Source organism: Lentzea roselyniae (assembly GCF_039537795.1).
Classification (GTDB): domain Bacteria; phylum Actinomycetota; class Actinomycetes; order Mycobacteriales; family Pseudonocardiaceae; genus Lentzea; species Lentzea atacamensis.
The window spans coordinates 57672-173014 of the sequence record NZ_BAABBE010000016.1 but is presented as its reverse complement, the minus strand read 5'-3'; the positions used below and the strand labels follow the sequence as shown (position 1 = coordinate 173014).

The 115343-nt window shown below is 69.6% G+C and carries 91 protein-coding genes and 3 pseudogenes (2 of these 94 cut by a window edge); 44 read left to right on the top strand and 50 right to left on the bottom strand.

The window, feature by feature from the left end; all coding sequences use genetic code 11:
- Positions 1-792, top strand: partial view of a sensor histidine kinase gene (locus ABFX45_RS27755; RefSeq protein WP_346132960.1) — the 3' portion only. 342 nt of this gene lie to the left of the window's left edge; 792 of the gene's 1134 nt are visible here — the last part of the coding sequence; its start codon lies off the left edge, out of view; the stop codon is at positions 790-792.
- Positions 789-1460, top strand: coding sequence for a response regulator (locus ABFX45_RS27750; RefSeq protein ID WP_109638251.1), 672 nt, complete (start codon positions 789-791; stop codon positions 1458-1460). Before ABFX45_RS27755 ends, ABFX45_RS27750 begins: the two co-directional genes overlap by 4 nt.
- Here ABFX45_RS27750 and ABFX45_RS27745 read toward each other — a convergent pair.
- The 6 genes and pseudogenes from ABFX45_RS27745 to ABFX45_RS27720 form a co-directional block, all read right to left on the bottom strand.
- Positions 1461-2520, bottom strand: a pseudogene (locus ABFX45_RS27745) (FAD-dependent oxidoreductase). It lies immediately after the preceding gene.
- A gap of 99 nt (positions 2521-2619) precedes the next feature.
- Entirely contained in the window at positions 2620-3468 is an 849-nt protein-coding gene (locus ABFX45_RS27740) for an NYN domain-containing protein (RefSeq protein ID WP_346132958.1), read from the bottom strand.
- A gap of 70 nt (positions 3469-3538) precedes the next feature.
- The gene (locus ABFX45_RS27735) at positions 3539-6670 is read right to left on the bottom strand and encodes a LamG-like jellyroll fold domain-containing protein (RefSeq protein ID WP_346132956.1); all 3132 of its coding nucleotides are present in this window, start codon (positions 6668-6670) and stop codon (positions 3539-3541) included.
- A gap of 214 nt (positions 6671-6884) precedes the next feature.
- Positions 6885-7151 carry a DUF6510 family protein gene (locus ABFX45_RS27730; protein ID WP_109638248.1) on the bottom strand — a complete coding sequence of 89 codons (267 nt, stop codon included), beginning with the start codon at positions 7149-7151 and terminating at the stop codon, positions 6885-6887.
- A 13-nt stretch (positions 7152-7164) separates the two neighbouring features.
- On the bottom strand, positions 7165-7905 hold the full coding sequence (locus ABFX45_RS27725; protein WP_346132954.1) for a ferredoxin reductase: 741 nt from the start codon (positions 7903-7905) through the stop codon (positions 7165-7167).
- A complete protein-coding gene (locus tag ABFX45_RS27720; protein ID WP_346132952.1) occupies positions 7875-8474 on the bottom strand; it encodes a sulfite oxidase-like oxidoreductase in 600 nt (199 codons plus the stop codon). Before ABFX45_RS27720 ends, ABFX45_RS27725 begins: the two co-directional genes overlap by 31 nt.
- A 57-nt stretch (positions 8475-8531) precedes the next feature.
- Between ABFX45_RS27720 and ABFX45_RS27715 the strand changes: the two genes are divergently transcribed.
- The 3 genes and pseudogenes from ABFX45_RS27715 (at position 8532) to ABFX45_RS27705 (ending at position 11426) form a co-directional block, all read left to right on the top strand.
- Positions 8532-9077 (top strand): SMI1/KNR4 family protein, encoded by a 546-nt coding sequence (locus ABFX45_RS27715; RefSeq protein WP_109638245.1) that lies wholly within the window; start codon positions 8532-8534, stop codon positions 9075-9077.
- Between the two features lie 126 nt (positions 9078-9203).
- A pseudogene (locus ABFX45_RS27710) lies at positions 9204-11012 on the top strand (glycoside hydrolase family 3 protein); the annotation flags it as partial.
- 24 nt (positions 11013-11036) lie between these two features.
- Entirely contained in the window at positions 11037-11426 is a 390-nt protein-coding gene (locus ABFX45_RS27705; protein ID WP_346133008.1) for a carbohydrate-binding protein, read from the top strand.
- A gap of 49 nt (positions 11427-11475) precedes the next feature.
- Here ABFX45_RS27705 and ABFX45_RS27700 read toward each other — a convergent pair whose 3' ends face one another.
- Positions 11476-13554: a cellulase family glycosylhydrolase gene (locus ABFX45_RS27700; RefSeq protein ID WP_233439738.1), complete on the bottom strand. Its 2079-nt coding sequence runs from the start codon at positions 13552-13554 to the stop codon at positions 11476-11478.
- A 739-nt stretch (positions 13555-14293) separates the two neighbouring features.
- Here ABFX45_RS27700 and ABFX45_RS27695 point away from each other — a divergent pair.
- From ABFX45_RS27695 to ABFX45_RS27665, 7 genes are all read left to right on the top strand, one after another.
- Entirely contained in the window at positions 14294-16948 is a 2655-nt protein-coding gene (locus ABFX45_RS27695; RefSeq protein WP_346132949.1) for a glycoside hydrolase family 9 protein, read from the top strand.
- Positions 16949-17130: 182 nt separating this feature from the next.
- Positions 17131-18153, top strand: a complete 1023-nt coding sequence (locus ABFX45_RS27690) for a LacI family DNA-binding transcriptional regulator (RefSeq protein ID WP_346132947.1) — start codon at positions 17131-17133, stop codon at positions 18151-18153.
- A gap of 433 nt (positions 18154-18586) precedes the next feature.
- Complete coding sequence (locus ABFX45_RS27685; protein WP_109638241.1) at positions 18587-19867, top strand: ABC transporter substrate-binding protein; 1281 nt, start codon at positions 18587-18589, stop codon at positions 19865-19867.
- Complete coding sequence (locus tag ABFX45_RS27680) at positions 19864-20823, top strand: carbohydrate ABC transporter permease (RefSeq protein WP_109638240.1); 960 nt, start codon at positions 19864-19866, stop codon at positions 20821-20823. Before ABFX45_RS27685 ends, ABFX45_RS27680 begins: the two co-directional genes overlap by 4 nt.
- Complete coding sequence (locus ABFX45_RS27675) at positions 20820-21638, top strand: carbohydrate ABC transporter permease (RefSeq protein WP_112227364.1); 819 nt, start codon at positions 20820-20822, stop codon at positions 21636-21638. The genes ABFX45_RS27680 and ABFX45_RS27675 overlap by 4 nt, the downstream gene beginning before the upstream one ends.
- A gap of 2 nt (positions 21639-21640) precedes the next feature.
- A complete protein-coding gene (locus tag ABFX45_RS27670) occupies positions 21641-23020 on the top strand; it encodes a GH1 family beta-glucosidase (protein ID WP_346132944.1) in 1380 nt (459 codons plus the stop codon).
- On the top strand, positions 23017-24036 hold the full coding sequence (locus ABFX45_RS27665) for a LacI family DNA-binding transcriptional regulator (RefSeq protein ID WP_109638237.1): 1020 nt from the start codon (positions 23017-23019) through the stop codon (positions 24034-24036). The genes ABFX45_RS27670 and ABFX45_RS27665 overlap by 4 nt, the downstream gene beginning before the upstream one ends.
- Here ABFX45_RS27665 and ABFX45_RS27660 read toward each other — a convergent pair.
- Positions 24010-26121 carry a beta-galactosidase gene (locus tag ABFX45_RS27660; protein ID WP_346132941.1) on the bottom strand — a complete coding sequence of 704 codons (2112 nt, stop codon included), beginning with the start codon at positions 26119-26121 and terminating at the stop codon, positions 24010-24012. The two genes, ABFX45_RS27665 and ABFX45_RS27660, sit on opposite strands and share 27 nt — an antisense overlap.
- Before the next feature lie 418 nt (positions 26122-26539).
- Positions 26540-26866: a hypothetical protein gene (locus tag ABFX45_RS27655; protein WP_346132939.1), complete on the bottom strand. Its 327-nt coding sequence runs from the start codon at positions 26864-26866 to the stop codon at positions 26540-26542.
- Between ABFX45_RS27655 and ABFX45_RS46565 the strand changes: the two are divergent.
- A pseudogene (locus tag ABFX45_RS46565) lies at positions 26849-27139 on the top strand (cellulose binding domain-containing protein); the annotation flags it as partial. The gene ABFX45_RS27655 and the pseudogene ABFX45_RS46565 sit on opposite strands and share 18 nt — an antisense overlap.
- A 119-nt stretch (positions 27140-27258) precedes the next feature.
- On the opposite strand, the gene ABFX45_RS27645 reads toward ABFX45_RS46565, so the two are convergent.
- Complete coding sequence (locus ABFX45_RS27645; protein WP_109638234.1) at positions 27259-27816, bottom strand: NAD(P)H-dependent oxidoreductase; 558 nt, start codon at positions 27814-27816, stop codon at positions 27259-27261.
- Between the two features lie 86 nt (positions 27817-27902).
- Between ABFX45_RS27645 and ABFX45_RS27640 the strand changes: the two genes are divergently transcribed.
- Positions 27903-28508 (top strand): TetR/AcrR family transcriptional regulator, encoded by a 606-nt coding sequence (locus tag ABFX45_RS27640; RefSeq protein ID WP_211337439.1) that lies wholly within the window; start codon positions 27903-27905, stop codon positions 28506-28508.
- On the opposite strand, the gene larE is transcribed toward ABFX45_RS27640, so the two are convergent.
- The 3 genes from larE to ABFX45_RS27625 are packed head-to-tail and all read right to left on the bottom strand — an operon-like array spanning position 28495 to position 30664.
- A complete protein-coding gene (larE, locus tag ABFX45_RS27635; protein WP_109638233.1) occupies positions 28495-29295 on the bottom strand; it encodes an ATP-dependent sacrificial sulfur transferase LarE in 801 nt (266 codons plus the stop codon). The genes ABFX45_RS27640 and larE overlap by 14 nt on opposite strands.
- The gene (gene larC / locus ABFX45_RS27630) at positions 29295-30443 is read right to left on the bottom strand and encodes a nickel pincer cofactor biosynthesis protein LarC (protein WP_346132936.1); all 1149 of its coding nucleotides are present in this window, start codon (positions 30441-30443) and stop codon (positions 29295-29297) included. The genes larE and larC overlap by 1 nt, the downstream gene beginning before the upstream one ends.
- On the bottom strand, positions 30440-30664 hold the full coding sequence (locus tag ABFX45_RS27625) for an AIR carboxylase family protein (protein WP_346133005.1): 225 nt from the start codon (positions 30662-30664) through the stop codon (positions 30440-30442). Before ABFX45_RS27625 ends, larC begins: the two co-directional genes overlap by 4 nt.
- A gap of 60 nt (positions 30665-30724) precedes the next feature.
- On the opposite strand from ABFX45_RS27625, the gene ABFX45_RS27620 reads away from it, so the two are divergent.
- Positions 30725-30901 (top strand): hypothetical protein, encoded by a 177-nt coding sequence (locus ABFX45_RS27620; protein WP_346132934.1) that lies wholly within the window; start codon positions 30725-30727, stop codon positions 30899-30901.
- Positions 30902-31280: 379 nt separating this feature from the next.
- Here the strand turns inward: ABFX45_RS27620 and ABFX45_RS27615 are convergent, their stop codons facing one another.
- From ABFX45_RS27615 to ABFX45_RS27585, 7 genes are all read right to left on the bottom strand, one after another.
- Entirely contained in the window at positions 31281-32408 is a 1128-nt protein-coding gene (locus ABFX45_RS27615; protein ID WP_346132932.1) for a glycerate kinase, read from the bottom strand.
- Positions 32405-33688: a nickel-dependent lactate racemase gene (gene larA / locus ABFX45_RS27610; RefSeq protein WP_109638230.1), complete on the bottom strand. Its 1284-nt coding sequence runs from the start codon at positions 33686-33688 to the stop codon at positions 32405-32407. The genes ABFX45_RS27615 and larA overlap by 4 nt, the downstream gene beginning before the upstream one ends.
- Complete coding sequence (locus ABFX45_RS27605) at positions 33688-34527, bottom strand: amidohydrolase family protein (protein WP_346133003.1); 840 nt, start codon at positions 34525-34527, stop codon at positions 33688-33690. The genes larA and ABFX45_RS27605 overlap by 1 nt, the downstream gene beginning before the upstream one ends.
- 5 nt (positions 34528-34532) lie before the next feature.
- The gene (locus ABFX45_RS27600; RefSeq protein WP_346132929.1) at positions 34533-35378 is read right to left on the bottom strand and encodes a fumarylacetoacetate hydrolase family protein; all 846 of its coding nucleotides are present in this window, start codon (positions 35376-35378) and stop codon (positions 34533-34535) included.
- 32 nt (positions 35379-35410) lie between these two features.
- On the bottom strand, positions 35411-36373 hold the full coding sequence (locus tag ABFX45_RS27595; RefSeq protein ID WP_346132927.1) for an aldo/keto reductase: 963 nt from the start codon (positions 36371-36373) through the stop codon (positions 35411-35413).
- On the bottom strand, positions 36366-37118 hold the full coding sequence (locus ABFX45_RS27590; RefSeq protein ID WP_109638227.1) for an SDR family NAD(P)-dependent oxidoreductase: 753 nt from the start codon (positions 37116-37118) through the stop codon (positions 36366-36368). The genes ABFX45_RS27595 and ABFX45_RS27590 overlap by 8 nt, the downstream gene beginning before the upstream one ends.
- Before the next feature lie 90 nt (positions 37119-37208).
- Positions 37209-37982 (bottom strand): FadR/GntR family transcriptional regulator, encoded by a 774-nt coding sequence (locus ABFX45_RS27585; protein WP_109638226.1) that lies wholly within the window; start codon positions 37980-37982, stop codon positions 37209-37211.
- Between the two features lie 154 nt (positions 37983-38136).
- Between ABFX45_RS27585 and ABFX45_RS27580 the strand changes: the two genes are divergently transcribed.
- From ABFX45_RS27580 to ABFX45_RS27555, 6 genes are all read left to right on the top strand, one after another.
- Entirely contained in the window at positions 38137-39411 is a 1275-nt protein-coding gene (locus ABFX45_RS27580) for an ABC transporter substrate-binding protein (protein WP_346132924.1), read from the top strand.
- A 5-nt stretch (positions 39412-39416) separates the two neighbouring features.
- A complete protein-coding gene (locus ABFX45_RS27575) occupies positions 39417-40385 on the top strand; it encodes a carbohydrate ABC transporter permease (RefSeq protein WP_346132922.1) in 969 nt (322 codons plus the stop codon).
- A complete protein-coding gene (locus tag ABFX45_RS27570) occupies positions 40385-41212 on the top strand; it encodes a carbohydrate ABC transporter permease (protein ID WP_346132920.1) in 828 nt (275 codons plus the stop codon). The genes ABFX45_RS27575 and ABFX45_RS27570 overlap by 1 nt, the downstream gene beginning before the upstream one ends.
- A 1-nt stretch (position 41213) precedes the next feature.
- Complete coding sequence (locus ABFX45_RS27565; protein ID WP_109638222.1) at positions 41214-42395, top strand: mandelate racemase/muconate lactonizing enzyme family protein; 1182 nt, start codon at positions 41214-41216, stop codon at positions 42393-42395.
- A gap of 19 nt (positions 42396-42414) precedes the next feature.
- Positions 42415-42756, top strand: coding sequence for an L-rhamnose mutarotase (locus ABFX45_RS27560; protein ID WP_109638221.1), 342 nt, complete (start codon positions 42415-42417; stop codon positions 42754-42756).
- Between the two features lie 169 nt (positions 42757-42925).
- The gene (locus tag ABFX45_RS27555) at positions 42926-43831 is read left to right on the top strand and encodes an AAA family ATPase (protein WP_346132917.1); all 906 of its coding nucleotides are present in this window, start codon (positions 42926-42928) and stop codon (positions 43829-43831) included.
- Positions 43832-44075: 244 nt separating this feature from the next.
- Here ABFX45_RS27555 and ABFX45_RS27550 read toward each other — a convergent pair whose 3' ends face one another.
- Positions 44076-44984 carry an aminoglycoside phosphotransferase family protein gene (locus ABFX45_RS27550; protein WP_346132914.1) on the bottom strand — a complete coding sequence of 303 codons (909 nt, stop codon included), beginning with the start codon at positions 44982-44984 and terminating at the stop codon, positions 44076-44078.
- 48 nt (positions 44985-45032) lie between these two features.
- Positions 45033-45803, bottom strand: a complete 771-nt coding sequence (locus tag ABFX45_RS27545) for an MOSC domain-containing protein (protein WP_346133001.1) — start codon at positions 45801-45803, stop codon at positions 45033-45035.
- A 29-nt stretch (positions 45804-45832) separates the two neighbouring features.
- Here ABFX45_RS27545 and ABFX45_RS27540 point away from each other — a divergent pair, with 29 nt between their 5' ends.
- From ABFX45_RS27540 to ABFX45_RS27515, 6 genes are all read left to right on the top strand, one after another.
- Positions 45833-46360: an RICIN domain-containing protein gene (locus ABFX45_RS27540; protein WP_346132912.1), complete on the top strand. Its 528-nt coding sequence runs from the start codon at positions 45833-45835 to the stop codon at positions 46358-46360.
- A gap of 133 nt (positions 46361-46493) precedes the next feature.
- A complete protein-coding gene (locus ABFX45_RS27535; RefSeq protein ID WP_346132910.1) occupies positions 46494-48293 on the top strand; it encodes an RICIN domain-containing protein in 1800 nt (599 codons plus the stop codon).
- 109 nt (positions 48294-48402) lie between these two features.
- A complete protein-coding gene (locus ABFX45_RS27530; RefSeq protein WP_346132908.1) occupies positions 48403-49317 on the top strand; it encodes a S1 family peptidase in 915 nt (304 codons plus the stop codon).
- A 261-nt stretch (positions 49318-49578) separates the two neighbouring features.
- Entirely contained in the window at positions 49579-51078 is a 1500-nt protein-coding gene (locus ABFX45_RS27525) for an arabinofuranosidase catalytic domain-containing protein (RefSeq protein WP_346132905.1), read from the top strand.
- A 156-nt stretch (positions 51079-51234) separates the two neighbouring features.
- Positions 51235-53811, top strand: coding sequence for a glycoside hydrolase family 9 protein (locus tag ABFX45_RS27520; protein ID WP_346132903.1), 2577 nt, complete (start codon positions 51235-51237; stop codon positions 53809-53811).
- A gap of 96 nt (positions 53812-53907) precedes the next feature.
- Positions 53908-54132: a sigma factor-like helix-turn-helix DNA-binding protein gene (locus ABFX45_RS27515; protein WP_346132901.1), complete on the top strand. Its 225-nt coding sequence runs from the start codon at positions 53908-53910 to the stop codon at positions 54130-54132.
- On the opposite strand, the gene ABFX45_RS27510 is transcribed toward ABFX45_RS27515, so the two are convergent.
- Together ABFX45_RS27510 and ABFX45_RS27505 are read right to left on the bottom strand one after the other, a co-directional pair.
- Positions 54119-54583 carry a helix-turn-helix domain-containing protein gene (locus tag ABFX45_RS27510; protein ID WP_346132898.1) on the bottom strand — a complete coding sequence of 155 codons (465 nt, stop codon included), beginning with the start codon at positions 54581-54583 and terminating at the stop codon, positions 54119-54121. The genes ABFX45_RS27515 and ABFX45_RS27510 overlap by 14 nt on opposite strands.
- A complete protein-coding gene (locus tag ABFX45_RS27505; protein ID WP_346132896.1) occupies positions 54583-54879 on the bottom strand; it encodes a hypothetical protein in 297 nt (98 codons plus the stop codon). The genes ABFX45_RS27510 and ABFX45_RS27505 overlap by 1 nt, the downstream gene beginning before the upstream one ends.
- 70 nt (positions 54880-54949) lie before the next feature.
- Here ABFX45_RS27505 and ABFX45_RS27500 point away from each other — a divergent pair, with 70 nt between their 5' ends.
- The 3 genes from ABFX45_RS27500 to ABFX45_RS27490 are packed head-to-tail and all read left to right on the top strand — an operon-like array spanning position 54950 to position 56213.
- Positions 54950-55771: a phytanoyl-CoA dioxygenase family protein gene (locus tag ABFX45_RS27500; protein WP_346132894.1), complete on the top strand. Its 822-nt coding sequence runs from the start codon at positions 54950-54952 to the stop codon at positions 55769-55771.
- Positions 55768-56055, top strand: a complete 288-nt coding sequence (locus ABFX45_RS27495; RefSeq protein ID WP_346132892.1) for a hypothetical protein — start codon at positions 55768-55770, stop codon at positions 56053-56055. The genes ABFX45_RS27500 and ABFX45_RS27495 overlap by 4 nt, the downstream gene beginning before the upstream one ends.
- Positions 56055-56213 carry a hypothetical protein gene (locus ABFX45_RS27490; RefSeq protein ID WP_346132890.1) on the top strand — a complete coding sequence of 53 codons (159 nt, stop codon included), beginning with the start codon at positions 56055-56057 and terminating at the stop codon, positions 56211-56213. The genes ABFX45_RS27495 and ABFX45_RS27490 overlap by 1 nt, the downstream gene beginning before the upstream one ends.
- A 45-nt stretch (positions 56214-56258) precedes the next feature.
- On the opposite strand, the gene ABFX45_RS27485 is transcribed toward ABFX45_RS27490, so the two are convergent.
- The 6 genes from ABFX45_RS27485 to ABFX45_RS27460 form a co-directional block, all read right to left on the bottom strand.
- The gene (locus ABFX45_RS27485; RefSeq protein WP_346132887.1) at positions 56259-58217 is read right to left on the bottom strand and encodes a family 43 glycosylhydrolase; all 1959 of its coding nucleotides are present in this window, start codon (positions 58215-58217) and stop codon (positions 56259-56261) included.
- A complete protein-coding gene (locus ABFX45_RS27480) occupies positions 58214-59848 on the bottom strand; it encodes a glycoside hydrolase family 27 protein (RefSeq protein ID WP_109638203.1) in 1635 nt (544 codons plus the stop codon). The genes ABFX45_RS27485 and ABFX45_RS27480 overlap by 4 nt, the downstream gene beginning before the upstream one ends.
- Positions 59849-60074: 226 nt before the next feature.
- Positions 60075-61535 (bottom strand): glycoside hydrolase family 62 protein, encoded by a 1461-nt coding sequence (locus ABFX45_RS27475; protein ID WP_346132884.1) that lies wholly within the window; start codon positions 61533-61535, stop codon positions 60075-60077.
- A 30-nt stretch (positions 61536-61565) separates the two neighbouring features.
- Positions 61566-62585, bottom strand: a complete 1020-nt coding sequence (locus tag ABFX45_RS27470) for a cellulose binding domain-containing protein (protein ID WP_346132882.1) — start codon at positions 62583-62585, stop codon at positions 61566-61568.
- A 260-nt stretch (positions 62586-62845) separates the two neighbouring features.
- Positions 62846-63883 carry a LacI family DNA-binding transcriptional regulator gene (locus ABFX45_RS27465; RefSeq protein WP_112227328.1) on the bottom strand — a complete coding sequence of 346 codons (1038 nt, stop codon included), beginning with the start codon at positions 63881-63883 and terminating at the stop codon, positions 62846-62848.
- Positions 63884-64022: 139 nt separating this feature from the next.
- Positions 64023-64796: a FadR/GntR family transcriptional regulator gene (locus ABFX45_RS27460; protein ID WP_109638200.1), complete on the bottom strand. Its 774-nt coding sequence runs from the start codon at positions 64794-64796 to the stop codon at positions 64023-64025.
- 406 nt (positions 64797-65202) lie between these two features.
- Here ABFX45_RS27460 and ABFX45_RS27455 point away from each other — a divergent pair, with 406 nt between their 5' ends.
- Positions 65203-67575, top strand: a complete 2373-nt coding sequence (locus tag ABFX45_RS27455; protein ID WP_346132878.1) for an RICIN domain-containing protein — start codon at positions 65203-65205, stop codon at positions 67573-67575.
- 168 nt (positions 67576-67743) lie between these two features.
- Positions 67744-68145 (top strand): hypothetical protein, encoded by a 402-nt coding sequence (locus ABFX45_RS27450; RefSeq protein ID WP_109638199.1) that lies wholly within the window; start codon positions 67744-67746, stop codon positions 68143-68145.
- Between the two features lie 88 nt (positions 68146-68233).
- Here the strand turns inward: ABFX45_RS27450 and ABFX45_RS27445 are convergent, their stop codons facing one another.
- Positions 68234-69604, bottom strand: a complete 1371-nt coding sequence (locus ABFX45_RS27445) for a glycoside hydrolase family 6 protein (RefSeq protein WP_346132875.1) — start codon at positions 69602-69604, stop codon at positions 68234-68236.
- 624 nt (positions 69605-70228) lie between these two features.
- Here ABFX45_RS27445 and ABFX45_RS27440 point away from each other — a divergent pair.
- From ABFX45_RS27440 to ABFX45_RS27415, 6 genes are all read left to right on the top strand, one after another.
- Positions 70229-71605, top strand: a complete 1377-nt coding sequence (locus ABFX45_RS27440) for an endo-1,4-beta-xylanase (protein WP_346132872.1) — start codon at positions 70229-70231, stop codon at positions 71603-71605.
- An 87-nt stretch (positions 71606-71692) separates the two neighbouring features.
- Positions 71693-72460, top strand: a complete 768-nt coding sequence (locus ABFX45_RS27435) for a family 43 glycosylhydrolase (RefSeq protein ID WP_346132870.1) — start codon at positions 71693-71695, stop codon at positions 72458-72460.
- The gene (locus ABFX45_RS27430) at positions 72460-73086 is read left to right on the top strand and encodes a carbohydrate-binding protein (RefSeq protein WP_428834197.1); all 627 of its coding nucleotides are present in this window, start codon (positions 72460-72462) and stop codon (positions 73084-73086) included. Before ABFX45_RS27435 ends, ABFX45_RS27430 begins: the two co-directional genes overlap by 1 nt.
- Positions 73083-75644, top strand: a complete 2562-nt coding sequence (locus ABFX45_RS27425; RefSeq protein ID WP_346132868.1) for an extracellular catalytic domain type 1 short-chain-length polyhydroxyalkanoate depolymerase — start codon at positions 73083-73085, stop codon at positions 75642-75644. Before ABFX45_RS27430 ends, ABFX45_RS27425 begins: the two co-directional genes overlap by 4 nt.
- Positions 75645-75690: 46 nt before the next feature.
- Entirely contained in the window at positions 75691-76983 is a 1293-nt protein-coding gene (locus ABFX45_RS27420) for a CE1 family esterase (protein ID WP_346132866.1), read from the top strand.
- An 18-nt stretch (positions 76984-77001) separates the two neighbouring features.
- Positions 77002-78297 (top strand): ricin-type beta-trefoil lectin domain protein, encoded by a 1296-nt coding sequence (locus ABFX45_RS27415; protein ID WP_346132863.1) that lies wholly within the window; start codon positions 77002-77004, stop codon positions 78295-78297.
- Positions 78298-78337: 40 nt separating this feature from the next.
- On the opposite strand, the gene ABFX45_RS27410 is transcribed toward ABFX45_RS27415, so the two are convergent.
- The 6 genes from ABFX45_RS27410 to ABFX45_RS27385 all read right to left on the bottom strand — a co-directional run bounded on the left by ABFX45_RS27410 (position 78338) and on the right by ABFX45_RS27385 (position 87291).
- The gene (locus ABFX45_RS27410; protein WP_346132861.1) at positions 78338-79369 is read right to left on the bottom strand and encodes a LacI family DNA-binding transcriptional regulator; all 1032 of its coding nucleotides are present in this window, start codon (positions 79367-79369) and stop codon (positions 78338-78340) included.
- 11 nt (positions 79370-79380) lie between these two features.
- The gene (locus ABFX45_RS27405) at positions 79381-80790 is read right to left on the bottom strand and encodes a beta-L-arabinofuranosidase domain-containing protein (RefSeq protein WP_346132858.1); all 1410 of its coding nucleotides are present in this window, start codon (positions 80788-80790) and stop codon (positions 79381-79383) included.
- Positions 80791-80940: 150 nt separating this feature from the next.
- Positions 80941-82674 carry a glycoside hydrolase family 6 protein gene (locus tag ABFX45_RS27400; RefSeq protein ID WP_346132856.1) on the bottom strand — a complete coding sequence of 578 codons (1734 nt, stop codon included), beginning with the start codon at positions 82672-82674 and terminating at the stop codon, positions 80941-80943.
- Positions 82675-82694: 20 nt separating this feature from the next.
- Positions 82695-83147, bottom strand: a complete 453-nt coding sequence (locus tag ABFX45_RS27395) for a hypothetical protein (protein WP_146231625.1) — start codon at positions 83145-83147, stop codon at positions 82695-82697.
- Positions 83147-84406: a lytic polysaccharide monooxygenase gene (locus ABFX45_RS27390; RefSeq protein ID WP_211337435.1), complete on the bottom strand. Its 1260-nt coding sequence runs from the start codon at positions 84404-84406 to the stop codon at positions 83147-83149. The genes ABFX45_RS27395 and ABFX45_RS27390 overlap by 1 nt, the downstream gene beginning before the upstream one ends.
- A gap of 11 nt (positions 84407-84417) precedes the next feature.
- Entirely contained in the window at positions 84418-87291 is a 2874-nt protein-coding gene (locus tag ABFX45_RS27385; RefSeq protein WP_211337434.1) for a glycoside hydrolase family 48 protein, read from the bottom strand.
- A gap of 358 nt (positions 87292-87649) precedes the next feature.
- Between ABFX45_RS27385 and ABFX45_RS27380 the strand changes: the two genes are divergently transcribed.
- Positions 87650-88492: an expansin EXLX1 family cellulose-binding protein gene (locus tag ABFX45_RS27380; protein ID WP_346132851.1), complete on the top strand. Its 843-nt coding sequence runs from the start codon at positions 87650-87652 to the stop codon at positions 88490-88492.
- Between the two features lie 6 nt (positions 88493-88498).
- Here the strand turns inward: ABFX45_RS27380 and ABFX45_RS27375 are convergent, their stop codons facing one another.
- On the bottom strand, positions 88499-89914 hold the full coding sequence (locus ABFX45_RS27375) for a cellulose binding domain-containing protein (RefSeq protein WP_346132849.1): 1416 nt from the start codon (positions 89912-89914) through the stop codon (positions 88499-88501).
- 367 nt (positions 89915-90281) lie between these two features.
- Here ABFX45_RS27375 and ABFX45_RS27370 point away from each other — a divergent pair, with 367 nt between their 5' ends.
- Together ABFX45_RS27370 and ABFX45_RS27365 are read left to right on the top strand one after the other, a co-directional pair.
- Positions 90282-90923, top strand: a complete 642-nt coding sequence (locus ABFX45_RS27370; protein WP_346132846.1) for a response regulator — start codon at positions 90282-90284, stop codon at positions 90921-90923.
- Positions 90920-92029 carry a sensor histidine kinase gene (locus ABFX45_RS27365; protein ID WP_346132844.1) on the top strand — a complete coding sequence of 370 codons (1110 nt, stop codon included), beginning with the start codon at positions 90920-90922 and terminating at the stop codon, positions 92027-92029. Before ABFX45_RS27370 ends, ABFX45_RS27365 begins: the two co-directional genes overlap by 4 nt.
- 89 nt (positions 92030-92118) lie before the next feature.
- Here ABFX45_RS27365 and ABFX45_RS27360 read toward each other — a convergent pair whose 3' ends face one another.
- Together ABFX45_RS27360 and ABFX45_RS27355 are read right to left on the bottom strand one after the other, a co-directional pair.
- Positions 92119-93720: a PHP domain-containing protein gene (locus ABFX45_RS27360; RefSeq protein WP_346132842.1), complete on the bottom strand. Its 1602-nt coding sequence runs from the start codon at positions 93718-93720 to the stop codon at positions 92119-92121.
- The gene (locus ABFX45_RS27355; protein WP_346132839.1) at positions 93720-95036 is read right to left on the bottom strand and encodes a jacalin-like lectin; all 1317 of its coding nucleotides are present in this window, start codon (positions 95034-95036) and stop codon (positions 93720-93722) included. The genes ABFX45_RS27360 and ABFX45_RS27355 overlap by 1 nt, the downstream gene beginning before the upstream one ends.
- A gap of 286 nt (positions 95037-95322) precedes the next feature.
- Between ABFX45_RS27355 and ABFX45_RS27350 the strand changes: the two genes are divergently transcribed.
- Complete coding sequence (locus ABFX45_RS27350; protein ID WP_346132837.1) at positions 95323-95448, top strand: hypothetical protein; 126 nt, start codon at positions 95323-95325, stop codon at positions 95446-95448.
- Between the two features lie 133 nt (positions 95449-95581).
- On the opposite strand, the gene ABFX45_RS27345 is transcribed toward ABFX45_RS27350, so the two are convergent.
- The 9 genes from ABFX45_RS27345 to ABFX45_RS27305 form a co-directional block, all read right to left on the bottom strand.
- Complete coding sequence (locus tag ABFX45_RS27345) at positions 95582-97561, bottom strand: cellulase family glycosylhydrolase (protein ID WP_233439702.1); 1980 nt, start codon at positions 97559-97561, stop codon at positions 95582-95584.
- Between the two features lie 145 nt (positions 97562-97706).
- Positions 97707-99182 carry a glycoside hydrolase family 43 protein gene (locus ABFX45_RS27340; RefSeq protein WP_346132834.1) on the bottom strand — a complete coding sequence of 492 codons (1476 nt, stop codon included), beginning with the start codon at positions 99180-99182 and terminating at the stop codon, positions 97707-97709.
- Positions 99179-101245, bottom strand: coding sequence for an alpha-galactosidase (locus tag ABFX45_RS27335; RefSeq protein WP_346132831.1), 2067 nt, complete (start codon positions 101243-101245; stop codon positions 99179-99181). The genes ABFX45_RS27340 and ABFX45_RS27335 overlap by 4 nt, the downstream gene beginning before the upstream one ends.
- The gene (locus ABFX45_RS27330; protein ID WP_109638177.1) at positions 101242-103224 is read right to left on the bottom strand and encodes a beta-galactosidase; all 1983 of its coding nucleotides are present in this window, start codon (positions 103222-103224) and stop codon (positions 101242-101244) included. Before ABFX45_RS27330 ends, ABFX45_RS27335 begins: the two co-directional genes overlap by 4 nt.
- Positions 103221-105257, bottom strand: coding sequence for a glycoside hydrolase family 31 protein (locus ABFX45_RS27325; protein ID WP_346132828.1), 2037 nt, complete (start codon positions 105255-105257; stop codon positions 103221-103223). Before ABFX45_RS27325 ends, ABFX45_RS27330 begins: the two co-directional genes overlap by 4 nt.
- 111 nt (positions 105258-105368) lie before the next feature.
- Entirely contained in the window at positions 105369-106406 is a 1038-nt protein-coding gene (locus ABFX45_RS27320) for a LacI family DNA-binding transcriptional regulator (protein ID WP_109638175.1), read from the bottom strand.
- Positions 106407-106411: 5 nt separating this feature from the next.
- Positions 106412-107392: a carbohydrate ABC transporter permease gene (locus ABFX45_RS27315; RefSeq protein WP_109638174.1), complete on the bottom strand. Its 981-nt coding sequence runs from the start codon at positions 107390-107392 to the stop codon at positions 106412-106414.
- On the bottom strand, positions 107389-108300 hold the full coding sequence (locus ABFX45_RS27310; protein WP_233439693.1) for an ABC transporter permease: 912 nt from the start codon (positions 108298-108300) through the stop codon (positions 107389-107391). Before ABFX45_RS27310 ends, ABFX45_RS27315 begins: the two co-directional genes overlap by 4 nt.
- Before the next feature lie 32 nt (positions 108301-108332).
- Positions 108333-110015 (bottom strand): ABC transporter substrate-binding protein, encoded by a 1683-nt coding sequence (locus ABFX45_RS27305; RefSeq protein WP_346132824.1) that lies wholly within the window; start codon positions 110013-110015, stop codon positions 108333-108335.
- A 160-nt stretch (positions 110016-110175) separates the two neighbouring features.
- Between ABFX45_RS27305 and ABFX45_RS27300 the strand changes: the two genes are divergently transcribed.
- The gene (locus tag ABFX45_RS27300) at positions 110176-113013 is read left to right on the top strand and encodes a glycoside hydrolase family 3 C-terminal domain-containing protein (RefSeq protein WP_346132822.1); all 2838 of its coding nucleotides are present in this window, start codon (positions 110176-110178) and stop codon (positions 113011-113013) included.
- A gap of 437 nt (positions 113014-113450) precedes the next feature.
- Entirely contained in the window at positions 113451-114428 is a 978-nt protein-coding gene (locus ABFX45_RS27295) for an acetylxylan esterase (protein ID WP_346132820.1), read from the top strand.
- A gap of 27 nt (positions 114429-114455) precedes the next feature.
- On the opposite strand, the gene ABFX45_RS27290 is transcribed toward ABFX45_RS27295, so the two are convergent.
- Positions 114456-115343: the 3' portion of a zinc-binding dehydrogenase gene (locus ABFX45_RS27290; protein WP_346132818.1), read on the bottom strand. 78 nt of this gene lie beyond the right edge of the window; 888 of the gene's 966 nt are visible here — the last part of the coding sequence; the start codon falls outside the window, past its right edge; its stop codon occupies positions 114456-114458.

The window sequence follows — 115343 nt, the reverse complement described above, 5'->3', positions numbered from 1 at the left end:
ATCGTCTGCGTGCTCGCGATGGGCGGCGGCCCGACGCTGGGATCGCTCGTGGTGGCGAAGATCGCGGTGCTGCCGTGGCTCGTCGGCCGGTACACCACCGCCCGCCGCGCCTACCTCGCCGAACTGGAGAAGCGCTCGGCGATGGAGCAGGCCGACGCGAAGGCGGCGGTAGCCAAGGCGATCACCGAGGAACGCAGCGCGATCGCCCGCGACCTGCACGACGTGATCGTGCACCACGTGAGCGCGATCGGCATGCACGCGGGAGCCGCCAGGCTCGGCCTGCCCGACGGCAACACCAGCCTCGCGACGTCGCTGCGATCGGTCGAGACCTCCAGCCGCGCGGCGATGGTGGACCTGCGGCACCTGCTCGACCTGCTGCACGGCGACCGGTCTCCCGGCGCGCGGCAACCGGGACTGGACGACCTCGACGAGCTCCTCGACCGCGTGCGCGCGGCGGGCACACCAGCGCGTCTCGAGGTGCGTGGACCACAACGCGACGTGCCGGAGTCGTTGGACATCACGGTCTACCGGATCATCCAGGAGATGCTGACGAACGCCCTGCGGCACGGCGACTCGTCCGGCGTGACCGTGACGCTGGACTACGCGCCGGACTCGCTCACGATCAGCTCCTCGAACGCGACGGGATCGGGCAACGGCCACCACGGGGTCCGCCGCGGCCTGGTCGGGATCCGCAACCGCGCGGGCATGTTCGACGGCACGACCCGGTCCGGCCTCGAACCGGACGGCCGGACCTGGCGCACCGTCGTCACGTTCCCGCTGGAGGCCTCATGACCCTCACGGTGCTGCTCGCCGACGACCACGCGATGCTGCGTTCCGGCCTGCGCGCGATCTTCGACACGCAGCCCGACCTCCGGTGCGTGGCCGAGGTCGCCGACGGCAGGGCGGCCGTGACCGAGGTGGCGAGGCTGCGCCCCGACGTCGCGGTGCTCGACATCCGCATGCCCAAGCTGGACGGCCTGGGCGCCACCGAGATGATCCTCGCCAACCCCGCCAACCGCACGAAGGTCCTGCTGCTGACGACCTACGACACCGACGAGTACGTCTACCGCGCGCTGAACGCCGGTGCCAGCGGCTTCCTGCTGAAGTCCCTGCCACCGGAGGAACTGATCTCCGCCGTCCGCGTGGCCGCCCGCGGCGACGCGCTGATCGACCCGTCCGTGACGCAGCGCCTCATCGCGCGGTTCGCCGTCAGCCTCGCCCCTCCGCCGACGCCACCGGAGCTCGAGCTCCTCACCGCACGCGAGCGTGAGGTCCTGCACCTCATCGCGGCGGCCTACAGCAACGCCGAGATCGCCGCCGAGCTGCACGTCGGCGACGAGACCGTGAAGACTCACGTGTCCCGCGTGCTGTCGAAGCTGGGGCTGCGCGATCGGGTGCACGCCGTCGCCTACGCGCACATGAACGGACTCGTGCAGACGAGGCCACCGGGGCTGAGGTGATCAGCGCTCCTGCTCGGTGAACATCTCGACCAGGGCGTGCGGCGTGTCGTCACCGAACAGGGTCTCGAGCACCACGGCGTCGTCCGCCGGCGTCTCCACGCGGGTGAACATGGCCTGTTCGTACTCGGCGAGTGTGGCCTCGACGTCACCGGAGTGCGCGGCGAGGGCCTGCCCCAGTTCCGCGAGAGGTGGGCGGCGTCGCCGAGCAACGTCACCCCTGCGACCCGGTCCCACCGGTGCCCCGCCGGCAGCGTGTAGTGGGGACGCCAGACCAGGCCGGTGTCGCTGTCGGTGATCAGCGCGAGGAGTTCCGGTGCCCAGCCGTCGAACTCCCCGGCGATCTTCGCGGCGTCGATGGCGGCGAACCAGTCCAGCGGCTCGGTGAGCTCCACGTAGACGTGCAGGGTGTCGCCGCTCTCCCGATGCGCGATGATCCCCCTGCCTTTCGCGGGGGCGATCATCAGGCCGCCGCCGACGACCTTGGCCGCGGCCGGATGCCGGGTCTCCGACTCGAACAGATAGGTCTCGACGAACGAATGCCCGCGTACTCGGGTGTGGCGTCCGTCAGCAGCGGCCGGATTCGTGACCACGCACCATCCGCGCCGACCAGCAGGTTCGTTGCGACGGTGGTGCCGTTCGTGAAGGTCACCTCGTGCACACCTTCGGCAACCGTGCGCGCGCCGCTGACCTTGTGGCCCCACCGGACCGTGCCGTCCGGAAGCGAGTCGAGCAGCATCTGCCGCAGGTCACCGCGCTGGATCTCCGGGCGACCGCCGGTGCCGTCGTCGGCCTTGTCGAACAGGATCGTGCCGTCGCTGCCGACGATGCGCATCGCCTGGCGGCCCTCCAGCACGAGGCCGCGGAACTCGTCCGTCAGGCCCGCCGCGATCACCGCGAGCTGGCCGTTGTAGTCGCGGATGTCGAGCATCCCGCCCTGCGCCCGCGCCGAGGGGGACGGTTCCGCCTCGTACACCACGGCCGGGATGCCGTGGACGTGCAGCACTCGCGCGAGGGTGAGGCCGCCGAGACCGGCGCCGATGATCGTGACAGGGCTGTGCATGCGTTGCTCCTGAACTGTGTCCGGGGATTCGTCCCGAACACTGGCGGGAGCCGCTGGCACCGGCCGCACGCGACGCTGGCAATGGGCTGGCAGCCGCTGTCAGCGGTCGTCGAGGCGAACCGCCTGCGCCCTCGGGTACTTCCGGCCAGGCATCGGCACGGGCGACCCCGTGAACGACACCGGCGTGCCCGCCAACAGCAACGTCAGCCCCGTCGGCAGGTCGTCGCGGGAGACGAACCACGAGCCGCCGCGGGTGTCGGTGATGAACCCGTGCGTCTGCCCGGACTTCCAGGTCGTCACGGTCCCCCGCCGACGCCCGCGCGGCGTACCCACCGGCGAAGCCACCGCCTCGGACGACCGCACGAAGGCACTGCGCAGCGGGTACCCGGGCAGGTCGGTGGGGGCGAACAGGGCGTCGAAACCGGGGGTGAAGGGTGTCGCGGCCCGCAGCGGTGCGGCGGTGCGCGGCGTCCAGGCGGGAACACCGTCGTCCGACCGGATGTCGACGACCGGGACGACCACGTGCACGCCGCGCTCGTTCAGCCTGGTCACGAGCGGGGCGAAGTCGGCGTCGCCGGTGAGCAGGACGACCCACTGCAGCGGCACCGCGGTGGCGCGGTCCCAGGCCTCCAGGGCCAGCTGGACGTCGACGCCCTTCTCCTTGCCGTTGTGCAGGGGCAGGTCGTGGCGGGTGACGCCGGCTGCCGTCAGGACAGCGTCGAAGGACGTGGCCGGGGTTTCGATGCGGCCGCGGACGTAGTGCGCCTCGGCGACCACGCAGTCGTCGATCGGGACGCCCGTCTCGGTGTGGACGAACCAGCGCAGGGCGTCGTGCAGACCATCCAGCGAGATGCGCGCCGCCCGCGTGTGCGCGGTCGCGTAGAAGTCGCTGAGGTACGCGAACCACGTGCCGTCGTAGAACACACCTATGCGGACGATCTTCCCCATCCGGCAGACATTACCTCCGCGCGGCCGGAGCAGCCGGGGAGGCAGGTCCTCCCCGGCCGCTCCGCGTGCCTCAGGAGCGCACGGCCACCTCCGCGTCCGTCAGTGCCCGTCCGACCACACTCACGTCGTCGATCGCGCCGCGCCAGTGGTCGACGTTCTGGCCGCCGAACTTGGCCCGTCCCACCGCGAACGCACCGGTGCCGGGGATCGCCGGACCGGCCGGTGCCGTCGCGACCCGCACGCCGTCGACGTAGAGCCGGATCTCGTTGCCCGCCCGCACGCCCGTGAGCTCGTACCAGCGGCCGAGCTCCGGCGTGAGCTCGTGCCGGGCCCGGTTGCCGCCGGGCGTGCTGAACGCGAACGCGCCCTGCCCGTACTGCAGGTAGAAGGGGTTCTCCCGCTCCCTGCCGTCCTGGCTGACCGCGGTGGCGTAGTTGCCGGGCAGCTCGTCGAGCCGGACTCGCGCGGACACCGTGTAGTCGCCGGTCGTGTCGACGACCGGGCCGTAGGTGTCCGCGGAGCCGTTGGTGAGCTCCAGCGCACCGTCCTTCCAGGTGGCACCGGTCGGGCTGAGCAGCAACGGGTTGCCGCCGCCGCTCGAGTCCGCCGCCACCGCTCCCCTGCGTTCGTCGAGCTTCCACTCGCCTCGCGCCGCGTACGGGTACGGCTTGCCCGCGTTCGCCCCGGCTTCGATCACCCGCCGGTTGATCTCGCGGACCGGACCGGGATCGACCTTGATCCGCTTGCGGTCGTAGGTCCAGAACCCGTTGAGCTCGTTCTCCAGATCGGTGACCTGGGTGTAGACCGACGCGGACAGCTCGTTGCGCGCCTGGCCGAGGTAGAACGTGCGGGTGTTGTCGACGTACTTCGCGGTCAGCGCCGCCTTGTCCGCCACGCCGCTGTAGATGTTCGCCGGCGCGCCCGGCCACTGGTGCCCGGGAGTCCGCAGCGTGAAGCCGCCGTGCTCGCCGTCCATCACGACGCGCCTGCCGTCCGGGCGAGGCGGATCGGTGTTGTTGTAGTCGTGGTGGTCGATGACGTCGCCCTTGCCGGAGTCGCCCCTGGAGGCGCAGCAGTTCACGCCGCTGTGCGCGCTGACGATCCGGCTGGGGTCAGCGGCCTTGACGTCGTCCGTGATCTGGCCGGTGACGGTGCGGTCCCACTCGCCCCAACCCTCGTTGAACACGATCCACGCGAAGATCGACGGCGAGTTGTGCAGCTGCTTCATCATCTCGCGGTTCTCGTTCAGGAACGCCTGCTGCGCCGTCGTGCTGCTGCCGTCCTCCACCGAGACGAAGTCCTGCCACACCAGCAGTCCCAGCCGGTCCGCGTGGTAGTACCAGCGAGCCGGCTCGCCCTTGATGTGCTTGCGGACCGAGTTGAAGCCGAGGTCCTTCTGCGCCTTCAGGTCGAACACGAGCGCGTCGTCGCTCGGCGGCGTGTTCAGGCCGTCCGGGTAGAAGCCCTGGTCGAGCATCATCAGCGAGAAGATCGGCTGCCCGTTGAGCGTCAGCTTCGGCTGCCCGCCGACGTTCGCCATGCCGATGGACCGCATGCCGAAGTAGCTCTTCACCCGGTCGCCGCCCAGCCTGATCTCCAGCTGGTACAGGTACGGGTCGTCCGGCGTCCACAGGTGCGGGCTGGGCACCGGCAGCGACAGCTTCGTGTTGGCGGGCCCGGTGATCGTGCCGACCTGCTTGCCGCGCGCGTCCTTCGCGATCGCCGTGACCGTGGTGTTCGCGGCGGATTTGATCTCCAGCGCCAGCGAGCTCGTGGCGAGGTCCGGAGTCATCTTGACCTCGTCGATCGCCTTGTCCGGCACGGGTTCCATCCACACCGTCTGCCAGATGCCCGACGACGGCGTGTAGAAGATGCCGCTGGGGTTGCGCGACTGCTTGCCCTTCGGCTGGTGCGGGCCGGTCGTGTCGGTGACCGCGACGACGATCTCCTGCTCGCCGCGCTTCAAGGCGTCGGTGATGTCCGCGCTGAACGCCGTGTAGCCGCCGGAGTGCTCGGCGACCAGCTTGCCGTTCACCCACACCTTCGCCTCGTGGTCGACCGCGCCGAAGTGCAGCTTGAGCCGTTGCCCGGAACCGATCCTCCAGTCGCGCGGAACGGTCACCGTGCGGCGGTAGAACATGTGGTCCTCGTGCCGCTCCAGCCCGGAGAGCTGCGACTCGATCGGGAACGGCACGATCACCCGCTCGGGCAGCCGTTGCCCGAACACCGGCTGCTGCCCGGCCTTCGCGCCCGCGAACTCCCACGGACCGTTGAGGTTGAGCCACTTCTCGCGTTCCAGCTGCGGCCTCGGGTACTCCGGCAACGGGTTGCGCGGGTCGACCTTCTCGCCCCACGGCGTCTTCAGGCGCTGTTTCGACGAGTTCGCGACGGTGCGGGCGGTCTTCCCGACCTTCCTTCCGCCCGCGGTCAGCGCGCCGGCGCCGTCGTAGAACAGCCGGACCCGCTGGCTCTTCAGCACCTTCTCGCTCAGCCGGACGGTCAGGCGGTTGCGGCTCGCGGTGATCAGGTCGACCGGCATCGCCGTCGCGTCCACGTCGATCCGCAGGTGCGCCTTCAGGTCGGCGACGTTCGTGACGCGGCCGTCGAACTCCGCAGTGAGCACCCGCCCGTCCTCCGACACCGACGCGGTGCGCGGCACGACCTGGAAGTCCGGCGGCGGCGTGAACGCCGACTCCGGCACGATCTGCTTGGGCGTCCCTGCACTCGACCAGCGCAGGAACATGTTGGCGCCACCGGTGTCCTGGAACATCTCCAGCCGGAAGTCGTACTGCCGCCCCGCGGTCAGCGACACCGGCGCGCTGGTCTGCTCGCGGTCCCAGTCGCCCACCCAGTGGTCGATCACCGGTGCGCCGTCGACGAACAGCCGGAAACCGTTGTCCCCGATGGCGTGGAACGTGTAGTCGCCGGTCCGCGGCACGGCGATGCGGCCGGTCCAGCGCGCGGTCGTGTGTTCGGTGCGGCCGGCCAGGAAGCCGAACACCGAGGTCAGGTCCGGGTGGTTCACCTCGGCGTCGAGCACGGTGCCCGCGAGGGTCGCGAAGTCCCGCGCGCCCGGCGCCGACATGCTGAAGTACTCGCCCTTCAGGCCGTGCACGGGCTCGGCGGCACTCGCGGGTGGCGTGCCGGGCGCGACACCCAGCGCCAGCAGCAGCGCGACGAGTACGGGGGCGGCTTTTCTCATCGGCGAGGTCCCCTTCGTTTTTACAACGTTGTAAGAGCGCTCCCATCTATCCAGGCACGTGTTCGGAGGCCCGGCTACCTCCAATCGGAGGTACCGGCCATGTCAAACAGGACAAAAATCGGCGCCGCGTGAGAGCGCGGCCACGCATCGGCGCGAGCAGTTGGGTGCGGTTAGCGGCGCTTTCATCAGGAGTCGGTGGTACGTGCAGACGCCATCAGGAGTCCAGGGGGATCTCCAGGCTCACCGTGCCGCGCAGGTCCAGCCACGCCCGGCCGGGTGCGCGCACCAGCCGCAGCACGACCTCCTCGCAGTGCGGGCAGCGGGCGACGAGCCCGGGCGCGTTCTGGTAAACGCGCAACGTCGCCACCGAGCCCCGGTAGCCGCAGCCCGCGCACTGGCCGGTCGCCACGGTGAGGTCCACCGCGAAGATCTCGCGCAGGTCACCCGCGAGCGCGTTGCCGTCCACGTGGTCGTCGCTCATCGGTGCTCTCCTGTCAGCCGAAACGTTCGGTGCGGACGCGGCGCGGGTCGTGGCCCAGCGCCACGAGGATGTCGGACACCGTCTCGACGAAGCCGGTCGGCCCGCACACGAAGCAGTTCGGGGTGAACTCGGCGGGCCATCCGTGCGTGTTGAGGGTGGCCACACCCAGCCGGCCCGGCGGCTCCGGAGACCCTTCCGGAGTCCGCCGGGTGTACACCAGCCGCACGTCCAGGCCGCCGTCCTCGCGGGCCCGTTGACGCAACTCGTCGGCGAACATCACGTCCTCGGGCGTACGCACCGAGTACACCAGCCGGAACGGCACGCGGCTGCCCTCCGAGGCCCGCGCGCGGATCATCGACATCAACGGCGCGATGCCGGACCCGCCCGCCACCAGCGTCACCGGCGCCTGGTCGGTCGCCCGCCACACGAACCAGCCGCCCACCGGCCCGCGCAGCTCGATCTTGTCGCCCACGGCGAGCACGTCACACAGGTAGGGCGACACCTCGCCATCAGCCACCCGTTGCACGGCCAGCTCGATCCGCTCACCGTCGGACGCCGACGAGATCGAGTAGCTGCGCTGCACCGAATAGCCGTCCTCGGCGGTGAGCCGGACGTCGACGTGCTGCCCAGGCAGGTGTCCTGGCCAGCCGGGCACGTCGAACACCAGGCTGCGCGCGCTCTTCGTGAAGTCCTCGGCATCGGCCAGTTCGGCCACCCGCCAGGTCAGTCGCCCTGATACCGCTGCTCGCGCCATGGGTCTCCGTGGTCGTGATAGCCGGCGGTTTCCCAGAAGCCGGGTTCGTCCTCGAGCAGCAGCTGGATCCCGCGGACCCACTTCGCCGACTTCCAGAAGTACAGGTGCGGCACCAGCAACCTCGCCGGCCCGCCGTGCTCCGGCGTGAGGTCATCGTCGTCGAAGCGGTAGGCGATCCACGCCTGACCGTCGAGCAGGTCCTCCAGCGGCAGGTTCGTCGTGTAGCCGCCGTAGGAGTGGACGAGCGCGAAGTCCGCCGCCGTCTCCACGTCCTCCAGCAGCACGTCCAGCGAGACACCCTTCCACCGGGTGCGCAGCTTCGACCACTTGGTCACGCAGTGGATGTCCGTCGTGATCTTCTCCGCCGGCAGCTCCATCAGCTGCTGCCACGACCACGTGTGCTTCTCCCCGGCCTCCGTGCCGATGGTGAGCTCCCACCGGTCCGTCGGCACGCGGGGCGTCGGGCCCGCCGTGAGCACCGGGAAGTCCTCCGTGAGGTACTGCCCCGGCGGCAGCTGCACGTCCGGCGACTGGCGCCGCCCGGTGAATCCGGGGGAAACGATCGGCATGGGTGCAGTACACCGCAACAGCCGCGAACTCGCCACGCCGGTCTGTACCGTGCGCGCGTGGAGATCACTGACGACCGCACCTTCCCCGCCGCGCTGGCCGCGTTGAGCGGTGTCGAGTTCCCCTGGGACTACGACGAGAAGACCGAGACCCCGTCGCCGGGCAACATCGACTACGAGCCCTACGACGAGTTCGACTCCGCCGAGGAGACCACCGACTGGATCAGGGCCTGGACCGGCAACAAGGAGCTCGACGGCGACGCGTTCCGGGTGTTCGGGCAGGACGGCACCGGCGGCCTCGCCGCGCTCTGGCTGGTCCGCGCGGGACAACCGCTGACCGAGCAGCCGGTGGCGTTCTTCGGTTCCGAGGGCGAGGCCGGGATCGTGGCGACGAGCCTGGGCGAGTACCTGTGGCTGCTGGCCGGCGGCGTCGGCCCGCAGGAGGCCGTCGAGTTCGGGTCCGACAGCGGTGTACCGCACGACGATCTGCGCGCCGTGGCCGAGAAGCACTCCGGTGTCGCGCCGAGGACGCCCGCCGAGGTGCTGACGGCGGCGCGGGCCGAGTTCCCGGACTTCGCGCGGACCGTCGAGTCCTGGTGCCGCTAGGACCTCGTGGGGAACCGGTCCTCTTTCCGGTTCCCCAATGGTCTACACCACTTTGGACCCACCGGATACGCTCGGTGAAACCTGTTGCGCCGCAAGGTGCACAGGACTCGCCCCGGAGGTCTGCCCATGAGAAAACGTCTCGCGGCCGTGCTCCTCCTGATGGCCGCTGCGGTTCCGCCCGGAACCGCAGCCGCGGCTGATCCCATCTACAAAGACCCCGCACAGCCGATTCCCGCGCGCGTGGCCGACCTGCTCAGCCGGATGTCGCTCGACGAGAAGGTCGGGCAGATGACGCAGGCCGAGCGCGGCGCGGTGACCAACGCCGACATCACCAGCTTCCGGATCGGCTCGCTGCTGTCCGGCGGCGGTTCAGCTCCGTCGCCCAACAACGCCACGTCGTGGGCGAACATGTACGACAGCTTCCAGAACGCGGCCAGGGCCACGCCGCTGGGCATCCCCATGATCTACGGCGTGGACGCCGTGCACGGGCACAACAACGTCGTCGGCGCCACGATCTTCCCGCACAACATCGGTCTCGGCGCGACCCGCGATCCCGCGCTGGTGCAGCGGATCGGCCGCGCCACCGCGGAAGAGGTGTCGGGCACCGGCATCGACTGGGACTTCGCACCGTGCCTGTGCGTCGCGCGCAACGACCGCTGGGGCCGCACCTACGAGTCGTTCGGCGAAACGCCGGAGAACGCGACGTCGATGACGACGATGATCACCGGCCTGCAGGGCGCCAAGCTGTCCGATCCCGGTTCCGTGCTCGCCACCGCCAAGCACTACATCGGCGACGGCGGCACGACCGACGGCGACGACCAGGGCAACACGCAGCTCGGTGAGGCCGACCTGCGGGCGATCCACCTGCCGCCGTTCCGCGAGGCGGTCGCCAGGGGCGTCGGCTCGGTGATGATCACCTACAGCAGCTGGAACGGCACCAAGCTGCACGGCCACAGGTACCTCATCACCGACGTGCTGAAGAACGAGCTGGGCTTCAGCGGCCTCGTCGTCTCGGACTGGAACGCCATCGACCAGATCGACGGCCAGCCGGGCTTCACCGCGGCGGAGGTCCGCACGTCGATCAACGCCGGCCTCGACATGATCATGGTGCCGACCGAGTGGCGCCAGTTCATCACGCTGCTCAAGGCGGAGGTGCAGGCGGGCCGCGTCCCGATGTCGCGCATCGACGACGCCAACCGCCGCATCCTCACCAAGAAGTTCGAGCTCGGCCTCTTCGAAAGGCCGCTGACCGACCGCTCCTACACGCCGACCGTCGGCAACGCGGCGCACCGGGCGCTCGCCCGCGAGGCCGTGCGCAAGTCGCAGGTGCTGCTGAAGAACCAGAACGGCGTGCTGCCGCTGCCCAAGACGGCGAGCAAGCTGTTCGTGGCGGGCAAGAACGCCGACAACATCGGCCACCAGAGCGGCGGCTGGACGATCTCCTGGCAGGGCGGCAGCGGCCCGGTCACGCCGGGAACCACCGTGCTGCAAGGCATCCGCTCCGCCGTGTCGACGTCCACCGCGGTGGCCTACCACCGCAACGGCACCGGCATCGATGGCAGCTACCAGGCCGCGATCGCGGTGATCGGTGAGACGCCGTACGCCGAGGGCATGGGCGACCGGCCGGGTTCGATGGGCCTCGACAGCGAGGACCTGGCGACGCTCAACACGTTGCGCGCGTCAGGAGTCCCGGTCGTCGTGGTGCTCGTTTCGGGACGCCCGCTGGACATCGCTGCCCAGCTCTCCGGCTGGCACGCGCTGGTCGCGGCCTGGCTGCCGGGCACAGAGGGCAACGGCGTCGCCGATGTCCTGTTCGGCGACCACAAGCCGACCGGCACGCTGCCGTTCACGTGGATGCAGAACGCCGGCCAGCAGCCGATCAACGCCGGCGACGGCAAGACCCCGTTGTTCCCCCACGGTTTCGGCGCCCGGTTCCCGGCCACGCAGAACGCCTACGCGGTGATCGGCGCCTCGTACTACGACGAGCAGCGCGGCACTCAGGTCGAGCGCTGCACCGACTCGGGTTGCGGGCAGAACGTAGGCTACCTGACGCCGGGTGACTACGTGGCCTACGCGGACGTCGACTTCGGTGCCACTCCCCCGACGTCGGTGACCACGCGGATCGCGTCCGGCTCGACGGCCGGCGGCACGCTGCAGTACCGGCTGGACAGCCCGACCGGCCCGGTGATCGCCACGGTCTCGGCGGCGAGCACCGGTGGGTGGCAGACGTGGACGAGTCGTACTGCGGCGGCGGGTGGCGCCACCGGAGTGCATCGGCTCTACCTGGTGGCGACCGGCGGCACCGGTGGCGACCTGGCGAACGTCAACTGGTTCCAGTTCGCCCGCTGAGGTGACGTGAACGGGGGTAACCGCCCGGAAACCCCCGCTCACGCCGTGGTCACGCCGTCGTGCCCGTGACCGCGCTGCCCGACCTGGTGACGACGTAGGTGACCTTGGTGCCGCTCCAGTAGTGGAACGTCAGGGTCACCGGCCTGTTGTCGTTGACCTCGGCGAAGAAATCGGACGTCAGCGTGGTGACGCCGGTCGTGTAGTTCGGCGCGAAGGTCCGGTCGAACTCCTTGTAGGAAGTCCAGTTGTGCGGGCCCGCGTTCGAGCCGTCCGCGTACTTCGCCTCCATCGTGGCGAGCAGATCACCGCGAAACGCCGTCGGGATCGCGAACGACGACGTCGTGCCGGTCGCGTTCTGCAGCACGGGCGGGTCGTAGGTCACGATGTTGATCCGCCACGGGACGCCCTGGGAGAAGTGCGCCGTGAGCACCGCGTTCGTGCCGTAGTTCCGCGAGCCGCTCAACCGCGTGAGCGCTGCCGCGGTCAGGGTGAGCCGGTCGCCCTGGACCGTGTAGTCGGTGCCGCGCACCAGCTCCGTCGTGCCCTGGCGCAGGGAGTTGAATGTGGTTCCATTGAGGTTCAAGGTGATCGTCTTGGCGCTGATCGCACTGGCCTTGGCGCTGAACACCTGGTCCGTGGACGCGGTGCCGGAGCGGGTGGTCCAGCTCGACTTGATCTGCGCGATCAGCTCGGGGTCGCTCCACTGGAACGACGTGCGCCCGAAGTGCTGCCCGTTGTCCCACAACATCGTGGTGATCTTCTTGGCGCGCGCGTAGTGGCCGAACTGCTCGAAGAACTTCAGCTTCTCGCCCTGCTGGATGGTGCCGGTGTGGCGGTCGAAGCCGAGCAGGCCGTACTCCCCCAGGATCACGGGGACGCCGCGCGCGATGAACGTGTTGTACACGCGGTCGAACGAGTCCGTGAGGTCTTTCTGCGCGGTGGCGTCGAAGTGCGTGCCGCCCGCCACGTTCACGCTGAACGGCCAGTAGCCGTAGTAGTGCACGGTCGCGGCGATGTTGGGGTCCTTGAAGGTGTTCAGCGACGACGCCAGCTCGTCGAGGCGTGCCTGCTCCGACGAGGTGTGCAGGGTCGGCAGCACGAGCAGGCGGTTCGTGTTGTTGCCGCCCGACCGGCGCACGATGTCGCGGAACGACGCGTTCAGCTCGTGCAGCAGCTGTGCGTTCTGCGCGTCACCCGAGCTGCCGGTGAACTGCGGCTCGTTCACGCTCTCGAACACGAGCTTCGCCGGGGAGTCCCGGAACGCCGCCGCCAGCTGCGTCCAGATCGCGTTGTAGCGGGCCAGCACACCCGCCCGGTCGGACGGCATCGTGTTGATCCACTGCCACGAGTCGTGGTGGATGTTGATCATCACGTGGAAGCCGTCCGCCAGCGCCCAGCCGACGACCTCCTTGACGCGGTTCAGGTACGCCGTTTCGATGGCGTAGCCCGGTGCCGGGCCCTGGTGCTGGCCCCACGTGACGGGGATGCGGATGCTCTTGAAGCCCTGCGCCTTCACGTTGTCCAGCAAGGCTTCCGTGATGCGCGGGTTCCCCCACGAGGTCTCGTCGCCGCCCGTGGAGTCGAGTGTGTTGCCGAGGTTCCAGCCCGGCTGCATCTCCGCGACCTGTGCCATCGCGTCACCGGGCGCCGGCCCGCCGGACGTCGTGGTGGTCGTCGTGGGTGGCGTGCCGGGACCGCCCGTGCACGTCACTCCGTTGAGCGCGAACGACTGCGGCGCGGTGTTGGCACCCGTCCAGCTGCCGTTGAAACCGAACGCGACCGTGCTGTTCGGTTCGATCACCGCGTTGTAGCCGGCGTCCACCGCCGTGACTTGGCTGCCCGACGACGTGACCGTCGCGTTCCACGCCTGCGTCACCTGCTGGCCCGCGGGCCACGTCCAGGTCAGCCGCCAGCCGCTGACCCGGTCACCGGTGTTGGTCACCGCCACGTTCGCGGTGAAGCCGCCGGACCACTGGCTCGGCACCGTGTAGTCGACCCGGCAGCCCGGCGCCGCCGCGGCAGGGGTCACCGCCGCCAGGCCGACGGTCGCGGCCACGGACACGAAGGCCGTTGCCAACGCGACACCCCGGCGGCGGATCACCTGCATCTTGTCGCGAAGTCCGGTCATCAAGGCACCTTTCCTGGCAGGGCAGGGGTTTCCAGGAGCGCTCCCTCCGGACACTCACGTCCGGAGGGAGCGCTCGGCGGGGCCGGGACGGCGAGCAGCAGGGGCACCGTTCGACGCCGGGGAACAGAACAGTGAGACGCTGCCGAGCTGCCGTCGCGGGACACGTTGACCTTCACGACGCCGCACCGTGTCGGTCGGCGTCCCTACCAGCCCCGAATCCAGGACCTGGGAGCGCTCCCAGGTGAGACCGGACTGTAACCCCCGAAATACGACTCGGAAAGCGTTGTCGAACTGTGGTCGATATTCGAGCGAACTTCATGTTGCACCCCGCGTGACCGTCGACAGGGCCAATCACGCGACATTCCGGCAGGCGGCGAAACTGGGATGGCCCTACCGATATGCGCACGGTGTGCACGCTTTTGCCCCACTGGCCCATTCCAGTGACGGGCCACGGAAGGCACTATCGGAATGATCGACAAGAAGTTACGGCGAACGGCCATGACCCGCTGTGCCGATCGGGGCAAAACCGCAGCGGCCCGCTACTTTCTGCCACCTGAACGATTGTGAAGCCGTTCGGCACAACACCAGGAGGACATCCGGACGACCCTCCAGGGCCGGCCGTCGGCATTTGCGGGAGCATTCAGCGGGCACCCCTTCCGCAATGTTTTCGTGACCGTTACAGTCGCCCAAAACTGGGAGCGCTCCCATAAGCATCCGAACCCTGTCATCGGAGGCTCACGTGCTCAGTCGCAGGTCACGAGCCCTCACCACCGCGCTCGTCGTGTTGCTCGCCGGACTGGTCGGTGCCACCGCACCGCGAGCGGAGGCCGCGCCCGCGTTCAACTACGCGGAGGCGCTGCAGAAGTCGATCTGGTTCTACGACGCCCAGCGGTCCGGGAAGCTGCCTGCGGACAACCGCGTGAGCTGGCGCGCGGACTCCGCGGTGCGCGACGGCTCCGATGTCGGCCTCGACCTGTCCGGCGGCTTCTACGACGCCGGTGACCACGTGAAGTTCGGGCTGCCGTTCGCGTTCAGCATGTCGATGCTCGCGTGGGGCGCGGTGGAGAACCGGGCGGCCTACGCGGACTCCGGCCAGCTCAAGCACCTGATGGCGAACCTGAGGTGGGGCACGGACTGGATCATCAAGGCGCACCCGTCACCGAACGTCGTCTACGGCCAGGTCGGCGCCGGCAACCCCGACCACGCCTGGTGGGGCTCGGCCGAGGTGATGCCGATGGCCCGTCCTTCGTACAAGGTGGACGCTTCGTGCCCCGGCTCCGACCTCGCCGGCGAGTACGCCGCGGCGATGGCGTCGGCCTCGATGGTCTTCCAGGACACCGATCCCGCCTACGCGGCCACTCTGCTCACTCACGCCAAGCAGCTCTACACGTTCGCGGACACCTATCGCGGCAAGTACAGCTCGTGCATCACCGACGCAGCGAACTTCTACAACTCCTGGAGCGGCTACCAGGACGAGCTGGTGTGGGGTGCGATCTGGCTGCACCGCGCGACCGGTGACACGAGCTACCTCACCAAGGCGAAGGCGGAGTACCAGAAGCTCGGCACCGAACCGCAGAGCTCCGAGCGTTCCTACCGGTGGACGATCGCGTGGGACGACAAGTCCTACGGCGCCTACGTGCTGATGGCCAAGCTGACCGGCGAGCAGACCTACGTCACCGATGCCAACCGCTGGCTGGACTTCTGGACCACCGGCCACAACGGCAACCGGGTGCGCTACTCCCCCGGCGGCCAGGCGGTGCTCGACAGCTGGGGTTCCCTGCGTTACGCCGCCAACACGGCGTTCGCCGCGCTGGTGTACTCGGACTGGCTGTCCACTCGCGACAGCACGCGCGCCAGGACCTACCACGACTTCGGTGTGCGGCAGGTCAACTACGCCCTCGGCGACAACCCGCGCAGCTCCAGCTACGTCGTCGGTTTCGGCGCCAACCCGCCGCGCAACCCGCACCACCGCGGCGCGCACGGCTCATGGGCCGACAGCATCCAGGAACCCGTCATCAGCAGGCACGTTCTCTACGGCGCGTTGGTCGGCGGGCCCAGCACCAACAACGACGCCTACACCGACAGCCGCAGCGACTACGTGATGAACGAGGTCGCGCTCGACTACAACGCGGGCTTCACCGGTGCACTCGCGCGCCTGTACCGCGAGTTCGGCGGCACCCCGCTGGCGAGCTTCCCCGTGGCCGAGACCCCGGACGGCCCCGAGCTGACCGTCCAGGCGTCGGTGAACCAGAGCGCCGCCCAGTTCACCGAGATCAAGGCGTTCGTGCTCAACAAGAGCGCGTGGCCGGCGCGGACGTTCAACGGCACGCTGCGGTACTACTTCACGCTCGACGGCGCCACCACGCCCGGTCAGATCACCGTGACCACCAACTACAACCAGTGCGGCAGGGCGAGCGCACCGGCGCAGTACCGCGGCTCGGTGTACTACGTGGAGATCCCGTGCTCCGGCATCGCTCCGGCCGGGCAGTCCGCGTACCGCAAGGAAGTCCAGTTCCGCATCACCAGCAGCGGCACGTGGGACCCGGCGAACGACTGGTCGTACACCGGACTCGGCAGCGGCAACACGGTCGTCCAGACCGATCGGATCGTGTTGCGGCAGGACGGGAAGACGGTGTGGGGCCAGGAACCCGGCGGCGGTGTCGACGACACCCAGCCGCCGACCGTCCCGAGCAGACTGACCGCGTCGAACGCCGGCAGCTCCAGCGTCACGCTGAGCTGGACCGCCTCGACCGACAACGTCGGTGTCACCGGGTACGACGTCCTCGACGGGACCGCGGTCGTGGGCTCGGCGACCACGACCAGCCTGCTGGTCACCGGACTCGCCCCCGACACGCAGTACACGTTCTCGGTGCGCGCGAGAGACGCGGCGGGCAACGTCTCCGCCGCGAGCACCCCGGTCACCACCCGCACCCTGCCCGGCGTCCGGAGCACGCTCACGGTGCAGCACAAGGGAACGAGCGCCGCCAGGACGAACCAGATCGGCGCGACGCTCCAGGTGACCAACCGCGGTACCACGCCGGTCGGCCTCGCCACCACGACCGTCCGGTACTGGTTCACCGGCGACGCGCTGTCGGCCGGCTACCAGGTCTGGTGCGACTGGGCCCAGATGGGCTGCGCCGGGGTGCGGGCGCAGGTGGTCAAGCTCGCCACGCCGCGTCCGGGAGCCGACGCGTACCTGGAGGTGTCCTTCACCTCCGGCAGCCTGGCCGCGAGCGGCACCACGGGCGAGATCCAGCTGCGGGTGGCGAAGTCCGACTGGTCCGCCTTCGACCAGGCGGACGACCACAGCTACCGCGTCAGCGCCGCGCTGACCGACTTCGACCGGGTCACCGCCTACTCCGCAGGCACGCTCGCCTGGGGCGCGGAGCCCTGACAAAGCCTCGGCGCGGAACGTTCTGCACGCGCAGGCGTCCCGCGCCGATCCCAGTTTCCGGTCGGCGACCGGACCCTGCCGCGTCCCCGGCACAGCGTTGTGCCGGGGATGCTCCCTTCCGTCGACACGCGGCAGATTCGCCCACGTTCGAACTGGCGGCTGCCGACTCCTACGATGAGCGCATGACGGAGATCGACCGGCAACGACGGCCCGGCCCGCGCATCGAGGAGGTGGCGCGACTGGCCGGGGTGTCCAAGTCGACGGTCTCCCGTGTGATCAACGACGAGCAGTACGTGAGCGCCAAGGCCCGCGAGGCGGTGCACGAGGCGATCAGTCAGCTCAGGTACAGCCCGAACCAGGCGGCCAGGACGCTCGCGGGCAGCAAGGCGAGCGCCATCGCGCTGATCGTCTCCGAACAGGGCAGCCGCGTGCTCGGCGACCCGTTCTTCGCCGGGGTGCTGCGCGGGGTGCACTCCGAGCTCGCGGGCCGGCACGTGCAGCTGCTGCTGATGATGAGCCAGCCGGAGGGGCACGACGACCTGGTCGCGTACCTGTCCGGCGGGCACGTCGACGGCGCGCTGCTGGTGAGCCTGCACGGCGACGACCCGCTCCCAGGCCGGCTGCGCGAGATCGGTCTCCCGGTCGTCTCCGGTGGCCGTCCGCTCGGCTCCGTCTCCGTCCCGTTCGTCGACTCGGACAACTTCACCGGTGGTCTCGACGCGGTGCGGCACCTGGTGTCGCTCGGCCGCGAGCGGATCGCGACGGTGACCGGGCCGCGCGACATGGCCGCCGGCCTGGACCGGCTCAGCGGGTGGCGCCGGGGTCTCGGCGAGGCGGGACTGCCCGCCGATCTCGTGGCGGGAGCCGACTTCACGCCGGAGAGCGGTGCCCGCGCGATGACCGAGCTCCTCGACCGGGCGCCGGATCTCGACGCCGTGTTCGTCGCGGCCGACATCATCGCCGTGGGCGCGCTGCAGGTGCTGCACGCGCGCGGCAGGCGCATCCCGCAGGACGTCGCGGTCGTCGGGTTCGACGACTCGCTGCTGGCGGCCACCGCCACCCCACCGCTCACCACGGTCCGGCAGGACGTCGAGCAGCTCGGCCGCACGATGACCTGGCGTCTGATGGGAGAGCTCGCCGGCGAGGAAGGCCTGCCACCGTCCGTGCTGCTGCCCACCACGCTGGTGCGGCGCGCCAGCGCCTAGCACTCGCAGGGGCCGCTGACGCGGGTCAACACACTTAGTGGCGTGGCCCGGAACGTTACCGGGCGAATTCGCGGTCAGACGGGTGCATCGTGGTGCCGCCCCCGCGTCCTCGTACTGGGTGTACGGGGGCGCGGGGGCGGTGCCACGAGGTGCCCTGCTGAGCGTGAATCACCCAGCCGACGTTCCGGGTCACGCCACTAGTCCGTTTGGCAGGTTCCCGCTGGTAGCAACGCCGCTCAGCACACCGGGAGCGCTCCCAGGTGACTAAACCGTGACCCGCACGACAAACGGCGAGGTCATCCGGTGCGCCAGGCCCCGAACCTCCTCCGGTTACCCGGGAGTGAGCCTTGACACACCTTCACGACCGGGTGAAACTCCACCGCATCTGGGAGCGCTCCCAGAGACCGCCCGCCGAGACCAGAGGAGTTCTCCCGTGCGACAGCGTTGGGTCAGCGTGCTGATCTGTGCCGCCGTGTCCGCCGCCGCCACCACCGCATGCGGCTCGGGCGGGGCCAGTCAGACGCAAGATGGCAAGACCGAACTGACGATCGCGACGTTCAACGAGTTCGGGTACGAGGAGCTGTTCAAGGAGTACGAGGCAGCGCACCCGGACATCAAGATCACACAACGCAAGACAGGACAGGGCCAGCCGCACCACCAGAACCTGTTCACCAAGCTGGGCGCGGGTTCCGGTCTCGCCGACATCGAGGGCGTGGAAGAGGGTTACCTCAGCCAGGTCATGTCGAAGTCCGGGCAGTTCAACGATCTCAAGGAGATCGGCCCGCAGATCGAGGGCGACCGCTGGCTGAAGTGGAAGACCGAGGCGATCACCACCAAGGACGGCAAGCTGATCGGCTACGGCACGGACATCGGCCCGCTCGCCATGTGCTACCGCAAGGACCTGTTCCAGCAGGCCGGGCTGCCGTCCGACCCGGAGGGCGTGAAGGCGCTGTTCGCCACGTGGGACAGCTACTTCGCCGCCGGTGACCAGTTCATCGCCAAGGTGCCGGGCGTCGCCTGGTTCGACAGCGCCGCGCAGGTCTTCAACGCCATGCACAACCAGCACGAGGTCGGCTACTACGACAAGTCCGACAAGCTGGTCGTGGACACCAACCCGGCGATCAAGGCCGACTGGACCGCGGTGACCGCGGCCGTCGCGAAGGGACAGTCGGCGCGGCTCGCGGCGTTCAGCAACGAGTGGAACACCGGCTTCAAGCTCGGCAAGTTCGCCACCAAGACGTGCCCGTCGTGGATGCTCGGCGTGGTCGAGACCCAGGCCGGGCCGGAGAACAAGGGCAAGTGGGCGGTCACCGACGCGTTCCCGAACGGTGGCGGCAACTGGGGCGGTTCGTACCTGACCGTGCCGAAGCAGAGCAAGAACGCCAAGAAGGCCGCCGAGCTCGCTGCCTGGCTGACGGCGCCGGAGCAGCAGATCAAGGCGTTCAAGGCGAAGGGCACCTTCCCCAGCCAGGTCAAGGCTCTCGACGCGCCCGAGCTGCTGGAGCAGACCAACGCCTACTTCGGTGACGTCAAGGCCGGCGCGCTGTTCGCCACGCAGGCCAAGAAGGTCAAGGCCGCGCAGTACAAGGGCCCTGCCGACGGCCAGATCCAGGAGACGGTGTTCAGCCCGGCGCTGCAGTCGGTCGAGCAGGGCAAGAACGCCGACGAAGCCTGGAAGACCGCCGTTGAAGGCGCCCAGAAGGCGGCCAAGTGACCGCCGTTCTCCCCAAGGTCGACCGCGGGCGGGAGCAGGAGCCCCGCCCGCGGCCGCCGCGGCGGTACCGGTGGACCCGATTGGACACCAAGGTATCGCCGTACCTGTTCGTCGCGCCGTTCTTCGTGTTGTTCGGCGCGATCGGACTTTTTCCGTTGCTGTACACGGCTTACGTCTCGCTCTTCGACTGGGAGGTGGGCGCCGACGATCCGGCGTTCATCGGACTCGACAACTACCGGACGCTGTTCGAGGACGACCAGTTCTGGAACGCGCTGTTCAACACCTTCAGCATCTTCCTGCTCTCCAGCGCGCCGCAGATCGTCGTCGCGGTGCTGATCGCGGCGCTGCTCAACGAGAACCTGCGCGCTCGCACCGGCTGGCGGATGGGTGTCCTGCTCCCCTACGTCGCTTCGCTCGTCGCCTTGACGATCATCTTCGGCAACCTGTTCGGCCCGCAGTACGGTCTCGTCAACGATGTCCTGACCGCGCTGGGCTTCGGCCCGGTCGACTGGCAGGCCAGCACCTTCGGCAGCCACGTCGCCATCGCGTCGATGGTCAACTGGCGCTGGACCGGCTACAACGCGCTGATCGTCCTCGCCGCCATGCAGGCCATCCCGCGCGAGGTGCACGAGGCCGCACTCGTCGACGGCGCGGGGCCGCTGCGCCGGTTCTTCAGCATCACGCTGCCGATGCTCAAGCCGACGCTGATCTTCGTCATCGTCACGTCGACCATCGGCGGCCTGCAGATCTTCACCGAGCCCAAGCTGTTCGAGCCGTCGGGCGGCAGCGGTGGCGGCGCTGAGCACCAGTACCAGACCGTCGTGCTCTACCTCTACCAGTCGGCGTTCCAGGGCCTGGACCTCGGCTACGCCTCCTCGATCGCGTGGGTGCTGTTCCTGATCGTCATCGCCGTGGCCGGACTGAACTTCTGGATCACGAGGAGGGCGGTGAAATGATCAACCGCAGGCCCTCGTTCCTGGTGTACGGGCTGCTCGGCGCGTTCGTGCTGGGCTCGGCTTTCCCGTTCTACTGGTCGTACCTCGTCGCGAGCCGCGACAACTCGGTGCTCACCGGCGACTTCACGCTGATCCCCGGCGGGAACTTCTGGACGAACGCCACGCGCGTGTTCGACACGATCCCGTTCTGGAAGGCCCTGGGCAACAGCTTCATCGTGTCCGGCACGGTGACGCTGTCGGTGGTGCTGCTGTCGGCGCTGGCCGGTTTCGCGTTCGCCAAGCTGCGGTTCCGCGGCCGCGGCGTGCTGTTCCTCTTCGTCGTCGTGACCCTCGCGGTGCCCACCCAGCTCGGGATCATCCCGCTGTACATGGCGATGGCCGAGTTCGGCTGGGCCGGTGAGCTCGAAGCCGTGATCGTACCGAACCTCGTCACCGCGTTCGGCGTGTTCTGGATGCGCCAGTACCTCGTCGACGCCGTGCCGGACGAGCTCGTCGAGGCCGCCAGGATGGACGGCTGCAGCCTCTGGCGGACGTTCTGGCACGTCGCACTGCCCGCCGCCCGCCCCGCCGCCGCGATGCTCGGCGTGTTCACGTTCATGCAGTCCTGGAACGACTTCCTGTGGCCGCTCGTCGTGCTGAACGCCGACAACCCGACCATCCAGGTCGCACTGGAGAAGCTGCAGAGCGGCTACTACGTCGACTACTCGCTCGTACTCGCCGGAACCACGCTCGCCACGGTTCCGGTGCTGATCATCTTCCTAGTGCTCGGGCGGCAGATCGTCGCCGGGGTGATGCAGGGCGCCGTCAAGGGGTGAAAATGGAGAACATTGTTTTCCCGCAGGGATTCTTGTGGGGCGCCGCGACCGCGGCGTTCCAGGTGGAGGGCGCGACCGCGGTCGACGGTCGCACGGACTCCATCTGGGACGTCTTCTGCCGGCAGCCCGGCAAGGTCGTCGGCGGCGACTGCGGGGAACCGGCCGCGGACCACTACCGGCGGTTCGAGCAGGACGTGGCGCTGATGGCCGAGCTCGGGCTGAAGGCGTACCGGTTCTCCATCGCCTGGCCGCGGGTGCGGCCGGACGGCGGGGCGGTCAACCAGGCAGGACTCGACTTCTACAAGCGGCTCGCGGACACGTTGCTGGCGCACGACATCGTGCCGTGGCCGACGCTCTACCACTGGGACCTGCCGCAGAAGCTGGAGGACGCCGGTGGCTGGACGGCCCGCGACACCGCGTTCCGGTTCGCCGACTACGCGGCGTCCGCCGTCGAGGCGCTCGGTGACCGGATCGGCACCTGGACGACGTTGAACGAGCCGTGGTGCTCGGCTTTTCTCGGTTACGCCTCAGGAGTTCACGCCCCCGGCCGCACGGATCCACGCGCCGCCGTGGCCGCCGTGCACCACCTGCTGCTCGGGCACGGGCTCGCCGCCGACACCATCCGCGCGGCCTCGCCGGATGCGAAGGTCGGCATCACGCTCAACATGTACCCGATCATCCCGGTCGACCCCCGCAGCACGGCGGATCTGGACGTCGCGCGCAGGCTCGACGGCCTGCAGCAGCGGATCTTCCTCGACCCGTTGCTGCGCGGCGAGTACCCCGAGGACGTGCTGGCGGACCTGGAGCCGTTCGGGTTCAGCGAACACATCCGCGACGGCGACCTCGGCGTGATCTCGGCACCGATGGACATGCTCGGCGTGAACTACTACACCGAGCACTACGTCAGCTCCTCCCCCAACGGCAGTGCGGACGCGGCTTCGCCGTGGGTGGGCGTCGAAAGCGCGTCGTTCCCACGCCGTGACGCTCCCCGGACGGACATGGACTGGGAGGTCAGGCCGGACGGACTGACCGCGGTGTTGTTGCGGCTGCACCACGACTACCCGCGGCTCCCGCTCTACATCACCGAGAACGGCGCGGCGTTCCGCGACGACTTCTCCGGCAACGGCGCGATCGACGACGTCGACCGGACGGGCTACCTGGCCTCGCACCTGCGGGCCGCACACACCGCGATCAGGGCCGGGGTGGACCTGCGCGGGTACTTCTGCTGGTCGCTGCTGGACAACTTCGAGTGGGCCGAGGGGTACGCGAAGCGGTTCGGCATCGTCCACGTCGACTACGACACGCAGGTGCGGACGCCGAAGATGAGTGCGAGGTGGTTCGCCAGGGTGGCCCGCGACAACGCGTTGGTCGCGGTGTCATGACAGAAGGAAGGAGTCGGCGCCCCGGTCCGCGCATCGAAGAGGTCGCGCGTGTGGCCGGGGTGTCGAAGTCCACCGTCTCCCGCGTGATCAACGGGGAGAAGTACGTGAGCGAGCGGTCCCGGCAGGCGGTGCACCGCGCGATCGCGCTGCTCGGGTACAGCCCCAACCACGCTGCGCGGACACTGGCGGGCAGCAAGGCGAACGCGATCGCCCTCGTGGTCTCCGAGCAGGGCAGCAGGGTGCTCACCGACCCGTTCTTCGCCGGTGTGCTGCGCGGGGTGCACGCCGAACTGGCCGGGCGGCACGTCCAGCTCCTGCTGATGATGAACCAGCCGTCCGACGGCGCGGGCCAGGTCGCCTACCTCACCGGCGGCCACGTCGACGGCGCGCTCGTGGTGAGCCTGCACGGCGAGGACCCGCTGCCCAGGACGTTGCACGAGACGGGTCTGCCCATCGTGGTGGGCGGCCGTCCGCTCGCCGGCGGCTCCTTCCCGTTCGTCGACTCGGACAACTTCAACGGCGCGCTGGAAGCGGTGCGCCACCTGATCTCACTGGGCCGCGAGAAGATCGCAACGATCGCCGGTCCCGCCGACATGGCGGTGGGCATGGACCGGCTGAGCGGGTGGCGGTGCGGCCTCGCGGAACACGGCCTGGCCGTGAAACTCGTGGTGCACAGCGACTTCACGCCGGAGGCCGGCGCTCTCGCCATGGAACGACTGCTGCACATTGCGCCCGACCTCGACGCGGTCTTCGTGGCGGCGGACATCATGGCGCTGGGGGCGATGATGGTGCTGCAGGCGCGCGGCTACCAGATCCCCGACGACGTGGCGGTGGTCGGGTTCGACGACTCGGTCGTGGCGGCGACGGCGGTGCCGCCGCTCACCACCGTGCGCCAGGACGTGGAACAGTTCGGCCGCACCATGACGTGGCGCCTGCTCGCCGAGCTCGCCGGCGAGGAGAAGCTGCCGTTGTCGATCCTGCTGCCGACGTCACTCGTGCGCAGAGCGAGCGCTTGACGCGGTGAACACCCGCACGTCCCGCGCGGTGAGGCTGACGCGCTCTCCCGCCGGTACGACGCTGCCGTCCAGCAGGTCCGTGAGCTCGACGGGAGCCACGATCTCGGGGTGCTCGTCGCTCCAGTTGTGCACCACGTGAACGCGGTGCCCGTCCGGCGACGCGCCCGTCGTCACCGTGACCGTGGCGGGAAGATCCAGCCACCCGGACTCCGGCGTCGGTGCCAGCCACCTGGCGAGTGCTGTCGCGAGCTCGCGGCCGGGCACCGTGCCGACGCACGTGACGCGACCGTCCCCGTGGCGCCGCGTGGTGACCGCGGCCCATCGACCGAAGTGCCGGTGCTCGTACTCGACGAGCACGTCCGCGTCGACGACGGTGAGTCCCTCCAGCCACCGCGTGGCGACCGCGTTCTCCGGCAGGTCGATCGGTGACTGCGGCGTAGCGCGCACCGGCAGGTCGCTCGAGAGGTTGCTGAACTCGTCGTAGTAGACGCCCGCCGCGTCGACGAGGCGTCCTGGCGCCGACTCCTGGCGTGCCCTGGCCTCGTGGTCGGCGTAGGCGGTGCGCGGTCCGACGACGAGGTGACCGCCCGCGTGCGCGTAGGCGGCGAGCCAGTCGACCGTCGCGTCGTCGGCGAGGTACAGCGCGGGCGCGACCAGCACCGGATGACGCCGCGCGGCTTCGTCCGGCGTCGTCGCGGGCAGCTTCCTGGCGTGGATCACGCGCACCTGCCGCCCCGCCTCGAAGGCTCCCCGGTAGAACGCGTCGAAGATCCGCTGGTACGCGCCGCCGTCCGGGCTTCCGTCCGAAGTGGACAGCGGAGGGTACTTCTGCATGTACCACTTGCTCGGGGCCGAGTAGACGATCGCGATGTCGGCGTCCGGCTCGATCCCCGCGACCGTCGCGCCCGCGGTGGCGAACTCCGCGCCCAGCCGCGCCAGCTCGGCGTACACGCGGCCGGGCCTGCCGCTGTGGGGCAGCACGCCACCCCAGTAGGTCTCCGCACCGAAGTGCAGCGTGTGCCAGTGCCAGTACTCGATCATCCGAGCACCGCGCGCGACGAAGGCCCACGCCGCCTGGCGCCACTGACCGTCGTAAGCGGGGCGGTTGTCCGACGTCCCGCCGATGTTCCCGGCGTTGGTCTCGGTGACCAGGAAGGGTTCCTGGCGGGAGGAGAAGATCCAGTCCGCGCCGCGGTAGAACGCCCACACCCCGCGGGTCTTCCAGCCCTGCTCGTCGTCTTCCGCGTCCGGCAGGGTGAGCGCGTCCTGCATGTCGTAGTAAGGATTGCCCGCCGTCACGTCGACGTGGTCGGTCAGCTCGTCGTCGTCCAGCGCGACGTGCGAGTAGTGCAGGCAGGTGGTGACGAACTGCTCCGGCCGCGCGTACTCGCGCACGATGTCCGCTTGCCACGCGACGAACTCGCTGGTCTGCCGTGCCTGAAACGCCCGCCACGCGACGTCGTACTGCGGCTGGGCGTTGCCCTCCGGCGTCCACAGGTCGGCCCACGTGGACAGCCGGTGGGACCAGTACACGAGGCCCCACGCGCGGTTGAGGTTCTCGACGTCGCCGTAGGTGGTCCGCAGGTGGTCGACGAAGCGCTGGAAGACGCCGTGGTTGTGCAGCAGGTGCACACCCGGTTCGTTGTCCACCTGGAACCCGATGACCGAGGGATGGTCCGCGTACCGGCCGACGATCTTGCGCGTGACCCGTTCGGCGTGGAAGCGGAAGGCCGGGTGGGTGAAGTCGACCTCCTGGCGCGCACCCCAGCCGACGCGCCTGCCGTCAGCCCGCTCGCCCGCGATCTCCGGGTACTGCCGGGCGAGCCACGGCGGCACCGCGTACGTGGGTGTGCCCAGTACGACGGAGATTCCGCGCTCGTGGGCGCCGTCGAGCACGGGCTGGAGCCAGTCGAGGTCGAACCGCCCGTTCTCCGGCTCCCACGTCGACCACACCGACTCGCCGACCCGGATGACGGTGAAACCCGCCTCCACCATCAGGTCCAGGTCGGTCTTGAGCCGGTCGTACGGCTGGTACTCGTGGTAGTAGGCAGCACCGAACAACACCCGCGGGGGCAGAACCGGCATCGGGAGACCTCCGTGGGCGGAGCTGGTTCGACCTGCGAATGCTAATCGTGATCATCAGGCCTTTGCCAAGTGCCGCAACGGAAATTCGCGTTGTTCGCAGCGACTGTCGCCCCTTCGGCCCAGGTTCGACTCGATTCGACTGTCGAACGCCGCGCTCGGTTCACCGCCACGGACCCCCTGGCGACCTGCTCGTGGCCTCAAAGCCGTAGCGATCCGCTGATCGACGTCCACGCTCGGACCGGCTCCTGGTGGCGCACCCGGCTACCTCGTTCGGCACAGGAGGCTCCGAGGCGCATGTTCGGCGTCAGCGACAAGACCGCCGGACGTGCAACGCGACCGTTCGCAGGGTTTGTGCCGTGCACGGGAAAACGGTTGCTGCACAAGGGAAGCACCGGCCGGCCGATCAGTGGCGGCACGGTCAACCGTCGAGGACGTGGGCGAGGAGCATGGTGGCCGGACCGAAGCCGGCCCGCCGGTATGTCCATGCGGACATGATGCCGCGCAACGCGGCCCTGATTCGTGCGCTCGGTCGGCTCTGCCCGCCGCCGCTCGCCTGTTCGGCCCAGGTGATGCCACCGTCGAGGGGGGCAACAGCGCGCATCGGTGGCGCCTCGACGCCGTTGAGGGCCGTACGAGTCTTCATCCAGGTGCCCAGACGCGCTGGGGACCACCGCGGCGTCCTGCCGTCGGAGTCGAGCAGCACCACCGCGCAGCGCCGCCGAAGCCGGTGCTTCCTGCGCGCCACCGGCATCTCGCCGAGGCCGCGGTCAACCAGGCGAAGCAGAGCATCCCGCAGCCCTACCTCATCCCGCCCACGGGCGGGTGCAAGGCGGCGTGGAAGCTGGACAACTCCTGGCAGGACGGCTTCCAGGGCGCGCTGACCTTCACCAACACCGCGACGAGCGCGGCCAACCCGTGGTCGGTCATGTTCACCCTGGCCGCCGGGACGACCGTTTCCAACGGCTGGAACGGCACCTTCACCCAGACCGGCACGACGGTCACGGTGACGGCGCCGTCGCACAGCCCCGCTTTGAGTCCGGGGAGCGGCCGTGTCGCTGGGCTACACCGCCAACGGCACGACCGCCGCTCCCTCGGCCGTCGCGCTCAACCAGGTGGCCTGCACGACGTGACCGGAGGTCAGACGGTGGCGGTGGCGCGGGAGGCCAGACCCTCGATGACCACGGTCAGCTTCTCGGTGACCTCGGGGTCGTCGACCGGGTGCAGGTCGGCGAACCGGACCACCGAGGCCGGGATCGAGAGCGTCAGGTCGTCGGCGACCACGCCGCCGGCGATCTTGGCGGCCTTGCGGGCCTCGTCCTGGGCCCACACGCCGCCGTACTGGCCGAACGCGGTGCCGACGACGGCGACGGGCTTGCCGGACAGGGCGCCCGCACCGTAGGGACGGGACAGCCAGTCGATGGCGTTCTTCAGCACGGCGGGAATGGTGCCGTTGTACTCGGGCGACACCAGGAGGAGGGCATCGGCCTCGACGGCGGCCTCGCGCAGCCTGGTCGCGGCGGCGGGGACGGTGCCCTCGGCGTCGAGGTCCTCGTTGTAGAACGGCACGGTGTCCAGGCCCTCGAACAGGCCGACCTCGACGTGCTCCGGAGCGATCTGAGCCGCGGCCTCTGCGAGCCTGCGGTTGTGCGATCCGGCGCGGAGGCTGCCGACGAGGGTGAGGATGCGGACGGCCATGACGTACTCCCGGGTGGAGGTTGTGGTTGGACGATCACCACCGTAAACGGGACGCGGCCCGTTTATCTTCCGGCTAGGCTGCTGACGTGATCGACAGCACACACCTGCCCCTCATCGGCGAGGGGCCGAACCTGCGCGCGGACGCGGTGCGCAACCGCGCCCGCCTGCTGGAAGCCGCGGCCAGGCTGGCGGCCTCGCACGGCGCGGCAGCGATCACGATGGAGTCGGTGGCCGCCGAGGCCGGGGTCGGCAAGGGCACGGTGTCCCGCCGCTTCGGTGACCGCAACGGACTGCTCCAGGCCCTGCTGGACCACTCGGAGCAGCTGTTCCAGGCGGCGTTCCTCTCCGGCCCGCCGCCGCTCGGTCCCGATGCCGACGCCGCCGCCCGGCTCAGGGCGTTCGGACCGGCCCTGCTGCGCCACGAACGCGCGCACCTCGACCTCTACCTGGCCGCCGAGCCCGATCCCGCCCGGCGGTTCGCGGTGCCGGCCAGGCGGGTGCGCCACACCCACGTCGCGGCGCTCGTGCGCGCGGTCCTCCCGGACGCCGACGCGGAAGTGCTCGCGCACACCCTGCTGTCGTCGGTGGACGTCGTGCTGGTGGACCATCTCGTGCGCAACCACGGCATGTCGCCGGAACGCGTGGAGGCCGGCTGGCACGACCTGGTCGACCGGCTGGTCACTCGTGGTTGAGCGCGCCTGAGCGGAACTCCGCCAGCTCGGCCTCGGCAAAACCCGCCGTGCGAACCACCTCGGCCAGTGCGGCGCGGATCGCCGTGTCGACGGCCAGATGTGCGTCGAGCTCGACCCGTCCGACGTCCCCGAGGTCACGCACACGAAGATCCCTGGTGGGCGTGCCGCGCCCGGCGAGCCACGCCCGGACGGCCACCTCGGCGCGCTCGACCCTGGCCAGGCGCGCTGGTGTGATCGCCAGCCCGTACCGGACCCGGCTGGCCAGGCACGGCATGGCCGGCTTGTCCCAGGTGGACAGTCCCCAGTGGAGGCTCAGCGCGCGGACGTCGGCCTTGGTCATCCCCAGGTCGCGCAACGGCGTGTGCACGCCGATCTCGTCACCGGCACGGATGCCGGGCCGGAACGGGTCCCGTGCGTCGTCGGCGTTCGTCCCGGTCGCCACCGCCGCCAGCCCGTGCTCCCGTGCCGTTGCCGTGATTGCGTCCAGAACCGTGGACTTGCAGAAGTAGCAACGGTCACGGCCGTTCGCGGCGTATCCGGGGTTGTCCAGCTCGGTGGTGCCCGGCGCGATGTGCCGCACCCCGGCGGCGTCGGCGAAGGCCTTGGCGTGCGCCAGTTCGGCGGCGGCGAGGCTGGCCGAGTCGGCCGTGACCGCGAGGACCGCGTCAGGTCCGTTCGCGCGCACGGCGGCGGCGAGGACGAGAGCGGAGTCGGCGCCGCCGGAGAAAGCCACGGCGAGCGGGCCGATCTCGGCGAGCCTGGTGACGAGCTGCGCGGCGGGGTCCATCAACGCTCCTCCGGCTGTTGCGCCGCAAGTGCCAGCACGGTGCGCAGCGGCAGCCCCGTCCGCCTGGCCACCGCGACGGCGTCGTCGTACTCGGGCTTGCCGTGGTGCGGACCGTGTTTGCGGCGCACCGGCACGCCGTGAACGTGCACGACGTCCGTGGTGCGAGCCGCGGCCGTGCGACGCACTGTGCTTCGCCGCACGCCGAGGGTTCCGGTCTCGGCGAACATCAGTCCCTCGATCTCGTCGGCCGTCTCGGGCGTCACCAGGGCGTGCAGGACGTGCGCCGGCCGTCCTTTCTTCATCACGGCGGGCGTGACCCAGCTGTCGAGGGCGCCTTCTTCGAGCAGGCGGCCGACGACGTACCCGAGCACCTCGCCGCTGACGTCGTCGAGGTTGGTCTCCAGCAACACCAGGTCCCGCACCTGGTCCGTCTCCACGTCGCCGAGCCGCACGACCGCGATGTTGGGCCGGTCGGCCAGCGTCCGCGTGCCCGTGCCGTACCCGGTGACGGCCAGCCGCATCGGGGGCGGCGACCCGAAGTCGGCCTTGACCGCTCGCAGCAGCGCGGCCGCCGTCGGCGTGACGGTCTCGCCTTTGAGCTCGGTCCCGGTGACGACCGCGTTCTCGAGCAGTGCCGCCGTCGCCGGGGCCGGGCAGGGCAGGATCCCGTGCGCCGTGCGGACTCCACCGCTGCCGAGCGGCAACGGCTCGCAGTGGACAGCGCTGACGTCCAGCGCGTGCAGGGCAGCCGCGGCGCCGACGATGTCCACGAGGGTGTCGTGCCCGCCGAGCTCGTGCAGGTGCACCTCGCCGGGATCCTCGCCGTGCAACCGTCCCTCGACCTCGGCGATGGCACACAGGGCTTTGGTCGCAACCTCCGCCACCGCGCGCTGCCGAACCCTGCCCGCCATGGCGATCAGCTCTTTCGCCTTGCGACTGGTCGCGCCGTCGGACACCGAGACATCGGCCCTGCTTGCCGCCAGCCCGTGGGTGAGCACCTGCGTGACGGTCAGGTCCCAGCCGGTCAGCCCGGTGTCGGCGACGGCGGCGCGAATCGCGTCGAGCGGTGCGCCCGCGTCGACGAGGGCGGCGAGCAGCATGTCCCCGGCCAGACCGGTGAAGGGCGAGATGACGCAGACACGGCTCACGAGACCCTCCGGCGGGCAACACGGGACAGGCGGAACGCGGCCATCGCCGCGCCGAACCCGGAGTCGATGTTCACCACGGTGATGCCGGCCGCGCAGGACGCGTGCATCGCGAGCAACGCGGTGATCCCTTCCAACCCCGCGCCGTAGCCGGTGGAGGTGGGAACCGCGACCACCGGGCACTCCACGAGCCCACCGATCGCGCTGGCGAGGGCACCTTCCATCCCGGCCACGACGATGACGGTGTCCGCGGCGCGCAGGCGTTCCTGTTCGGCGAGGAGGCGGTGCAGCCGGCCACGCCGACGTCCGTGACCGTGGTGACGGTGAGGCCCACGGCGGCGGCGATGGCGGCGGCTTCGCGGGCGACGGGCTGGTCGGCGGTGCCGGCGGCGGCGACCACCACGGAGAACCCGATGGGGGCGGCGGGGCGCCAGACGAGCAGGCGGGCGGGTGCGTCGTAGATGCCAGGTGGGAGCGCGGTGGCTGCGGCATCTGGTTGGGACGCGGCCGCTGCACCGCTGCAGGATTCGTGCAGGGCGTCCACCCGCGCCTCTACGGCACAACCATCCCCCACCGCAGTCAGAACAGCAGCCGACGCATCCCCCACCCGCGAGCCAGCAGCCGAACCACCCTGCACCGCAGCCAGCACGACAGCCGCCGTCTCCGCATCCACCCGAGTCGCGAGCACCGGTCCGGCGTTGTGCCGCAACAACGTCCGCGCGATCGAAGCGATCTCCGAAGCCGTCTTACCGGTGCCGTAAATGACCTCAGGCAACCCCTGACGGGCTTCACGACCCACGTCCACCCGCGCGAAGCCGAGATCGACCGCGTCCGACCGCGTCATGCCGCTCCTCCTCGCGCCACCACCGCAGGCAGTTCGCGCCCGATCTCCGCCAGCAGGGCGGGGGCACGGCTGATCGCGGCGTCCAGGCTGCCGGCGCGGTGCAGCAGCGACCACGCGGCCACCACGCCGGCCTCGCGCAGGCGGTCGGCGGACAGGCGGACCTCGCCGGCGACCACCACGACCGGCACGCCGTGGTGCCGGGCCGCCGCTGCCACGCCCACGGGGGCCTTGCCGCGCAGGCTTTGTTCGTCGAAACGGCCCTCTCCGACCACGACCAGCGACGCGCCGCGCAGTGCCTCCTCGACACCCAGCTCGCCGAGGACGAAGGACGCGCCCGGCACGCGCTGGGCGCCGAGAGCGGCGAGCGCCGCGAAGCCGGTGCCCCCGGCGGCACCCGCGCCAGCGGCAGAACTCAGGTCGCGGCCCGTCGCGGCGGCCACCACCGCAGCGAACTGACGCAGGCCGCGCTCCAGGACTTCCACGTCGCGCGGTGAGGCGCCCTTCTGCGGAGCGAACACCGCGGCGGCGCCGGCTGGGCCCAGTAGCGGGTTGTCCACATCGGACACCAGGGTCACGCGGGCCAGGCGCAAGCGGAAGTCCAGCGTGGAAAGGTCGATGTGGGCCGCGGTGGTCAGGGCGGCGCCGCCAGGCCCCACCGGGACGCCGTGCGCGTCGGTGATCCGGGCACCGAGGGCACGCAGCAGGCCCGCTCCCCCGTCGGTGGTGGCGCTGCCGCCCACCGCCAGAACGAGGTCGAGGCAGCCGTGGTCCAGGGCGGCGCGGATCAGTTCGCCCGTGCCGTGGCTGTCGGCCACCAGAGGTGCCGGGCGGCCCGGCAGCGCGTCCAGGCCGCTCGCCTGGGCCATCTCGATCACCGCGCGGGTACCGCGCACGGCGAACGCGGCGCGCACCGGGCGGCCGGTGGGACCACGCACGTCGGCGTGCAGGAGGCGGTAACCGGCGCCGGTCAAGGCGGCGAGGGTGCCCTCGCCGCCGTCGGCCACCGGCATCGCCACCGCGTGGCCGCCCGCGGCGATCACTCCCAGAGCCACGGCGGCGCTGGCCTCCTCGGCGGTGAGGCAGCCGCGGAACTTGTCCAGGCACACGAGGATCGGGGCGTTCATCGGTCGGCCTCGAGCAGGTACGGGATCGTCTGCGGGCCCTCGGGAAGAACGCACAGGCGGGCGTCCGGACCGGCCGCCGCCAGAGCCTCCGCCACCGCGAGCGAGATGTCGGCGGTTTGCGAGAGGTGGGCGGTGGCGAGGTCGGCGTCACTGAGGTACGAGGTGTGCATGACGACGCGGCAGGCGGCCTGGATGCGGGCCTGGATCTGCACCTGCCACTGGTCCGGCACGGTGTCGGTCCGCGCGGAGATCTCGGCGAACAACGCGGCGGGCGAGTCCGCGGAGGCCAGCACCGAGCGGTACGAGCCGTGGTCGGGGAAGCCGTCGCGGCACTCGGCCGCGCACACGATCGTGCCGCCCGGCTTCACCACCTGGAAAGCCGCCGACATGCCCTTCACCGACTGGTAGAGGTTCTGGTCCAGCGGATAGCCGGAGTTGGTCGTCACCACCACGTCGAAGAGCTGCGGCACGGGCTGCATCGCGACGCCGCGGGCCGTGCGCACGGCCGCGGCGTGCATCTCCAGCAAGTCGCCACCGAACGCGGCCACAACCTCCTTGTCCTGGTTCAGCACCACGTCGAAGCCGAACGTCACGCCGGTGGCGGCCGCGATGGCGCGCACGTCGTCGTGCACCGGGTTGCCCTCGACGAGACCCCACGTCGCCCGCGGATGGCCGATCCGGTAGGCGTCGTGCAGCACCAGCACGGTTTCCAGCGCGGCGAGGCCCGGCGCGACGAGCTTCGGGCCACCGGAGAAGCCGGCGAAGAAGTGCGGTTCGACGAAACCGGTGGTGATGCGGACGTCCGCGTCGACCCACTCGCTGTTGAGCCACACCGGCACGCCGGCTCCGAGCTCGCCCATCCACGTCAGGCTGCCGCGGTCGCGCGCGTCGTGGTTGACGATCCGCACCGAGTCGACCACCGCGTCACCGAACATCGCGCGCAGCTCGGCAGGAGAATTCCCGCGGTGAGTGCCGGTCGCGACCAGCACCACGACGTCGTCGAGGTCGACCAGGCCGTCGAGCTCCTCCAGGATCGCCGGGATCATCAGGTGGCGCGGCTGCGGGCGCGTGCCGTCGCAGGCCGAGATGGCCACGGTCTGGCCACGGCGCACGCGGTCACGCAGCGGCGGGCCCGCGACCGGGGCGCGCAACGCCCTGCGGAGGATCTCCTGCGGTGGCGCGGAAACCCCGTGGTGCCGAGGTGTCACGACGGTGGTCACCGCCGGATCGCAGTGCAGGTCCAGCCCCGTCTCGCCGTAGGCCAGCCGAACCGTGTCCATCAGGTCCCCAACCGGTAGACGCGGGCCGCCGTGCCACCGAAGACCTCGGCACGCTCGGCGGCGGAGAGACCCGAGCACAGCAGGGAAGCCGCGTCGAAGACCTCGTCGTAGGACGCCGCGAGCAGGCAGACGGGCCAGTCGGAGCCGGCCATCAGCCGGTCCGGTCCGAACGCCTCCAACGCGATGTCCGCATACGGCCGCAGCGAGTCGACAGTCCACTGTGGACCGGCTTCGGTGACGAGACCGGACAGCTTCGCGGTCACGTTCGGCTCGGCCGCCAGCGCCGCCAGATGGGTGGCCCACGGTTCGACCACGCCCGCAGCAATGTCCGGTTTGGACAGATGGTCCAGCACGAACACCATGTCCGGCACCGCCCGCACCGCCACGACCGCCGCCGGTAACTGGTGCGGGCGGGTCAGCACGTCGTAGGCGAGTCCGGCGTCGCGCACGGCACGGAGCCCGGCGAGCACGTCCGGACGCATCAGCCAGTCCGGGTCCGGCTCGGACTGCACGAGGTGGCGGATGCCCACCAGGCGGTCGCCACCCGGCCCCGAGCGCAGCCGGTCCAGCTGCTCGTGCACGTCCGGCGCGGTGAGATCAACCCAGCCGACGACACCCGCGACGAGGTCGGAGGCCGCGGCGAGGAAATCCGCCGTCTCGTCGATGTCGTTCAGCACCTGGACCAGCACGGTGGCGTCCACGCCCGCCGCTTCGGTCACCTCACGCAGGTCCGCCGGTCCGAAGGAACGGCGGATCGGCTCAAGCTCCGGCCCGTCGAGCCAGTCCTGCGGCCGAGCGGACAGGTCCCACAGGTGGTGGTGGGCGTCGATCCGGCGCATCGCGGTCACGCCTGCCCGACCTGCTGCCGTTGTACACCAAGGCGATCGATGCTGACGTCGATGGTGTCACCACTGCGCAGGTACTCGAAGTCGTTCACGCCGAGCGCCACACCCGCCGGCGTGCCCGTGTTCACCACGTCACCGGGCTCCAGCACCATGAACTGGCTGAGGTACCAGATGACGTGGTGCACGCCGAAGAGCATGTTCTTGGTGTTGCCGTCCTGCCGGAGCTCACCGTTCACGCTCAGCTTCAGGCCGAGCGCCTGCGGGTCGCCCACCTCGTCGGCGGTGACCAGCCACGGTCCCAGCGGGTTGAACGTCTCGCAGGACTTGCCCTTCGTCCACTGGCCGCCGCGCTCGAGCTGGAACTCGCGCTCGCTGACGTCGTTGGAGATGGCGTAGCCCGCGATCACCGCCGCCGCGTCCTGCGGGCTCTCCAGGTAGCGCGCGGTGGCGCCCAGCACGACGGCCAGCTCCACCTCGTAATCGGTCTTCACGCTTCCCCGCGGCACCAGCACCGTGTCGTTGGGCCCGATGACCGTGTTGGCGTTCTTCATGAACACCACGGGCTCCGCGGGCGGTTCCGCCGACGTCTCGGCCGCGTGGTCGGAGTAGTTGAGCCCGATGCACACCAGGGCACCGGGACGGGCGACGGGCGCCCCGATCCGCATCCCCGTGACGTCGAGCTCCGGCAAACCCGCCAGCGCGTCGCGCACCCGCGCCACCCCGCCGCCGGCCAGGAAGTCGCCGTTGATCTCACCGGTCACCGGGCGCAGGTCAAAAACGCCACCGGCATCGTCCAGCACCGCCGGAATCTCCGCACCGGGGTCGCCCACTCGCAGCAGTCGCATCGCCGTTCCTCTTCCGTTCTTCCTCGAAGCTGTTACGGGGTGGGCGTGCCGGCGTCGAGCAGCCCTTCGTCGCGCAGGTCCGCCCACAGCCCCGGCGGCGGAGGCGCGGCGAAGGCGTCGACGTTCGCCCGAAGCTCAGCCTCGGTGCGGGCGCCGATCAACGCGCCGGTCACCGCCGGATGCCCGAACGGGAACCACAGCGCGGCAGCAGGCAGCGTCGTGCCGTGCCGCGCGCACACCGCGGCGATCCGCCGGGCGCGGCCGACGACGTCCACCGGCGCGGTCCGGTAGTCGTAGGTGGCGTCGTCCGGCACGTCCTGCCGTGCCAGCAGACCGGAGTTGAACAACCCCGCCGCGAGCACGTCCACGCCGCGCGAAGCGCACAACGGCAGCAACTCTGCCAGTGCCGGCTGTTCCAGCAACGTGTAGCGGCCGGCGAGCAGAATCACGTCCACGGAGGACTCACGTGCGAACCGGGCGAGCATCTGCCACTGGTTCATCCCGGCTCCGATGGCGCCGACGACACCCTGCTCGCGCAGCTCGGCCAGCGCGGGCAGCGCCTCACCGAAAGCCTGCTCCCAGTGGTCGTCCGGATCGTGCAGGTACACCACGTCCACCCGGTCGAGCCCGAGCCGCTCCAGCGACGACTCCAGGCTGCGCCGCACGCCGTCCGCGCTGAAGTCCCACTCCCGGCGCCACCGCGCCGGCACCGCGAAGCCGTCGTCGTCGAGCCGTCCCTCGCCCGACGGATCGGGCACGAGCAACCGGCCGACCTTGGTGGACAACACGAACTCGTCGCGCGGCCGGTCCTTCAGCGCCGCGCCGAGCCGCCTCTCCGCGAGGCCCAGCCCGTAGTGCGGTGCCGTGTCGAAGATCCGGACGCCGGACTCCCACGCCGCGTCGAGCACGGCGCGGGCCTCGCGGTCGGTCACCTCGGCGTACAGGTTGCCCAGCGGCGACGTACCGAGCCCCAGCCGGTGCAGGGCGTCAGCCACGGGGACGCAACCGCAGAGCGTCCATGCCGCCGTCGACGGCGAGCACGGTTCCGGTGGTGGAACCCGACAACGGGCTGGCGAGGTACGCGATCGCCGTCGCGATCTCATCGGCACTGACCAACCGGCCGTGCGGCTGCCTGGCCTCCAGCGCCGCGCGCTCGGCCGCCGGATCCGGAGCCGAGTCGAGCAACCGCTGCACCCAGGGAGTGTCCGCGGTGCCGGGTGCGACCGCGTTCACCCGGATGCCCTCGCGGACGTGGTCGGCGGCGAGAGCACGGGTCAGCGCGTGCACCGCGCCTTTGCTCGCCGAGTAGACGGCCCGCTGCGGCAGACCGGCGGTCCCGGCGATCGAGCCGGTGTTCACGATGGCGGCGGCGGAGGAGTTCCGCAGGTGCGGCAGGGCAGCCCTGGCCACCCTGGCCATCCCGACCACGTTGACGTCGAGCACCCTGAGCCACTCGTCGTCGGTCGCGGCGCTCACGTCACCCTGCGCGCCGATGCCCGCGTTGTTCACCACCACGTCGAGGCCGCCGAAGTGTTCGACCACCGCCTCGACGGCGGCTCGGACGCTCTGGTCGTCCGTGACGTCCGCGCGCACGAAGAACATGCCGTCCGGCAGGTCGTTCGCCACCAGATCGAGCACGGCGACCCGCGCACCGCGGCCGGACAGCAGCTCGGCCGTGCTCCGGCCGATGCCCGAGCCGCCGCCGGTGACCAGAGCCACCAGCCCGTCGAAGTCACTCATGACCAATCGCTCCGTTCATCGGTCTCCTGCACAGGTGAGGGCATGCCGCGCAGGCGGAACCCCTGTCCCGCCGGGTGATCCGCGGCAGAGCTAACGATCGAGGCGCCCCGGCTCTCCCGCGTCGCTGCGCCGCACGAGCCAAGCCTCGGTGATGTGGGTGAACATGGCCTCGGCGGCACCGGCCGGGTCGTGCGCCGCGATCCGCTCGCAGATGCGGCGATGCCCCGCGTTGGAGGCCGCGCACAGGTCGCGATCGGTTCTGCCCATGTAGCGGGCGGTGTTGAAGACCTGGCTCTCCAGCGCCCGCACGACTCCTCTGGCGATCCGGTTGCCGGAAGCCCGCATGATCGTGTCGTGGAACGCGTGGTCGTGCTCGCGGTACGCGACGGGGTCGTCCAGCACCTGGTCCATGAGCGCGACGAGATCACGCAGGGCCTCCACGGTCACGGGGTCGGCGGCGCGAGCGGCGACCTGGGCCATGTCCGACTCCAGCAACCGGCGGGTGACCACCAGGTCGTCCAGCACACCCAGCGTCTCGTCCTCGGCGACGACCGCCCCCAGCACGAGCTGGTCGAGCACGTTCCACGTCGACGGCGGGGTCACGATCGTGCCCGCGCCCTGACGCACCTGGACCAAACCCTTTTCCTGCAGGACTTTCATCGCCTCGCGGACGACCGTCCTGCTGACCGAGAAGGACTCGCACAACGCGGGCTCCGGCGGCAGCGACGTCCCCGGCGCGTGATCACCACGCACGATGCGGCCCACGAGGTCCGTGGTGACCGCCTCGGTCAGGTTCATCGGCCGGCGCGCCCAGTTCGGGGCGGTCGGCGCGGTCCTGATCGGCCGCCGGCCTGATGCCGTCATCTGTCCTCCGGTGGTGGGCAGCGCCAGGCGCTGAGAGCCTGCCGGGAAGTGTACCCAAAATGAGGCGTTGACGTAATACGTCATACGACTTACGTTCAGCGCACCTCGTCGGGCCTTTTGCCGCCCGGCCACCGTTCTCGGGAAGTGAGCAGCGATGAAGCAGCGCACACCATGGACTGCCACCCTTGTGGCAGCGCTGGCGTTGACCGCCGCCGGTTGCGGCAGCGCCTCTGGACCGGGTAACTCCTCCGGCGGTTCGAGCGACAAGCTCGTGGTCTGGGACTGGAAGTCGGGCGACGCGAAGGCGGCCGGCTACGTCCAGAAGGCCAAGGCCGACTTCGCGAAGAAGCACCCCGGCGTGAACGTCGAGTTCGTGGCGCAGCCGTTCGACCAGTACTACACCCTGCTCGGTGCGGCCATCCAGTCCGGCAAGGGCCCTGATGTCATCCTCTTCAACGGCGGCGGGCAGATCCGCGACCGCGCCGACGCACTCGCCCCGCTGGACTCCTATGTGGCCGACGACAAGCAGCGGCTGGCCGGTTGGGACGCGTTCACCAAGGACGGCAAGATCTTCGCCGAGCCGGTGACCCTGCAGGGACACCCGATCTACTACAACAAGGACCTCTACCAGAAGGCCGGCCTCAACCCCGACGCTCCCGCGAGGACCTGGGACGACTTCGTCAAGAACTGCGGTGCCGTCACGCAGAAGACCGGTGCCAGGTGCTTCTCGCTGGGCAACAAGGAAGGCATCGGCATCCAGTTCTGGTTGTCGGCCCTGGGATCGGCGGTGCTGACGCCGCAGGAGTACGACGACTGGATCGCGGGCAAGCGCAACTGGTCCTCCCCGGACGTCAAGAAGATCTTCGAGCTCTGGAAGCAGGCAGGTGACTCCGGTCTGAACACCGACGGCGCCAACTCCACCGCGATGTTCAACGACGCGTTCGCCGCGTTCAACTCCGGCAAGGCGGCCAACATCATCGGCCTGATGTCCGACGTCGGGCACTGGAAGGACTTCGCCGAGTTCCTCACGCCGGAGAAGGTCGGCGTCATGCAGGCGCCCCTGGTCAACCCCGCGGCGAAGCCGAGCCTGGCCTACGACGGCGGCATCGGCTACGCGGTCGCCAAGTGGACCAAGGACCCGAAGGTCGCCTCGGACCTCGTGCGCTCACTGACCTCGACCGACGCGCTCAAGGCGTTCTACCTCGACGGCGGCGCGATCGCGTCCGACACCACGATCGACACCGCCGAGGGCGGCCCGGCCGTCAAGACGATCGTGTCCGCGGTCAAGACCGGGAAGCCCGCGCTGCACGTCGCCCTGTCGTCCAAGACGATCGACCTCATGGGACGTCTCTCGCAGCAGCTGCTCAGCGGTTCGATCACGGTGGACGAGGTGCTGCAGCAGCTCGCCGCCTCGGACACGACCGGCTGATCGACGTGACCGTACACTCTCTGTCCTCTGTGGACCCGGCCACGGCCGGGTCCACCGGGGAGACCGCCGCGCCACGGCCGGTCGCCCCACCGGCACGGCGCGACCGCCGGGGTACACGGGCCGAGCGCCTGGCGCCCCTGGTGCTGCTGGCGCCGGCCGTCCTGATCATCGTCGGGCTGCGGCTGTGGCCCCTGGTGCTCGGCATCAACTTCTCCTTCACCGGTGACGGCGACCGCGACGGCATGATGGTCGGGTTCGACAACTACCTCACCCTGCTCGGCGATCCGCTCTTCCGCACCGCGTTGCGCAACGTCGGCCTGCTCGTGCTGCTGCTGCCGGTGGCGGTGGCGATTCCCGGTCTGCTCGCGACCTTCATCTTCCTGAAGGTGCCGGGACACCGGGTCTACCGCGGTGTCTACTTCTTCCCAGCCGTGCTCTCCCCCGTGATCGTCGGCGCGATCTTCAACCTGCTGCTGGCCTTCGACGGTCCGCTCAACGCACTGCTCGGCGGCCTCGGCATCGGGCCGGTGGACTGGCTCGGCGACCCTGACGTGGCGATCTTCGCGGTCGTCGGCGTCCACGTCTGGGCGACGTTCGGCATGGCTCTGGTCGTCTTCCTGGCCGGGTTCGCCACGCTGGACTCCTCGCTGCTGGACGCGGCCAAAGTGGACGGTGCGTCGCTGCCGCAGACCATCTGGCACGTCATCGTTCCGAGCCTCTCGCGCACGATCCAGTTCGTCTTCGTGACGACGATGATCGGCATGCTGACGTCGATGTTCGGCCTGGTGTACGTGATGACCAGCGGTGGGCCGGAGGGGTCGACCTACCTGCCCGAGTACTACGTCTGGATCCAGCAGGGACAGATGAACCAGCCCGCGCTCGCCTCCGCGGCGTCCACAGCGCTTTTCCTGATCATGCTCGTGGTGGGACTGGCCCAGATCGGCATCCTGCGACGCGCCGGCAAGGAGGACTGATGTCGGGCACCCGGCTGACCAGGTGGGTCGTCGCGATCCCGATGGCCGCGCTCGCGCTGGCCACGATCTATCCCCTGGTGTTCACCACCAACGTCGCCATGAAGACCCGTCGCGAGTACGTCCTCGACCGGTTCTCCCTGGCCGACTCGCTGAGCTGGGACAACATCGTCAAGGCGTGGACGAGCGTCGGGATGTCCCGGTACTTCCTGAACTCGGTGATCGTCGTGGCGTGCTCGGTGGCGCTGCTGCTGTTGCTCGGCTCGATGGCGGGTTTCGCGCTCGCCCGGCTGCGCTTCCGCGGCTCCTCCACGCTGTTCCTGGCGATCCTCGCCGCGTTGTTCATCCCGTTCCAGGTGATCATGGTGCCGCTGGCGCGGATCATGGCCGACACCGGCCTGGTCGACACCTACCCCGGCCTGATCCTCGCGTACGTGGCGCAGTTCCTGCCGTTCACGATCTTCCTGCTGACCAGCTACTACTCGACAGTGCCACCGGAGATCATCGACGCCGCGCGCATCGACGGGAACACGGTCTACGGCGTCTACTGGCGGATCATGCTCCCGATCGGCGCGCCGGCACTGCTGTCCGTCGGCGTGCTCAACGCCCTGTTCTGCTGGAACGACGTGCTCATCTCGTTGCTGATGATGCCGTCCGCCGAACACCGCACGCTCATGGTCGGCGTCACGTCGTTGCGCGGTCAGTACTCCGACGACATCCCGACGTTCGCCTCAGGTGTGCTGATCGCCGCGATACCGGTCCTGATCGTCTACCTGTTCCTGCAACGCCAGATCGCCGACGGTGTCACCGCCGGGTCCACGAAGGGCTGACATGCGCATCACTCGCTACCGGACTCTCACCACGGTCCAGGACTGGGGCCGGCCGGTCGGTGACGCCAACGGCGTCTACGCCGACGGCCTCGTCCGGGTCCCGATCGTCGTCGTCGAGACCGACGAAGGCATCACCGGTGTCGGGCTCGGGCCCCACGTGGAGATCGAGACCGTCTTCGCCGCCATCGAGGGCGAGGACCCGCGTTCCGTCACCGCGCTGTACGACCGGATGCTGCGCCGGACGTTCAAGGCGGGCCACGCCGGTGCGGTCTTCGGCACGATCGGCGCTCTCGACACGGCGTTGTGGGACATCAAGGCCCAGGCGGCGGGAGAACCCCTGTGGCGGCTGCTCGGCGGGCGCGACCGCCGCGTGCCCGCCTACGCCTCGGGCCTGGACATCGCGCTGAACGACGAAGAGCTCATCGCGGCGTACCAGACCTACGCCTCACACGGGCTGCGCGCGGCGAAGATCAAGGGCGGTCTCGACATCGACCGCGACCGGCACCGCCTCACCCTCATCCGCGACCTGCTGATCGACGCCGGCCTCGGCGCGCGGCCGAGCCTGATGCTGGACGTCAACGAGGCCTGGACGCGCAAGCAGGCGGTCCGCCACGTCGGCGAGCTGGAACGGACCCTCGACCTGACGTGGATCGAGGAGCCGGTGCGGCGCTGGGACGTGGCAGGGCACAAGACGGTCGGCCGCGGTGTCCGCGCCTCGGTCGCCACCGGCGAGAACCTCACCGGCCTCGAACAGCACCGCCCGCTCATCACCGCCGGTGCCGTGGACATCGTCCAGACGGCCGCCGTCTGGGGCATCACCCACTTCCTGCGGGTCGCCACCCTCGCGCACGCCCACGACCTGCCCGTCAGCCCCATCGGCACGACACCGGTCGGCCTGCTGCACGCCGCCACGTCGATCCCCAACCACCTCGTGAGCGAACTGCAGGACCTCCAGCCACCCGTCGGCGTCTCCGTCGACCTGCACGTCGAGGACGGGGCCTACGTACTCGGCGACAGTCCGGGCCTCGGCGTGGGCATCGACGAGGACGCGATCGCCGCCGCGAGCCACCTCGTTCCCCACCCGACCTCCGGCGGCTCCCACATCCGGCCGGAACGTGCCGGCCATCGCCTGCACCCGGCCGGGGTGGACGGCGAGGTCGAAAGCACCGTGCTCAACGCCTAGCGGGGAAAGGAACAAGAACATGAACCGCCCACAGCGCTACGGCATGGTGATCCGGCTGCGCCCGGAACGGCGCGAGGAGTACCTGCGGCTGCACTCGGCCGTCTGGCCCGCTGTCGAAAAGACGATGCTGGACGCCAACATGCGCAACTTCACCATCTTCCTGCACGGCGACCTGCTGTTCGGCTACTACGAGTACATCGGTGACGACCACGACGCCGACCAGATGCGCATCGCTGCCGACCCGGAGACGCAGCGCTGGTGGACGCTCACCGATCCCTGCCAGGAGTCGCTGGCCGAGCGCGGCTCCGGCAGTTGGTGGGCGCCGATGCAGGAGGTCTGGCACCTCGAAGATCCCGCCTGAGCGCGGCGAGGGTGCGGCCCCGGAGAAACCCGGGTGCCGCACCCTTTCCCGTGACCAGATCAGGTCTGCCACAGCGGTCTCTTTCAGTCGTGGGCGAACGTCCGGCCCGTGTCCGGTCAGGCTCGCTAGGCTTGATCGACTCGCCTCAACCACCTCGCCAGGGGGAACAGTGCAACGTTTCGCGGCCAGTCCTGCCCTGGCGCGGCTGGAATGGATTCTCGACGGCCTGGACGGGAAACCCGGCTGGGGAGCTGACGCGTCCGACGTGTTCGCGGCTGCGTTCACCGCCGTCGTCACGCCCGAGAGGTACGTCGAGGTCACCCGCGGTCGAGCTGCCGGCTACGCGCCGGTCGTCGTGGTCGGTCTCGACGTCGGCGAGACCACCGCGCGGGCGCGGATGCGCCGTCACGACGGCACCGTTGATGTCGTTTCCTGCGTCGTCGAGGCCGCACCGCCGCATCGAATCACCTCCACGTGGGTTGCCGGACTGGTGCCGACCGATCTGACACCGAGATTGCCGGCCGATTTCACGGACTACGACCTGCCTTCCGTCGCCACGGATGCTCGACTGGTGGTGTTCTCCGGGTTGCCCGGCAGCGGAAAGAGCACGCTGGCCGACGCGGCGGGAGCCGAGCTGGGGATCCCGGTCTTCGCCACGGACTGGTTGCTCGGCGCGCTGACCCCGTTCGGCGGTCGCTACTTCGAGGATCCACTGGCCATCGCCCAGGAGATGCTGACCACGCTCGCTCTCCGGCAACTCCTCGCCGGACAGTCCGTCATCCTCGATCATCCCACCGAACAGGTCGCGACCAGGGACCGCTGGCGTAGCCTGGCGCGCCGGGCCGGTGCGGAGTTCCGCGTGGTCGTGTGCCAGTGCTCCGACCCGGAAGTCCACCGTGCCAGGCTCGAAGGCCGCAGCCGTGGCATCCCCGGCTGGCACGACTCGGGCGACTGGCACGACGTGCAGCAGCGACTGGCAAGTTTTCCCTCCTGGAACGGAGAGGCGCTCACACTGGATACCGTTCAACCACGTGAGCGGTCCCTTGCCGCGGTCATACGGCACATCATCGCCTGACGGCGCAACGTGTTTGCCTGTCGTGCCATCCTCGAAGTGCCCCGCGCCGCAGCAGACCCGGCGCCGGCAGCATCCCGGCGCAGTCCGGGAAGTGTCTCGAGGCGAGCGGTCAGGGCACGGGCAATGGCACGAAGCTGCAGCTGCGGGACTGCTGGGGCGGCGTGAACCAGCAGCGGAACCTGATTGGGTGACGACCGCTCGGGGCCAGGCGGTGCGCCTGGCACCGAGGTGCGCGGGACACGTCTCAGCCGGCGCTGTCGTGGTCGGCCAGCACCTCGTCGATCACGCGCTGGTTGACGGCAGCCCGTTCGCGGTCGCCGTCCCCGCACCCGGCAAGGGTCAGCATGGCTTTCCACAGCGCCCACCCCCTGGCGCGGGCCCAGGTGCCTTCGTCCTGGCCGACCGCGTCCCGGAAAGCTCGCCGGCTGTCGCCGGAGAACATCGTCCAGGCGATCACCAGGTCACAGGCCGGGTCGCCGACACCACAGGTGCCGAAGTCGATGACGGCTGTCAGCTTTCCGTCCGCCACCAGGAGGTTGCCGCTGGCGACGTCGCCGTGGAACCACACCGGCTCACCGCTGTGCTCCGCGGCCAGGGCGGCCTCCCAGACCGCGGCGGCCCGAGTGGTGTCGACGCGGCCGTCGAGCTCGGCCAGGCAACGGCGGGTCTCTTCGTCGTAGTGGGCCGGCGACGCTCCCCGGTAGAAGCTGTGCGCCCCCGCGAGCGGGCCACCAGCGGTGTCGCAGCGTTGAAGGGCGCGGAGGAACTCGGCCACCGAGATCGCGAACTGGGACAGGTCGTCGACGTGGTCCGGATCGGCCGTCCGTCCTGGCACCCACCCGCGCACGGACCAGGGGAACGGATATCCCTCGCCGGGGACACCCGTGGCCAGCACGGCGGGCACGGTGACCGGCAGTGCCGGCGCCAGTCTGGGCAGCCAGTGGTTTTCCTTTGCGACAGCGGGTACGTAGCCGGCCGCGGTGGGCAATCGCACCGTCATGTCGTCGCCGAGGCGGTAGGTCCGGTTGTCCCACCCGTCGACCTCGACCGGGATCACCGCCAGGTCGCTCCACCTCGGGAACTGGGCGGCGATCAGACGTTTGACGAGAGCGGCGTCGATGCCGGCGCGGCCGTCCGCGGGAGCTGATGCCATGCGGTGATCATCCAGTCCGGTCGTCGCGTGCGGCAACGAGTTTTCGGGTCACCGCCACTCGGTGACGGTGACGCCGTCACCGACCGCGATGCCGCCGGAGGTGAGCACGGCCGCCTTCATGCCGAAGCTGACGCCGTCGGGTTCGCGGCGATAGCCGGCCAAAGTGCGCAACGGCTCGGGACCGGCACGCACGCCTGCCGACTGGTCGACGAGGGTGACCGCGCAGCGGATGGCCAGCTCGCCGAAGCCGATCTCGGCGCCACCGACCGTCATCCGGCTCACCCTGTCCTCGGTGTGCGGTTCGGGCCAGCCGCTGATCACGACGTTGGGCCGGAACCGGTCCATCGGAACCGGATCCGCACCGCGCTCCGCGATCCGCGCGTTCAAGTCGTCCAATGAGGACAGTGAGAGGACCAGCAGCGCCGTCGGGTCGGACGCACTCCGGGCCCGGCTCGCCCTGTCCGGCTCGCGCACCAGCCGGGCCGGCCTGCCGAGCACTCCTGACACCCACTCGGCCGCCTCGGCGCCCTGGTCGATCCCGGATCCCGGCCACTTCTCGACGTCCACCGGCAGGGACTCTCCGTCCGCCGCCACGTCCAGCACCAGCTCGCCGGCGCCGGGTGCGCTCAACTCCAGCTTCGCGTTGTCGTGCAGCAGCCGGCCACGGATCGTGACGAGCCGCGGCGACTCGCCCTGCCAGACCATCGCACCGTCCGGCCCGACCACCGCGAACAGCCGGTCGTGCGGCAACCCTGTCGGGGTGACCTCCGCCCGTTCCACTGCGACACCGGCACATCCCTTGATCGGATACGAGGTCAGCGCGTGAACGAAGGATCAGCCGGCGCGGCATGACGTCCGTGACCACCACGGCATCGGTCGCGCCGTCGCCGCTCGGCCCGCACGCCCGGCAGGTCACCCTGGTCGCCGGGCAACGCACCGACGTCACCGTGTCGCTGCAGAACGGCTGGTGCCGGCTCGTCGACCGCAACAGCGGCAAGGTACTCGACGTCAACGGCGCGGGGACCGGCGACGGCGCCGGGGTGATCCAGTGGACCTGGTCGGGCAGTGCCAACCAGCAGTGGCAGCTGCTCCCCAACGCCGACGGCTCGTTCCGCCTCGCCGCCCGGCACAGCGGCAAGGTGCTGGGCAGCCGCAGCGCCGCCCAGGGCGACCTGCTCGGCCAGTGGACGGACACCGGCACCGACGACCAGCGGTGGAAGCTCGTCGACGCGGGCGGCGGTCACGTCAACCTCGTGAACGTGCGCACCGGCCTGTACGCGGACGTGGACGGCAGCTCCAAGGCCGACGGCGCCCGCGTGATCGCGTGGCCGGCCAACGGTGTGGCCAACCAGCAGTGGCAGGTCGTCTGGGTGTGACCAGGAGCGGCCGATGCAGCCGAACCGGTTCGACTCTCTGGAGCCTTGCCGTGAAGGCCAGACTGCGCGTACTTTCACTTCTCGATCGAACCGGTTCGAGTCTCCGTCTCCCCTGACCAGTTTCGGAGTCCTCATGGTTCAACGACGAACCAGCACTGCCGTCCTGGCCGTACTGGCATCTGTCTTCGCGTTCGCGGCACCGGCCCACGCCGCGAACGAGTCCATCAGCGTCAACTTCTCCGTCACGAACGGCACACCCACCTACCGCGCCTCCGGCTGGATCTACGGCATGACGGAGAACGGCACGGGGCCCGCCGACCACTTCTTCCGCGACGTCAAGTTCCGGTACATGCGTGCCGGCGGCGCCCAGCTCGACAGTCCCGGCGGCTGGGTGTCCGGCAAGTACGACCGCCGCTGGAACTCGACGCGCGCCCAGCTGTTGCGCACCCGCGCGCTGGGCGGCGAGTTCGTCCTGCTCCCCCACGACCTGTGGGGTGCCGACGGGTATCCGATCTCGCGCTTCCCCGGCGACAACGGCAACTGGACCGACTACGACAACTTCCTCACCCGCCTGATCAACGACGTGCGGGCGACCGGCGTGCCCGTGCAGTGGGACCTCTGGAACGAACCCAACATCACGCTGTTCTGGAACCGCCCGCAGTCCCAGTACTTCGAGCTGTGGCGGCGCACCTACCAACGCGTGCGTGCGGCCTTCCCCACACAGCTGATCGTCGGGCCGAGCCTCGCGGGCGTGCCGTCGACCGGCGGGTGGTGGCCGCAGTACCTGGACTTCATCCGTGCCAACAACGTCGTGCCGGACTTCATCAGCTGGCACTCGCTGCCCGGCGACCCGGTGACGAACGTGGCGGTGGCGAACCAGACGCTCGACGCGCGCGGCATCCCGCACCCGCGGCCGTACCAGATCAACGAGTACGGCGCCGGCAACGAGCAGAACCCCGGCGACGGCTCGTGGTACATCGCACGGCTGGAGCGAGCCGGCGCCGACGGCCTCCGGGCCAACTGGGCGAGCGCCGGGAACCTGCACAACGATCTCGGCAACCTGCTCGTCCGCAACTCCGCGGGACAGCACCAGCCCAAGGGCGAGTGGTGGGTCTACCGGTTCTACGCCTCGCAGACCGGCCAGATCGTGGCCACGACAGCGAGCCAGTCGTACGACTCGTTCGCCACCAAGGCGAACGGCGTGGCGAAGGTCCTCGTCGGCGGCGGCAGCACGACCGGCAACGTCGCGGTCGCCCTGCAACGCCTGGACACCACGACCGGCATCGTGCAGAACAACCAGGTGCGAGTGCTCGTCCAGCGCATCCCGCACAACAACGGTGGTGCCGTCCAGGGCCCCGTCACCGTCCAGAACACGGTGGTGTCGTTGAGCGGCAACGCAACGACGGTCAACGTGCCGCACAACAACGTCGACGAGACGTTCACGATCACGTTGCTGCCGCCCTCGGAGAGCGGTTTCCAGACCGTCGCCGCCGCTCAGCACTCCCAGCAGTGCCTGGACAACACGAACCTCAGCGGTGCCGACGGCAACCTGCAGCAGCAGTTCTACTGCGAGGGCGGCGACCAGCAGCTGTGGAACTTCACCCCGGTGGCCGGCGTGGCCGACACCTACACCGTGGTGAACCAGCAGTCGGGCAAGTGTCTCGACGTCAGCGGCTCATCGACCGCCGACGTCGCCACGGTCGTGCAGAACACCTGCGCGCCCGGTTCGGCCAGCCAGCAGTACACGCTGCGGAAGGTCACGTACGGCGGCAACGATCCTCACGACTACCAGCTCGTCGCACGTCACAGCGGCAAGTGCGTCGACGTCAACGGGGTCTCCTCGGCCGCCGGCGCCCGGATCATCCAGTGGACCTGCAAGCCTTCCGGCCAGTCAGGTGATCTCAACCAGACCTGGAGGCTCTGGGGCCGCTAGCACGAGACGATCGGAGGCTTGACAAAACCCCAACGGCCCTCCAGGTGAACCATCGAGTCGCTTCCGCCCGTACGCCTCGGCAGAGACTCGATCAAACCGGAGGTCACCGTTGGGCAGGCACTGGAAGAGCCGTGGGATCAAGGGTGCGGCAGCCGCCGTCGGTGTGCTGGTCGTGGCCGCCACGGCGGTCACGATCACCAACACCCAGGCGGCACCCGACGACGAGGAGGCGCCGCTGGCGATCACGAACACCCTGCGGGAGAAGGCGGCGATTCCCGGTACCGCCTGGGCGGTGGACCCCGGCACGAACAAGGTGCTCGTGACCGCCGACAGCACGGTGACGGGTGACCGCTGGAACATCCTGGTCTCCACTGTGGACTCGTTCGGCTCGAGGGCGAAGCTCACCAGGACATCAGGTACGTTCCGGCCGTTCGCCGAGGGCGGTGACGCGATCTTCGCCGGGCGCAGCCGCTGCTCGCTCGGCTTCAACGTCACGACCGCGGACGGGCAACCCGGGTTCCTCACCGCCGGGCACTGCGTGCAGGCCGCGCAACGGATGTCGCTGACGCCCGGTGGCAGGCCCGTCGCGACCGTCCAGGAGTCGACGTTCCCCGGCCAGGGCGACTTCGCGCTGCTCACCTACGACAACGCGAACACCAACGCGCCGAGCGAGGTCGACACCGGCCAGCGGCGCAAGGTCCGGATCGTGCGCGCGGCGGACGCACGGGTCGGCACGCAGGTGCAGCGGATGGGCAGCACGACGGGGCTGCGCTCTGGCCGGGTCACCGCGCTCAACGCCACGGTGAACTATCCGGAGGGCACCGTCACCGGGCTCATCCAGACGACCGTGTGCGCGGAGGGCGGGGACAGCGGTGGTCCGCTGTTCTCGGCCAACGGCAACGCGATCGGCCTCACGTCCGGCGGCAGCGGTGACTGCCGCAACGGTGGCGTGACGTTCTTCCAGCCCGTGCGAGCCGCGCTCGCCGCTGTCGGCGCGCGCATCGGCGGTGGACAGTCCAACTAGGACATGAGCCCGGCTCCGGCAGTTGGGGTGCGCGAAGTTGAGAAGATCGGAGGATAAGTCAGTCTCATGTCTTGACCGCACGTGCTGAGACCGCTCTTATGTGTTATTCAGGCTCTCTTCTTCGAAGAAGGCTCCCGGGTAGCCCGCCGCCAGTGACCACGCACTTCGTGGATCGACGTCCCGGGATGAGTCGGATACCTGCTGGAAGCTTCGCCCGTGATGCCACGGCTGACCGGGCGCCACAACGCAGTGGAGCGGCTCATGACAGCGAAGGCTCAAGGCAGTGCGACGCGACGGTTGCCGGCGGCGGTGGGCATGTGCGTGGCGGTGGTGCTGGCCGTGGTGCCGGTGACGGCGGTGACGTCACCGGCACCGGCGGCAGCAGCCACCACGGGCCCGTGCGACATCTACGCTTCCGGCGGCACACCCTGCGTCGCCGCGCACAGCACGGTGCGGGCGCTCTACGGCTCGTACAACGGAAACCTTTACCAAGTCAGGCGTTCGTCGGACAACACGACCAGGAACATCGGCGTGCTGACCGCCGGCGGCAACGCGAACTCGGCTCCGCAGGACGCGTTCTGCGCCGGCACCACCTGTGTGATCACGGTGGTCTACGACCAGTCCGGGCGCGGGAACGACCTGTGGTACCAGGGATCGAGCGTCGTTCCCGGCTCGAACCAGAGCAGGCCGGCGATCGCGACCTCCGAGTCGCTCACCGTAGGAGGCGACAAGGCCTACTCGCTCTACATCAACCCCGGCAACAGCTACTGGCGTGACGGGCACCTGACCGGCGTCCCCACGGGCAGCGCGCCGGAAGGCATGTACATGGTCACCAGCGGCACGCACGTCAACAGCGGCTGCTGCTTCGACTACGGCAACAGCGAGACGACCAGGAGCGCGGACGCAGCCGGCGCGATGGACGCCATCAACTTCAGCACGCAGTGCTGGTTCGGCGGCTGCGCCGGCACGGGCCCCTGGGTCCAGGCCGACCTGGAGTGGGGGCTCTACTCCGGCGGCAGCCAGCAGTGGAACCCCAACCAGCGGGCGTTCCCCAACAAGTTCGTGACGGCGATGCTGAAGAACAACGGCACGACGCGGTTCGCGCTCAAGGGTGGCAACGCGCAGTCCGGCTCGATGACGACGTTGTGGGACGGCTCGCTGCCGCCCGGCTACAGCCCCATGAAGAAACAGGGCGCGATCATCCTCGGCAGCGGCGGCGACTGCTGCAAGCCGGGCGGCGGCGCCAACCTCAGCGCGGGCACCTTCTACGAAGGCGCGATGGTGTCGGGCTACCCGTCCGACGCGACCGAGAACGCCGTGCAGGCCAACATCATCGCGGCCGGCTACAGCACGGGCGGCAGCGGTACGACAGGGGCGGTCCGCGGGCTGGCCTCCGGCAGGTGCCTGGACGTCAACGCCGGAAGCACCACAGCGGGCACCCCGCTGCAGATCTGGGACTGCCACAGCGGAACCAACCAGACCTGGACGCGCACCGCGTCCGGTCAGCTGACCGTCTACAGTGGAGACGACACCAGGTGTGCGGCGGCCCAGAACAACCAGACGAGCCCCGGCACCGCCGTGGTGATCGCCCCGTGCGACGGCGGAGCGGGTCAGCGCTGGCAGTTCAACGCCAACGGCACCATCACCGGCACGCAGTCGGGGATCTGCCTGGACGTCAACGGCGCCGCCACCGCCAACGGCACCAAGATCATCCTGTGGACGTGCCACGGCGGCAGCAACCAGCAGTGGTCGTTCGGATGACGTAGTCGCCTTTACCGCGCATGGACCGGTGCCATTGGTCCGAGCGGCGTGTCCGGGTAGCGGCTGAACGGCGCTTGTCCACGCCGTTCAGCTCACCCTACGGTCATGTGGGAGCGCTCCCAGAAATCCCGTCGACGAGGACGGAGACCTCACGACATGAGATCGCAACCCCCACGCCTGCTCGCCGCCTCCCTGGTGGCGGCACTTGCCGCGACCACGTTCGCGGCATCGGGCACAGCCTTGGCGGCGGAGTACGAGCGTGTGCTCAACGGCAAGTTCGACAGCGGCTCCGCCGACCCCTGGTGGAGCAGCGCCGGTGTGACCAACCGGGTGACCGGCGGTGAACTGTGCGCGGCGGTCACCGGCGGCACGACCAACCCCTGGGACGCATTGGTCGGACAGAACGGCGTCCCGTTCGAAAGCGGTCAGTCATACACCCTGTCGTTCGACGCGCACGCCACCACGGCACAGACCGTCGCCGCGGCGGCCGGTGAGAGCGTGAGCCCGTACCGGGGCATCGCCCGGCAGGAGTTCGCCGTCACCCCCTCCAAGCAGCACTTCACCTTCACCTTCACGTCCACCCTGGACTTCCCGGACGCCGGAAACGGCCAGGTCGCCTTCCAGCTGGGCGGCCAGCCGGCGGACAACACGATCTGCGTGGACAACGTCTCGCTGATCGGCGGCGTGAAGCCGCCAGGCGGCGTCAACCCCAACCCCACCAAGAAGGTTCAGGTCGACCTCGTCGGGTACGTGCCTGGCCTGCCCAAGCGCGCCACCCTCGTCTCGACCGCCACCACGCCCCAGACCTGGACCCTGAAGAACTCCGCGGGCGCCACCGTGGCCACCGGGAGGAGCACGCCGAAGGGCGCGGACGCGACGTCCGGCGACCCGGTGCACCTGATCGACTTCTCGTCGTACGACACGCCGGGCACCGGCTACACGCTGTCCGTCGGCGCCGACAGCAGCTTCCCGTTCGACATCTCCGCCGACGCGATCAAGCGGCTGCGCTACGACTCGCTCGCGTTCTTCTACCACCAGCGCAGCGGTACCCCGATCGAAGCGCAGTACGTGGGTGACCAGTACGCGCGGCCGGCAGGCCACGTCAACGTCGCGCCCAACCAGGGCGACAACAACGTGCCGTGCCGGGCGGATCTCGCCTGCGGCTACACGCTCGACGTGCGCGGTGGCTGGTACGACGCGGGCGACCACGGCAAGTACGTGGTCAACGGCGGCATCGCGACGTGGCAGCTGCTCAACGCCTACGAGCGAGCATCCCGGATCGGTGACGCGGCGGCGTACCGCGACGGCTCGCTGGCCATCCCGGAGAAGTCCAACGGCGTGCCGGACCTCCTCGACGAGGCCCGGTGGGAGGTCGACTTCCTGCTGAAGATGCAGGCACCGGACGGCATGGCGCACCACAAGATGCACGACGCCGCCTGGACCGCGCTGCCGACCCGCCCCGAGCTCGACGACCAGCCGCGCAGGCTGTCCGCCACCAGCACGGCGGCGACGCTGAACCTGGCCGCGGTGGCCGCGCAGGCCGCGCGTCTCTGGCGCGGCATCGACGCGGCGTACTCCGCGAAGCTGCTCGCGGCGGCACGCAAGGCGTACACGGCGGCGAAGGCGAACCCCGCCAAGCTCGCCGACCCGGCCGACAACGTCGGCGGCGGTGCGTACGACGACAAGACCGTGAGCGACGAGTTCTACTGGGCCGCCGCGGAGTTGTACGCGACCACCGGCGACGCCGCGTACCGGACCGACGTGACCACCTCGTCGCACTACAAGGCGGCCAGCCTGACCAGGGCCGGCTTCTTCTGGGGCGGCACGGCGCCACTGGGCGACATCACCCTCGCCCTGGCACCCACCGGCCTGCCCGCGGCGGACGTCACGGCGATCAAGTCCGCGTTCGCGACCGTGGCGGACCAGCACCTCACCGCGATGGGGCAGATGGGCTACGCGACGCCGTACGACAACAGCGTCGACGGGTACGTCTGGGGCTCGAACTCTTCGGTGCTGAACAACGCCACGGTGCTCGCGCTGGCACACGACTTCACCGGTGCCGCGAAGTACCGGGACGGCGTGTTCGAGGCGCTGCACTACCTCCTCGGCCGCAACCCGCTGAGCACCTCGTACGTGGCGGGCTACGGCGACCAGGCCGTGCAGAACATCCACCACCGGTTCTGGGCCCGGCAGAACGACCCGACGCTGCCGATCGCGCCGCCCGGTTCGTTGTCCGGAGGCCCGAACAGCGCGCTGCAGGACCCGGTGGTCCAGCGGTTGCTGGTCGGCTGCCCGCAGCAGAAGTGCTGGGTGGACGACATCGGCGCCTACTCGGTGAACGAGGTGGCGATCAACTGGAACTCCGCGCTCGCCTGGGTCAGCGGCTGGGCGGCCGAGAAGTCCGGTGCACCGGTCACGAAGCCCGACTGCGAGGTCGGCTACAGCGCCAGCAAGTGGGACAACGGCCTGTCGGCGCACGTGAAGCTCACCAACACCGGCACGACCCCGTGGACGGAGTGGAAGCTCGGGTTCGCGTTCCCCGGCACGCAGCGGATCACCACGGGATGGTCGGCGAACTGGAGCCAGACCGGCCGTGACGTGACCGCGACCAACATGTCGTGGAACGGCCGCGTCGAACCTGGCAAGTCCGTCTACATCGGATTCAACGCCTCCGGCAGCGGATCCGATCCGACGGCCTTCACGGTGAACGGAAAGGCGTGCAAGAGCGGCTGATCGGGCTCGCTCCCGGTCAAGCCTGAACCGCTGCCGCACAGGTCGTCGCGCCCGACCTGTGCGGCAGCGCTGTCCGGGAGGCGGGAGGAGACCACTGTGGACGACGACCACGGCAGGATCTCCACCCGGCGCATCGCGGACGCGTTCGCCGAGCTCCTCCCCGAACACCGTGAGGTGATCATGCGGGCCTACCGCGGCGCGTCCGTCACCGAGCTCGCCGGTGCGCTGAGCGTGTCCGAGGACATCGTGAAGTCCCGTCTGCACCACGGTTTGCGGGCATTCCGCAGTGCACTGCAGAAGAACGGCGTCACCGTGCAGTGAACGACCTGCGCAGCGCACGGGGCGACTCCCCCAGCTCGCGGCGGCACACCTTGTTGAACGCCTGCAGGTCGGGGATGCCGACGGCCGCCGCTACGGCGGTGACCGACAGCGTCGAGGCCGTGAGCAGGTGGCGGGCCCGTTCCACCCGGCGCCGCCGGATGTAGGCCACGACCGTGCTTCCCGTGCGGGCGCGGAACAAGCGCGTCAGGTGGTTGTGCGACACACCCGCCACCCTCGCGACGGCCGCGACCGTCAGCGGCGTGGCCAGGTGCGCCTCGATGTGCGCCGCAGCCACCGCGACCGGATCGGCGACCTCGCGGCCGGCCGGGCCCGCGTCGGTGAGCTGCCACAGGACCGTCCACAGGTGAGCGGCGGCCCGCGCCGGTGCCGCCACGAGAGCGCCCCGCATCAGCCCGGCGAGCATCGGCCTGTTCCGACCTGCGTCCTGCATCACCGGCGCGGCACGGCGTTGGGTGGTGCCGTCGAGGCGCAGGTGGGCGTAGAGGTGTTCGGACCTGCCGCGGTACCGGTAGCGCACCGCGGTGCCGGGGGGATCAGGCTCGCGCGGCCGGGCGCGATGCGGTGCACCACGTCACCCACCTCGACCGCGCCTTCGTAGCCGTAGAGGTGCAGCTGCCACAGATCGGGCAGAAGGAAGACGTCCTCCAGCGTCGTGACGCCGTGCACTCCCACACCGATGTCCGCCACCACCGGAGGCTCGCTCAGCGGGAGCACGACCTCATGCACGGTGAAAAACTACCAGTACTGGGTCATTTCAACCCACGCCGAGCAAGGACGGTGTACTTACGTTCGTGGCATGCGAACCACCACTCCCCCGCTGCTCACCTCGGTGCAGCTGGCCCGTTTCGTCTCACACGGCTATCTGCGCATGGACGCCGTCGTGCCGGAGGAGATGAACCAGGAGGCACTGGAACTGCTCCCGCACGGGATGCCCGACGTCCCGTACGGCACCCAGATCGCCGACGCCTACCCCGAGGGCTCCTTCCCCCGGCGCCTCCTGGAACTGCCCGCCGTCGCCGGTGCCCTGCAGGCGCTCGTCGGCCCCAGCCCGACCGTGGACCACCACGCGGTGCACGTGCGCGAACCCCACGAGGGCCATGCCCAGGCGTTGCACGGCGACGCGATCATCGACGTGCGGCCGGACGCGTTCGACGTCCAGCTGATGTACTACCCGCAGCGGGTCAGCCCGGACATGGGCGGCACGCTCGTCGTGCCGGGCAGCCACCTGCGCCGCACCAACGAGAGCGACACCGGCCGTTACCAGAACCTGCGCGGCCAGACCCGCCTGGTCTGCCCGGCGGGCACCGTTCTGCTGCTGCACCACGGGAACTGGCACGGCGGCCGCCGCAACGACAGCGACCTCCGCCGGTACATGTTCAAGATCCGTTTCAACCCGACCGTGCCCCAGGTGCGCCTGTGGGACACCACCGACATGGCCGATCCCGAGGTCGCCGCCGAGCTCGGGCGGTACTTCCCGTGGTACGAGACCGCGACCGCCCGGCTGGAGATCTACAACCGCGTGCTGCTGTGGCGCGCGCTGACCGGTGATCCGTCGTTCGACGTCGAGCACTGGGTCACCCGCGTCACCAACCGTCCGGGGCAGAGGAGCCACGCATGACCCTCCGGCAGCAGGTTCTGGTTCTGTACCTGGCCAACTCCGCCCTCGACTCCCACGTGGTGGGCTGGTCCCGCTACGACGGCACGGGCGCTTCCCAGCCCACCACGGGTGACTCCGACGAGCCTCCCTACCCGGACGGGGTCGCGGCGCTGCGGGACGGCTGGCGTCTCATCCAGGCGTCCCAGCTGCTCCCGCCCCAGCCGGGGGTCGAGTACGGCACCTCGTTCCTCAAGCACGAGTTCTCCTTCGAGAAGCTTTCCCAGGACTCGGGCACACCGGAGTGATGACCGACAGGTGGAAGTCGCTGCCCGAACGACCGGAACCCGAGGACTGGGTCGAGGAGAAGGACACCGGCCCGCCGCTGCCCGGTGCTCTCGACGAGGCCGAAGCCGGCCGGGAGCTGAGGGAGGCGCGCAACGTCCTCGAACGCGGCGGGTTCTGAGAACAGGCCAACGGTGGGGCGCCCCGAGGACGCCCCACCGGTCCGCTAAGGCTTGGAGATCTCGAACCGCGACACCGTCACCGCGCCGCCCAGCGCCCGCGTGGCGTGGTTGAAGATGCCGAACCGGTAGCCCATGAAGAACTGCCACTCGTTCTTCAACGTGAAGCCGGTGCCGAGCGAGGTGAAGTTCACCCCGTCCGTGCTGTAGGAGAACCGGGCCTGCCTGCCGCTGCCGGGACGGATGTCGGCGTTGGCACGCAACCAGATCCGGGTGCCGGTGAAGTTCGCGCTGGCGATCTCCGTGCCGGTGCCGGTGGTGTTCCAGTTGCCGTCCATGGTCAGGCCGTTGACCATCACCACGCGATTTCGGCCGTTGTCGCGTTTTATCCCGATCCAGGCCGAGGAGTCGCGCAACATCGCGAGGCCGCTGCGGTCACCGTCGCGCATCGAGGTCAGGTCGAGCGTGACGGTGGCCGTGGAGCTCGGGCCCTCGATTCGGTGCGTGAGGGTGTTGCGGGCGTTGTACAGGTCGTTGGTGACGGTCGCCGTGGACAGCCGCAAACCGTTGTTGACGCTGTACTTCGTGGTGTCGGGGTTGTGGTTCCACTCCCACTGCGGCCCGAGTTTCGTCCCTTCGAAGGTGTCCACGCCGATCATGGGTTTCACCTGGCGTGGTGGCGTCGGCAGGTTCGGCATCGGGTAGTTCACGCCCCAGCGGCCGTTGACGGTCGTGAGGCGCGGCCAGCCGTCGGCGGTCCAGGTGATCGGCGCGAGCACCGGGACGCGGCCGCCGGGATAGGCGTCGACGAAGGCCATGTAGTACCAGTCGCCGTTCTGCGTCTGCACCATCCCGCCCTGGTGCGGCACTCCGCCGCCCTGGATCGGGCCCGGCAGGTCCAGCAGCACCTGCTGCACGGTGTAGGGGCCGAACGGGTTGGACGCCTTGAGCACGTACTGGCCGTTCGCGGGCCGGGTCAGCCAGATGTAGTAGCTGCCGTTGCGCTTGTAGAACCGGGCGCCTTCCAGGGTGCCGATGTTCTGCGGTGTCTGGAACACCTGCTGGGACCGGACCTCGGACTTCCCGTCCGCCGAGAGCTGCGCGACGCTGATCGTGGTGTTGCCGTAGGCGACGTACATCGTGTCGTTGTCGTCGATCAGCATGCCGGCGTCGTAGTAGCACTTGGGGATGGTGGACAGCTTGGACCACTGCCCGTCCACCGCGGCGGCGGTGTAGATGTGGGTCTGGGCGAAGTCGATGCACCCGCCCCAGTAGAACGTCTTGTTGCTCTTGCGGTGGTTCAGGAACGACGCCCAGATGCCCCGGACGTAGCCGCGGCCGCCGTTGAGGTCGTACTTGGCGCCGAAGTCCAGGCGTGGCACGGAGTGTCCCGCGAACTCCCAGTTCACCAGGTCGTAGGAACGCAGGATCGGCGCGCCTGGCGAGTAGTGCATGGTCGACGCCGAGTAGTAGTACGCGTCGTCCACGCGGATGATGTCGATGTCCGCGAAGTCCTGCCACAGCACCGGGTTCGTGAACGACGCGGGCCGGGGTGTGGTCGTCGTCGTGGTAGTTGTGGTCGTCGTGGTGCTGGTGGGCGTCCCGGTGCCGTTGCAGGCGGTGCCGTTCAGGCGGAACGACGAAGGATCGGGGTTGGCCGAGGTGAACGAGCCGTTGAAGCCGAACTCGACCTTGCCACCGGTGGGCACGGAGGCGTTGTAGGAGACGTTGCGCGCGCTGACCTGGTCACCGCTCTGCGTGATCTCGGCGTTCCAGTGCTGGCCCACCTTCTGGTCGCCGGCGTACGTCCACTCGAGCGTCCAGCCCGTGATCGCGTCGCCGGTGTTGGTGATGGACACCGACGCGCCGAAGCCGCCCTGCCACTCGGAGGTCTTGGTGTAGGTCACCGAACAGCCGGGAGCCGCCTGTGCCGCAGTGCTCGCGGCTAGCCCCGCGGCCACGAGGGTGAGCGCGGCCATCGCCGCCGCCAGCGGTGCCCGCCTCATGATCGTGCCCACTTCTGGTTGGCCTGGCCGTTGCAGGTCCACAGCACGATCCGCGAGCCGTTGGCGGTGCCGGACCGTTCGACGTCCAGGCACAGGCCGCCGTTGGCGTTGCGGACCGATCCGTCGGCCTGGACCGTCCAGCGCTGGTTCGCCTGACCGTTGCACTGCCAGCTGATGACACGGGTGCCGTTGGTGGTGCCCTGGTTGTAGGCGTCGAGGCACTTGTCGCCGAACACGCGGATCTCACCGTTGGGCCAGGTGGTCCACTGCTGGCTCGCAGCCGTGTGGCAGTCCCAGATCACGGTGTTGGCACCGGCGGCGGTCGAGGCGTTCTCGAGATCGAGACAACGGTTGGACGACGTGCTGCGCAGCCGGGCGGTGGTGGCCGCTATCGGGCTGCCGCCGCTCACCCGGTACGCGGCCACGCCGTGTGCCGGGACGGAGGCGGAGATCGCGCCAGAAGTGGTGGACGTGCCACCGGTCCACAGGTCGGTGAGCGTGAAGCTGGTGCCCGACAGGCCGATCTGGGCGGCTGTGGTGGACACGGTCGCGGTGCCGTTGCCGCGGTTGAACAACCCGACGGCGACCGAGCCGTCCGAGAGCGGCTTGGCGAACACCTCGGTGGCGCCGTCGTCCCGCACGCGGCGGCCTCCGGCACCGAGCTTGTCCTGGTTCACGGCGATCAGGCGCTGGTTGCGCAGGATCGCGCTCACGTCACCGGACATGGTGCGGATGTCGTTGCCCGCCATGAGCGGCGCGGCCATCAGCGCCCACAACGCGAAGTGCGAGCGGGACTCGGTGAGGGTGAGCCCCGGGCGTCCGACGACGAGCATGTCCGGGTCGTTCCAGTGGCCGGGGCCGGACTGGACGGCGAGCGGGGCGGTGATGTCGACGACGTTGCCCACGCCCATCGGATAGCTGTTGACGTTGCCGTTCTGCCAGATGTCCAGCAGGTCCTCAGTGGTACGCCACAGGTCGGCGACCTCGCCCCAGTTGTACTTGTCGCCGGTGGGCGCGTGGAAGCTGTTGGAGTTGATGCTGTAGACGATCGGGCGGCCGGTGGCGCGAAGGGCGTCACGCATGATCGTGAACCGGGCGACCTGCTCGTCACGGGTTCCGCTGCCCGAGCACCAGTCGTACTTCAGGTAGTCCACTCCCCACGACGCGAACGACCGCGCGTCCTGGACCTCGTGGCCCTTGCTGCCGGTCGAGCCGGGGTGCGTGCCGACGCCCTGCGCGCACGTCTTCTCGTTCGGTGCCTGGTAGATGCCGAACTTCAGCCCGCGCGCGTGGATGTAGTCGCCCAGCGCCTTCATCCCGCTCGGGAACTTCGTGGGATGCGCCCGCAGGTTGCCGGCGGAGTCGCGCTGCGGGTCGAACCAGCAGTCGTCCACGACCACGTACTGGTAGCCGGCGTCGCGCATGCCCGAGGACACCATCGCGTCCGCGGCCTGGCGGACCTGCGCCTCGGTGATGCCACAGCCGAAGCTGTTCCAGCTGTTCCAGCCCATCGGCGGGGTCACGGCCGGGCTGCCTGGAGCGGCGTGCGCGACGGGCTGTGCGGTGATGGTCGCGGCCGCCACCAGCACGGCGGCGACGAGGTGCGGCAGTCTCCTTGACCGGGTGGGCATCGGTGCCCCTCTCTGGTGCTGTGACCGCCGGCGTTCTCCCCGCGTTTCGACGGTCGGACGGGTGCATCGTGGCGCCGGCCCCCGCCCGTCGCAGCGGGCAGGTTGGGGCTGGTGTCGCGAGGTGATCTGCTGAGCGCCGGGCGACGCGGTGAAGACCGGCGGGCACCGCACTCAGCGAGGGGTGACGCCGCCGGTGCGGGTGTTCCGGCGGCGTCGGTCTGGGGTGTCAGCAGGTCGAGTTGGTCTGGGTCAGCAGGCCGAGCTTCCAGGGCAGGCGGTTGTAGTCACCACCCGCGTTCGGATCCATCCCCTGGTAGAGGAAGCGGAGCTTGCAGGGGCTGATCTCCATCGTCTGGTCGATGCCGGTGCGGATCATCTCGCCGTGGCTGATGTCGCGCGTCCACTGTCCATTCGGGAACGTGGTGTTGTTGTGCCTGGCGAACGGGTTCGACTCCTCGGCGGCCAACGGGGTCCACGGACCGGTGATCGCCGGAGCGGTCCAGGTGCGGAACCAGCGCCTGCCGTCCGATCCGATCGCCTCGTGCACCAGCAGGTACTGGTTCTTGCCGGCGATCTTGTAGACGTTGGAGGCCTCGAACAACCGGTTGCGGTTCGAGTCCTGCATCGCGATGACGGTGTTGGTGAACCCGTTGGGGAACTGCGCCATCGTCGTCTCGGACCGGTAGAGGTGGCCGTTGTCGTCGGACGAGAACAGGTAGCACTTGGCGTTGTCGCAGACGACCCAGAAGTCGACCCAGTAGCCGTTGCCGATGTTGTCGCGGATGATCTGCGGCATGCCGTTGGCGTAGAAGTTCTTCGGTGCCGACCACGACGACGGGTTGGAGATGTCCGTGGTCGTCGAGTACGACGCGTTGTCTCCCGTTTGGTACACCAGGTACCACAGGCGTTGTGGCGCGAAGTAGAACACGTGCGGCGCGGCCTTGTAGCCACCACCGACAGCTGTGCGGTCCAGATAGTGGTGCTGCGCCGAGGCGGCCTGCGACCAGTCGCTGAAGCTCGTGTAGATCAGGTTGTAGCCGGTGGTGTAGACCGAGGCGAACACGTGGTACTTGCCGTTGTGGTACACGACGCTCGGGTCCTTGACCGAGTGGACGGTCGGGTGCGCGCCGTCCGGCTTCGGGCTCATCAGCACGCCGCTGGAGGACCACCGGAAACTCGACGGCAGGTTGCCGACGGGCGGATTGCCCGTGGTGGTCGTCGTCGTGGTGGTCGTCGTCGTCGTGGGGCCGACGTCTCCGGTGCACAGGGTGCCGTTGAGCGTGAACGCCGTGGGGTTCGGGTTGTTCGTGCCGGTGGCGGAACCGTTGAACCCGAACTCGACCTTGCCGCCGGTCGGGATCGACGCGTTGTAGGAGAGGTTGCGCGCGGTCACGTCGGCCCCTGACTGGGTCGCGTCGGCGTTCCACGCCTGCTTCACCTGCTGGCCGGCGGCGAAGCTCCAGGTCAGCGTCCAGCCGTTGATCGCGTCACCGAGGTTGGTGATGCTGACGTTCGCGGTGAACCCACCGTCCCATTGCGACGGTGCCGAGTAGGTCACCGAACAGCCGGGTGCGGCCGCGGCGGGAGGAACCGTCGCCGCCGCCATCGCGGACACCGCGAGGAGCGGTACCGCGGCCATGACCGCCAGCCGGGCCCGCGTGGAGTTGAGCAGTCGTGCGAAGAACATGATCACCCTTCGTCGTCGGAGGGATCGGGGTCACGGGCTGGAGCAGGTGGCGGTACCGATCGCCGCCGTGCCTTGACCGGAGGCGATGAAGCCGAAGCCGGCGGAACCGCCGGGGCTGACCGTGCCGTTGTAGTGGGCGTTGGTGACCGTGACCGAACCGCTGGCCGTGCCACCCCAGACCTGCGTGACCGTGTGGCCGCCCGGCAGGGTGAACCGCACGGTCCAGCCTGTGATGGCCGACGCGGTGGGGTTGGTGACGGTGACCTCGGCTTGGAAGCCACCACTCCAGGTACCGGTCACCCGTGGCGTCGCGGTGCACGAGCCGCCGGGCTGCCGCGGGTCGCCGATGCTGCCGGGCACCGACGACAACGCGTTGAACCAGACCGTGGCCATCTTGCTGTAGCCGGCGGCGTTCGGGTGGATGCCGTCCGGCAGGTCCGAGATCGGCACCGCCGGGTACATGTCCACGACGTGCACCCGCTTGCCCGCCGCCGCCTTCGCCCGCAGCAGCGGCACGACGGCGGCGTTGTAGTTGCGCACGGTGGCGTCGGCGAACCGGATCGGGATGATCGTCGAGACGAACACGTCCGAGGCCGGTGCCTGGCTGGTGATCTTGTCCACCAGCGCGGAGAGCCGCCGCGGCGCGCCCGCCGGATCGCTGCCGTACATGTCGTTGGTGCCGATGTGCAGCAGGATCGTGCGTGGGGTGTAGGTACGCAGCCAGTTCACGACCTGCGCGTCGACCTGCGCGATGGTCCAGCCGGGGTGTCCCTCGTGGTTGCGGTCGGGCATGCTGCCCGGTCCGTCCGTCATCGAACCCACGAAGTCGACCGTGCGCCCGGTGTTGCGCAGCAACGTGGCGAGATCGAGCCGATAGCCACCGATCGAGCCGCCCTGGGTGATCGAGTCGCCCAGCGGCATCACGCGCACCGGGGCGGCCGCGACCACCTCGCCTGCCTCATCCACAGTGGACTCATCGGCGGCCGCGGGCGACGCCGTCAGCAGGACTGCGGCGAACACTCCGCACAGCGCCTTCAGCGGGCTCGGCATGAAGAGCCTTCCCGGGAGACCGAGGTGACAGGGCCAGGGTCTCCCTGCGTCGTCGTTGACCAGAAGTCAGCGGCAGAGGGCGACTTCCAGCAATGTAACGACGGCGTCACACACGGTCAAAGCTAAAGTTGTGAGCGCTCACTATTAGCTACCCGGCATCGACGATGTCGAATTTTCATTCGATTCAAGGAGAAGCGCTCGACCCTGCACAGCGCGTTGAGACTGAAGCCGCCCCTGTGCTGTTAGCGTGAACATCAGGTTCACCCGCGCGGTGCCGCCACCGAGCCGCCCTGACGCACCGGCATCGGCACGCGGTGGGTCATCGGCACACGGGCGCCGCGACCGCGAACCACCAGATCCACCAGGACCTTGACCGCCCGCACGCCGAGCTCGTAGTGCGGCAACGCGACCGTGGTCAGCCGCGGCCGCATCCACGAGGCGATCGGGTGGTCCTCGAACCCGATCACCGAGACGTCCTCCGGCACCGAGAGCCCGGCTTCGGTGAGCGCCTGGTACGCCCCGGAAGCCAAGCGGTCGTTCAGGCACACCAGCGCCTTGGGCCGACGCTCGCGCAGCAGGTCCGCGGTGGCCTCGTAGCCGTGCTCCTGTGTCCACTTCGGACACCACCGCGCGCCGGCGACCTCGGCGCCCGCCTCCTCGAAGACCTCGCGCAGGCCGAGGAGTCGTTCCGCGGCCGCGACGCCGTGGGGAGGGACGTCGCACGTTCCCGGCCCTGCGCCGATCAGGTGAATGTCGCGGTCGTGCCCCGCCTCGACGAGGACGCGCGCGGCCGAACGACCCGCCTGCACCTCGTCGGGCAACACCGACGGCGCCGCCGTGCGGGTCGCGGGGGTGGCGTTGAGCAGCACGGCGGGCCCGTCGTACAGGCCGTCCGGAACAGTGACCGTCCTGGTGTACATGGAGGCGAACACCACGCCGTCCGCACGCCGGTCGCGCATGGCGTCGGCCAGCGCCCGCTCCACCACCGGATCTCCGCCGGACTCTCCCACGAACAACATGAAACCGTGCCGGTACGCGGCATCCACCGCGCCCTTGACCATGTCACCGGTCCAGCCGGACGAGGCCACGGTGTCGGACACGAACCCGATCGTCTGCGTCCGCCCGGCACGCGGCCCCGCGTTCACGGTGCTGCGCCGATAACCCAGCTCCTGTGCCGTCGAACGCACTCGCCGCTCGGCCTCCGCCGAGATGCGGAGCTCCCGCGCGCGTCCGGTCAGCACGAGTGACGCTGTCGTGATCGACACTCCGCTCGCCGCCGCGACGTCAGCCAGGGTCACGCGCGTCCGTCCCACCGCCGATCCGCCTCCCGTTGCCGTACGGGCCCGGCCGCCTCTCGCGGCCGGATTCCACAAAATGCTTGTGAGCACACGTCTTCGCCGGACAGCCCTGGCGGAGGGAACCGCCCGGCGGACGCTCTCACCGCTTCAGCCGGCCGGGATCCCCGCCCTCACCGCGCCGCACGAGCCAGGCCTCGGTGATGTGCGTGCACATGGCGTCGGCCGCACCGGCCGGGTCCTTGCCGGCGATGTGCTCGTAGATGCGGCGGTGCCCGGCGTTGGAAGCCTGGCACAGCTCGCGGCTGCTCTTGCCCAGGTAGCCGGCCGTGGTGATGGCCTGCGCCTCGAGCGAGCGCACGACGCCTCTGGCGATGCGGTTCCCCGACGCCTGCATGATCGCGTCGTGGAAGAGGCGGTCGTGCTCCTCGTACGTGGCGACGTCGTCGACGAGCTCGTCCATCCTGTCCACCAGTTCCCGCAGGCGGTCGAGGGTGTCCTGACCAGCCGTCTGCGCGGCGACGTGCGCCATGTCGGACTCGAGCAACCGCCTGGTCACCACGAGGTCGTCGAGGACGGCGAGGGTCTCGTCCTCGGCGATCGAGGCGGCGAGCACGAGCTCGTCGAGCATGTTCCACTGCACCGGCGGGCTGACCATCGTGCCCGCGCCCTGGCGGACCCGGACCAACCCCTTCTCCTGCAGCACCTTCACCGCCTCGCGGATCACCGTCCTGCTCACCGAGAAGGTCTCGCAGAGCACCGGCTCCGGAGGCAGCGTGACACCGGAGGGGTAGTCACCGCGGACGATCCGCTGCACGAGCTCCGCGGTGACCGCCGCGGCGAGGCTGGCAGGTCTGCGCGTCCATCCCGGGGTCTCGGACGTTCCCGGTCCCGGCTGCCGACCTGTCGCTGCCATCTGTGACTCCGTTGCGCCGCGGCCTCGTGATTGGACTCCACAGTATAGGTAACACCATTGACGTCACACGTCATACGAGTTAGTTTTCGCTTGTTCCGCAACCGGCCGGACGGCCGGCTTGGTCGGGGGAGAAGTGAGCCGCAATGAAGCAGCGCCCACTCCGGTTCGCAGGAGACATCGTCGAATTCGCCGCCCTGCCGTTCGACACGTCGCACGGCCCCGTTTGATCCGCGGAACCAGGCCGAAGAGCTGACACGGCTCCACCTGAGCAGGTCCGCGCGCGTCGCGCCAGGTCGTGCACACCCTCGCCCCCAGGTTGCGCATCAAAGTCCACAGAGGACACGAAACTGCCCCGCCCGCCGCCACGGGAGGCCGATCCAGCCGCATCCACCCTCAGGAGGTCCCCTTGCCCACGTCCTCGTTCCCCGCAGTGCGGCGGCGACTCGCGTTAGCCGCCACGGTGGTGGTGGCCGCCGCGATCGCCACCGCTCCCCCTGCCTCCGCCGCCACGACGACCCTCTACGCCTCCCCTTCCGGCTCGGGCACCGCTTGCACCGCCGCTGAGCCGTGCTCGCTCTCGGGGGCTCAGGCGGCGGTGAGGTCCCGCAACAGCACGATGTCCGGCGACATCGTCGTGGAGCTCGCCGACGGCGTGTACCGGGTCTCCCAGCCGCTGCGGTTCACCGCCGCGGACTCCGGCAACAACGGCTACCGCGTGCTGTGGCAGGCCGCCGCGTCGGCGCGTCCCGTCATCAGCGGCGCCAGGGCGGTCACCGGGTGGTCGGTCGCCGATGCCGGCAAGAACATCTGGCGCGCGAACATCGGCACCGGCGTCGACAGCCGTCAGCTGTACGTCGACGGCGCCATCGCCACACGCGCGCGAACGCAGGTGAACCGTGCCGACTTCACCTTCACCGACACGGGCATGCGATTCTCCAACAGCGCGCTGAACTACCTAAACAACCTCGCGAACCAGAACCGCGTCGAGGTGGAGAGCGTCAACTCGTTCACCGACAGGTACTCACCGGTGCAGAGCATCAGCGGGAACTTCCTCACGATGCAGCAGCCCGCGTGGAACAACAACACGTTCGGCTACGACACGCTCAGCAAGCCGCACCGGGCGGGCCCGCTCTACCTGGCCAACGCGTACGAGTTCCTCGACGCGGCCGGCGAGTGGTACATCAACCCCGGCACCGGCGTCCTCTACTACATCCCGCTCGCCGGCCAGAACATGAGCAACGTCAGCGTGGAACTGCCGGTCGTGCAGTCGCTGGTCAACGTCGGCGGCACGTACGACGCGCCGGCGCGCAACATCACGTTCAGCGGCATCACCTTCACCGGCACGTCGTGGCTCGGCCCCAGCAGCAACCAGGGCTTCGCCGACCAGCAGACCGGTGCCTACATGGCGGGCAACTGGAACTGGCCCGCCGACCGGATCAACTCGTGCCAGCAGGGCTGTGCGCAGTTCGAGGCGACGCGGCCGCACTGGTCCCAGATGCCGGCGGCGGTGCAGGTCTCGGCGGCCAGCGGCATCACGTTCACCGACTCCAGGTTCTTCAACCTCGGCCAGACCGCCATCGGCATCGGCAACGACGCCAACGCACACGCCAGCGGCGTCGGCCTGGGCGCGTCCGGCATCACGGTCACCCGGTCGGAGATCGCCCGGACCTCGGCGGGCGGCGTCATCGTCGGCGGCGTGCGCGCCGACGCGCACCACCCGAGCGACCAGCGAATGGTCAACCGGGACATCACGGTCAGCTACAACCGCATCCACGACATCGCCGTCGAGTACCGGGGCAACGTGTCGGTGCTCAACACCTATGTCAACACCTCGACCGTGGCGCACAACGAGATCTACAACCTGCCGTACTCCGGCCTTTCGATCGGCTACGGCTGGGGCTCCAACGACGCGGGCGGCAGCAACCACTACGCCAACCGCAGTCTGTACAACTACCAGCCGCGCTACTCGACGCCCACCACGGCGTCCAACAACCGGCTCATCAACAACTACGTCCACGACGTCATGCAGCAGATGACCGACGGCGGCTGCATCTACACCCTCGCCTGGAACCCGAACGCGGAAATCAGCGGCAACTACTGCCTGCGCACCAACGGCTGGTTCGGGCTCTACTTCGACGAGGGCTCCAAGTACTACCGCGCCACCGGCAACGTCTTCTCCAACACCGGCACCTGGGCCACCGCCAACTACTGGGGTGGCGAGAACATGGGCAACTGGACGGTCACCAACAACTGGTCGACCAACAACAGCACCAACGTGACCAACGGCGACCGAGGCAACGTCGTCAACGGCAACGTCCACGTCACCAACAACAACTGGCCGGCCGGAGCCCAGGCAGTGATGGCGAACGCCGGACCGGGCGGCAGCAGCGGTGGCAGGGAGAACGTCACCGTCGTCGGTGCCCAGTCGGGTCGCTGCCTCGACGTGGCCAACACCAGCAACGGCACCCGGGCCCGGCTCTGGGACTGCAACGGTGGCGCGAACCAGCGGTGGAACCACACCGCCTCCAGGCAGCTGACCGTGCAGGGCAAGTGCCTCGACGCCAGTGGCAACGGCACCACCAACGGCACGGCGGCGATCCTCTGGGACTGCCACGGCGGCACCAACCAGCAGTGGAACGTCAACGCCAACGGCAGCATCACCGGCGCACAGTCCGGGCTGTGCCTCGACGCCAGCGGCAACGGGACCGCCAACGGCACGCTGATCCAGCTCTGGGCGTGTCACGGTGGCACGAACCAGCAGTGGACCCTGCGCAGCTGACGCTCTGACGCGGGGCCGGGGTACCGCCCAGCCCCGCGTTCAGCAGAAGCCTTCGGAACTCGTTCCGAAGGCTGATGAAGTCCAGGCGTGGGAGGGTTCCGCACCCCCTGACCTCCGGAAATCGGCATGTCACTCTGGCGGTGCCGACACATTCCGAGAGGATCAGCAATGCCGAAGTCCGCACCACTCACAGTCGCCCTGGCCGCCGCGGCAGCCGCCCTCGTCCTGGCTCCCGCCGCCCAGGCCGACTCCCCCGCGGGTCAGCACATGATCGCGTTCTCGAAGGTGCCGAACGAGACCCGCTGCGTCCTGATCGAACGCTCGAACAACACGAGCGCCCCCAGCTCGAACGTCTACCTGCGCAACCTGCCGTCCGGCCAGTCGTTCAAGTCCAGCGTGCACGTCGACAACGACTCCACCCCGGAGCTCACCTTCTACTCCTCCAGCGACTGCTCGCGCGGTGCGCAGAGCAGCGGGTTCATCGACGTCCGCCAGGACAACCTGGCCTACGTCTGGGTGTCGTGGCGGACCTACCACCCGTACTGGGGTCACGTCGGACTGGCCGGCTGACCGGTCCGTCCACACGCGACGGTTCCTCGTCCCGGCCGGGGTGATGGCCGGGACGAGGAACCGTTTTTTCTCCCTGTCGCCAGGAGGATCAGGAGCAGACGGTGCCGTTCAACACCGGCGACGAGAACGGAGGTGTCGGCCCGCTGTAGTTCGCGTTGTACCCGATGGTCGTCTGACCACCGGTCGGCAGCGAGCCGTTCCAGGCCGCGTTGGCAACGGTGACCGTGTCGCCGTTGTCCGTCCACGTCCCGTTCCAGCCCTGCAGGACGGTCATGCCGGGAGCCGAGAACGTGAAGGTCCAGCCGTTGACGGCGGCGCCGCGATTCTCGATCACGATCTCGGCGCTGTAGCCGCCCTGCCACTGGTTGATCAGGCGGTGGCTCGCGCGGCAGCCGCCGATGGGGTTGTTACCCGTGGTCGTCGTGGTGGTCGTCGGACCGGGGCCTGCCGCGGTCGCGAGCTCGTAGGCCCGCTGGGGCACGAACTGACCGGCCGGCGCGATGCAGCCGTCCGCCTCACCGGGCAGCTTGACCCACAGGAACGCGTCGATCCGCGAGTCGCCCGTGTTGACCGTGCTCGGGGTGCCGATCGCCCTGCCGGGAGGGTCGCACCACTCGCTGCCCGCCGCGCCGTTGCCGTTGCGGCTGGTGTCGATCACGGCCTTGAGGCGGCTGTCCCCGACGGCGTTGAGCACGTTCTTGGCGAAGTTCACCTCGTTGGACGTGTAGTGGTAGTTCGACACGTTCGTCGAGATGCCGTCCGCACTGTTGGAGATGTCCGCGCCGCGCAGGCGGTTCGCGGCCTCCGAGGGGTTCAGCCACGCGCTGTGGCCGATGTCGAAGTACACCTTGGCCCGCGCCGAACCGGACTTGAGCTTCTTGCCCGCGTACGCCATCGACGCCTTGGTCTGGTTCTGCTGGTCGGCGTTCTGGCAGTTCGTCATCAGCGGCAGCACGTCGGGTTCGAGCACGATCGTCGCCGGACGCCCGGCCAGCCCCGCGGCCACCTCGTCCACCCACGCCCGGTACGCCGCGTGCGAGGGCGCCCCGCCGCCGCTGGGGCCGCCGCAGTCGCGGTTGGGGATGTTGTAGACCACCAGGATCGGGATCTTCCCCGCCGACGCCGCCGCGCCGACGAACGAGCTGACCTCCGAACGGACCGACGAGGTGTTGGTGGTCGTGTACCACCGCGCCTGCGGCACCGAGGCGATCCGGTCGCGGATGACCGCTGCGCGCGAGTCGCCGGGGTTGGCGGCCACCCAGCGCGCGCTGGAGCTCGACGGGTCGACGTAGAACGCCGACTCGGCGGCGTGAACCGAGGCGCCTCCGCCCACGGTCAGGGCAACGGTGCCGGCCACGAGCACGCCGATGGCCGCGCAGGCGCCCATCGCCGGCTTCCACCGCGTCGTCTTGTTTCTCGGGGTGCCGGGAGAGCGCGGCTGGGATGAGGGGTCACTCATTCAGGTCCTCGCAGCGTCGTTGCTGGTGCGGTAAGGGGGATCGGACAAAGCGTGAGAGCGCTCCCACAGGCGGCGTGAAGGATCCTGGCCGCAGGAGCGGCACACGGTGGATGGCCGCCGGGAGAACGAGTCCGGACTCGGGGTCAACGTAGCCACGCCCCCATCGGGCGTCAACGCTAAAATGTTAGCGCTAACTTTAGCAATATCCATTCCAGCAAGGCTCCGTCAGAAGTGGTTCAGGCCATTTGGCATGACGATTGGGAGCGCTCCCTTCTTTTTGTACTCCATTCAGGGCAATCTGCCCGCTAAATTCCGGGTGACTTCTTGTGAGCGCGAACACGGAGCTGTAACACTCCTGCAACGGCGAGCCCCTCGCGGCCCTCACCACGCTCACCGGCACGTGTGTGTGAAGGAGACGGCAGTGAACACTTTCAGTTGGCGCCGAAGACATTCCGGCCCCGACACGGGCTCTCCGCTGTGCCGCGGGTGACGGCGCAGAGCACCTGATCGAATCCGCGCGCCTCAGGGCACCGGTACCGCCGCACCGGATCTCACCACGTGCGCCCGGATCGTCGTCCTGCCCATCACGCCCGCATTCCGGGCGAGTTCTCGAAAGTGTGGAACATGAAACTGACATCGAGGTCAGTGTCACTTGTCCCGATCGTTTCGACAGTCGCGGCGGCGGCACTCGGCGCAACCCTGATCATGGCCGGCAACGCGAACGCGGCGACCACTCTCGGCGCCGCGGCCCAGCAGAGCGGCCGCTATTTCGGCACGGCGGTGGCCGCGGGCAGGATGAGTGACTCGACCTACATCGGGATCCTGAACCGCGAGTTCGACATGGTCACGGCCGAGAACGAGATGAAGATGGACGCGACCGAGCCGAGCCAGGGCCGCTTCACCTACGGCAACGCGGACCGGATCGTCAACCACGCGCGCAACCAGGGCAAGCGGGTGCGCGGGCACGCGCTGGCGTGGCACTCCCAGCAGCCCGGCTGGATGCAGAACATGTCCGGCACGGCGCTGCGCAACGCGATGCTCAACCACGTCACGCAGGTCGCGAGCTACTACCGCGGCAAGATCTACGCCTGGGACGTGGTGAACGAGGCGTTCGCCGACGGCAGCAGCGGCGCACGGCGTGACTCCAACCTGCAGCGCACCGGCAACGACTGGATCGAGGCCGCCTTCCGCGCGGCCCGTGCGGCAGACCCCGGCGCCAAGCTCTGCTACAACGACTACAACACCGACGACTGGTCGCACGCCAAGACCCAGGCCGTCTACCGGATGGTGCAGGACTTCAAGGCCCGCGGCGTCCCCATCGACTGCGTCGGCCTGCAGTCCCACTTCAACGCCCAGAGCCCGGTTCCGTCCAACTACCAGACGACCCTGCAGAACTTCGCCAACCTCGGCGTGGACGTGCAGATCACCGAGCTGGACATCGAAGGATCCGGCAGCGCGCAGGCGTCCAACTACGACCGCGTGACGCGGGCCTGCCTCGCCGTCTCGCGGTGCACCGGCATCACCGTGTGGGGCATCCGCGACAGCGACTCGTGGCGCGCTTACGGCACCCCGCTGTTGTTCGACAACAACGGCAACAAGAAGGCCGCCTACACCTCGGTCCTCAACGCGCTGAACGCGGGCGGTCCTGGCCCGACGACGACCACCACGACAACAACCACGACCACGACCACGACGTCCAACGGCCCCGGTCCCGGTGACTGCACCGCTTCGGTGTCGCTGAACCAGTGGAACGAGGGGTTCGTCGCGACGGTCAAGGTCACGGCCGGATCCTCCGCGCTGAACGGCTGGCGGGTCACGACGACCCTGTCGAACGGCACCGTCACCAACTCCTGGAGTGCCAACCGCAGCGGCACGAGCGGAACCGTCAACTGGACCAATGTGGACTACAACGCCAACGTACCGGCCGGCCAGTCCACCGAGTTCGGTTTCCAGGGCACCGGCAGCGGAGCGGGGCTCAACCCGACCTGCTCCGCGAACTGACGTTCGCATCACAACAACCGGAGGAACGGTTCCTGCGGATCGGCTCCAGGCCGATCCGCGGGACCGCCCTGCCCTCGGGAGACGACGATGGCCACGACTCGCAAGCTCTGGACGCACATCGCGCTGGTGGTGGGCCTGATCATCACCGTGGCCGCCCCGGCGAGGGCGGACAACCCGATTGTGCAACACATCTACACCGCCGACCCGTCGCCGTTGGTCCACAACGGACGGGTCTACCTCTACACCGGGCACGACGAGGACGGCTCGACCTGGTTCACCATGAAGGAGTGGCGGGTCTGGTCGTCGGCCGACATGGTGAACTGGACCGACCACGGCGCACCGATGAGCCTCGCCACGTTCAGCTGGGCGAAACAGGACGCGTGGGCAGGCCAAGCCGTGCAGCGCAACGGCAAGTTCTACTGGTACGTCCCCGTCGTCACCAAGGCCACCGGACGCCCGGCCATCGGCGTCGGTGTCTCCGACAGCCCCACCGGCCCGTTCCGCGACGCCATCGGCCGCCCGCTGGTGGAAAACGGCGAGATCGACCCGTCGGTCATGATCGACGACGACGGCCAGGCCTACCTCTACTGGGGCAACCCCAACCTCTGGTACGTCAAGCTCAACCCCGACATGATCTCGTTCTCGGGCGGTGTCAACAGGATCCCGCTCACCACGGCGGGCTCGGCACGCGCACCGGTGACCCGAACCGGCCCACCCTCTACGAGGAGGGGCCGTGGGTCTACAAGCGCAACGGCCTGTACTACAACGTGTTCGCGGCCAAGTGCTGCTCTGAGTACATCGCCTACTCCACCGCACCCGGTCCCACCGGGCCGTGGACCTATCGCGGCACCGTGATGCCCACGCAGGGCAGCAGCTTCACCAACCACCCCGGCATCATCGACTTCAAGGGCAGCTCGTACTTCTTCTACCACAACGGCGCGCTGCCCGGCGGTGGCGGCTTCACCAGGTCCGTCGCGGTGGAGAAGTTCAGCTACAACGCCGACGGCACCATCCCCACCATCAACATGACCACGGCAGGACCACCGCCGGCGGACACGCTCAACCCCTACGTCCGCCAGGAAGCCGAGACGATCGCGTGGGGCAGCGGCATCGAGACCGAGCCCTCCAGCGAAGGCGGGATGAACGTCGGTTTCATCAACAACGGTGACTACATCAAGGTGAAGAACGTCGCCTTCGGCTCCGGCGCGAACCTCTTCACCGCCAGGGTCGCGTCCACCGTCGCGGGCAGCTCCGTCGAGGTCCGCTCCGGCAGCCCGACCGGCCCGCTCGCCGGCCGCTGCACGGTGCCCAACACCGGCGGCTGGCAGTCCTGGACCAACGTCTCGTGCCCGGTGAGCGGGCTGACCGGCACGCGTGACCTCTACCTGAGGTTCAGTGGTGGCGGCAACTACCTGCTCAACATGAACTGGTGGCAGTTCGGCACGGGTGGCCTGAACCGCACGCCGGTGGCCGCGTCATGACCGCCCGATCCCACCGGGACGGCTTCAGCATCGTAGCGCTCGTCGCGGCGGTGCTGCTGCTGCTCGCCGCCGTCGCGCTTTCCCTGGTGCCGCAACCGGCACGCGCCGCGTCGCTGGTGCGGGTCACGAACTTCGGCACCAACCCCACCGGCCTGAACATGTACGTCTACGTGCCCGACCGGGTCGCGCCGCGCCCGGCGATGCTGGTGATGGTCCACTACTGCAGTGGTTCCGCGTCCGCCGTGCACAACGGCAACGGACGTGACTACGTCACCGCAGCGGACCGCCTCGGTTACGTGATCGTCTATCCGGAGGCCACGAGGGACGGCCGCTGCTTCGACGTGTCCACGGCGAACGCATTGCGCCGCAACGGAGGCAGCGACTCCACCGGGATCATGGCGATGGTGTCGCACGCACGCCAGCGCTACAACGTGGACCCGGCGCGCATCGTTGTCGCGGGCTTCTCGTCCGGCGCGATGATGACCAACGTGCTGGCCGCCCAGTACCCGGACGTGTTCAGCGCGGGCTCGGCGTTCTCCGGTGTCCCGGCGGGCTGCTCGGTCAACGGCGACTACCAGGGCATCGCGCGCAGCCGCCTGAACGCCGCGCAGGGCCTCTCCTTCGACACCCTGCGGGCCCGCCACGTCGCCGACTACCAGGCGCTGTTCGGCCGGGTCAGCCTCGACCTCGGGCGCACCCCGGCGGCCGACCAGCCGACCGACGTCCGGATCACCCGGCACGCGAGCACCAGCGACCCGCAGTTCTCCGTCCTGCTGTTCCAGTACGGCAGGTACCTGCTCATCTCGTCGTCGCGTCCCGGCTCGCAACCGGCGAACCTGCAGGGCATCTGGAACGACCAGATGACCCCGTCGTGGGACTCGAAGTACACGCTGAACGCCAACCTGCCGATGAACTACTGGCACGCGGACACCACCAACATCGGCGAGTGCTACCAGCCGGTGTTCCGCATGATCAACGACCTCACGATCACCGGCGCCCGCACCGCGCAGGTGCAGTACAACGCGCGCGGCTGGGTCACCCACCACAACACCGACGCCTGGCGCGGCTCCTCGGTCGTCGACTTCGCGGCGGCCGGCATGTGGCAGACGGGCGGGGCGTGGCTCTCGACGATGATCTGGGACCACTACCTGTTCACCGGCGACGTGAACTTCCTGCGCACGTACTACCCCGCGATGAAGGGGTGCGCGCAGTTCTTCCTCGACACGCTCGTCACCGAGCCGAGTCTCGGCTACCTCGTCACCAACCCGTCGAACTCGCCGGAGCTCAACCACCACGCGAACGCGAGCGTGTGCGCCGGGCCGACGATGGACATGCAGATCCTGCGCGACCTGTTCGACGGCTGCGCGAGCGCGTCCGAGATCCTCGGTGTCGACGCGGACTTCCGCACGCAGGTGCGGTCGGCGCGCCAGCGGCTCGCCCCGACGAAGGTCGGTTCGCGCGGCAACGTCATGGAGTGGCTGCACGACTGGGTCGAGACCGAGCGCGAGCACCGGCACGTCTCGCACCTGTACGGCCTGCACCCCAGCAACCAGATCACCAAGCGCGGCACTCCCCAGCTGCACACCGCGGCCCGCCGCACGCTGGAGCTGCGCGGTGACGCGGGCACCGGGTGGTCGCTCGCGTGGAAGATCAATTTCTGGGCGCGGCTCGAGGAGGGCTCGCGGGCGCACGACCTGATCCGGTCCCTCGTGACCACGGCACGGCTCGCGCCCAACATGTTCGACCTGCACCCGCCGTTCCAGATCGACGGCAACTTCGGCGCGACCTCCGGCATCGCGGAAATGCTGCTGCACAGCCACAACGGCGAGCTGCACGTGCTGCCCGCGCTGCCGTCGGCGTGGCCGGCGGGCAGCGTCACGGGCCTGCGCGGACGCGGCGGGTACACGGTCGGCGCGACCTGGGGTGCCGACGGCTCCGTCACCCTGTCCGTCACGCCGGACCGCGACGGCACGGTCCGCGTCCGCAACCGGATCTTCACCGGCACCTTCGAGCTGCGGGACACGACCACCGGCGCCACGATCCAGCCCACCAAACCGGAAGCCGACGTCGCGGTGTTCGCCGTCCAGACAGGACACACCTACCGCGCGACCGGCCAGGGCTCGGGATCCGGGGTGCGGCCGGGCGTGCACTACCGGCTCATCGCCCGGCACAGCGGAAAGGTCGCCGACATCAGCGGCGTGTCCACCGCGCCCGGCGCGCTGCTGCAGCAGTGGTCCCAGACCAGCGGCCTCAACCAGCAGTTCGACTTCATCGACGCGGGTGGCGGCTACTACCGGATCCGGGCCAGGCACAGCGGTCTCGTGCTCCAGGTCGCGAGCTCGAGCACCGGCGCCGACATCACCCAGCAGGCCGACACCGGTGCGACCAGCCAGCAGTGGCGGGTGACCGACCACGGCGGCGGGGTGATCAGCCTCGTCAACCGGCAGAGCGGGCACGCCCTGGACGTGTGGCAGGCCTCGTCCGCCGACGGCGCCCGGATCTCGCAGTGGACCCCGAGCGGGGCCGACAACCAGCGATTCCAACTCCAACCAGTCTGACGAACCGAAGGGACAACGATGTTCCACAAGCACAAGGCATCAGGCCATGTCCCGGCATAGGTCGGCGATCGCGGCCGCCGCCGTCAGTGCCGTCGTCCTGCTCGGCGCGGCGGGCATCGCGCTCGGCGGCACGACTCCGGACCACGTCGGCACGGCGGCGGCCACGGCGGGGTGTGGCAAACCGCCCGCACTGGCGAGCGGCCAGCACACGATCAGCAGCGGCGGTCAGAACCGCTCGTTCATCCTGCGGCTGCCACCGAGCTACGACCCGAACCGTCAGTACCGGTTGTTCGTCGGCTTCCACTGGCGCGGAGGCACCGCGAACGACGTCGACTCCGGCGGCGGCGACGGCTACAACTGGTCGTACTACGGGCTGCGACGGCTCTCCGACGCCGCGGGCAACGGCACGATCTTCGTCGCGCCCCAGGGCAACGGCAACGGCTGGGCCAACCCCGGCGGGCAGGACCTCACCTTCGTCGACGACATGCTCCGGCGGCTGGACGCGGGCCTGTGCCTCGACACGACGCAACGCTACGCCGGCGGATTCAGCTACGGCGGCGGCATGTCGTACGCGATCGCCTGTGCACGCGCCAACGTGTTCCGCGCGGTCGTCGTGTATGCGGGTGCACAGCTCAGCGGATGCAGCGGTGGCAACGATCCTATCGCCTACCTGGGCATCCACGGCATCAGCGACAACGTGCTCAACATCAGCCAGGGCCGGGCGCTGCGCGACCGGTTCGTGCGCAACAACGGCTGCACGGCCCAGAACCCCCGCGAACCGAGCGCAGGCAGCCGGACGCACATCGTCACCGCCTACAGCGGGTGCCGGGCCGGCTATCCGGTGGTGTGGGCCGCGTTCGACGGCGGCCACACGCCAGGCCCGATCGACGGCGGCGGCGACGGGTGGCGAACCTGGACCTCCGGCGAGGCGTGGAAGTTCATCACTCAGTTCGGGGGCGGCGGCGGCCCTACGAGCACCACGACGACGACCACTACCACCACGAATCCGCCTGGTGACACGGAGTGCCGCGTCGGCGCCAGGATCAATCCGTGGAACACCGGCCTGATCTCGTACCTCACCATCACGAACACCGGCACCACACCGATCAACGGATGGTCACTGGTCTTCACCCTGCCAGGAGGCCAGAACATCACGTCCGGCTGGAGTGCCACCTACTCCCCCACCTCGGGCGAGGTGACCGCCAGAAACGCGGCCTACAACGGCACCATCGCGCCGAACGCGTCGATCGAGATCGGCTTCCAGGCCACCCACACCGGCGACAGCTCGGCACCGGCCTCCTTCTCCCTCAACGGCAAGACCTGCGCCATCTCCTCCTGACAGAGAGTGCGGAACTCCATGCAACAGAACAACGTTTCCCGCCGGATGCGGTGGCTGGTCGCTGCGGCCGCCGCCACCCTGGTGTTCAGCGGTGCCGGTGTCGCCGGCGCGCAACCTCCCCCTGCCGCGAACTCCGATCCGGTGGCGGCTGCCTGCGGCCAGGCACCCACGCTGCGCAGCGGCACTCACACGATCCAGAGCAGCGGCAAGTCCCGGCAGTTCATCTTGAGCGTTCCGGACAACTACGACCCCAACCGCCGCTACCGGCTGATCTTCGGCTTCCACTGGTGGGGCGGTACCGCCCAGCAGGTCGCCGGCGGCGGCAGCGACGGCGCGATCTACGCCCACTACGGCCTGAAAGCGCTGTCGAACAACTCGGCGATCTTCGTCGCGCCGCAGGGCCTCAACAACGCCTGGGCCAACTCCGGCGGCGAGGACGTCCGGTTCTTCGACGACATGATCAGCCGGATCGAGGGCGACCTCTGCGTCGACCCGGCGCAGCGCTTCTCGCTCGGCTTCAGCTACGGCGGCGCGATGAGCATCTCGCTCGCGTGCTCCCGGCCGACGATGCTCCGCGCCATCGCGGCCATCGCCTCGCCGGGTGAGATCAGCGGGTGCTCCGGCGGCACCGCACCGGTCGCCTACATGGGCATCCACGGCATCAGCGACAACATCGGCTCCGGCCGCGGCCAGCGCGACCGATGGGTCCGCAACAACGGCTGCACCCCGCAGAACGCACCCGAGCCCGCTCGGGGCAGCAACACGCACATCACCACCCACTACTCGGGCTGCCGCACCGGCTACCCGGTGGTCTGGGCGCCCTTCGACGGCGGACACCAGCAAGGGCCGGTGGACGGGTGTGCCGGCTGTGAGAGCGGTGCCCGCAGCTGGGTGAAGAACGAGGTCTGGAAGTTCTTCACCGGCGAGGCCCCTCCCACGCCGACCACGTTCCGGCTGCGCGGTGAGGCCTCCGGCCGTTGCCTCGACGTCAACGGAGCCGGCACCGCCAACGGCACCCAGATGATCACCTGGGACTGCCACACCAACGCCAACCAGCAGTTCACCCAGAACGGACAAGCCCTGCAGGTGACGGGCAAGTGCCTGGACGCGCCCAACAACGCGGGCTCCGGCGCCAGGGTCCAGATCTGGGACTGCCACGGCGGCGCCAACCAGAACTGGAACGTCACGAGCAACGGCACGGTCACCAGCGTCCAAACAGGACTGTGCCTGACCTCCGGCGGCACCGCCAACGGCGCGGCCGTCACCGTGGCCACCTGCTCGGGCGGCGCCAACCAGCGCTGGGCGAAGGCCTGACGGGGTGGTGCGGGCGGCGATCCCCACCGCCCGCACCCACCTACTGCCTTACCGCGGCCGGCGCGTGATCGACCGGATCCGGGGTGCTCGCGCGCCGCGACAGCTTGGGCGGCAGCAGCACCAGCGGTGGTGGTTGCCTGCCCTCGAGCTTGGCGACCAGGAGCTCCACCGCGTGTCTGCCGAGCTCCTCCGCCGGCAGCCGCACCGAGGTGAGCGGCGGCGACATCCGCTCGGCGAGCTCGTCGGGGCAGATCGCGACCACGGCGATGTCGCCGGGCACGTGCCGTCCCGCCGCGCGCAGGCACGCGGTGATCCCGCCGAGCGCCGCCTCGTTGTGCACCACCAGCGCCGTCATCGACGGGTGCGCGCGAACCAGCACCTCGGTGGCTCTGAGCACCGAGTCGTGGTCCTCCTCGACCGACAGCGCCGTCGCCGCGACACCCCGGCGCATCGCGGCCGCGCTGAAGCCGGTCATCGCCCGGTGGGCGAAGCCGGTGGTGCGCCGGTAGACCGCGCTCGGGGCGCCGAGGAACCCGATGGACCGGTGACCGAGATCCGCGAGGTGCTCGACGCACTTCGCGCCCGCCGCCTCGAAGTCGAGGTCCACACAGGTGAGGCCACGCGCCGCCGCCGGCCTCCCGATGAGGACGGACGGGATGGAAAGCTGCCGCAGCAGCGGCAACCTGGCGTCCTCCTTCTCCACGTCCATGACCAGAAAACCGTCGACCAGGGCGCTGTTCGCGGTCCTGCGCAGTGCCGGCAGGCCGTCGTCCGCGGTCATCAGCAGCAGATCCATGTCATATCTGCGCGCGGTCGTGACGGCGGCGGTGACGAACCGCATCACCGCGGGCACGTAGGTACCCGCCCGCAGCGGCAGCACCAGGCCGATGACGTTCGTCCTCGTGATGCCGAGCCCTCTGGTGTGCACGTGCGGCTGGTAGCCGAGTGACCTGATGCTCTCCCGGACCCTGGACTTGGTGTCCGCCGAGATCGACCGCTTGCCCGTGAGCACGTAGGAAACCGTGCTGGGGGCAACACCCGCGTGCCGCGCGACCTCCGCGATGGTGACCACACCGCCTCCTTTCACTCCAACTGCTCGTCGTGCAACGTTTCCGGACTCAGGTCGACGACGTCACCGCTCACCCAATGGCGGTCCACGCGTGCGTAAGTCCCAGGGATGACCGGCTTCTCCGCCACGCCGTTGACCCGCAACACCGCGCCCGCCGCCCGGGACGGGATGCGGACGCGCAGGTCGATCCAGCCGGAGCCGGTGATCGTCAGCCTGGTGCCGGCGGACTCCGGGAAGGTGGTGTCCTGGCGCACCCAGACGCCCCGGCCGGCCCAGTGGAGCACGGACGGGACGAACAGGTTGACGTACAGGACGTTCCCGGCGTGGAAGTAGATGCTGTCGCCGTACTTGGTGCTGGTCTCGATGCCGGTGCCGTGGCAGCAGGTGAAGTCGTCGTAGCCGTTGCTGTACGTCCTGATTCCACCCAGCAGGTGGTGGAGCGCCTTCTCGTAGTGGTCGAAGTACCTCGTGTGGCCGGGGTCGGTGCGGAACAGCTGCCGGGTCAGCTTCAGCAGGTTGTAGGTGTCGCACTGGCACGTGTCGCCCGGCAGCTCCGCGACGATCTCCCACAGGTTCGCGGCGATGTCGCGGTAGCGGGTCTCGCCGGTGGCGTGGTACACGCGGATCGCGCCGAGCGCCTTGGGGATCTGCGTGTGCGCGTGGTGGCCGTCCAGCTCGTCGCCGCCCCGTGCGAGCGGGTCGAACACCTCGGCGTGGTCGAAGTACCGCGCGGTCGTGAGATGCGCGGGGTCGCCGGTGACCTGGTAGAGGTTCGCGAGCACCTCGTTCATCCCGCCGAACTCGGTGGCCAGCACGTCCTGCCGGTGGGTGGGCGACAACCTGCCGATCCGCCATCCCAGCCACGCCGCCATCCGCGTGAGCACGGTCAACGCGCGCGTGCCGCCCACGAGCAGGTGCACGTCGAGAAGACCTGCCATGATCTTGTGCAGGGTGTAGTAGGGCGCACGAACCGGTTCTCGCGCCTCCACCCTGCCGATGAAGCCCTCCGGGAAGGCCGAGAGGTAACCCGTGCTGTACCCGGCGATCCTGGCCCGGTCCTGGCACAGCGCGAGCTGCTCGACGAGGTAGTGCGCCCTGACAGAGAACGCGAGGTCCCCGGTGGTCGCGAACGCCTGCGCCAGCGCGGTCAGCACGTGCCCGGTCGAGTGGCCGCGCAGTTCACCGGCCGGCGCCTCCCATCCCCCGCAGGGGACGACTTCGGAGGGCAGCCCGACGTTGCGGCGGAAGGTGTGCAGCAGCCGGTCCGGGTCGAGGAACCTCAGCCGGGCGTGCGTGCGGGAGGTGTTGTCCTGGAACGGTCCGGGCAGCAGCTGCACCGCGCCGAGCGGGAACGCGTCCGCGGACACGCCGAGGTCCCGGCGAGCCGTTGCGGTGGGCGCGTGGACGATCGCGGCTTCGGACATTGCGCGTGACCTTTCACAGGGGGTCGTGCGGTGCGACTGCCAGGCGCCGCCGTCGCGGGTGCGGCCGCGACGGCGGCGGGCGGTTCCCGCGCAGCGGAATTCGCGCGGGAACCGGTTCACAGCAGTCCTGTCCTCACAGCAGCTCGGTCGTCACAGCGCCGGGTAGGCGTTGCGCATGAGCTCCTGGAACTGCGCGGAGAACCACTTGCCGGACAACGGAGCGTCCGGCAGCGCACCCGACATGTTGTTGCCGTTGCGGATGTTGCCGGTGTACGTCGGGTCGCACATCTTGTCGGCGCCCTTGCCCTCGTTGTTCGGGATCTCCTTGCTCGCGCCGTCGGACTCGCCCGGGGGCTTCATCCACACGTACGCGTCGATACCCGTCTCCGGTGCCGCCTTCGGCCGCTCACCGAGCCCGGCACCCGACTGGTTGCACCAGTTGCCGAGGTGGATGCGCCGGTCGAACCTGCCGCCGTTGACGTAGGCGTCCACGCTCGTGCGCGGACCGGGGCCGGTCGGCCTGGCAGCGCCGCCCCAGCCGTTGCGGCTGGTGTCGATCAGCATGCCGACGTTCGCGTCGAAGCCCGCCTGCACTGCGCGCTGCCGGAACGCCTGCGCGTAGGACAGCTCGTCGACGTACCTGTTCCAGTCCACCCACTTCGACTCGCGCACCGACTTGCCGTCCACCGAGTCGTTGATCGAGAAGTGCTGCTCCTTCAGCGCACCGTAGTTCGCGGTGTTGGCGATGAACCCGTGCACGTTCGACGCCCTGCTGCCCTCGGCGTTCGCCGCCTGGTACAGCAGCTCGGCCGTCGGGCCGAAGTTGTCGTCCCAGCCCAGCCAGCCGTGGTGGCCGATGTCGATGTAGTTGTAGACGTTCGGGATCGCGCCCAGCTTCGCGAGCGCGTAGCCCACGCCCTTGACGTAGTTGCCGTTGGCCTTCATCACGTCACACGCCTCGACGGCGGTCGGGCGCGGCGACACGTTGGTGATCAGGTTCGGCAACGAGTCGATCTCCACCGTGGTGACGATTCGCAGGTCCTTGTACGCGGGCCTGGCGAGGATCGCCGCGATCGGGTCGATGTACTCGGCCTTGTAGCGGTCGATCTCGTGAGGCTTGAGCTCACCGTTCGACGCGAGTGCCGAGCAGTCGCGCCCAGGCAGGTTGTAGATCACGAGCTGGATCACGAGTGGTGAGCCCGCCGCCTGGCGCACCGCCTCGTCCAGATGCCCGACCAGGCCACGGGAGTCGACCGTGCCGGTGATCGCCGCGATGCGGTCCATCCACACACCGGTCGGCTGGTTCGCGACCCTGCTGCCACCGGGCTCGGCGGCCGCCTTCGCCGACCAGTCCGGGTTGATGTACTGCTTCGCGCCGACGTAGGGGTTGTCGACGCGGGTGCCTGGGTTGGGGTTGCCGCTCGTGGTGGTGGTGGTGGTGGTGGTGGTCGTGCTCGTCGGCGGCTGCACGCCCGTGCACACCGTGCCGTTGAGCGAGAACGACGCCGGGTCGGTGTTGGTGCCGGAGTAGCTGCCGTTGAAACCGATCTCGGTCGACGCACCGGTGCCGAGGTTCCCGTTCCAGGACATGCTCGTCGCCGTCACGTTCGCACCGGACTGCGACCAGTTCGCGCTCCAGCCCTGGGTCACGCGCTGCGTGCCGGGGAAGGTGAACTTCAGCGTCCAGCTCGACATGGCGTCACCCAGGTTGGTGATCTTCACCTTGCCGCCGAACCCGCCGCCGCCCCAGTTGTTCGCCGTGTAGTCGACACGGCAGCCAGGTGCGGCGCCCGCGGGTGCGCTGAGCGCCACCCCGAACGTCGCGACGGCGGTGGCGACCACGACACCCGCCGCGGCCCACCGCCTCTGTCCGTTGAGCCTCATTGCTCCGGATCTCCTGTCTCTCAATGGTGTTTGATCGGAATGAGCGAGCACGCGGTGGGCGTGCACTCGAGCCTCTTCAGCCCGAGGTGCTCCATTCCGGTCGAGCCGGTGATCGCGAACCCGTCACCGAACACGAGGTCCGGGTCGCCCTTCACCTCGCCGCGTGCCAGCGCGGCACGCCAGCCCTCCTCCAGTCCCGGCCGGAGCACCAGCAGCCCCAGCCGTTCGTAGGGAGGTTTGACGCAGGTGCCCCATTCCGCGATGTACGGCCCGTAGACCTTCGCCCGCACCGCACCGGCGAACGCGGCGAAGTCCTCGCCCTTGCGCACGTCGGTGCATTCCCCGGTGACCTGGTTCAGCCAGGCGGCGATGCCGTCGACGCCCTTGGCCGGGTCCGGGGCCGGTTCGGCGCGTGCGACCAAGATGGCGCACACGACCGAACCGGCCACGAAGAGGGCGAGGAGGACCCTCATCACGGGATGGCGCAGGAGACACCGTTGAGCGTGAAGCCCACCGGGTCCGTCACCGCCCCTGTCGTCGCCGCGTTGAACCCGAACTCCACCGTGCCGCCGGCGGAAATGTCCGCGTTGTACGAGGCGCCCTTGGCCGTGGCCTTCCCGTCCACGACGGTGATCGTGGACGACCAGGCCTGCGAAACCCGTTGCCCGCTGGGCATGTCCCAGACGAGCTCCCAGGCGCGCACGGCCTCCGAGCTGCCGTTGGCGATCTTCACGTTGGCCGTGAAGCCGTTGTTCCAGGTGCTCGGTTTGGTGTAGGTGACCGTGCAGGCGCCGGTGCCGCTGCCGCTGCCGGTGCGCACCGTGACGCCCGGCGACGACGGCGACGCGTTGCCCGCCGAGTCGGTCGCGACCACGCGGAAGCTGTACTCGGTGTCCGGGGCCAGGCCCCTGACCGTCACCGAGTTCGTGGTCGACGTCGCCACCACCTGGTCACCGCGGTAGACGCGGTACTCGGCCACACCGAAGTTGTCCGACGACGCCGGCCAGTCCAGCCGCACGGAGCTGCCGGTGACCGAGGACGCGACCGGCGTGCCGGGAGCGGTGGGCGGCTGGGTGTCCGGCACGCCACCGCCGAACACGACGTCCGAACAGCTGTAGAACGCTTCGGGGCTGTCCGAGCGCTGCCAGAGCGAGTAGATGATGTGCCGGCCCGACTTGTTGGGCAGCCTGGCCTGCCAGCTGTACTCGCCGTTGCCCAGCGGCGGGTTGGTGATCTTGTCGAACGGCACCGGTTCCAGGTCCGACCACTTGAGCGGCTTCGTGACGTCGAAGCCGTCCTTGGTGACGTACTGCTCCCACGTGCCGGGGTGCGGCGCCCACGCGTTGTACCGCAACGTGACGGTGGCGTTCGCCGTCACCTGGGTCACCGGCCAGTCGGCGCGCGGCTGGTTGTAGGCGTCGTACTTCGTGGTCGGGCCGCACAGGTCGCCGTCCGGGATGATCTCCCGGTGCCGGCCGGCCGCGTTGCTGATCAGGTTGCCGTACCAGTCCCACAGCGGCTGCTTCCCGCCCTGCGCCACCGCGGCGACGCACGCCGGGTTGGTCGGTTGCAGGTCGCCGCCGCCGCTGCCCGCGCGGCCGTCCTGGTAGCACAGGTACGTGCGGCTACCGGGCCAGACCATCGAACCGTGCGCGAGCGCGGGGGCACTGGTCTGCACGAGGAGCGCGCCGACCGCCGCGGCGATCGCCAGGAGTGCGATTGGTTTTCTCATCTCGGTACTCCTCACCCGAATATCTCGGCGTGCAGGGAGAAGGCGGTCGCGATCTCCGCCTGGGCCCAGAACCGGTGATAGGTGAACGTCGGCACCGGACCACCGTCCAGATAGGACTGGACCTTCGGCCACTGCGGGTCGTTGCGGAACATCGACCGCATGGACAGGAACGACGAGCCCTGGCCGATCTGGTCGCCGTTCGGCATCTTCCCGGTCCAGCCCGGCGGCACGTACGGCCCCTCACCCGTGGAGGCGTTGTAGACGTCGTCGAACCGGTTGTAGTCCGCGCGCGTCTCCGGCGTGGCGATGCCGAGGCTGTCCTGGTGCGCCAGCAACGACGTCAACAGCCCTTCGCCGGTGGTCTTCGCCGCCGCGTGGCCCGACCTCGCCGCGTAGTTCAGCAGCACCTTGGCCAGCGACGCGGCGATGCCGACGTCCTGGTTGCGGTTGAGCACGCGGACCCGCAGGTTCGCGTTCGCGCCGGGGTTGGTGGCGTTCCACGTGTCGGGCGCGCCGGTCCACTCCATGTCCGCGGGGATCTGGAAGTTGGTACCGGTGGTGGTGTTCGCGATCGCCCACGGCACCCACTTGTCGAGGATCTTCTTCGCACGGGCGTCACCGGTCAGCCGGTAGAGCGCCGCCGTGCGCTCGAGACCCCACACCTGGAAACCGAACCAGCGGTTCGACGGCGGGTCGCGCCACACCGGGTGGGCGTCGTAGTACATGCCGTAGAACGTCGGCGTGCCCGCGGGAGGCGCGGCGTACTGGCCTTCCCAGCTGTTCGTGACACCACCGGCGATGCCGCCGTCGGCCGACTGCAGCCACTGCAGCATCTCGAGCTGCCTGTTCAGGCTCGTCGCCCAGTCCTGCTGCCCGGTGGCGGACAACGGCTTGAGCGCGGGCACGTTGGCGAGAGCGTGTGCTGCCAACGGGTTCTGGTAACCCTGGTGCGAGGCACCGTCACCGATGCGCCACGCCCAGCCGGCCGAGGTGTCGTACGCACCACCCCAGGCGTAGTACCAGGACATCAGGTAGTGCGCGCTGCTCTTGCCGGTTCCGCCGGGGCAGGAGCTGGGGCTGGAGCAGTTGCCGATCCGCTTGAAGTACTTGTCGAACATGGCGTACCGCAGGTAGTCGCCCATCTTCGCGGCCTTGCCGATCTCGGGCGCGATCTGGGCTCCCTTGCCCTGCGCGTTCGCCCATTCCTGCGCGAGCAGCGCCACCTGCACCGCGCGGGCGTCCGCGTCCGGCGCGTTGGTGTACTTCCACTGCTTGGCGTAGGAGGCGTCCTTGGTGAACAGGTCCAGGAAGCCGTTCGGGCCACCGTGCTTGAACGTGTCGCAGGACGGCTGCGGGATGGTCTCCCACACCGACTCCGACGAGCCGCGCTGGTAGGTGTTGATGTACGACGGCGCCGTGGTGCCGTCACCGCACCGGCCGAAGCCGTAGGTGTTGTCGACGTCGATCAACCAGTGCATGCCGTAGATGTCCGAGTTGCCGTACGCGGACTTCAGCTCGGCCGCGATCGGGTCGGAGCCGACCGGGATGCTGCTGTCCAGCACCGCCGGGTAGCGGTCCATGCGCGGGTGCTCGGGAGCGTAGGTCGCCGGCTTCGACGCGTTGTACGAGTCGTTCGTCGGCTGGTCGGCCTTCGCCGGGATGATGAACTTCTCCATCGAGGCCCACGCGGACTTGAACGGCGCCCAGTCACCGGACACGCGACCGTAGCTCGCTTCCAGCCACAGGTAGTAGCTGAACGCCTCCGACGTCGTCTGGTGACCGTGGTCGGGTGCCTCCACCATCAGCGTCTCCACCGAGTGGTACGGCACGAGCAGGTCGCCGAACTTGCGGAAGTAGCCGCTCGCCGGATCCTTGATCTTGTTGTACTGGTCGAGGAACGCCTTGTTGAAGTCCGAAGTGGACGGGTCGATCTCCTTGACCGTGACGGTCGCCGGGCTGTGCCCCGGCGCCGACGCGGTGAACGTCGCGGTCGCGAGCTCGCCGCCGTTGTTCGCCGACCGCACCGTCACCGTCTGCTTCGCCGTACCGGAGAAGGTGAGCGTCGTCGGCGTCGCCGTCAGATCCGCGCTGCCGGTGCCCGCGATCGTGACGGTGACCGGCTGGCTCGGCGCCGTGGCCAGGGAGACGTCGAACGTGGCCGTCTGCCCCTGCTTGACCGAGACCGTGCTCGGTGATGCCAGCACCGCGGGTCCCGCGAGGACCTTGACCATCGCCGGCGCCGAACTGCCCACCAGCCCGCGGTCGTCGGTCGCCCGCGCGGTGATGGGGTGATCGCCCGGTGTCGGTGACGTCCACGTGCCGGTGTACGGCGCGCTGGTGTCAGTCGCGATCAACTGGTCACCGGCGTAGAAGTCGACCTTCGCCACCGTGCCGTCGTCCTGCGCGGTCGCCGCCAGCGGGATCTGCGCCGGCAGGGTGTAGGTGCTGCCACCGGTCGGCGCGGTGAGCGCGACCGTGGGCGCCTTGTTGGGACCGGTGCACGCCACGCCGTTCACCGCGAAGTCCGTCGGTGGCCGGTTGGTCGCACCCTTGCTGCCGTTGAAACCGACCTGTGCCGAACCACCGGCCGGGATCGTGCGTGCCCAGTCTGGGTTGGTCACGGTGACCACGGCCCCGGTCTGGGAGAAGTTGCCGTTCCAGCCCTGGGTGACGCGTTGCCCGTCAGGGAACGTCCAGGTGAGGTTCCAGCCGTTCAGCACGTCGCCGTCGTTGCGGATCGACACGCTGGCGCCGAATCCGTTGTTCCACTCGTTGGTGACCTGATAGCTGACGGTGCAGGCAACCGCAGCTGGTGCCGCCATCGCGGGTACCCCGCCGGCCACCATCACCGCCGCAGCCATCAGTGCCGTTGTTCGTCGAGTCATGCCGCCGCCCTCTCGACAACTGGGAGCGCTCCCAGAGTTCACGGCACTGTAACGTGGGTCATATCGGCCAACCGGGGACCGGTGTAGTCACCACTACCCCTTTTTCCCCAGCACTTTGGGCGGTTCGGTGCAACAACCATTCGTCCACCGGTCCCTCTTACTGCTCCCTTCGAGTGGAATCCTGGGAACGCTCCCAGATAGCAGATTGGCCCCTTGCCCCGCATCCGAAGCACGCGGGAAATATTCGGAGAAGAACGAGATTTCGTTGCCACGAGCCGAAAGCCCGGCTCGATGATGCGGAGTCTTACGACTAGGATGCGCCGGTCGTTGTCAACGTCTTGTCTTGTCAGGGGTTGAGTTGTCAAGAAGGTGGCCGCTGGCCGCAGTGCTCGCGTTGCTCGTGGTGGCCGGAGCCGGCGCGATCGCGTTGCGCGATCCGCAAGGCATCCCGGGTGATGCCGTCGCCGCCGCCGTGACGACCAGTCCACCCTCGGTGGGAGAGGCGACGTCGATGCCGAGCGCGACATCGGCACCCACGACCACAACCACGACCACCACGGCCCCGTCCACGCCCGCCGGCACCCCGCTGGCCGGGAAGATCAAGCCGGGGACTCAGCGCACCGGTGTGGCGACGTTCTACGACTCCGACGGCGGCGGCGCGTGCTCGTACGACCCCGGCCCCGATCCGCTGACCGCCGCGATGAACTGGTCCGACTACGAGAACTCACAGGCCTGCGGCGCCTACGTCCTCGTGCGCGCGAACAACGGCAAGAGCATCACGGTGCGAATCACCAACCTGTGCCCGGCGCCGTGCCGGGTGGGGCAGCTCGATCTGAGCGCGGAGGCGTTCGCCATGCTGGCGCCGCCCGTCACGGGCGAGATCCCGATCACCTGGACGCTGGTGAGCCCGCCGCTGACGAAGAACATCTCCGTGCGCTACAAGACCGGCTCCAGCCAGTGGTGGTGCGGCATCCAGGTCGTCGACCACCGCAATCCGGTGGCAAGGCTGGAAGTCCAGGCGGGTGGGAAGTGGCAGGCGCTGGGCCGCGCCGAGTACAACTACTTCCTGTCCGAGAAGGGGGCCGGCTGCGGCGGCGCCATCGCGGTCACCGACATCTACGGCGAGCGACTGCTCGTCGACCCCTTGCCCGTCAAGCCCGGCGAACTGCAGGCCACCAGCCTGCAGTTCGCCGGGCACTGACGCGGTTCACCAGGCCAGGTTCAACCCTGCGATGACGTTGCCGAGCCGTCCGGAGATGAGCTGGTGGTCGCGCTGCGAGAAGTGCCAGTCGCAGCCGACCATGTCCAGCGCGAGGTCGCCGAAGTTCCAGTAGCGGATCCGGCTGTCGCCCCGTTCCTCCACGACCTGACGGGCCGCGTCGGCGAACGTCCCCGACGCCTGCGGCACGCCCACGAGGATCGTCGTGCCTGAGCCGTAACGAGTCCTCAGCTTGTTCAGGAACTCCTGGTAGGCGGCCTTGTAGGCGGTGACGAGGCTCTGCTGGGTCGGCCACTGCTCGCCGGGGTTGAGCGCGGTGGAGAAGTCGTTGGTGCCCAGGCCGACCACGACCAGCTGCGGGCGCCACGTGCCGGGGTTCTGCCACACGTCACCGTCGACGTTGAGCAACGCCCTGTCGTAGTAGGTGCGGTAGCTCGTGCCCGCCTGACCGCCGTTGTAGTTGCGGACCATGCCACGGCCGGAGAAGGCGTTGACCTGGTAGTCGGCGTTGAGCGAACGGGCGGTGAGCGCACCGAAGCTCAGGTCGGTGTTGGTGTTGCGGTCGACGCCGCCGTTGGCCGAGCAGTCGCGGGTCGTGGACAGGTTTCCGTAGCCCGCGGTCAGCGAGTCGCCGATGAACTCGATCTGCCGGGTCCGCGCCGCGGGCTTGGTGAGGATCTCGCCGCCGCTCACGGCGACGAACCCGCCGAACTCCCCTGCCGTCGTCCACGGGCTTTCGGTTCGCTTGACCAGCCGGACGGTGTGCTCGGCGTTGCTGAGGTTGTTCACCCAGTGCGTGGTCCTGCCCGGCTTCAGCAGCGTGGCGACGGTTCGCCCGTCGATCTGCACGTCGAACTCGTTGACCGAGTCGTTGAGCGCGATCCCGACACCGGTGCCGCGGAATCTGCCCTCGAAGTAGATGCCCGGCCAGGAGTACTGACCGGACTTCGTGACCCGGCCGGCGGTGTGCGCCTGGGCCAGGACGTCCGGTGCCGGCGCCGAACCCGTGCACGTCGTGCCGTTCAGTGCGAAGCTCGCCGGAACCGGGGTGGTCGGGCCGTTCGCGACGAAGCCGAAGCCCGCGGTCGCACCGGTGCCGAGAGAGCCGTTGTAGCTGACGTTGTCGACGGCGACCTGGGCGCCGGACTGGCGCACCGTCCCGTTCCAGATCTGCGTGACCGCCTGGCCGCCGCCGTACGACCAGGTCAGCTGCCAGCCGGTGACCGCGTCGCCGAGGTTCGTGACGTCCACGGAGGCGATGAAGCCTCCCTGCCACTCGTCGGTCACCCTGTAGTCGACCCGGCACCCGGTGGCGGCTTCCGCCTCGGGCGCGCCGCTGAACGTGACAACCGCCGTCAGCGCGGCGGCGAGGACGGCGGCTGCCGTCGTCGTTGACCGGTGCACCCTCGACTCCCTCTTGTCCACTGTAGACTTTCGCGTTCCTGGAAACGTTCTCAACGGGACGGTAGCCCACTTGCGCGACACCGTGAAGACCGTTGTGCCACAACGTTTTCGCCCAAATCCTCAACAGCGCGGTGAAGCTCGTCGAAAATAAAGTCGATGCCGTTCGACAGTTGTCGTCGAACGGCATCGAAGCCGGTTGATTGCTCTCCGACATGTAGTTGAAGGTTTAACTACCGTAGGCTGACCCCCGCCGCCCGGATGGTGAGAACCGGCCAGTCGGCGGACGCTGCCTGCCAGGTTCCGGATGGCAGCCCCGCAGCGGTGTTGGCCAGACTGAGCGCGTGCGGCATCCACTAAGGAGCGTGACATGATCCGGGTTGTCGTCGTGGACGACGAGGAGCTGGTGCGGACCGGTTTCCGTCTCATCCTCCAGGCGGCAGGGGACATCGAGGTCGTGGCGACGCCGACCGGTGCGCAGGCCGTGCGCGAGGTGAGCCTGCACCAGCCCGATGTCGTGCTGCTCGACATCCGGATGCCGGACGTGGACGGGCTCACCGTCCTCCGCCAGTTGCAGGGCCTGAAATCCCCGCCCGTCGTCGCCATGCTCACCACGTTCGACTCCGACGAGTACATCGCCACGGCCCTGCGATCGGGCGCGGCCGGGTTCATCCTCAAGGACACCGGCCCCGAACAGCTCGCCCAGATGGTCCGCACCGTCGCCAGCGGCGGCGTGGTGCTCTCCCCCAAGGTCACCCGCACGGTCGTCGACGGCTACCTCGGCTCCGAAGCCTCCCAACAGGTCGGCTCGCTGACCGAACGCGAACGCGCGGTGCTCGTGCTGATCGCAGAAGGACTGTCCAACACCGACATCGGATCCCGTATCCACGTCAGCGTCGGCACGGTGAAGGACCACGTCAGCGCCATCCTCACCAAACTCCGCGTCGGCAGCAGGGTCCAGGCAGCGCTGGTCGCCCAGCGCGCGGGACTGCTCGAGGACGGGCGGGCATGACTCCGAAGGTTCCGCCCAGGCTCATCGACGCCTTGGTGATCCTGATCGCCGCGGCCGAGGCACTGCTGAACGTGATCCCCGAACCGTCACCGGTCGCGACCGCCACGGTGGTGCTCGCCGTGCTCGCGATCCTGGTGCGCGACCGCTGGCCGGTGCCCGCCCTGGTGGCCACCCTGCCCGCGGTCGTGTTCCCCGGCGCGATCGTGGCGACGCTCGTCGCCCTCTACACGGTGTCCTCCCGGTATCGCAGCTGGTGGCTGCTCACGGCCTGCTGGCTGGTCGCGGCGGGGATCGCCGCTTTCCCGCTGGTCGAGGTCGCGCCGCAGTTCTGGGACACCGACGCGATGCTCGGTCTCATCTACTTCACGATGCCGGCGGCCGCCCCGATCCTGCTCGGCCAGTTCCTGCGCAGCCAGCGCGAACTGGCGCTGAAGCTCGACGAGGTCGAACAAGCACGAGAACACGAACGGCGCCTCGACGCCGAGGCCATCCTGGCCAGAGAACGCAACCAGCTCGCCCGCGAGATGCACGACGTCGTCTCCCACCAGGTGAGCCTGATCGCCGTACAAGCAGGAGCACTCAAGGTCAGCACCACGGACCCCACCGCCAAACAAGCAGCCGAGAACGTCCGCCAGCTGTCGGTCAACACCCTCGACGAACTGCGCCACATGGTGAACCTCCTGCGCGCCTCCGGCACACCGGCCACGGAGCTCACCCCACAGCCCACACTCACCGACCTGGCACGGCTCATCGACAACAGCGCGATCGACGCACGACTGGTCAGCGACGCCCCGGACGGCCTCGAGCCGCCTGTGCAGCGCGCCATCTACCGCACCATCCAGGAGGCGTTGACCAATGTGCGCAAGCACGCACCCGGCGCCAGCGCCACCATCGACATCAGCCACGACGACACCGACCTGACCGTCACCGTGACCAACACCCCGCCCACCAGGCCGCATCTCGCGCTGCCCAGCGCACGGCACGGGCTCGTCGGGCTGCAGGAGCGAGCAACGCTGCTCAAGGGGAAGCTCCACACGGGACCGACACCGGACGGCGGGTACCAGCTGCGGCTGCGGCTCCCGCTCATCGGCCACGCGCGTGGCTGACCGCCGCGGGACCGGAAACCCCTGATCCGGCCCGCGGCACAGACGGGTACCGCGCCGCACCGCTCCCCGGCGCGGTACCCGTCGCCTGCTCAGCGCTGGACCGCGGCGAAGACCGGATTCGAGTAGCACCACAGGTCTTCCCACGGGTCCGACTTGCCGGCGACGTCGATCGCCGGACCGGCCGGATCCACGTCCGCGCCGTGGTAACCGGGTGCGACGCGCTTGCCGTCGGTGCCCCTGACCCGCACGTAGAACGGTCCGTCGACGGTGATCCGGTGGACCAGCTCGACGGTGCCGGAACGTTCCCGGACGTCCCACGACCTCGCGACCTTCGTCTGCGGGGCGCGCAGCATCGACGGGTCGGTGGCGGGGCCGGTGACCGCGCCGACGATCAGGTCGACGCGCGCCAGCTTCGGCACGAAACCCGCGAAGTTCGGGCCGTCTGCCAGGTCGATCCGGACCACCACCTCGACCACGTCGCCTCGGCAGGCGCGCAGCGTGCCACCCATCGACACCCCCGGCCCGCGCGACCCGCGCGGGCGCAGCCGCACGTCGAGACCCGCCACGAGATCGCCGAAGCAGACCCACATCCGGCCGGCCCGCATCGCCCGCATCACCTCGCGGTGTCCGCGGCCGGTGACGCCGACCCAGGTCTTGTTGTAGGCGCCGGGCGGGAACGAGCTGTATTCGACGATCGGGCGGCCCGCGTTGACCGGGTCCGGGAAGCGGCCGGTGCTGGTGAACGTCCGTCCGGCGCTGTCGTACGGGATGTCGTCGTAGCCCTGCTGGTCGAGGCGGTCCACCGGGTTCTTCATCCAGTCCCCGCAGCTCTGGTGGCCGTCCGAGGTGGTGGTGATCCACCACGGTTTGCCCTCGGCGAGCAGGCTGTCCCAGAAGCCGCCCACCGTGGCGGTCGTCCAGTCGAAGCCACCCCACGTGCGGTAGCTCTCGGCCGGGTAACCGGGGAAGGAGAACTTGCCCGGTGCCGAGTCGTACAACCCGCGGCCGCGCGCCATACCCGGTGCGGGCAGGCCGGCCGCCTGATGGCCGGGCGCGCCCTCCATGCCGATCACGATGCCGGGCGCGGTGTCCCGCCAGGTGCGGGTCTCCACCGGTGAGTTGATGCCCAGCCGGGACGGGTGGTTGGGCAGCACCAGCGCGTCGGCGATCCGGCCGGTCGCCACCGCGTCCCGCAGGAACTTCAACGCCTGCACCGCGATCGCCTCGTTGGCGGGGGTGCCGTCGCGGGTGCCGTTCACCCGCGCGTCGAACCGGGTGACGAACTCCTGCAGCAGGCTGCCCTCGTTCCGTCCGGGTGCGAGCATCAGCGTGGTGTGCTCACCGGCCGGGATGTTCCACTCCAGCCCGGTGAACACCAGCACGTCCTCGTACTTCTGCCGCGCCGCCACGATGTCGGCCACCAACGGCGCGACGCTGTACTTCGCGAACGGGACGTTGCCGTGGTCGGTGATCGTCAACCAGCTCAGGCCGTGCCGCGCCGCGCGCTCGACCTGCGTCGCCACCGGGTACATGGCGTCGTTGCTGTACTGGCTGTGGATGTGGTGGTCACCGGCGAGCCACGTGTAGCCGTCGCGCTCGGCGTGCGCCCGCGCGGGGCTGCTGCCGAGCGCCGCACCGGCCACGAGCCCGGTGCCGATCAGGAACCCGCGCCGATCGGTCTGCCCCGCCATCACGCGACCCTGGTGAAGACGACGCCGAGCGAGTCGACCTCGTTGCCGGAGCGCCCGTGGAAACCGGCGATCTGGAAACCGGCGGGCGCGGTGTACGTGACCGCGTTCGGCGTCTCAGTGCCACCGGACAGCGTCCGGCCGGTGTTCGTCGTGAAGCGGGCGAAGAAGATCCTGGTGTGCCCGTTGTACTGTCCGGAGTGGAGGGTCACCGACGTCAGGTGCTCACCCGGTGACAACGTCAGCTGTTGCGCCGTTCCCCCGCCACCGCCGTGGGTGTACGCAGTGCCGTCGGCGAGCGTGATCCCGACCTGGTCGACGCGTGAGCCCGCGCGGAGGCTGACGGCGGTGACCCGCTGCGCCAGCGGAACCGTGGCGACGTCGGTGAACGGGCTGCCGTGCGGTCCGCCCCACGCGTCGCTGAGCGACAGGGCGGGGTTCAGCGTCCATCGGAAGTCCGCCGCGATCGGGTAGTGGTCGGACAGCATCTTGTTGTCGGCCGTGCGGAAGGCAGCGTTCTCGTTGCCGTAGCGGGTCAGATCCAGCGTGATGTACCTGTTCCCGCGGAAGAGGATCTTGTCGACGACCTCGCAGGCGTCGCTGACGTTCTGATCGTTGCAGCCCACCGTCGGGCTGCCGGCGGCCGGCGGCACACCGCCCCGTTCCTCCTGCACCCAGGCGTCGGTCAGCCCGTTGGCGGAGACCAGCTCCCGGATGTTGTCGCCGGTGCGGGTGTAGCGGGTGTTGGTGTCGCCGGCGACCACCACCGCGTTGCCCGCCGAGTTGGCGGTGATGAACCGGGACAGCTCGCTGATGTTGGCCCGCCTGGCGGCCAGGTCGGCCTCGTTGTCACCCGCGTTCGAGTGCACGTTGTAGAAGTCGATCAGCACGCCCTCGGCGATCCGGATCCGCGACCACGTGAACCCCTTGGGGGTCAGGCAGTCCGTGCCGTTGCACTTGTCCCACTTGTCGCGGGTGAGGTCGGAGTACGGGTGGTTGGCCAGCGTGTTGAGCCCGTCGCCGAACGGAACACCGCCGCTGGTGGGTGTGCGGAACGGGTGCGTGTTGTTGGCGTAGAGCGACGCGTGGTAGTTGAAGTCCTCCTGCACGTGCACGATGTCGTACGGCCTGATCCGCTGGCCGATGATCGGCGTGTTCGCCTGCGGATTGCCGCTGGACAGCCCTTCCGGCAGTCCGGCCACGTTGAGGCTCAGCACGGAGAACGTCCCGCTGGACGGCGGTGCGGCCGAGGCCGGGACCGCGGCCGCGGTCAGCCCGCATGTGGCCCACAAAGCAGCAACAGCAACAAATCTGGTCAACCGGACCACCTGCACGGCTCCTGACTCGAGTTCGAGCACGACGCCGCGACGTTAGAACAACACGAGAACCTTTCATATATCATGGACATGACAACACCGTGTACACAAAGCAACGAAGATCGGCGAGACGGCGCCACCGCCGATCGGTGAACTTCTTCCGATGCCTGCGAAAAGGATTCCGAGACTTCACGAACAACCGCCGACGACAGCGGTACGGCTGTTCCGGCCATCGTGTGACGGGCATGATCTGCGTTCTGTCCCCGGATGACCAGAGAGGATGGGTGCGATGTCCGCCGACCCGGCGCAGGCCACCGCCGGGACGACCAACCGCGGCACGTCCGCGACGATCGCGCCGATCATCCTGCGGTACCTCACCGCGGTCGCCGAGGAGCTCGGAGCCGAGGCGATATGACGGTGTGCCACATCCCACACTGAAGAGGGGCGAACGATGGCCGACGCGGCCACAGAGGGAACCACAGCGGCCAAACGCCGAACCGCCGAAGACCGGTCACGGCCTTCGGCGGTTCTGGTCCGCAATGGACTGATCAGGCGGTCGTACCGGTGACCGCGCTACCCGACTTGCTGATGTAGTAGTCGACCTTGGCGCCGCTCCAGTAGTGGAACGTGAGCGTCACCCGCTGGCCGTCCTTCACGTTGGTGAAGAACTCCGCCTTCAGGGCGGTCAGGCGGTCGGTGTAGTTGGGCGCGAACGCCTTGTCGAACTCCTTGAAGGCGGTCCAGTCGTGCGGCCCGGCGAAGGTGCCGTCGTCGTACTTGGCCTCCAACATGGCGAGCTGGTCGCCGCGGAAGTTCGTCGGGATCTCGAACTTGTCCGTCGTGCCCGTGACGTTGGACAGCACCGGCGTGTCGTAGGTGATGACGTAGAACCGCCACGGCACGCCCTGCGAGAAGCGGGCCGTCAGCACCGCGTTGACGCCGTACGTCCGCGAGCCGCTCAGCCTGGTCAGCGCCGCGGCGGTCAGGGTGAGCTGGTCGCCGTCGATCGTGTAGTCGCGGCCGCGAGTCAGGGCGATGTTTCCGTTGTACAGCCCCGAGAACGACGTGCCGTTGAGGTTGAGCTTGATCGTCTTCGCGCTGATCGGGCTCTGCTTCGCGTTGAACACCTGGTCGGTGTAGGCCGTGCCGGAGCGGGTGGTCCAGCTCGACTTGATGTGCGCGTAGAGCTCGGGGTCCTTCCACTGGAACATGGTGCGGTCGAAGTGCTGGCCGTTGTCCCACAGCATGGTGGTGATCTTCTTGGCACGGGCGTAGTGGCCGACGTACTCGAAGAACTTCAGCTTCTCGCCCTGCTCGACGGTGCCAGTGTGCCGGTCGAACCCGAGCAGCCCGTACTCACCGAGGATCACCGGGATTCCCCGCGCGATGAAGCTGTTGTGCACGCGGTCGAACGAGTCGGTGTCGAACTGCTGGGCGGTGGCGTCATAACGCATGCCGCCCGCGACGTTCACGCTGAAGGGCCAGTAGCCGTAGGAGTGCACGGTCGCGATCAGGTTGGGGTCGTTCAACCCGCGGATCTGCTCCACGAGCGGGTCGATGTACTGCTGTTCGGACGACGTGTGCAGGGTCGGCAGGACCAGCAGGCGGGTGGCGTTGTTGCCGCCCGATCGCCGCACGATGTCGTGGAACGAGGCGTTCAGCTCGGCGTTGAGCGCGATCTCCTGCGGCTTGCCCGTGCTCCCGGCGAACTGCGGCTCGTTCCAGCTCTCGAACGTCAGCTTGGGCCCGAACTCGGTGAAGGCACCCGCCAGCTGCGTCCACATCTTGTTGAACCTGTTGAGCACGCTGTCGTGCTCGGTCGGCATCTTCGACATCCACAGCCACGAGTCGTGATGGATGTTGAGCATGATGTACAGATCGCGTGCCAACGCCCAGCGCACGACCTCCTTGACGCGCGCGAGGTACTCCGCCTCGATCGTGCCGTCCGGGGCCAGGTGCGCGCTCCACGTGACCGGGATGCGGACGCTCTTGAAGCCCTGCGCCTTCACGTTGTCCAGCAACGCCTCCGTGACGCGCGGGTTGCCCCACGACGTCTCGTCCGGACCGGTGGCGTCGAGCGTGTTGCCGAGGTTCCACCCCGGCTGCATCGCCGCGGTGTGCTCCATCGCGGTGCGGCTCGGACCGCCGTGGACGCACGTGACACCGTTGAGCGAGAAGGCCAGCGGCGCCGTGTTGGCGTGGTCCCAGGTGCCCATGAAGCCGAACTTCACCGTGGCCTGCGAGGCGATCTTGGCGTTGTGACCGGTGTTCGTGGCGGTGACCACTCCGTCGGTCTCGGTGACCTTCGCGTTCCAGGCGTTCCCGGCCTGCTGGCCGGACGGCCACTCCCAGCTCAGCTTCCACCCGTCGACAGCGGCGCCGAGGTTGGTCACGGCCACGTCCGCCTTGAACCCGCCCTCCCACTGCCCGCTCACGGTGTAGGTGACCTTGCAACCGGCCTCCGCGGCGACGGCCTGGTTCGCCGTCGCCACCGTCAGGCTCGCGGCGACGGTCGTGACCGCGGCCACGACCGCACCGATCCGGCGGCGTGTTGTTCTACCGATTGATGTGTACATGAAGGGCCCCACAATCTCAGACGACGATGGCAGAGATGAAAAACCGCGGCCGCCGGCATGACCGCGCACAACGCGTGAGGAGAACCGGGTCGGCGAATCAGTCGCCGAGCGGTTCGTAGTCGAACCAGTCGAAGTGGACGGTGCCGGTCGCGGCGTAGACGCCGATGACGCGACCGGTGAAGCCACCGGCGACCTCCGTGGAGAGGTACCGGCCGTCGAGCGTCGCGAGCACGGTGAACGTGCCGCCGGGTTCCTCGACGCCGAGGGAGATGGTGTCCGGGCCGGAACGCGCGTCCCGCAGCTCCTTCGCCTCGTCCACCTGGACACCGAGAACCAGCGGCCCTTCCGGCGCGGGCCGGGACGCCACCACCGTCCGCAGCGGACCGATCCGGGCGAGCACCCGCACCTCTCCGGACGCCACCTCGATCTCGTAGTGGTGTTCCTCGTCGAACCGGACCGCCAGGCCACCGCTTCCCGACGACGGATCGACCAGGGTCCTGGCGCGGCACGACAGGTGCTGCTGACGCCGGCCGACGAACACGACGTCCGGATCGTCCAGACCGGACCCGCGGGCGTGCAGGGTCAGCCACCCCGCCCGATCCTTGGTCGTGCAGTGCTCCTCGGAACGGTTGCGCGTGGACACCCACTGCGGCCGCAGCTCGCTCTGGTCGAAGTCGTCCCGCACCGGCTCGGCGGGCACGGGCTGCAGCGGCCACGGGGGCGTGACCGTCAGCGGGCCGACCACCGGCCAGCCGTCGACCCAGGTCACCGGCGCCAGGAAGGTCTCACGGCCGAGCACGTGCCAGCCGGGTGTGCCGCCGCCCGGCCGCACGCCGAGCAGCACCATCCACCACGACCCGTCCGGGCCCTGCACCAGGTCGGCGTGGCCGGTGTTCTGGACGGGCTCGTAGGTGCTGCGGTGGGTCAGGATCGGGTTGGCCGGGCAGGGTTCGAACGGGCCGTCCGGCGCCGGGCCGCGGGCGACCGAGACGGCGTGGCCCCGTTCGGTGCCGCCTTCCGCGATCAGCAGGTACCAGTGCTCGCCGATCCGGTACAGGTGCGGCGCCTCCGGGGCCTTCGCCCGCGCCGTGCCCGACCAGAGCCGTTGCGACGCACCGAGGACCTCACCGGTGGCCAGGTCGATGCGGTACTGGTGCACCCCCGCCATCGTGCACCAGCAGTTGCCCTCGTCGTCCCAGGCGAGGTCCGGGTCGATGCCGTGGACGTCGGGCAACATGATCGGGTCGGACCACGGCCCCGCCGGGTCGGTGGCGGTGAAGACCATGTTGCCGCCGCCGTGGCTCACGCTCGTGACGATCAGATGGAACCGGCCGTCGTGGTGACGCAGCGTCGGCGCGTAGATTCCCGCCGACGACGGTGTTTCCGCGGTCAGCAGCAGCTGGCTCGTCCGGTCCAGCGCGTTGCCGATCTGCGTCCAGTTCACCAGGTCGCGGCTGTGGAACACCGGGATGCCGGGGAAGTACTCGAAACTGGAGCACACCAGGTAGTAGTCCTCCCCCACCCGGCACACGCTCGGGTCGGGATGCATTCCGGGGATCACCGGGGTCGTCACCGGTCAACTCCTCTGGTCGTGAGCCGGTACAGCACGGCGGAGGGCGCCGCGGGCAGCGTCACCGCGAGTTCGGCGGTGCCGGGCTGCCACTGCGCGACCGCCGCACTTGCAGCCGGGTAGAGCCGTTCCACCTCCACGTCCACACCGGACAGAACCGGCAACGGCAGGGTGGTGGTGTCCCCACCACCGGGACGGCGCCAGACGGTCAGGTAGGTCGTGGACGAAGTGCTCATGGCGAGGGCCAGCCACGGGTCGTCCCACGCGGGCAGCCCGAGTGGCCAGGCCGGTACCGCCGACGGCAGATCACCGCGGATCGCCTTGTAGACGGTCAGCGCCTCGCGGACGAGCGCACTGGCCTCCGGCGCCAGCTCGGCGATCTTCCCGGACAGGTGGATCCGGCCGAGCAGGGCGCTCGCCATGGTGAAGGCGACCTCGTCGAGCGAGTCCTCCGGCTGCGGATACGCCCACACCGCTGCCTGTTCCGGCGTCATCGTCGTCGGCGCGGAGGCCGCGATCGGTGCGTAGCGGTCGAAGTTCTGCTGGTCGCTGGTGGACTGCAGCTGCAACCGCGACAGCAACGCGTGGTCGATGCGCATCCCGCCGGAAGCGCAGTTCTCCAGCACCAGGTGCGGATGGCGGTCCAGGACGCCGTCGAGCCAGTCGAGATGCGCGCGGTTGTGCCCGAGCAGGCCGTCGGCAGGGCTCTCACCGGGACCCGCGCTGGTTCCGGAGCCGGGGTTGATGTTGTGGTCGAGCTTCAGGTAACCGACGCCCCACTCTCCGACCAGGCGATCCACCACCGCGTCCAGGTGAGCACGAGCGGCCGGGTGGCGCAGGTCCAGGTGGTGCCGGCCGCAGTCGGAGACCCGCACGCCGTCACGGCGGAAGAACGCCTCGTCCGGCAGGCTCAGCGCGAGAGGGCTGTCGACACCGATGACCTCGGGCTCCAGCCACAGACCGGGAACCATGCCGCGTTCCCGGATCCGCGTCAGCACCTCTTCGATGCCGCCGGGGAAACGGCTGCGCGACGGCTGCCACGCACCGACGGTGCCCCACCAGTTCTCGGCCTCCTCGGCGTACCAGCCGGCGTCGATGACGAAGTACTCGGCACCAGCGCCGGCGGCCGCGTCGATCAACGGCAGCAGCTTGGCCGTCGTGGGATCACCCATCAGGCAGTTCATGTAGTCGTTGAAGATGATCGGCAGGGCCTCGTGGTCGGCATGCGGCCTGCGGGTCGCGCGGCGGTAGCGGGTCAGCGCGGTGAACGCCCCGTCCGGCCCGCCGTCCGCGCTGAACGCCACCGCGACGGGCACGGTGCGGAACTCGTCACCCGGTGCCAGGACGCGGTTCCAGCCGTGGTCGAGGTCTTCCGGCCCGGACAGCGCCACGTAGGCCGTGCCGTCGAGCTCACCGCACTCCCAGCGCCAGCCACCGCCGTTGTGCTCGATCTGCCAGACCCACGCTTGGCCCGTCTCGCGGTCCGCGAGACCGCCCATCGGCAGGTGGCCGCAACTGGACCACACACCTCGTCCCGCGACGGTGAACGCACCCTTGTGCCGGGCGTCGCAGTGCCGTCCGTCCCGATCCGGTGAGGTGAGGCGCATCGGCTCAGCACGCCAGCGGCACTCCGCGATCCAGTCGTTCTCCGCCCACAGCACGTCGGCGTGGTCCGGCCGTCCCGGCGTGAGACCGCTCACCACGAGGGAGGTGACCGACTCCAGCCGCAGCGGGGCACTTCCCTCGTTGCGCACGGCGACCTCGGCGCGCACCACGGGAACGCCCTCCGGCGAACGGTAGCTCACCTCCACGGCCAGGCCGCTCTCCTGGTCGTGCAGCTCGATGACGAGGACCTGCCAGTCCTTTTCGGACAGTGTCCGGTGCGCCCGGTACCGCAGGCGCGCGCCGATCGCCGTGTCGACGAGACGGTTGCTCGACCAGGTGCGGCCGTGGTTCGCGGCCGTCACCTCGGCCAACGGCATCACCGTGCCGCGACGGCTCACCCTGCCGTCGACGAGGTCGAACTCCCAGTTCAGTTTCTCGTGGCCCCAGTGAATCGTCGTCACCGCGGCGCTTCTTCCCGCAGCACGGCGCACCCACCGGGCGCCAGTTCCCGCGCCGGTTCGCCGGTCAGCACGTCGTGGTGACTTCCAGGCAGGGAAACGGGTTCGGTGCCGTGGTTGAGCACGATGTGCCAGCAGCGACCATCCTCTGCCTGGCGCGTGACGGCTTCGGCACCGGGCGGCAGACCGGGCAGCACCGGGCCGGCGCCCGCGGAGTCCAGCAGCCGGGCGACCAGCGCCGCGTAGTCCGCGTCGTCGAGGCGGGTGGACAGGTACCAGGCCTCTCCCTCGCCGAAGCCGTACCGGGTGAGCGCCGGGGAGCCGGCGAGCGTGCCGTGCGTGTAGGCGACGACCGTTTCGGCGCCCACCGCCCGCACCGACTCGCTCCAGCCCGTGCCGTGCGAGCCGTCGGAGAGAGTGATCCGCTCATTTCGCCGCAGTGGCCGGAACTCCTCGACCCGGATGCCGAGCGCCTCCCGCAGCGGTGCGGCCGGGTAGCCGCCGAGCCGGGCGTGCATGTTCTGGTCGACCGCCCCGCCGAAGTACTGGAAGAGCAGGGTGCCGCCGCGGGCGACGTATCCGCGCAGGTTCTCCGCGGCGGCGTCGGAGAGCAGGAACAGCGCCGGGGCCACCACGAACCGGTACCGGCCGAGGTCGTCTTCCGGGTGCGCGAAGTCGGTGACCACTCCGGCGTCCCACAACGCCCGGTGGGCGTCGCGCAGTGCCGAGTGGTAGTCCAGTTCGGACGATGGCAGGCCGTCCGAGTTCAGCGCCCACCACGCGTCGGAGTCGTGCAGCACGGCCACCTCGGCCGTGACGGTCGATCCCGCCAGCTCGGCGAGGCGGCCGATGGCCGCACCGGTCTCCGTCACCTCACCGAAGACACGGCTGTCCGGACCGGCGTGCGGGACCATCGCCGAGTGCCACTGCTCGGCGCCCGCCTTGGACTGCCGCCACTGGAAGAACAGCGCGCCTTCTGAGCCGCGCGCGATGTGGCCGAGCGAGTGCCGCAGGATCTCGCCGGGTTCCTTGGCCAGCGTCCGGCCCTGGTCGTAGACGGTGCTGGTGCCCTGCTCCATCAGCAGCCACGGCCTGCCGCCCGCGTACGACCGGGCGCGGTCGGCGGCGAAGGCGACGTCCGCGGCCGCGGCCAGGCCCGGCCGGTCCGGGTAGTGGTCGATCGCGACCAGGTCGACCTCGCGGCCCAGCGCCCACAGGTCGATGTTCTGGTAGCCGGGCTGCATCATGTTGGTCGTCACGGGCCGGTCGCTGTGCGCGCGGATCGCGTCCCGCTGCTCGGAGTAGGCGGCGATCACCTCGTCGGAGAAGAACCGGCTGAAGTCCAGCGTGAGACCGGGGTTGCGGTGCCACTGCGTGGCCCGTGGCGGCAGGATCTGCTCCCAGCTGCCGTATCGCTGGCTCCAGAACGTCGTCCCCCACGCCTCGTTGAGCGCGTCCAGCGAGCCGTGCCGGGCACGCAGCCAGACCCGGAACGCGGCGGCGGTGTGCTCGCACCAGCACAAGGTGACGTACTCGTTGTGCACGTGCCACAGCGCCAGCGCCGGGTGGTCGCCATAACGTTGCGCGAGGGCCGAGGCGATCCGCCGCGCCGCCTCGCGGTAGGCCGGGGCGCTGATGCAATACGTGTCGCGGCTGCCGTGCACGAGCCTCGTGCCCTCGGGCGTGACGGGCATGGCGTCCGGGTGTGCCAGCGTGAACCACGGCGGCGGCGAGGCGGTCGGAGTGGCGAGGTCGACGTGCACACCGTTGGCGTGCAAGCGATCCAGATGCGCGTCGAGCCACGCGAAGTCGTACCGGCCCTCCTCCGGCTCCAGCAGCGCCCAGGAGAACACGCCGACGGTGGCCAGGTTGACCCCGGCCAGGCGCATCAGCTCGTCGTCCTCCTTCCACACCTGCTCGTCCCACTGCTCGGGGTTGTAGTCACCGCCGAAAGCCAGTCCGCCCAGCCGGTCTGTGATCACGGTTCCTCCCGCACGGGCAGGCTCGCGCCGTCACGCAGGAACAGCGGGATGCGGTCGATCGGGGCCGCGACGGTCACGGTCTGCCCGCCTTCGTGCTCCTCACCCGTCCAGGCGTCGGCCCACCGGGCACCGGCCGGCAGGTAGACCTCTCGCTCGCGGGCACCCGCCGCGGTGATCGGAGCGACGAGCAGGTCAGGGCCGAGCAGGAACGCGTCCTCGACCTCCCACGCCGCGGGGTCGCCGGGGAACTCCAGGAACGCCGGCCGCATCGGCGGCACACCGGTCTCGGAGGTCGTGCGCATCTGCTCCATCACGTAGGGGCGCAGGCGTTCCCGCAGCCGCAGGTGCGCGGAGAGGATCTCGTAGGCCTCCTCGCCGTAGGACCAGACCTCGTTGGCCAGGCCGGTCATCGCGGGCTCCAGCACCTGCTCGTCGCCGCGGAAACCGTGCAGGCGGAACAAGGGGCAGAAGGTGCCGTACTGGAACCAGCGCACGAGGACCTCGCGGTAGGCCGGGTCCTCGGGGTCGCCGCCGTGGAAGCCGCCGATGTCCGTCGTCCACCAGGGGATGCCCGACATCATCACGTTCAGGCCGGCCTTGATCTGGGTGCGCAGCGAGGCGAAGTCCGTGGCGATGTCACCGGACCAGAGCGCGGCTCCGTACCGTTGCGCGCCCGCCCACGACGAGCGGTTGAGCGAGATGATCTCGGTCTCCCCCGCCGCACGCAGGCCGTCGTGGATCATGCGGGCGTTCTCGCGCGGGTACATGTTGCCGACCTCCAGGCCGGGCCCCGCGTGGTAGCGCAGGCCGGTCTGGTTGCCAGGCTTGAGCTCCGGCTCACCTGCGTCCAGCCAGAACACCTTGATGCCGAGGTCGTGGTAGCCGCGCCGGATCCGGTCCCACACGTACTCGCGGGCCTCGGGGTTGGTGGCGTCGTAGAACGCGACCTGGGCGGAGTAGGCGCCGAGCCCCTTGTCCGGCCAGTCCGCGTGCGCCACCGGCCCGTAGCCGCTGCCGATGAAGAAACCCTGGTCCAGCATCGGGTGGTAGTTCTCGCTGACGGGGCTCACCGACGGCCACACCGACACCATGAGCTTGACGCCCATCTCGCCGAGCTCACGCACCATCGCCGCCGGGTCCGGCCACTCGGCCGGGTCGAACTTCCATTCGCCGAGGTGCGTCCAGTGGAAGAAGTCGCAGACGATCACGGACAACGGCAGCCCGCGCCGCTTGTACTCGCGCGCGACCTCGAGCAGCTCCTCCTGGGTGCGGTAGCGCAGCTTGCACTGCCAGAAACCCGCTGCCCACTCGGGAAGTTCCGGCGCGTGCCCTGTCGCGTCCGCGTAACCGCGCAGCACGTCGGCCGGCTCGCCCGCGCTGATCCAGTAGTCGATCTGGCGGGCGCTGTCGGCGACCCAGCGCGTGCCGGTCTCGGCCAGCTCGACCCGGCCGATGGCCGGCGAGTTCCACAGCAGGCCGTAGCCGCGGTCGGAGATCAGCAGCGGGATGGCGACCTCGGCGTTGCGCTGGACGAGGTCGATGACCGCGCCCTTCTGGTTCAGCATGCCGTGCGTGTGCTGCCCCAGTCCGTAGAGCCGTTCCCCTTGGTAGGCCCGGAAACGCTGCTCGAGCCGGTGGTGGCCGTTGCCCGTGGCGGTCGCGAGGCGCGGCCCCGGCCACCAGAAGTGGGCGGGCTGCTCGGCGAGCAGCTCGGTGCCGTCCTCGGTGCGCACGAACGTCAGGCTGCCGGCGGACGCCCCGAGCTCCGGGGTGAGCTGGCCTTCGGTGCCGGCGTCGATGCGGACGGTCAGCTTGCCGTTGACCAGCGTCGCGTGGTGCTCGGCGATCTTGATCTCGATCTCGCCGCCTGCGGGTGGTGCGTCGAGCAGCGCGCCGGGCAGGTCTTCGAGCAACGGCCCGCCGGGATTCGCTCTGACCCGGACGGCGTCCGGGCCCCACGGCTCGACGCGCAGGGTCTCGCCCTTGGCACGCCATTCGAGCGCGGTGCCGAGGTCTCGGAAGTAGGTGGGCATGCGGCCGCTCCTCGCGGTTGTCAGCGGTCGGGATGGCAAGGCTCGGGACGTCCGGGTGCGGACGCCGGAGCGGAAGGACATCGGGGCGAGCGATGCCGAAGAAGCTCTGGGTCAGGGCTGGGAGCCGGGGCGCGGCGCGGGCCCGGTGCTGTCGCGGACGGTCAGCTCAGGGGTCAGCAGGACCGTCTCGTCCACCGGCCGCTGCCGGTTTCCGGCCGCCGTGACACGCCGCATGATCTGCTCGACGGCGACGCGGCCGAGCTCCTGCGCCGAGCCCGTCACCGAGGTGAGCCGGGGCGCGAACTGCTCGGCGAGCTGCGCCTGGCAGAGCGCGATCACCGACGCGTCCTCCGGCACGGTCCGCCCGCTGGAACGCAGCAGCGTGAGCAGCGGGCCGATCGCGCCCTCGTTCTGCACGACGAACCCGGTGGTGTCCGGCCGGTCGGCGAGGATGCGGGCGAGAGTCCCCGCCGTGCTCTCGTAAGTGCCGTCGCACGGTCTGTGCACGAACCTCAGACCGCGCTGCGCCGCCCGTTCGCCGAAACCGGTGAGCGTGCGTTCGGCGTAGCCCGCGTGCCGGGTGTAGACACCGGTGCCGTAGCCGATGAACGCGACCTCGCGGTGGCCGAGATCGACCAGGTGGTCCGCGCAGAGCGCGCCGGCCGCCGCGAAGTCGTGGTCCACGCAGGACAGTCCGGCCGGGTCGTCCGGCAGGCCGATGAGCGCGGCCTGGGTGCCGTTCGACTGCAGCACCGGAATGCGCTCGTCGTCGAGCTCGACGTCCATGAGGATCACGCCGTCGGCCAGGCCGCTGGCACCGATCCGGCGCACCCCGTCCGGACCCTCGTCGTTGGTGATCAGCAGGACGTCGTAGCCGTGCTGCCGGGCGGCCATCGTGACCGCGATGGCGATCTCCATCATCACCGGCACGTACACGTCGGTGCGCAACGGCACCATCAGGGCGATGATGTGCGATCGCCGCGCGGCCAGGGCTCGCGCGCCGGCGTTGGGGTGGTAGCCGAGCTCCTGCACGGAGCTCTGCACCCGGCGCCGCGTCTCCTCGGAGATCGCGCGCTTGCCGCTCAGCACGTAACTGACCGTGCTGGACGACACGCCCGCGTGCCTGGCCACATCGGCAATGGTCACCATGAAGTTCAGCCCTTGATAGCGCCGGTCAGGACGCCCGTGCGGAAGTGCTTCTGCACGAACGGATAAACGATGAGCAGTGGAACCAGCGTCAGCACCACCACGGCCATCTGCAGCGACAGCGGCGCTGTCTGCGAGAAGGCCGTCCCGAAGCCGGAGTTGATCGAGCCCGGCATGCCGTTGCCCCGGTTGACGTAGGTCAGCAGCACGTACTGCAGCGGCCACTTCTCACTGTCGGTCGGCATGTACAACATGACGTTGAAGAACGCGTTCCAGTACCCCACGCCGTAGAAGAGCGCGATCACGGCGGTGACCGCGCGCGAGGTCGGCATGACGATGGACCACAGGATCCGCCAGTCCCCCGCGCCGTCGATCCGCGCGGCCTCGATGAGGTCGGTGGAGGTGCTCGAGTAGAAGGCGCGCAGGACCAGGATGTTGAAGACGGAGATCGCGCTCGGCAGGATCAGCGACCACCACGCGCCGTAGCCGCCCAGCCCTGTGACGACCAGGAAGGTCGGGATCAGGCCGCCGTTGACGAACATGGTGATGATCAACAGGGTCAGCAGGAAGCGGTGCGCGAACGAGCGCGAACGGGACAGCCCGTAGGCGCACATGATCGAGACCGCCATCGACACGAGGGTGCCGACCGCGGTGATGCCGAGGCTCACCAGCAGCGCGTTGCGCACGGTCACGTCTTCGAGCATCACCCTGTAGGCCTCGAAGGTGATGCCGTCCGGCCAGATCACGAGGCCGCCCGCGCGGGTGACAGCGGCCTGGGTCGACAGGCTGGTCACGACGACGATCCACAGCGGCACCACCATGATCAGCAGCACCACGCCCAGGGTCAGCCCCTTGGCGGCCTGGCCGACGGGTGTCGGAGGTTCCTCCCACGGCGCGCGATCGTTCGGCTTCCTGCGGCGAGTCGCCGGTTTCGGCGCGTCCGCGTCCGCGTTCGCGCTCGTGCGTTCGATCGTGAGTGTGTTGGTCATTTCCTGTACAACCCGTCCTCGCCGAAGGCGTGCGCCAGCTTGTTCGCACCCCAGATGAGCAGCAGGGAGATGACGCTCTTGAACAGACCTGCCGCCGCGCCGTAGCTGTAGTCGCCGGTGGCGATGCCGTAGTAGAACGAGAAGGTGTCCAGCACGTCCGCCGCGTCGTGACCGACGGCGTTGCGCTGGATCAGGAACTGCTCGAAGCCGACCGACAGCGCGTTGCCCAGGCGCAGCACCAGCAGCAGCACGATCACGCCGCGCAGACCCGGCAGCGTGATGTGCCACAGCCGCCGCCACGGTCCGGCGCCGTCCGCCGCGGCCGCCTCGTAGAGGTCGGTGTTGATCGCGGCGAGCGCGGCCAGGAAGACGATGATCCCCCACCCCGCCTCCTTCCAGATCACCTGTGCGGTGACCAGGAGGGCGAAGGTGTCCGGGTTCGTCATGATGTCCCAGGTGCCGATGTCGTTGTTGCGCAGGAAGTGGTTGAGCGCTCCCGCACCGCCGAGCATCTGCTGGAAGATCGTGATGGCCAGCACCCACGAGAAGAAGTGCGGCAGGTAGACGACGGACTGGATGAAGTTGCGGATCCGTTGGCTGAGCACCGAGTTGAGCAGCAGCGCCAGCGCGATCGGGATCGGGAAGAACAGGATCAGCTGGACGAAGCTGAGGTAGAGCGTGTTCCGCACCGCTCCCCAGAACAGCGGGTCGCCGAAGAGCCGCTCGAACTGGTCGAAGCCCGCCAGCGGGCTGTTCCAGACCCCGACCAGCGGGTCGTACTCCTGAAAGGCGGTGATCAGCCCGAACAGCGGCGCGTAGTTGAAGACCAGCAGCAGGACGACGGCGGGCAGCGTCATCAGGATCAGCGACCGGTCGCGCCGCAGCCTGATGCGCCAGTTCAGCCTCACCGGTCGTCCCGCTTGGCGCGTTGGTGCGGTGGTCACTGCCCGGTGCCGTGCTTCTCGAGGACGTTCTCGGTCGTCCACTGGATCAGCTTGTCCCCGCCACCGCTGGTCTTCCACGCCGCGACGGCGTCCCTCACGTCGGACACCTTCTTCTTGCCGTGGATGCAGTCCTTCATGGTGTCCTCGACGGACTGCGCGGCGTCGGCCGTGGCCTGTGCCTGCGGCATGCTGATGTTCATGTTCCAGAACACCGGCTTGGCGAGCGCCTTGACGTTGGCCGCCTGCCAGCCGGTGTAGTCCCTGGTGACCTGCGGGTTGCCGGGGCTGCTGACCGCGGAGGCCGGTGTGGCGAGGAACGGGTAGGTCTGCGCCTGGACCTCCTTCTTGCCCGCGTCCGTGTGCGTCGGCTCGTCGTTGACCATGGTGAAGTGCTGGCCCTCGACGCCGTAGTTGATCATCGTGTACTCGGCGGATCCGAACGGCGCGGCGAGGTAGTTCGCGACGGACAGCAGCTCTTCGATCTGCTCCGGCTTCAGGTTGACGTTGAGGTAGCTCATGAGGCTGGAGCCGGCGCCCATGTCGATCCGCGGCGCGCTCTTGCCGTCGGCGGCGAAGATGTTGAACGCCCCGCGCCGGTAGTTCGGGTTGGCGGCCGCACCGGACTGGGCGTCGGAGAGGTTCCACGCTCCCGTACCGCCACTGGAGATCAACGTCTTTCCGCCGTAGAAGCGGGTGTTGCCGTTGGCGTTGTCGCCAGCCAGCGCGTCGGGGTGCACGTACCCGGCGGTCGCGAGCCGGTGGTTCCAGTCGAGCGCCGCGTAGAACTCCTCGGTCTCGTACAGGTGGACCAGCTTTCCGTTGTCCACCTTCCACTTCAGCGGCGCACCGAAGGCGGTGTAGATGTAGCGGTAGACGTCGTCGAAGGCCCACACGCCGTTCTTGGCGTCGGTCAGCTCCTTGCCGAGGTTCATCAGGTCGTCAGCGGACTTCACCTGGTCGGGGCTGATGCCCTTGGCCTCGAAGATGTCCCGCCGGTAGTAGATGATGCCCGCGACCTGGAACCCGGAGGAGAAGGACGGGATGCCGTACAGCTTGTCGCCCCAGACGCCGGTCCGCCACGCCGCGGTGGGGATGGCCGCGAGGTTGGGGTACTTCTTGACGTTGTCGCCGGACAGGTAGGGCGTCAGGTCCGCGAGCTGCGTCCCGGCCAGCCCGCCGGTGTTGAACTGCGAGTTCCACCAGGTCGGCAGCTGGATCCAGTCCGGGAGCCGCTTGGCGGCCGTCATCGTCGGGATGATCGTGTTGTAGTTGTTGCCGTCGGCCGGCTTCATCTGGAGCTCGACGCCGAGCGCGGAGTTCATCGCCTGGTAGAACGAGTTGTCGGCCGGCGGAATGGTGCCCCACAGCGGCGTGACGGTGGAGTACTTGCCGCCCTTGCCCGGCACACCCGACACGGTGGCGATCCGGTCTGCGGGGTACTTGAGGAAGCCGGGGTTGGTCAGGGCGTCGGGGCCACCGGCCACCGAGGGGATGTCCGGCTTGATCGACGTGTTCGGGACGTAGGCCGGCAGTGCGGCCTTGAGGCCCGCCTCGGAGTTCACGCCGGCCCGCTGCGCACCTCCCCCGCCGCAGGCGGACAGCAGCGGTCCCATCGCGACAAGTCCTGCGGCCGAGACGGCGGCGTTCAGGAAGCTTCTGCGGTTCAACTCGTTGCCCATGGCGGAACCGATCCTTCATCGTCGAAGTGTCGAAGCGCTTAAACAGATGTCGGGCACAGTAGTGACGCAACTCGCATGAAACAAGACCGTTGACAGCAGAAACCTAAGCGTGCCACCGTCGAAACGCTTCGCCGCTAGCTCCGACCTGAGGGGTTACCACGTGGTTTCCGAGTCCATGTCCGCCGTCGATCGGCTGCCTTTCCGCGATCCAGCGCTGCCGTTGCGGAAGCGCATCGACGATCTGATCGAGCGGTTGACGCTCGACGAGCGGCTGGCGATGCTGCACCAGTACTCGCCGGCCGTGCCCCGGCTGGGCGTCGCCGCGTTCCGGACCGGGACCGAGGCGCTGCACGGCGTCGCCTGGCTCGGCGAGGCCACCGTGTTCCCGCAGGCCGTCGGGCTGGGGGCGACGTGGGACGAGGAGCTGGTGCGCCGCGTCGCCGAGGCCACCTCGGTCGAGCTGCGCGCGTTCCACTACCACCGCCCGACCGCCATCGGCACGGGCACCAACAGCCTGCAGGCGTGGGCGCCGGTGCTGAACCTGCTGCGCGACCCGCGCTGGGGCCGCAACGAGGAGGGCTACTCAGAGGACCCGCTGCACACCGCGCGCCTCGGAGTGGCGTTCTGCCGCGGTCTCGTGGGTGAGCACCACCGGTTCCTGCGCGCGGCCCCCGTGCTCAAGCACTTCCTCGCCTACAACAACGAGGACGACCGCTGCGTCACCTCATCTGGCCTGCGCCCACGCGTGCTTCAGGAGTACGACCTCGCCGCCTTCCGGCCCGTGGTCGAGTCGGGCACCGCCACCGGCGCCATGGCCGGCTACAACCTGGTCAACGGCCGCCCGTGCCACGTGAGCCCGCTCATCGAGACGGAGCTGCGCCGCTGGGCAGAGGTGACCGGCCACGAGCTGTTCGTGGTCAGCGACGCCGAGGCGCCGTCCAACCTGGTCGACCCGGAGCACTACTTCGACGACCACGCCGAGTCCCACGCCGCCGCGCTCAAGGCGGGCATCGACAGCTTCACCGACCACGGTCAGGACAGCGACACCCCGGTCGGCCGCCTGCGTGAGGCGCTGGACCGCGGCCTGATCGACTCGTCCGATGTGGACCGTGCGGTCCGCCGGCAGCTCGCGCTGCGCTTCCGGCTCGGCGAGTTCGACCCCGAACTCGACCCCTACGCCGCCATCGGCCCGGAGGTCATCGACTGCGCCGAGCACCGCGCCCTCGCGCTGCAGTCCGCGACCGAGTCGGTGGTGCTGCTGCGCAACGAGGGTCTGCTGCCGCTCGACGCCAGCGGCGCGCTGCGGGTCGCGGTCATCGGCCCGCTCGCCGACACGCTGTGCGAGGACTGGTACAGCGGCACGCTGCCGTACCAGGTCACGGTCGCCGACGGCATCAGGTCGGTGATCCAGGGGCAGGACGGCGAGGTGCTCGTCGCGGACGGCTCCGACCGGGTGGCCCTGCGCTCGCGCACCAGCGGCGAGCTGCTCGGCAAGACCCCGTTCGACGTCGACGACTGGGGAGACGGGGTGCTGACGCTGCGGTCCGCGGAGACCGGGCGCTACCTCCGGCTCGACCACGAGGACGACTCGCTGGTGGCGGACCAGGTGCAGATCAAGAGCTGGGACGTCCGCGAGACGTTCCGCCTGGTGCCCGAGGGCGACTTCGTGTTGTTCCAGAACGTGCTGTCGGGCCGCTACGCCACCGTCGACCCCGTCGACGGCCGGGTGAGCGTCACCGCCGAGACGCCGGAGGCCGCCGAGCGCTGGGAACGCGAACTGCTGCGGGACGGCACCGCGGAAGCACTGGCCGCCGCCGCCTCGGCGGACGTCGCGGTCGTCGTCCTCGGCAACCACCCCCTGATCCACGGCCGCGAGACCGAGGACCGCGCGGGCATCGCACTGCCCGACGCCCAGGAGTCGCTGCTGCGCGCCGTGGCGAACGTCCGCAAGGACACCGCGCTGGTCGTGATGAGCAGCTACCCCTACGCCCTGGACTGGGCCGACGAGCACCTGCCCGCCGTGGTGTGGACCTCCCACGGCGGGCAGGAGACAGGCAGGGCGGTCGCGGCCGTCCTGCTCGGCGAGGCGGAGCCGTCCGGAAGGCTGCCGCAGACGTGGTACCGCGGCGACGACGAGCTGCCGCACCCCCTCGACTACGACATCATCAAGGCGGGCTGGACGTACCAGTACCACCGGCCCGCGCCGCTGTACCCGTTCGGCCACGGCCTGTCCTACACCGAGTTCGCCCACCGCGACCTCATCCTGTCCGCGGCCACCGTCACCCCGGGCAGCGCGGTCGACGTCTCGGTGACCCTGACCAACACGGGCGCTCGCAGCGGCAGCGAGGTCGTCCAGCTCTACGTCCGCGCGCTCGACGCCCGCTACGAGGCACCACAGCTGCGGCTGGCCGACTTCCGCAAGGTCAGGCTCGCCGCCGGGGAGAGCCACGTGCTGAGCTTCCGCCTCTCCACCGACCAGCTGGCCCACTGGGACGTGGCGACCGGCGCCTTCACCGTCGACCCCGGCGACTACGAGGTGATCGTCGCCCGCTCCGCCACCGACCTCGTGCTCACCGCACCGCTGACGGTGGCGGGCCCGGCCCCGGCACCGCGCGCCGGCGTCGACCGCCGCCTGCTCGCCGTCGACTTCGACGACCACGAGGGCACCACGATCGTCGACGCCACCCGCGTGACCGGCGACGCGATCACCCCCACCGACCCCGCCCAGCCGGCGACGCTGCTGTTCCGCTCGGTCGACCTGTCCGGTGCGGTCGGGGTCGAGGCCGAACTCGCCTGCGATGGTTCCGACGCGCGCGTGGCCTTCTGGACCGGTGAGGAGTTGCTGGCTGAGATCGCGGTCCCGGTCACCGGCGACCGCTACACGTGGACGACCGCGTCGGCGGCGCTGGCGGCACCGGTGGCCGGGGTCCACGACCTGCGGGTGACGCTGCACGGCGAGTTCCGCATGACCGCCTTCCGCTTCTCCTCGGGCGGCTGAGACCGGTGGCCCGCCTTCCGGCGGTGGCGGGCCACCACCCTTTTCCAGGCGGCTGCGCGCCTGGGCCGGAACGGTGGCCCGTCCTGTGGCGGGAGGCGGGCCACCACCCTCACCCCGAGCCGATACGCACCTGGTCCACGCCCTCCCCACGCCGCTGCACCTGAACCAGATCAGTGACCCTGTTGCGGGAGACCCGCCCACCAGGCCGCTGCACACACGGACCAGACCGGTGTTCTGTCCTACGAGCCGGCCGTGCACCGGACCAGACCGGTGGCCCGTCCCTGCGGCGGGAGCCCTTCCGCAGGCCGGTCGCCCGCCCTGTAGCGGGAGACGGCCCACCACGCCGCTGCACGCCCGCACCAGACCGGTGGCCCGTCCCTGCGGCGGGAGGCGGGCCACCCCCTTTCTCACACCCCGAACCTCGCGAAGGAGCCTCGATGCCGCTGACCGACGGCACCCACGCCGAGCTCACCAACTTCCGCCCGGAAATGCCGGCACCACAGGACTTCGACGCGTTCTGGGACCAGACCCTCACCGAGGCACGCGCCCTCGGCGGCGCCGTGAAAACCGACCGCGTCACCGAGCAGCACCTGCTGCGCACGGTCGAGGTGGACGACGTCCGCTTCCCCGGCTGGAACGGCGAACCGGTGGCGGCGTGGCTGCTGCGGCCGCGCGACGCCGAGGGTCCGCTGCCCGTCGTCGTCACGTACATCGGCTACACCGGCGGGCGCGGCCTGCCCACCGACCACCTGTTCTGGTCCGCCGCCGGGTACGCGCAGCTCGTCGTCGACAGCCGCGGCCAGGGGCACGACACGCCGGACCAGGACGCGGGCGGCGGTCCGCAGTGGGCCAAGGGTTTCATGACCCGCGGCATCGACTCGCCCGAGAACTACTACTACCGGCGCCTCATCACCGACTGCGTCCGCGCGGTGGACGCGGTCGGCGAACTGCCCGGCCTGGACCCGGAACGGGTGATCGTCGCGGGCGGCAGCCAGGGCGGTGGGCTGACGATCGCGGTCGCCGGGCTCACCGAGGTTGCGGCGGCGCTGCCGGACGTGCCGTTCCTGTGCCACTTCCGGCGGGCGGCGGAGGTGTGCGGGGAAGGGCCGTACGTCGAGCTCGCGGAGTACCTGCGCTGGCACAGCAGGCACGGTGTGGAACCGGCTTTCGCCACGCTGTCCTACTTCGACGGTGTCCACTTCGCACAGCGGGCCACCGCACCCGCGTTGTTCAGCGTCGGGTTGATGGACCCCATCTGCCCGCCGTCCACTGTGTACGCCGCGTTCAACCACTACGCGGGCGAGGACCGGACGATGACCGTGTGGCCGTTCGCCGATCACGGTGGCGGGCACGGGTCGAACTCGGTCGCGCAGCTGGCGTGGCTGCGCGACCGGGGCCTGGTGCCAACCACGTGAGCCGCTGAGCGGGGTGCCGCAGGAGCGTCAGATGAGCAGCAGCGACTTGCCGATCGTGGCGCGCTGCTCCAGCGACCTGTGCGCCTCCGAGGCCTGTGCCAACGGGAACGTTGCGCCGATGACCGGGCGGATCCGGCCCTGCGCGGTGAGGGTGAGCGCCTCCGTGAGGAGTTCGCGCACGGTCACCGGGTCGGGAGGCCCGGCCGCCAGCGCGTTGTGCACGTGCACCTGCCGCTGCTCCGCCAGCTCCGGGTCGATGTCGGCGAAGCCTTCCGCGGAGCCGTAGGTGACGAAGCGGCCGCCAGGGGCGACGGTCTCGAACACGGCCCGGCCGAGCGGTCCCCCGGCGCCGTCGAAGGCGAGATCGACACCGGCTCCGCCGACCGCCTCCCGGACCTGCTGCTGCCAGCCGGCGACCGAGTAGTCGACGGTCACCTCCGCGCCCAGTTCGCGGGCCAGCGCGAGCTTCGCCTCACCACGAGCCGCGGCGACCACCCGTGCGCCGGCGTCGCGCGCCAGTTGCACCAGCAGCGATCCCGCGCCACCCGCGGCTGCCGCGACCAGCACCCACTCCCCCTGCGCGATCTTCGCGTCGCGGGCGAGGGTCAGCGCGGTGACGCCGTCGTGCACCACGTCCGCGGCCTCCGCCGAGCCCACGCCCTCCGGCACCGCGACGATCTCACCGGCGGAGAAGGCGAGCCGTTCCGCGTAACCCTCGGACCCGCGGGCGGCGACGTGCCGGCCGAGCCAGGCCGGGTCCACGCCCTCCCCGACCGAGAGCACCGTCCCCGCGCCGCCTCCGCCCGGCACGTACGGCGGGTTCAGCGGGAAGAACTCGCCGCCCCACCCGCTCCGCAGCAGCGTGTCGAGGAAGATCACGTCGGCGGCGTCCAGGCCGACCACGACCTGTCCAGG

Excerpts from the sequence above, each read along its gene's own strand:
- ABFX45_RS27750 (WP_109638251.1), top strand. The coding sequence starts at position 789 with ATGACCCTCACGGTGCTGCTCGCCGACGACCACGCGATGCTGCGTTCC.
- ABFX45_RS27740 (WP_346132958.1), bottom strand. The coding sequence starts at position 3,468 with ATGGGGAAGATCGTCCGCATAGGTGTGTTCTACGACGGCACGTGGTTC.
- ABFX45_RS27735 (WP_346132956.1), bottom strand. The coding sequence starts at position 6,670 with ATGAGAAAAGCCGCCCCCGTACTCGTCGCGCTGCTGCTGGCGCTGGGT.
- ABFX45_RS27730 (WP_109638248.1), bottom strand. The coding sequence starts at position 7,151 with ATGAGCGACGACCACGTGGACGGCAACGCGCTCGCGGGTGACCTGCGC.
- ABFX45_RS27725 (WP_346132954.1), bottom strand. The coding sequence starts at position 7,905 with ATGGCGCGAGCAGCGGTATCAGGGCGACTGACCTGGCGGGTGGCCGAA.
- ABFX45_RS27720 (WP_346132952.1), bottom strand. The coding sequence starts at position 8,474 with ATGCCGATCGTTTCCCCCGGATTCACCGGGCGGCGCCAGTCGCCGGAC.
- ABFX45_RS27700 (WP_233439738.1), bottom strand. The coding sequence starts at position 13,554 with ATGACCGGACTTCGCGACAAGATGCAGGTGATCCGCCGCCGGGGTGTC.
- ABFX45_RS27690 (WP_346132947.1), top strand. The coding sequence starts at position 17,131 with ATGACGGAGATCGACCGGCAACGACGGCCCGGCCCGCGCATCGAGGAG.
- ABFX45_RS27675 (WP_112227364.1), top strand. The coding sequence starts at position 20,820 with ATGATCAACCGCAGGCCCTCGTTCCTGGTGTACGGGCTGCTCGGCGCG.
- ABFX45_RS27670 (WP_346132944.1), top strand. The coding sequence starts at position 21,641 with ATGGAGAACATTGTTTTCCCGCAGGGATTCTTGTGGGGCGCCGCGACC.
- ABFX45_RS27665 (WP_109638237.1), top strand. The coding sequence starts at position 23,017 with ATGACAGAAGGAAGGAGTCGGCGCCCCGGTCCGCGCATCGAAGAGGTC.
- ABFX45_RS27660 (WP_346132941.1), bottom strand. The coding sequence starts at position 26,121 with ATGCCGGTTCTGCCCCCGCGGGTGTTGTTCGGTGCTGCCTACTACCAC.
- ABFX45_RS27645 (WP_109638234.1), bottom strand. The coding sequence starts at position 27,816 with ATGGCCGTCCGCATCCTCACCCTCGTCGGCAGCCTCCGCGCCGGATCG.
- larE (WP_109638233.1), bottom strand. The coding sequence starts at position 29,295 with ATGGACCCCGCCGCGCAGCTCGTCACCAGGCTCGCCGAGATCGGCCCG.
- ABFX45_RS27625 (WP_346133005.1), bottom strand. The coding sequence starts at position 30,664 with ATGGAAGGTGCCCTCGCCAGCGCGATCGGTGGGCTCGTGGAGTGCCCG.
- ABFX45_RS27615 (WP_346132932.1), bottom strand. The coding sequence starts at position 32,408 with ATGAACGCCCCGATCCTCGTGTGCCTGGACAAGTTCCGCGGCTGCCTC.
- larA (WP_109638230.1), bottom strand. The coding sequence starts at position 33,688 with ATGGACACGGTTCGGCTGGCCTACGGCGAGACGGGGCTGGACCTGCAC.
- ABFX45_RS27605 (WP_346133003.1), bottom strand. The coding sequence starts at position 34,527 with ATGCGCCGGATCGACGCCCACCACCACCTGTGGGACCTGTCCGCTCGG.
- ABFX45_RS27600 (WP_346132929.1), bottom strand. The coding sequence starts at position 35,378 with ATGCGACTGCTGCGAGTGGGCGACCCCGGTGCGGAGATTCCGGCGGTG.
- ABFX45_RS27590 (WP_109638227.1), bottom strand. The coding sequence starts at position 37,118 with ATGAGTGACTTCGACGGGCTGGTGGCTCTGGTCACCGGCGGCGGCTCG.
- ABFX45_RS27585 (WP_109638226.1), bottom strand. The coding sequence starts at position 37,982 with ATGACGGCATCAGGCCGGCGGCCGATCAGGACCGCGCCGACCGCCCCG.
- ABFX45_RS27580 (WP_346132924.1), top strand. The coding sequence starts at position 38,137 with ATGAAGCAGCGCACACCATGGACTGCCACCCTTGTGGCAGCGCTGGCG.
- ABFX45_RS27570 (WP_346132920.1), top strand. The coding sequence starts at position 40,385 with ATGTCGGGCACCCGGCTGACCAGGTGGGTCGTCGCGATCCCGATGGCC.
- ABFX45_RS27565 (WP_109638222.1), top strand. The coding sequence starts at position 41,214 with ATGCGCATCACTCGCTACCGGACTCTCACCACGGTCCAGGACTGGGGC.
- ABFX45_RS27560 (WP_109638221.1), top strand. The coding sequence starts at position 42,415 with ATGAACCGCCCACAGCGCTACGGCATGGTGATCCGGCTGCGCCCGGAA.
- ABFX45_RS27550 (WP_346132914.1), bottom strand. The coding sequence starts at position 44,984 with ATGGCATCAGCTCCCGCGGACGGCCGCGCCGGCATCGACGCCGCTCTC.
- ABFX45_RS27540 (WP_346132912.1), top strand. The coding sequence starts at position 45,833 with ATGACGTCCGTGACCACCACGGCATCGGTCGCGCCGTCGCCGCTCGGC.
- ABFX45_RS27535 (WP_346132910.1), top strand. The coding sequence starts at position 46,494 with ATGGTTCAACGACGAACCAGCACTGCCGTCCTGGCCGTACTGGCATCT.
- ABFX45_RS27525 (WP_346132905.1), top strand. The coding sequence starts at position 49,579 with ATGACAGCGAAGGCTCAAGGCAGTGCGACGCGACGGTTGCCGGCGGCG.
- ABFX45_RS27520 (WP_346132903.1), top strand. The coding sequence starts at position 51,235 with ATGAGATCGCAACCCCCACGCCTGCTCGCCGCCTCCCTGGTGGCGGCA.
- ABFX45_RS27510 (WP_346132898.1), bottom strand. The coding sequence starts at position 54,583 with ATGCAGGACGCAGGTCGGAACAGGCCGATGCTCGCCGGGCTGATGCGG.
- ABFX45_RS27500 (WP_346132894.1), top strand. The coding sequence starts at position 54,950 with ATGCGAACCACCACTCCCCCGCTGCTCACCTCGGTGCAGCTGGCCCGT.
- ABFX45_RS27495 (WP_346132892.1), top strand. The coding sequence starts at position 55,768 with ATGACCCTCCGGCAGCAGGTTCTGGTTCTGTACCTGGCCAACTCCGCC.
- ABFX45_RS27490 (WP_346132890.1), top strand. The coding sequence starts at position 56,055 with ATGACCGACAGGTGGAAGTCGCTGCCCGAACGACCGGAACCCGAGGAC.
- ABFX45_RS27485 (WP_346132887.1), bottom strand. The coding sequence starts at position 58,217 with ATGAGGCGGGCACCGCTGGCGGCGGCGATGGCCGCGCTCACCCTCGTG.
- ABFX45_RS27480 (WP_109638203.1), bottom strand. The coding sequence starts at position 59,848 with ATGCCCACCCGGTCAAGGAGACTGCCGCACCTCGTCGCCGCCGTGCTG.
- ABFX45_RS27475 (WP_346132884.1), bottom strand. The coding sequence starts at position 61,535 with ATGTTCTTCGCACGACTGCTCAACTCCACGCGGGCCCGGCTGGCGGTC.
- ABFX45_RS27470 (WP_346132882.1), bottom strand. The coding sequence starts at position 62,585 with ATGCCGAGCCCGCTGAAGGCGCTGTGCGGAGTGTTCGCCGCAGTCCTG.
- ABFX45_RS27460 (WP_109638200.1), bottom strand. The coding sequence starts at position 64,796 with ATGGCAGCGACAGGTCGGCAGCCGGGACCGGGAACGTCCGAGACCCCG.
- ABFX45_RS27450 (WP_109638199.1), top strand. The coding sequence starts at position 67,744 with ATGCCGAAGTCCGCACCACTCACAGTCGCCCTGGCCGCCGCGGCAGCC.
- ABFX45_RS27445 (WP_346132875.1), bottom strand. The coding sequence starts at position 69,604 with ATGAGTGACCCCTCATCCCAGCCGCGCTCTCCCGGCACCCCGAGAAAC.
- ABFX45_RS27440 (WP_346132872.1), top strand. The coding sequence starts at position 70,229 with ATGAAACTGACATCGAGGTCAGTGTCACTTGTCCCGATCGTTTCGACA.
- ABFX45_RS27435 (WP_346132870.1), top strand. The coding sequence starts at position 71,693 with ATGGCCACGACTCGCAAGCTCTGGACGCACATCGCGCTGGTGGTGGGC.
- ABFX45_RS27430 (WP_428834197.1), top strand. The coding sequence starts at position 72,460 with ATGCCCACGCAGGGCAGCAGCTTCACCAACCACCCCGGCATCATCGAC.
- ABFX45_RS27425 (WP_346132868.1), top strand. The coding sequence starts at position 73,083 with ATGACCGCCCGATCCCACCGGGACGGCTTCAGCATCGTAGCGCTCGTC.
- ABFX45_RS27420 (WP_346132866.1), top strand. The coding sequence starts at position 75,691 with ATGTCCCGGCATAGGTCGGCGATCGCGGCCGCCGCCGTCAGTGCCGTC.
- ABFX45_RS27415 (WP_346132863.1), top strand. The coding sequence starts at position 77,002 with ATGCAACAGAACAACGTTTCCCGCCGGATGCGGTGGCTGGTCGCTGCG.
- ABFX45_RS27405 (WP_346132858.1), bottom strand. The coding sequence starts at position 80,790 with ATGTCCGAAGCCGCGATCGTCCACGCGCCCACCGCAACGGCTCGCCGG.
- ABFX45_RS27400 (WP_346132856.1), bottom strand. The coding sequence starts at position 82,674 with ATGAGGCTCAACGGACAGAGGCGGTGGGCCGCGGCGGGTGTCGTGGTC.
- ABFX45_RS27395 (WP_146231625.1), bottom strand. The coding sequence starts at position 83,147 with ATGAGGGTCCTCCTCGCCCTCTTCGTGGCCGGTTCGGTCGTGTGCGCC.
- ABFX45_RS27390 (WP_211337435.1), bottom strand. The coding sequence starts at position 84,406 with ATGAGAAAACCAATCGCACTCCTGGCGATCGCCGCGGCGGTCGGCGCG.
- ABFX45_RS27385 (WP_211337434.1), bottom strand. The coding sequence starts at position 87,291 with ATGACTCGACGAACAACGGCACTGATGGCTGCGGCGGTGATGGTGGCC.
- ABFX45_RS27370 (WP_346132846.1), top strand. The coding sequence starts at position 90,282 with ATGATCCGGGTTGTCGTCGTGGACGACGAGGAGCTGGTGCGGACCGGT.
- ABFX45_RS27365 (WP_346132844.1), top strand. The coding sequence starts at position 90,920 with ATGACTCCGAAGGTTCCGCCCAGGCTCATCGACGCCTTGGTGATCCTG.
- ABFX45_RS27360 (WP_346132842.1), bottom strand. The coding sequence starts at position 93,720 with ATGGCGGGGCAGACCGATCGGCGCGGGTTCCTGATCGGCACCGGGCTC.
- ABFX45_RS27350 (WP_346132837.1), top strand. The coding sequence starts at position 95,323 with ATGTCCGCCGACCCGGCGCAGGCCACCGCCGGGACGACCAACCGCGGC.
- ABFX45_RS27325 (WP_346132828.1), bottom strand. The coding sequence starts at position 105,257 with ATGCCCACCTACTTCCGAGACCTCGGCACCGCGCTCGAATGGCGTGCC.
- ABFX45_RS27320 (WP_109638175.1), bottom strand. The coding sequence starts at position 106,406 with ATGGTGACCATTGCCGATGTGGCCAGGCACGCGGGCGTGTCGTCCAGC.
- ABFX45_RS27315 (WP_109638174.1), bottom strand. The coding sequence starts at position 107,392 with ATGACCAACACACTCACGATCGAACGCACGAGCGCGAACGCGGACGCG.
- ABFX45_RS27305 (WP_346132824.1), bottom strand. The coding sequence starts at position 110,015 with ATGGGCAACGAGTTGAACCGCAGAAGCTTCCTGAACGCCGCCGTCTCG.
- ABFX45_RS27295 (WP_346132820.1), top strand. The coding sequence starts at position 113,451 with ATGCCGCTGACCGACGGCACCCACGCCGAGCTCACCAACTTCCGCCCG.